This window comes from Streptomyces sp. NBC_00576 (assembly GCF_036345175.1).
In the GTDB taxonomy this organism is placed as follows: domain Bacteria; phylum Actinomycetota; class Actinomycetes; order Streptomycetales; family Streptomycetaceae; genus Streptomyces.
This window is the reverse complement of sequence record NZ_CP107780.1, coordinates 5,862,988-5,978,330: the sequence shown is the minus strand read 5'-3', so window position 1 is coordinate 5,978,330 and position 115,343 is coordinate 5,862,988. Positions and strand designations below refer to the sequence as shown.

Sequence of the window (115,343 nt, the reverse complement as noted above, 5' to 3'; positions counted from 1 at the left end):
CCGACGGACACCGACGTCCCAGCACCATGACGTGTGCGGGACGCCCGTCGGGGTTGCCGTGGATTCCCGGGCCGCCGAAGGGTACGAGTCGACTGCGACCCGTGGGGGCGACACGTTCCTGTCCGTGTCGCCCCCACGGGTCGCAGTCGGCTTGCGGCAGTCGGGCAGCTTGGTGGACACCGGCGTGATCACCGAGGCCGTCGCGTCATCGACGCACAGCAGAGCTGGACGTGCAGGACCTCTGCCTCGGTGGGCGTGAGGCACAGAGCGAGGCCGGTCCCGAACCCGCAGTCCCTGGTCAACCAGAGGTCCATGGAGTTCTTCGGCCCGCCGACGGAACTCCGCGCCACGCAGCAGGCGCAGGACGGTTTGGTCCGGCAAGACCGGCACCGAAGCCGGTGTCACGGTGTGGACGGGGAGCCGACGGCCGTCGGAGAGCACCGTCTCGCGGGCTGCAGCGCGCTCCGCCTCGGCATCCTCGGGGGCGACGAACGACAGTTCCTGCTCGTCGCGCGATGAGCCGGACGTCGGCCACCCGAAATCACAGCAGCACCCTGGCTGCTTCACAGCGGCCAGATCAGCCGGACCGCCGGGTCTGCGGGGCGGGTGCGCGGCCCTGGTGCACGTCCGACGGCCGGCCCTGAAGCAGGCCGACCGCCGGAGGGCGAAAGGAGCGGTCAGATGAACGAGTTGATCTCGATCGTCTCCGTGCGCCCCGGGCCGACACCGATCGCCGAGATCGGCGCCCCGGACATCTCCTCCAGTGCCTTCACGTACGCCTGGGCGTTCTTCGGGAGGTCCGAGAAGGACTTGGCCTTCGTGATGTCCTCCGACCAGCCAGGCAGGGTCTCGTAGATCGGCTTCGCGTGGTGGAAGTCGGTCTGTGAGTACGGGAGTTCCTCGACGCGCTTGCCGTCGATCTCGTACGCCACGCAGACGGGGATCTCCTCCCAGCCGGTGAGGACGTCGAGCTTGGTGAGGAAGAAGTCGGTCAGGCCGTTCACGCGGGTCGCGTAACGGGCGATGACCGCGTCGAACCAGCCGCAGCGCCGGTCGCGGCCGGTGGTGACGCCCCGCTCGCCGCCGATACGGCGCAGCGCGGCGCCGTCCTCGTCGAAGAGCTCGGTGGGGAAGGGGCCGGCGCCGACGCGGGTCGTGTACGCCTTGAGGATGCCGATGACCCGGCTGATCTTCGTCGGGCCGACGCCCGAGCCCGTGCAGGCGCCGCCCGCGGTCGGGTTGGACGACGTGACGAAGGGGTACGTGCCGTGGTCGATGTCCAGGAGCGTGCCCTGGCCGCCCTCGAAGAGGACCACCTTGTTGTCTTCGAGCGCCTTGTTGAGGACCAGGACGGTGTCGGCGACGTACGGTGCGAGCCGGTCCGCGTAGGTGAGGAGTTCCTCGACGATCTGGGAGGCCTCGATCGCCCGGCGGTTGAAGACCTTGGTGAGGAGCTGGTTCTTGCCGTCCAGCGCCGCCTCGACCTTCTGCGTCAGGATCGACTCGTCGTACAGGTCCTGGACGCGGATGCCGACCCGGTTGATCTTGTCGGCGTAGGTCGGGCCGATACCGCGGCCCGTCGTCCCGATCTTGCGCTTGCCGAGGAAGCGTTCCGTCACCTTGTCGACGGTCACGTTGTACGGCGTGATGATGTGAGCGTTACCGCTGATCAGGAGCTTGGACGTGTCGACGCCTCGCTCGTTCAGCCCGTTCAGCTCGGAGAACAGGACCGACGGGTCGACGACGACGCCGTTGCCGATGACGGGTGTGCATTCAGGTGTGAGGATTCCGGAAGGGAGGAGATGCAGGGCGTACTTCTGGTCGCCCACGACTACCGTGTGGCCGGCGTTGTTGCCGCCCTGGTAGCGCACCACATAGTCCACAGACCCACCAAGCAGGTCGGTAGCCTTCCCCTTACCTTCGTCACCCCACTGAGCACCGAGCAGCACAAGTGCGGGCACGCGCGTACACCCCTTCCGGGCGGGGCATGTCCAAGGCCAGGGGCGTACGCGTCAGAGCTCACGGCTCATGCCTCGTACACCAGCGACCATCGTCGGCCGCAACCCATCGGACCCGGATGCCCCGGAATAGACCAAGCCCCTGGCGCAATAGCGCAAGGGGCTCTTGCACAAAGATGCTACCCGAGGAAGCGAGGCATGACCGAGGTGGCGACTTCCGACCAGCTCCTCGTGGTCATCGACCCGGTCGCCCGGCAGACGGACGGCGAGTCTGTACGAATCGCGAAAGACGTGCTCAGCGCGGGTGCGAGGACAAAAGTGTGTCTCCCGGAAGGGCCCGAGGAATTCGCTCGGGCACTGGCGAGGAGGGGCTCCAGGAGGCCGGTGGTGATCGGCGACGACCGGGCCCTGCTGCGTACGGTGGCCCTGCTGCACCGGCAGCGGGAACTGGCCGGATGTGCACTGTCGCTCGTCCCGGTGGGCGCGACCGGAGTGCTCTCCCTCGCCCGTTCGCTGGGCGTCCCCATGGGCGCGGTGGCCGCGGCGAGGGCGGTCCTGGAGGGCGCCGAACGCCGTCTGGACCTCCTCGTCGACGACAGCGACGGGGTGGTGGTGGGCGCGGTGCGCATTCCGGCGCTACGAGGGCCGGCCCACGTCGCCGGCCACGACGGCCACGACGGCATGAATGGCTCCGGGGAGGTCGACGCGGATCCGGGGGCTCCGGCTCATCCCTGGCTGCGGACCTGCCAGTCCCTGGTACGGACCCTGGCGACCCGGCCGGTACGAGGGGCGCGGGGACCACGGGTGGCCCCGGCACCGGGCGGCCACGGGCCCTCGCGGCTGCGTGTCGAGGTGGACGGGGTGACCCTCGTGGACCTCGACCAGCCGGTGGAGGCGGTGACCCTGACGCCGGGGGTGTCCGGGGGCGCCCGGGTGGAGATCCGCCCGGTGTCGGTGGGCGCGGAGGCGTCTCCGCTGGGAGCGGTGGGGCTGCGGGTGACGGTGTCCGGGGCGGACTTCCGGTACCGGGCGGATGCGGGGCTGGTGAGCGGGCCTGTGCGGCGGCGGACGTGGGTGGTGCGGGAGGGGGCGTGGGGGCTCACGTTGCCGGGGTGAGCCCCCGCTGTCCCTGGGGGCTGCCGCCCCCAGACCCCCGCTTCGGCCCTGAAGGGGCCTCGTCCTCAAACGCCGGACGGGCTGAAAGATCCAGCCCCTCCGGCGTTTGAGGAGCGGAGGTTCGGGGGCAGCGCCCCCGAGGATGGGACGGGTAGGGGCAGCGGGGGCGAATCCGACTCGTCCTTCAGCCCCACCCCCGTCAGCCCCAGTTCCCGCGCCCTCCCCATCAGCGTCGCCAGTTTCGACGCCGCCGTCTCATAGCTCAGCCCCAGTGGCGGGCGGATGTTGGACAGGCAGTTGCGGTCCGCGTCCGTGGTCGTGCCGGGGCGCGGGGCGTACGTCAGATACGCGCCCAGCGAGTCCGCCGCCGACATACCGGGGCGTTCGCCGATCAGGACGACCACCATCGCGGCGCCCATGGCGTGGGCGACGTCGTCGCCGAGGGCCACCCGGGCCTGTTCGGCAAGGATCACCGGGGCCACCCGCACACCCGGGTCCAGCAGTGCCGTCGTCGCCCGCACCATCGGCGCCGCATGTTCGTGCACCGCCCGGCTGGACAGGCCGTCGGCCACCACGAACACCAGGTCCCAGTCACCGCCGGGCAGATGCGCGCGGTCGATGTCGTCGAGGCGGCGCCCCAGATCGGGACGCTGGAGGTAGGTCAGGCGGTCGCCGGCGGCGCTGCGTACCCGTACCGTCGGTTCGCCCGTCAGGCCGGCCGCGACGACCTCCGGTTCGAAGGGCGAGTGCACCGCGTCCCGGGCGGCGGCGTGCGCGGCCTGCAGCTCCAGGCGGTGGCGGGTGGGGAGGGCGGAGCCCGCGCGGCCCAGGCCGATGCGGGCCTGCGTGTGCCGCCGTAGCGCCGCCCACATGGTCAAGTCATCGGCCAGAGGCGATAGTTGACGATCCGTCATGCCGCCAGTTCCTTTCCGATCGCCGTCAGCGGATGTGCCGTACCGGAGACGTCCCGGATAGCTCCCCGCTCGTCCAGCAGGCCGATGCCGTCCAGCCACGCCTCGAACTCCGGTGCCGGGCGCAGCCCGAGGACCTCGCGGAGGTACAACGCGTCGTGGTACGAGGCGGATTGGTAGTTGAGCATGATGTCGTCGCCGCCCGGTGTGCAGATCACGAAGGACGCGCCCGCGACTCCCAGCATCGTCAGCATGGTGGCGATGTCGTCATCGTCCGCGTCGGCGTGGTTCGTGTAGCAGATGTCCAGGCCCATGGGCAGGCCGAGCAGCTTGCCGCAGAAGTGGTCCTCCAGGGCGGCGCGGAGGATCTGGCGGCCGTCGTAGAGGTACTCGGGGCCGATGAAGCCGACCACCGTGTTCACGAGCAGGGGGTCGTAGCGCCTGGCCACCGCGTACGCCCGTGCCTCCACCGTCTGCTGGTCCACCCCGTGGTGCGCGTCGGCGGACAGCGCGCTGCCCTGCCCGGTCTCGAAGTACAGCGCGTTGTGCCCGACCGTCCCCCGGTTCAGCTCCCCCGCCGCCGCGTACGCCTCGTCCAGCAGCCCCAGGGTCACCCCGAACGAGGCGTTCGCGGCCTGCGTACCCGCGATGGACTGGAAGACGAGGTCGACCGGCGCCCCGCGTTCCATCAGGTCCACGCTGGTCGTGACATGGCACAGCACGCAGGACTGCGTGGGGATCTGGTACCGCTGGATGACCCCGTCGAGCAGCTCCAGCAGATCCCGTACCGCCTTCGGGCTGTCCGTGGCCGGGTTGATCCCGATCACCGCGTCTCCCGATCCCAGCAGCAGACCGTCCAGCAGCGCGGCCGCGACGCCCGCCGGGTCGTCGGTCGGGTGGTTGGGCTGGAGGCGGGTGGCCAGCCGGCCGGGCAGCCCGATCGTCGACCGGAAGGCGGTCACCACCCGCACCTTCCTTGCCACCGCGACCAGATCGGCGTTCCCCATCAGCTTGGACACCGCCGCCACCATCTCGGGCGTGAGCCCGGCCGACACGGCGGCCAGGGTCTCGGCATCCGCCGCCTCCGACAGCAGCCACTCCCGGAAGCCGCCCACCGTCAGCGCGGCCACCGGCGCGAAGGCGGCCAGGTCGTGCGTGTCCACGATCAGCCGGGTCACGTCGTCGTCCTCGTACGGAATCACCGGTTCGGCGAGGAATTGAGCCAGCGGCACGTCCGCCAGCGCCCAGCGTGCCGCGACCCGTTGCTGCGCGGAGTCCGCGGCGAGGCCTGCCAGTCGGTCGCCGGAGCGCTCGGGGCTCGCGGCGGCGAGCAGGCGCGCGAGGGAGTCGAAGCGGTAGCGGTGGCCGCCGAGGGTGGAGGTGTACGTGCTCATGGCGACGACCGTACGAGCCACGTGTTGCCGCCAGATTTCTAAAGGTCTGGTTGACAAACATTTAACGCCCCGACACCCTTTACCGACTCATTCGGACTACAGAGTTCCACCCCACCGGCAGTGCGCGGCAAAGCAACCAGGAAGGGGCCACCCGATGGCAGTGGACGAGGGCGTAGCCCCGGCGGACAGTACGAGTACGGGCGCAAGTCCCGGTGACGAAGGCACGGTTCACCGGCTGAAGCCGAACGCGATCGGCCTGCTCGGCGTGGTCTTCATGGCCGTCGCCACGGCTGCGCCGATCACCGCGATGACGGGCAACGTGCCCTTCATGGTGTCGTCAGGAAACGGCATCGGCGCACCCGCGAGCTACCTGGTCGCAATGGTCGTCCTGGCAATCTTTGCCGTCGGCTTCACCTCGATGGCGAAGCACATCACGTCCACCGGCGCCTTCTACGGCTTCATCTCCTACGGCCTCGGCCGCACGGTCGGCCTCGCCTCCGGACTGCTCGCCACCTTCGCGTACGTCGTCTTCGAGCCCGCCCTCATCGGCATCTTCTCGACCTTCGCCACCGAGACCGTGAAGGACCAGACGGGCGTCAGCGTCCCCTGGTGGGTGTTCGCGATCGTCATGCTCGCGATCAACGCCACGGGTACGTGGTTCGGGGTGTCGGTGGCCGAGAAGCTGCTGATCGTCCTGCTCGGCACCGAGGTGACGATCCTCGCCGCGATGGCGATCTCGGTCGCCTTCCACGGCGGCGGCCCGAACGGCTTCACCTTCGGCCCGGTCAACCCGGTCAACGCCTTCCAGGGCACCAGCGCCGGCCTCGGCCTCTTCTTCGCCTTCTGGTCATGGGTCGGCTTCGAGTCGACGGCGATGTACGGCGAGGAGTCCCGCGACCCGAAGAAGATCATCCCCAAGGCGACGATGATCAGCGTCCTGGGCGTCGGCGTCTTCTACGTCTTCGTCTCCTGGATGGCCATCACGGGCAACGGCGAGGCCGCGGCGGTCAAGGCGGCCTCGTCCTCGAACCCGCTCGCCCTGTTCTTCAACCCCACCGAGCAGTACGTCGGCCACTGGGCGGTCGTCGTCATGCAGTGGCTGATGATCACCGGCTCGCTGGCCTGCGGCATGGCCTTCCACAACTGCGCCGCCCGCTACATGTACGCCCTGGGCCGCGAGGGCGTACTCCCCTCTCTCAAGCGGACCATCGGCCGCACCCACGCCGACCACGGCTCCCCGCACATCGCGGGCCTCGTCCAGACGATCATCAGCGCCCTCCTGCTGATCGGCTTCTGGGCCGCCCACAAGGACCCGTACACGGGTACGTACGTCCTGCTGGCCATCCTCGGCACGATGGCGATCCTCGTCGTCCAGGCCGTCTGCTCCTTCGCGGTCCTGGCCTACTTCCGCAAGCACCACCCGGAGAGCCGCCACTGGTTCCGGACGTTCACGGCCCCGCTCATCGGCGGCGTGGCGATGCTCGCGGTGGTGGTGCTGCTGGTGTCCAACATGGGGGTCGCGGCGGGCACGGAGTCGGGCTCACTGGTGCTCAAGTCGACGCCGTGGCTGGTCGCGCTGATCGCGGCGGGCGGCATCGGCTACGCCACCTACCTGAAGCACCGGGCCCCCGAGCGGTACGCGCTGCTGGGTCGGACGGTGCTGGAGGAGACCAAGGAGCGTTAGCCGTACGGGAGTTGAGAGCGTGAGTTGAGCACATCCTTCGGCCAGGGCCTCCGACGCACCGCACCGCTCGTGCGCGTCAGGAGTCCTGGCCGAAGGTCTTGGCGCGTTCCTCCCGCCACCGGTCCATCAGGTTGGTGAGCTCGCCCTCCAGATACTCGAAGAAGGCGAGCGTCTCGGCGATGCGCTGACCGCCGGGGCTCTCGACACCGAGGCTGTCGACGCCCACGCGCAGGGTCTGGGCCCAGCGCTTGAGGATGGCGTCGCGGTTGGTCAGTGCCTCGTACCACTGGTCGCTGTGCACCCGGTACCGCTCGCGCCGCGAGCCGGGTTCGCGCTCCCGCGAGACCATGTGCACCTGGGACAGATAGCGCACGGCGCCGGAGACGGCGGCCGGGCTGACCTGGAGCTGTTCACCGAGCTCGGCGGAGGTCAGGGCGCCGGCGTCGGAGGCGAGGAGCGCCGCGAAGACGCGGGCGGCCATGCGCTGCATCCCGGCCTCGACGAGCTGGGCGGCGAAGCTCTCGACGAACCTCGACACCGCCTCGGAGTCCCGCCCGCTCCCTGCCACACCCGGTTCCGTCATACGTAAAGCGTAACCGTCATTCATACACTTCCTTAACTTCACAAATTTCTGAAGTAAGCGTACGTTCGGAAACATGACGAAGGCCAGCCCCGCTGTCGAGGTATCCGGACTCCACAAGTCGTTCGGGAAGACGCACGCCCTGGACGGTCTCGACCTGACCGTCGAGGCCGGCGAAGTGCACGGCTTCCTAGGCCCCAACGGCGCCGGGAAGTCCACGGCGATCCGCGTCCTCCTCGGCCTGCTGCGCGCCGACTCGGGCGCCGCGCGGATCCTGGGCCGGGACCCGTGGGCGGACGCGGTCGAGGTGCACCGCCGGATCGCGTACGTCCCCGGCGACGTCACCCTGTGGCGCAACCTCTCGGGCGGCGAGGTCATCGACCTGTACGGCCGGCTGCGTGGCGGCGGACTCGACAAGGGGCGCCGGGCGGACCTGATCGACCGGTTCGAGCTGGACCCGACCAAGAAGGGCCGCACGTACTCGAAGGGCAACCGCCAGAAGGTGGCGCTGGTGGCGGCGTTCGCATCGGACGTCGACCTGCTCATCCTCGACGAACCGACCTCAGGGCTCGACCCGTTGATGGAGGAGGTCTTCCAGACTTGCGTGGAGGAGGAACGCGACAGGGGCCGTACGGTCCTGCTCTCCTCCCACATCCTCAGCGAGGTCGAGGAGTTGTGCGACCGGGTGAGCATCATCCGGAACGGCCGAACCGTCGAGAGCGGCTCACTGGCCGACCTGCGCCACCTCACCCGGACGAGCATCACGGCGGAACTGGCGGGCGCGCCGAACGGGTTGGCACGCCTGCCCGGTGTCCACGACGTGGATGTACAAGGAAGCCGAGTCCAACTCCAGGTGGACACCGACAAGTTGGACGCGGTGCTGCGTTCGCTCACAGAGTCGGGCGTGCGGTCGCTGAGGTCGACGCCACCGACGCTGGAGGAGTTGTTCCTGCGCCACTACCAGGGCGAAGCGGTGACCCGATGACCGCCATCACGTCAGCCCTGGCAGTACGGAGGACCGTCGGCTCACGTCAACTGGCGGGCACCGGAACGCTGTTGAGGTTCAACCTGCGGCGCGACCGGGTGATGATCCCGGTGTGGGTGGCGGTGACGGCCCTCATGGTCCTGTCCCTCCCGGGCTCCCTGGAGAGCGTGTACTCGTCGCCCGCCGAACGCGCCGACATCGCCCGCCAGATGCTCACCAACAGCTCACTGCGGGCCACGTACGGCCCGGTGTTCAGCGACTCGATCGGCGGCCTGACCGCCTGGCGCATCGGCGGTTACGCGGCGATCCTCGCCGGCGTCATGAGCCTGCTCGTCGTCGTACGGCACACCCGCGACGAGGAGGAGAGCGGACGTCAGGAACTGATCTCGTCGGCGATGGTGGGCCGCCGGGCCCCACTGACTGCGGCCCTGCTCACCGCCCTGGTGGCCAACGCCGCACTGGCGCTGCTGATCGCGGGCGGCCTGGCGGGCCAGGGCGCGTCGGGTGCGCTGGCGTTGGGTCTGGGCATCGGGGGCGTGGGAACGGCGTTCGCCACCCTGACGGCGATCGTCGCCCAGTTCACGGAGAGCGCGCGGCTGGCGAAGGGCCTCACGGGCGGCCTGCTCGGCGCGGCGTTCGTGCTGCGCGCGGCGGGCGACTCGGCGACGAACGACGGTTCGTCGCCGCTGACTTGGGCCTCACCGATCGGCTGGCTGGAGAACGTACGGCCGTTCGCGGACGAACGGTGGTGGGTGCTGGGGTTGTTCGCGACTGCGGCGGTACTACAGGGCTGGCTCGCCTACGAGTTGGCGGGTCGCCGGGACGTCGGGATGAGCTTCCTCCCGACCCGTCCCGGACCGGCGACCGGCCGCCTGGGCACGGCGGGCGCGCTGGCCTGGCGGCTGCAACGGGGCGCTGTCGCCGGCTGGAGCATCGGGTTCTTCACGGCCGGGGTCGCCTTCGGCGGGCTGACGAAGGGCGCGGCCGACCTGGTCGGCGACAACGCGAAATCCCGGGAGATCATCGAGCGGATGGGCGGCCAGTCGAGCATCGAGGACGCGTTCCTCGCCACGATGGTCGGCATGTTCGGCATGGTGGCGGCGCTCTACGTCGTCTCGTCGGTACTCCGGCTGCACGCGGAGGAGACCTCCCAACGGGCCGAGCCGATCCTCGCCAACGCGGTGGGCCGGTTGCGATGGGCCGGGGGCCACCTGGTGATCGCCTTCGGCGGCGCGGCACTGATCCTGCTGCTGAGCGGCCTGGGCCTGGCACTCGGGTACGGGGAGGAACTGGGCCCGGTCGTCGGGGCGAGCCTGGTACAGGTCCCGGCGGTGTGGGTGCTGGGCGGACTGGCGGTACTGCTGTACGGGGTTTCGCCCCAACTGGCGGTGGGAGCCTGGGGTGTTGCCGGGTTCGCGCTGCTGGTGGGGTGGATCGGGCCGGCGCTGGATGTGCCGCAGGGGGTGCTGGATCTGTCGCCGTTCGGGCATCTGCCGAAGTTGCCGGGCGGGGGGATGAGCTGGGGGCCGGTGGTGGTCCTGACCGGGATTGCGGCGGGGCTGGTGACCGCGGGGCTGGCGGGGGTGCGGCGGCGGGACCTGAGTACGTAACACCGGCGGTGCTCCGCGCCGCGCAACTCGTCAGCCCCGGTGAACGGGGACGAGGCCCTGCAGCGTCGTCGTCCTCTCCAGGGGCCGAGGCTGCTCTGGGAGGCGGGGCGTCAAGGTGCGTGTGCTGGACCGTCCTGGAGGCTTGCTTTCCGTGAAGATGAGCCATTCGGGCTGGTGGGCTGCGGGACCGTCACCGCGACCCTATGGACACGGCCCCGGCCGGCGCGTGCTGTTGGGCCGAACGGGCACGGATGGGGCTTCGCCTGGGGCCGCAGGATCGCCACCACGTTCGACCGGTGATGGCCCGAGACCACCGCGTTCATCGCCATCGGCCACAGCGAGGCGAAGAGCGAAGGCATCAAGCGAGTGATCAACCTGGTCGCCTGGGCCGCCCAGGGTTTCCGCAACCCCGCCAGCCAGCTGTCCCGTCTCACTCAGCCAAGTCGTTTTCGCAACGAACCGAGTCGTTCAGCTTCGGCCTCAGCGGGGCCAGTCGCGCGGCTGAGTGTGCTGAGCGGTACTGGGCGACGGTATCGGGCCGCCATCGACCACCCAGGTTGAGCTCCCCGGCCCGGCGACGGACTCGAGCAGCGCTGCGACCGCAGCAGGTACCACTCGGGCCGCCGGAGAAAGTCAAAAAGCGCCCGCAGCCAATCTTCCTGGCTGCGGGCACCTTGTCGGGCGTCAAGCTGTGCGCACGTCAGCCCTTGAGCGCCTTGAGCGCGCGGTTCAGGAAGTCGGGAACCGTCTCCGGCGGCACGATCCGCATCGCCACATATGTAAGGACCAGGATCAAGATCCCGGTCAGGGCGAGGCGGAGGACCGCAAGGACATCACCCTCCGGAGCCTTCTCCATGGCACTCCGGATAACCAGTGCCAGGATGACAAGGGCGAGCAGGACCAAAAGGATCATGGCAGTGCGGTTCCTTCTTCTGGCTGGAGCAGGACGGTTCTCCCGCGGGTGAAAAGGAGCCTCCACCCGCTCAGGGGGCGCGCTGCCGAGCCGAAATGCCATGAGAAGCCACCTGCTGCGGCTTGCTGTTGTCCGCAGGCTTGAGACAGGGTTGGACGTTATTGGACGTAGCCCGGGGGAGGGCCATGGCACGCGCAGGACGGCTTAAGAAACCCGAACTGACAGGGCAGGCACACCGCGCCCTCAACGACGCCCTCCACCAGCTGCACGCTTACGCGAAGTACCCACCGCTTACGTCTCTGGAGGGGGCTCTGGCGCAGACCGGTGTCCCGTACGCCTCCCGGGCCACGATTCACAATGCCTTCTCCAGCACGCGGTTGCCGCGAGTGGGGCTCGTCGATGCTCTTGCGGTGGAGCTGGCGAGCAGGGTCCGGAACACTGACCCGGAAAAGATCGACGCGGTGAGCATCGCCTTCGACAACCTGTGGTTCCTAGCAGATCTAGAGGACCGGCAGCATCAGGCGGGGGCGGAGAAGATGGCCGACTCTACCGAGAGCAGTCCCAGCGCCGATGAGGGCAATTCTGGTGCCGCCAGTCTCCCGGCGCTGACGCTCGCGCCGTCGACGACTATCGCACTGCCGAGCGCAGAGCAGCCGGACATGAGCGTGCGGCTGCGCCTTCTCGACGTACCCGATCAAGGACTGCTGCGCAAGCTACTCAAAGAGCCCGAGTTGATGACGCGTCTGTGCCTGGAGACCGTGCGCACGATAGTGACGCTTTGGTGAGGGAGCCTGCGACGTGACCGTGCGGGAGGATCACGAGGTAGCCGTCTGGTCGGTTGGCCCTACTCATGTCACGCGAGACCTCGACCCGCACGGCGATGAAACCTGGGATCTCGGTGAACGCCACGCCCCAATATGGTGGATCGATGACGTCGATCAAGAAGTTCCAAGTCACCTTCGACTGCGCAGAACCTGAGCGCCTCGCTCGTTTCTGGTGCGAGGTGTTGGGGTATGTCGTACCGCCGCCACCGGAGGGGTTTGCCACCTGGGACGACTTCAAGCGCTCGCAGCCACCTGAGCAGCGGGATTCATGGTTCGCCTGCAGTGATCCCTCAGGTGTGGGCCCGAGACTGTACTTCCAGCGCGTCCCCGAAGGGAAGGCAGCCAAGAACCGGCTGCATCTTGACGTGCGAGTCGGCACCGGACTCGTGGGTGAAGAGCGCCTCGCCGCACTTGAGGCCGAATGCGCACGACTGGTCCCGCTCGGCGCGGTACACGTGCGAACGCTGTATGACGGCAATGATTCGTGCATCCCGATGCAGGACATCGAGGGCAACGAGTTCTGTATCGACTGAGGCGCCGCGAACCTGTCCGCGTTCAGGCCCCATGGACCGAGACGAAGAACCCGCCCCCCGACCTGTCAGGTCGCTGTGACAGCCGCAGCGACGTCTCGTACAGGTCTCGGTAAGTAGCGGGACTTCGCCAACCGTGCACCGTGACGGCGGGAACTCATGAGTTGTCAGAGGCATGAGTGAGGATCACGGGCATGACGGCTAATACCACCGACTACCTGTGGTTCGAGGAACGTTTCCCGGACCTAGCAGAGGCCTACTGCATCACCCTCGTCCACGGGGTCTCCCCAGTGGAGCTGCTACGTCGGCTTGGAGGCCAGGCCGAACCCGCGCATACCGGAATCCCGGAACTGGTCGAAGCCGCCTATGACTTCTACGCCCCGTTCAGCGGCACGCGGACACTGTTCGGCATGACCTCAATCGGCCCGTGGACCCTCATGGTTGAGCCCAACGGCTGGCACGGCGTCAACGAGGAGAAGGCGCTGCCGGCCTCGCTGGGCACCCGCTGGATCTCCCACTACGACAACAGCAACGCCAACAATGACGGCTCGTTCCTCTGGGCCGAGAACACGGACCGGCGCCTTCAGTTCGACCTCCGTGACGCCGGCTACCTCAATGGATCCCGCCCGGATGAGCTCCTGGATGTCATCCGCCGGCTCGGCTTCGAGTTCCCAGAAGAGCCCACCACGACTGACGATCTCGACACCGACCGGGCCATCCCAGCGGCCTTCGCCCTCGCCGAGCACCTCACGCAGATCCGCCTCATGCCGGCCCATCTCCAGGACACTGTCTTCGTCTGCGGCAGCGCAGAGATCAAGTGACCAGCCCTTGCGAAGCTGTGGAGGCAGACCAGATCAGTTGAGAACAGTGATCCGTACACCTGGGACCAGGCCAACCGAGATCCTCGACGTTTCAGCGTCTCAGTTCTTCTGATCGTCGCAGGTCACCGGCATGGCCACCGGGTGGGATGGATCGAACGCCGCATGACGGATCGTCGACCGAAAACCCATATCGCAGTCTGCCGGTCGCCCTTGGCGGGAACAACACCCAGCTGGGAGGGTGGCCGGCCGCCGGGGATGCAAGGTGAGCACCGATCCGTCTGGTCCTTGCTGGCTCCTACGGCGCGACCACCGATGGCGGTGTCGGCGACCTCGACACAGTTGCTCTCCGTCCCGGAGAACGACGACTATGGTCCCGCTTACATGAAGGTCAGCCCTGCGCGGAGTGGCCGAACTCCCCGGACTTAGTGCCTGTCAGGAACGTCTGCCAGCCGCCGAGTGCGAAGGTGAGCACGGGTCCGCTCTGGTTCTTGCTGTCGCGTACGGCTCGGCCGCCGGTGACGGTGTCGGCGACCTCGACGCAGTTGCTCTGTGTCCCAGAGTGCGATGACTTCCGGAAGGGGCCTACAACCTCGGTCACGATGTGTCTTCCTTGGTGGTCCGCAGTACACGCCGGATGAGCCTCGTACTCGCGTCCGGTGCCAGTGCTGCCGAGCGTAGTAGGTCGTACGCGTTGGCGTAAGCGGTTAGATCCTCGGGCCCTTCGAGGACCGATGTGCCCCGCAGGTTCTCCAGGGTCACGGCTTCGACTGTTGGTTCCGCGTCGAAGCTGAAGGTGGAGAAGGCAGAGGTCAGGGCGGCCAGCGCGCCCGCGCTGAACGGCAGTACCTGCACGGTGACGTTCTTCCGCTTCCCGATCTCCAGGATCGCGGACAACTGGTCCCGGTGAACCTCGGTGCTCACCAAGGGGTGTGTGATGACGCCTTCCCAGAGGATGGCGCTGTACGTTGCGCCGCCCTCCTCGATCTTGGCCTGCCTCACCTTTCGCACCTTCAGCAGGTCAGCGACCAGTTCTGGGGCAACGTAGTTGGGGTCGGCCGCAATGTTCCCCTCCGTGTAGGCCGGAATCTGCAGGAGCCCCGGCACCAGGACCGGCTGCCACTCACGGATGTATGTGGCGTCGTCCTCCAGCGCGATGTGGTCGAGGTAGTCCGGACGCAGGTGCGCGGCATGTTCGAGCCACCAGCCACGCCGGTTCGACTGTTTGGCCAACTCCTCCAGTTTCACGCGCACTTCGGGTTCGTCGGCGCCGTACGCCTTTAGCATCGCCCGAATCTCGATGGGGCGAGCGATGACGTGTCCTGTCTCGATGCGGCTGACCCTGGTCTGGTGTGCAGCAATCACCTCAGCTGCTTGCGGCTGGTCGAGCCCGGCCGCCAGCCGATACCTCCTGAGCGCCGCCCCAAGTCGCCTGCTGCGCACGGTCGGTCGTCCCCCTGCGGGCATCCCAAACCCCTCTCCATCGCAAGCCCACTGTAGGGCAGCACGGGCGTCGCACATTAGTAATACCGCATACATGCGAGCTTTTAGCTTGCGGATATTTCTCTTGCGGCCCTAACCTCAGTGCACACGCTCCACTACAGAGCGCGACGACAATCGAGCGTCAGGAGGTACTCCGCCATGCCCGAACCCACCTCACTCCAGCCCCGCCCCGAGTCCCACCAAGCCACCACCTTCCGCCTCCCCAAGCACCCCAGAAACGTCCCCGACGCCCGCGCCCAGGTCCGCAAAGCCCTCGCCGACTGGGGCCTGCCCACCGAACTCGCCACCGACGTCGCCCTCGTGGCCACGGAGTTCGTAAGCAACTCCGTACGGCACTGCGAAGTGACCTTCGCCCTGATCGAGGTGACCCTCACCCTCCAAAGCGACCAACTGCTGCTGGAGGTCTCCGACCCCGACAAGGAACGGCTTCCCGCACCGCGTGCCGCTGGCCAACAGGACGAGGACGGGCGCGGGTTGGCAGTCATCGCAGCCCTGACCAGCCAATGGGGATGCGACCTGCGCCGGTTCACCAAGTGCTCCTGGGCCACCTTCCCGCTGCCGGAAGTCGCCCCCGCATGTTCCGGTTGACGGCCCGACTGGTCACCCAACTGGCCGCCGCACTCCGCCCCCGCCCACCAAGCCCACCAGCCCCACCCGAACTCACCCAGCCACCACGCACCCCGGACCCGTACGTCTGGACGCTGCCCAGCCCCCGCGACGCCCGCTGGCGACGCTGGCACCGGCACAAGAACCCGACCGACCTGCTCCTCCCCGACGAGGACTGCTGGCAGCAACCACCACCACCCCGACCCCCGAACTGGACGACGACCGACAACGTCGTACGCCTCTACGTACTCCAAGCCGAGGAGATCAAGAAGCCGTACCCGCAAGGGAGTTGGTGACGGGAACCTTCGGCCGCGCGGCCGCGTCCCTCGCAAGCATGGGACAACGCGCACAGGCCGCCGCAGGATGTCTGACCGCCGTCCTCGGGGCGGGCGTCGGGCTGGTCGTGTGGGCCATCAGGGCGCAGGGGCGGGTCCGTCGCTTCGAGCAGGGACCCGACTGGAGCGTCCTCTACGCCGAACTCCCGTTGCTGACCCTCGCCGGCACCGCCGGCGGCCTGGGAGTCTGGGCGGTCCTGCGGGGCATCCGATCCCGGTGCAGGTCCCGGCTCAGGGCTCGACTCACAGCTCGACGCGCAGCCCCTCCAGCCCCCTGATCACGAAGTTCGGCTTCCGGGCAGGCTCCGCCGCCAACCTCAGCGTCGGCGCCCCCTCCAGCAGCGCCCCCATCGACGCCGCCAGCTCGATCCGGGCCAGCGGAGCGCCGATGCAGTAGTGGATCCCCGCACTGAACGAAATGTGCGGGTTCTCCGTCCGCGTCAGGTCCAGCGCCCCGGGATCGGCGAACACCTCCGCATCATGGTTGGCCGAGCCGAAGAGGAGCGCCACCTCACTCCCCCGCGGGATCACCATCCCGTCGATCTCGATGTCGTCCAGCACCCAGCGCTCGAAGAGCTGGAGCGGGGTGTCGTACCGCATCAGCTCCTCGACAGCCGAGGGGATCAGGGAGCGATCCGCACGCAGAGCCGCCAGTTGCCCCGGGTTGCGGAACAGCGCCCACCAGCCGTTCACCGTCGCGTTGACCGTCGCCTCGTGGCCCGCGTTGAGCAGGAGCACGCACGTCGAGATCATTTCCTGTTCGGTCAGGCGGTCGCCCTCGTCGTACGCGGCGATCAGGCCCGAGATCAGGTCCTCGCCGGGCTCCTTGCGGCGGGCCGCGATCAGCTGCCGCAGATACTCCGTGAACTCCTCCGACGCCCGTACCGCCTTCGCCGCCGTCTCCTCGGACGGGCTCAGCTCGTACATGCCGCAGATGTCCGCCGACCAGGGGCGGAGCGGGGCCCGGTCGCTCTCCGGGATGCCCAGCATCTCCGCGATCACCGCGACCGGCAGCGGCTCCGCCACGTCCGTGAGCAGGTCGCCGCCGCCCGCCTTCACCAGCGCCGACACCAGCTCGCCCGCCAGCTGCTCCACGTACGGCTTCAGGCCCTCCACCGTGCGCGGAGTGAACGCCTTCGACACCAGGCGGCGGATCCGCGTGTGGTCCGGCGGCTCCAGGTCAAGCATGCCGTGGTCGTTGAGGGTGTGGAACGGCTCGTGTTCCGGCGGGGGTGCCGTGCGGCCGAAGTCCTCGTGGGTGAAGCGGTGCTGGTAGGTCCGGCCGAGGCGGCGGTCACGCAGCAGCGTCGAGACGTCCGCGTGGTGCGGGACCAGCCACTGGTTCGTGGGTTCGTAGTACACGACCCGTCCCCGGGCGCGCAGTTCGGCGTACGCGGGGTACGGATCCGCGACGAACGCCGGGTCCCAGGGGTCGAAAGCGAGGTCGGAAGCAGCTGCCATGCACGGACGCTAGCCCGAGCCGCCCCCATCTGACCAGGGACGTCTCACCGTACGGCGGGCTGCCGACAGCCGGAGTTCGTGTGGGCGCAGTTCACTGCCGTGAACTCTTGACCTGCCCGGTGATCCCGGGCTTACGGTGGCCGCCCCGAACAGGAGTACCCCACCCATGAGCAGCCTGTACGTGCGGGAGATCACTCGCGAGGAGCATCTGGCCCATCTGCGGCAGCATCCCGACGCGAGCCACCTCCAGATCCCCGAGTGGGGTGGCGTGAAGCCCGACTGGCTGCCGGAGAGCATCGGCTGGTTCGAAGGCGAGGCGACCAACCAAGCGGTGGACGACGCGATGGTCGCGGCGGCGCTCGTCCTGTACCGGCCGCTGCCCGGGGCGCGGCGCTACCTCGCGTACCTACCCGACGGGCCCGCGATCGACTGGCGGACCCCGCGTCTGGAGCGCTGGCTGGACCCGCTCGTCGCCCATCTTGAGCGGATCGGGGCGTTCTCGGTACGGATAGGGCCGCCCCTGGTCGTACGTCACTGGGACGCGGCCACCGTGACGGCGGGCCTCGCCGACCCCGGCGTACGGCATCTGCGCGAGCTGCCCGCCGCCGGCATCGACGGCCACGCGCTCGACGCCGCGGAGCGGCTGCGGCGGCTCGGATGGCGACCGTGCGACGAGGTCGACGGCAACGGTTTCGGCCTCGGCCAGCCGCGCTACGGCTGCCACATCCCGTTGGCCGGCCGCTCGGAGGCCGACCTTCGCGCCGCCCTCGCCCCGCACTGGGAACAGTCCCTGCGCACCTCCGAGTCGGCAGACGTCCGGGTCTCGTGGGTGTCGGACGCCGACCTGCCCGAGTTCCACCGCCTGTACACCGCGACCGCCGCCCACGACGGCTTCAAGGCACGCCCGTTGGACTACTTCCGGCGCATGTGGCAGGCCCTGAACGCCGAGGACGACGACCGGCTCCGCCTCTACGTCGCGGAGTACGAGAGCGAGGTCCTCTCCGGAGCCCTCATGATCAACGTCGGCTCCCGGGCCTGGCACTCGTACCCCGCCTCCGGCCGTCGGGGACGCCAACTCCGGCCCAGCAGCGCGCTGTTGTGGCGCATGCTGTGCGATGCGCGGGCGTCCGGCGTCGAGACGTACGACCTGCGCTCCATCACCCCGGCCCTCACCGAGGACCGCCTCCTCGGCCGGCTCCACTTCAAGACGGGGGCCGGCGGCCGGCCCGTGGAGTACCTCGGGGAGTGGGAACTACCGGTGGGCAGCCAGGGCAGGATGCTGCAACGGGCGTTGCGGGTCTACCTCGGCCGCAGATGACCCACCGCCCCGTACTCCACCGTCCCGTACTCCACCGCCCCTCACCCGGGCGTCACCAGTCGCGCCTCGTACGCGAACACCGCCGCCTGCGTACGGTCCCGCAGGCCCAGTTTCACCAGGATGCGGCACGTCAGTCCTTGTCGGCACCGGACAGCGCTTCGCTGACCATGCGGGTGGCGAAGTCGGGGTCTTCGGTGATGCGGTCAGACGGCCTGGTCACCTCGCCCGCGCCTGCCGGCCGACCGGGCCCCCGACCGCCTCACGCTCCCGGTCGACCGCTTCATCCCCGTCCGGGGGGGGACAGCGCACCTGGACCAGCCCTGGACCCTAGTCCAGTTCGATCAGGCGTGAGAGCGTGTAGGCGGCGAGGCCCTGGCCTGCGGCGACGGCGTCGCTGTCCTTGTCGCCCGCCGCACCCGAGTTGGGGCCGGCGACCGTGCTGTAGAGGTAGCGGCCGTGGACTCCGTGGGTGACGGCGCAGGAGACCTTGCCACAGAAGTCCGGGATGCCGGACTTACCCGTGAGCGGCCTGAGCCTGCCCGTGAAGGCGGCGGCCGCGGCTTGGGCGTCCGCGACGCTGGGGAAGGCCATGACGCCCGCGGTGACCGTGGCCGTGCCCGAGGTGTAGGTCGCGAGTGCCACATCGGAGCAGTGGTTCTTGTTCAGGACCGGGCCGAGACCGCTCTCGCTGGCCTTCCAGCAGGGGCTCTCGTGGGACGTGGTCTTCCGTACGAAGTCGCGTCCGTTGACCGGGAGCTTGGTGGCGGTGAACATGTCGCTGCCGCGCATGGTGGGGGCCGGGCTGCCACTGGCGGTGCCGCTCGAAGAAGGGCTGACCGACGGCGTCACGTCGCCGCTCTGCTTCGCGACAACGTCGGTGCCAGGGTTGTCGTTCTTCTTGCCGCTAGCAAGGTTCGCGGCGACGAAGACAGCGGCCGCGATGAGCGCGGCGCCGCCGACGATGGAGCCGATGATCACCAGCCGCTTCTTGCGCCTGCTCCTGCCCTCCTGCTGTTCCGCCAGCGCCGACCAGTCGGGCTGACCGAAGGTCGGGGCCCAGGGCGGTGGCTGCTGCGGAGACCGCGGTGGGTAACCCTGCTGCGGGGACTGCGGTGGGTAACCCTGCTGGTGAGACTGCGGTGGGTAACCCTGCTGGGGCGGAGGATAGCCATAGCCATAGCCCGGCTGCTGGGGGTCCTGGGGTCCCTGTGGGGTACTCATGGCCTGGAGGCTTCGCCCTTCCGATCACTCATTTGGGTGAATGTTAGCGCCGAGTGTGTACAAAGGGCAGTAGATCCATCACTGCGTGACGACCTAGGCGAGCGGCCACGAGCGTAGGTGCAGCGAGTCGAGTCCGTGCCGGAACGCCGCCTTCGTTGTCGGATTGATGTCGAACCGGTAGTCGTACTGCCCCCCTTCGTCCACGCTGTGCTGGAACCACACGAAACCGATCACGTTGGGGGTCGCCTTCAGCCAGCGGAACAGGTCGGCGGTCCAGCCGGGCTGCTGCGACCCGGGCGACGACCCGGTCTCCGTGAGCAGAACCGGTTTGTCGGAGAACTGCCTGACTTCGTCGAGCGTGGGCTGAAGTACCTCGGTGGCCGTCGTCTCACCGAAGCCGTACCCGTCGATGCCGACCCAGTCGACGTAACCGTCGCCCGGGTAGAGCGGCTTCAGTGCGACACCCTTGGCCCCGCGGAGCGCGTTCGGGCTCCAGATCCAGATCACGTCGGTCGCGCCGACGGCCTGGAACAGGTCGTGGATGTGCCGGTACGCCTTCACGTAGTCGCCGGGGGAGTTGCCGCTGTTGACCTCCGACCAGGGGTACCAGTCCCCGTTCATCTCGTGGGCGAAGCGCAGCGCCAGGGGCCGGCCGGTCGCCTTGACGTCGCGGGCGAACTCGATGATGTACGAGTCGTAGTACCCCGAGGTGATCCGCTTCAGCGAGTACTGCGGCTGGTCGCGGGCCAGGTTCGCACCACGGGGCTCCCAGGTCAGGAGGGGCAATGCGCCCTGCTTGTAGCTGAGTTCGGCGTCACTGGCCGAGAACGACTGCTTCCACCCCTGGTAGTACGACAGGATTCTGGGATGCCGGCCCGACGCCCGGTACGCCGCCGCCGTGGTCGCCCGCGCCGGAGCGTGGAACGTGGAGACGCCGAAGTATTGCCCGTCCGGGTGCAGATACGTTTCCTTACTCTCCGCCTTGATCTCCGTCCCCGGCGCGGACGGGGACGGAGACGACGAGGACCTGTCCCAGACCTGGACAACTGCTTCGTCGCCCCCGGAGGAGCACGAGACGAGTCCCAGGAGCAGCAAACCTGTCAACACGCCCGCCCGGACGCGTCTGCGACTGGTCCGCCACACGGTGAGGGGCTTCATTCCCGTCCGTTCTCTCATGTCGGCCCAACAGCATCTCATCCCGCGCTGTTACGGCCGTCCGAGTGCCCGGTATGTCCAGCCGGCCGCGCGCCATCCCTCGGCGTCCAGGATGTTGCGGCCGTCGATGATCCGCGTGTGGGCGACGACTTCGGCCACGGCACGCGGGTCAAGGGCCCGGAACTCGGGCCATTCGGTCAAATGCAGGATCAGGTCCGCGCCACGGACGGCGTCGAGCGCGCCGACGGCGTAGTCCAACTCCGGGTACTTCTTACGGGCGTTGTCCACGGCCTTGGGATCGTAGACGCTGACCGTGGCTCCGCGGCGGTGCAGCCGCTGGGCGATGTCGAGCGCGGGCGAGTCGCGTACGTCGTCCGAGTCGGGCTTGAAAGCGGCGCCCCACACCGCGATCCGGCGCCCCGTCAGCTCACCCGCGCACAGTTCGTCGGCGAGGGTCAGCACCCGCTCGCGGCGGCGCAGGTTGATCGCGTCCACCTCGCGGAGGAAGGACAGGGCCTGACCGACGCCCAGTTCTTCGGCGCGGGTCATGAACGCGCGGATGTCCTTGGGCAGGCAGCCGCCGCCGAAGCCGACCCCGGCGTGCAGGAAGCGCCCGCCGATCCTGGTGTCGTACGACATCGAGGCCGAGAGCTGGGCCACGTCCGCGCCGGTCGCCTCGCAGACCTCGGCCATCGCGTTGATGAAGGAGATCTTGGTGGCCAGAAAGGCGTTGGCCGCGGACTTGACCAGCTCGGCGGTGGGAAGGTCGGTGATCACCAGCGGGATGTCCGCTTCCAGCAGCGAGGCGTACACCTCGCGCAGCAGGCGCTCGGCGGCGGGGGCGCCCGGGCTGATGCCGAAAACCAGCCGGTCCGGGCGCAGAGTGTCCTGGACGGCTATGCCCTCGCGCAGGAACTCCGGGTTCCAGGCGAGCTCCGCCTGTGCGCCGACCGGGGCCAGTTCCGCGAGCCGGGCCGCGAGCCGGGCCGCCGTGCCGACCGGCACCGTGGACTTGCCGACCACGAGGGTGGGGCGCCTGAGGTGCGGGGCGAGCGATTCGATCACGGCATCGACGTACCGCAGGTCGGCGCCCATGCCGTCAGGCCGCTGCGGGGTGCCCACACACGAGAAGTGCACCTCGCCGAACTCGGCGGCCTCCTCGTACGAAGTGGTGAAGCGCAGCCGTCCGTTGGCCACGTTTCTGGCCAACAGCTCAGCCAGACCCGGTTCGTAGAACGGGACCTGTCCGGCCTGGAGCGCGGCTGTCTTGTCCGGCTCCACATCGACCCCGAGGACGTCGTGGCCGAGTTCTGCCATGCATGCGGCGTGGGTGGCACCGAGGTAGCCGGTGCCGATGACGGTGAGGCGCATTGCCGATGACCTTCCGGGGTGCTGGGAGCTGACCGTCAGTCCCGTGGATTCGGCGAGAGTAGCCCGAAGGGCACCGGATTCACGCAACTGTTCGTCAGGCCTCAGCAGCCGGGAGGCTTGACTGCGCAAGCATCCTCGGCCTAAACGCACTGCATGTCACCAGCAGGTAAAACCTGTCGATCTTATGAGGAGATAGTGAAGATAATCGGATTTACGCCTGTTGCACCCAGCTACAGTCCTTGCAGCATGCCGCATCGTGGCGGCCCCTAGGGATCGGTACGACACAAGACATGCTGGCGTTTCTGCTCGAGCTACGCGAGTTCCGGCTGAACGGGGTTGTTTACCCCTTCGCCGTCTTCATGGCACTCATCTGGGTCCTGTGGGTGATCAAGGTGGTCCTCGCGCGCCGGTACAAGCCCTGGAAGCGTACTCACGAAGCGACCACCTCGGTGATCATCCCGGTGGTCGACGAGCCCGAAGATCTCTTCCGTGAGGTCGTCGGCCGGATCATCGAGCAGCAGCCGACCGAGATCATCGTCGTGATCAACGGCCGGCGCAACGAGGCGCTCGAGTACATCTGCGACGACCTGGGTGTCGTATGGCACTGGACGGCCATCCCCGGCAAGCGAAACGCCCTCAAGGTGGGCCTGGAAGCGTCGACCGGCGAGATCGCGGTACTGGTCGACTCCGACACCATCTGGACCAAGAACACCCTCAGTGAACTGCTGAAGCCGTTCCGCGATGCCGACGTCGGCGGCGTGACGACCCGTCAGCGCATCCTCCAGCCGAGCCGGACCGTGCTCACCCGCTGGGCCGACTGGCTGGAGAGCGTGCGCTGCCAGTACTCGATGCCGGCCATGAGCGTGCTCGGCACCGTCGGCTGCCTGCCCGGCCGCACCATCGCCTTCCGCAGTCACATCCTCTTCGACTGCATGGACGCCTTCCTCGGTGAGAAGTTCCTCGGCGTCTTCCTGGAGGTGAGCGACGACCGCACGCTCACCAACTACACGCTCAAGGCCGGGTACCGCACCGTCTACCAGTCGACGTCGCTGGTCTACACCGACGCCCCGCTCGAGCTGAAGAAACTGGCGAAGCAGCAGTTCCGCTGGGCCCGCGGCTCGCAGTACAACACCCTGCGGATGATGCCGTGGATGCTGCGGCACGCGAAGATGCTGGCGCTGTTCTACGCCGCTGACGTCGCCGTGCCCTTCGTGCTGCTCGGGACCTTCGCCTCCTGGGTGGTCGCGGCGTTCCACAAGGGCCGTCCCGGCATCTACCAGGACCTGCCGTTGCCCAACGACCCCGCCAAGTCCCTGGTCCTGCTGGTGGCCCTGGCGGCGCTGATGTCCCTGATCTCGATCATGATCCGGTTCGGCCGGCACTTCGCGTACCGGCCGCAGGATCTGCTCTTCCTGCCCACCTTCATGGTGATCAACACTTTGCTGCTGCTGCCGGTGCGTCTGCTCGGTTTCTTCCGCTGTGCACACAACGCGAGCTGGGGCACGCGCGCGGACAGTTTCGCCGGGGAGAAGTCCCGCACTCCGCTTGTACTGGTGCCGTATCTGATTGGGGGACTCATGCTCGGGGGGTCGGTGATGATGAGTGTCTAGCGTCAACGGGCGACGGAAGAAGAGCCAGAAGAAGCTGCACTGGTGGAACCGGGGCAGCGGGATCCGGCTCAGGGTGTGGATGGCCGTCAACGCGGTGCTGCTCGGCACGCTGTCGTACGGCGTGTACGCGGCCGTGACCTCCAACGCGGAGAGTGACGGCTACACCGGACTGGGCTCCGACGTGAGCGACCCCGGGCTGATGAACCGGCTCAAGGGCGATAACGGCGCCACCATCCCGAGCAAGAACCAGTTCCTGCACCCGGACGGCGTCTACTTCGGCGCGGCCACCGTCAAGGCCCCCTACGACGCCAAGGAACTCGCCGGCTTCACCACCGACTCGGGCGGTATCCAGCCGACAATGGCCTCGTACTTCCTGACGTGGGGCCAGAAGTTCAACGCGTACTCGATCACGGCCGCCTACTCGCACGGCACACTTCCGGTGCTGACCTGGGAGCCCTGGAAGGGCGGTGTCCAGAACCCGCCGGGCGGCACCATCCTCGACACGAACACCGAGCAGCCCCAGTACCGGCTCTCCAACATCATCAATGGCAGGTTCGACAGCTACATCACCGCCACGGCCAAGTCCGTCGCCAAGGCCAGGATGCCGCTGGTGCTGCGCTTCGCCCACGAGATGAACGGTGCCTGGTACCCCTGGTCGGAGAAGGTGAACGGCAACCACAAGGGTGACTACGTCAAGGCGTGGCGGCACGTCCACGACCTGTTCGAAAAGGCCGGCGCCACCAACGTGATCTGGGTCTGGTCCCCGAACATCATCCGTCCGGTACCCGGTACCAAGCTCAAGCCGTTGTACCCGGGTGACGACTACGTCGACTGGGTCGGCATGACAGGTTACGGCGTTCACGAGAAGTCGCCGGAGATCACCTTCGGGCCGACGATCAAGCAGGTCCAGGGCTTCACCCGCAAGCAGATCATGATCATGGAGACCGGCGCGCAGATCGACGATGAGCAACTGAGCTGGGTCAACGCCTTCTTTCCCTGGCTGAAGAAGAACCCGGACGTCATCGGTTTCATCTGGATGCAGAAGGACCGTGACACCGGCGCCCGGGCGAACTGGCGGTTCACCTCCAGCACGGCGGAACAGCAGGCGTTCCAGAGTGGCCTGGCCGACCTCGACCTCGCCACCGGAGAGTCGGTCGGCGCGTCGAGCAGCGCCTCCAGCAGCGCATCGTCACGGGGCAAGCCATGAGCGACAGACATGCCGGCGACGGTCACGTCACCGACGAATACGTCACGGACCAATACGTTCTGGGCCCCGAATCCCCTGACAACACCGTCCCGCTCCGCATCATCCCGCAGCCGCGCCGCGAGCGAGCCGAACACACGGATTCCGGCGCTCCCGAGCCCGGCCACCGGCGCCGCCAGAGCGGCATGGGCCCCGGCGTGACCATGCTGCCGCCCACCCTGGTCACTCTCGGCCTGGGCGCGTACCACCTGGCGACCACACAGGTACGGGAGGACGAGTCGGCCACCTGGTGGGCCACCCATCTGTCCTGGAGCGACCTGGGACGACTGCTCGACAACACGGACGTGGTGCTCGCCCCCTACTACGTGCTGATGCACCTGTGGGTCTCACTCGTCGGCAGCTCCCCCGAGTCCCTGCGGCTGCCCTCGCTGCTGGCGATGGCCGCGACCGCGGGCCTGCTGGCACTGCTGGGCCGCCGGATGTTCGACGCGCCGACCGGACTGGTCGCCGGAATGGTCTTCGCCGTCCTCCCGGTCACCACCCGCTACGCGACGGATGCCAGGCCGTACGCCCTGTCGGCCCTGGCCGTGGTGATCGCGGCGCTGCTGCTGTACCGGGCGCTGGACCACAAGGGCGCGGACCGCTGGGGCGGCTATGCCTTCGGCATGCTGCTCACCGGGCTGTTCCATCCGGTCGCCGCCACCGTGGTCGTCGCCCACCTCGTGCTGACGATGACCAACCAACGGCAGCGCCTCGGCGCCTGGTTCGCGGTGACCCTGGTGCCCGTCGCCCCCCTGCTCGCGGTGCTGATACTGGCCCGGGGCCAGAACCACCAGGACCCGGAGAGCGGGACCGGCATCGAGTCGCTGCTGCACCTGCCCCAGGATCTGCTGGGGTCCTCGCACGCCGCCGCAGCCGTGGGCGCACTCGCCGTCCTGGGCCTGCTGATGGGCCGGAAGACCGGACTGACACTGCTGGTGTGGGCGGTGCTGCCGCCGCTGGCGCTGTTCGGCCTGCGGCCGTACGTCAACCTGTTCACCCCTTCCTACTTCGTCTTCACCGTGCCCGCCGTGGCCCTGCTCGCGGGCGCCGGGCTGTGCGGACTCGCCAAGGCGCTGCCCGGCCGGGAACAGAGAGTCCCGACGCGGCAGTTGGTGGCCGGCCTGCTGGGCGCTGCCGCCGTCGCGGCGGTGTCGGTGCCTGCCTTCCTGCCGCTGCGCACCGACGTGCAGGCGGGCCGGCCGGACTTCCGGTCGGCGGCGGTCTATCTGCTCGGGCAGCAGAAGACGGACGACGGCATCGTCTACGGCGGCGACAAGGCGTCGTTGATGCGCGCCCTGGCGTACCAGCTGCGGAACGTCCCGAGCCGGCCGCGCGCCGTGTACGTCATGGTGTCTCCGCAGCAGGACGGTACGTACACCGGACGGCCCTGCTCGGCACCGGTGGTCTGTACCGAGGGCGTCAACCGGATCTGGCTGGTCACCACCGCGGACACCGCCGACCCGTACGCGGGGATGACGAAGGCGGAGGCGGAGTACCTCCAGACCCATTACGCGGTGGCCGACGCACGGGAGTTCGACGGTGAGCTGCGGGTCGCGCTGATGCGACGGGTGTCGGCGAAGGCCGGCGCGTAGATCCACGATGGAGAGATCGATGTCCGACGGCACCGGCCGTACTGACGGTAATGACCAGCACGACGACACCGACACCGACGCCGAGCAGGCGTCGGGCAGCGTGACGGGGCGGGTGAAAGTCGCCGTCGCGGGTGTGGTCGCCGCCCTGGTGATCGGCGTGGGCTCGTACGAGCTGGGCAGCGGCGGGCAGAACGTCGCCGGCCCGACCACGAGCGATCCCGGCAGGAAAGTGAGCCTGGCTCTGCCGACCCCGTCGGTCGTCATCCCGAGCAAGTCCTCGCTGCTGGCTCCGCCAAAGGGGTCGAAGTACTTCGGGGTCTCCGCCCCTCACGCGCCGTGGCGGTCCTCGGCCCTCTCTGCGACCAGCACGGCCGCGGGCGGGGTCACCCCCAACATGGTCCAGTACTTCATCAACTGGACCAAGGGCTTCGATCCGGGAGCCGTGCGAGCCGCCTATGGCCAGAACGCCCTCCCGGTGATCACCTGGGAGCCCTTCGAGGGCCGGGCCAAGGGCACCGAGCAGCCCGCGTACTCCCTCGCCACCATCATCGACGGCAAGCACGACACCTACATCAGGACCTTCGCCAAGGCCGTCAAGGAGAACGGCTGGCCGGTGGCGCTGCGCTTCGGCCACGAGATGAACGGCCACTGGTATCCCTGGGCCGAGCGCAACGGCGTCAACAAGCCCGGCGAGTTCAAGGCCGCCTGGAAGCACGTGCACGACATCTTCCGCCAGGTCGGCGCGGACAACGTGATCTGGGTCTGGGCCCCGAACACCCTGCGCGGCGCCGACCCGGTGAGCCTCAAGTCGCTGTACCCGGGCGACGCTTACGTCGACTGGGTCGGCATGTCCGCGTACGACGTCACCGAGTGGACGGCGAAGGACTTGATCGACCCGACGCTCGCCGACATCCGCACCTTCACCGAGCGGCCGCTCCTCATCACCGAGACGGGCTCCCAACCCGGCGCGCAGAAGGCCGCGTGGACCGCCAGCCTCTTCCCCTGGCTCAAGAGCCACCCGGACGTGATCGGTTTCGTCTGGTTCCAGTACACCCGCGCCCAGGGCGGCGGCGCCGACTGGACCTTCAGCTCCACCACGGCCACCCGGGACGCTTTCCGCAAGGGCGTCAAGACACTCGAGCTGACCAAGGTGCCGGGCGGTCACTAGATGCCGCCGAAGTCGGGGATGGTGACCGAGCCGTCCTCGGCCAGCGGGAACCCGGGGTCGGTAGCTGCTCGCCAAGGGGTGCGGACAGGGCCGAATTACCTCGATCGTGTGATCGTCCGCGTGCGGGCTTGCGTCGGGCTGGGCTGTTCGGGTTAGCGTGGTTGTGCGACCTGGGACACCGGGTACGGCGTCAGCGTGCGGGGCCCCTGCTCCACCAGAGGATGGTTCAGGGCCTCCCCGTCGCCTCTGGCCGTACCCACCTGGCCAGGTCGTGAGGGCTGTGTCCAACAGCGGCCTCCGGCCGCGGGGGCCTCCCGGGCCCGGACCACGCACACGATGCGTGTCGCCACCCGGGGTCGAGTACGCCGGGGACCAGCTCGCCCAAGACCGTTCGGGGCGCGCGGCTGAACGGACTCACTCCCGATCAGTCCACAGGAACGGTTGTGCGCGACCTCCCACGCGTGGCCGTCCGGATCGACGAAGGCGCCGGAGTAGAAGCCGACGGCGTTGACGGCCGCCGGTTTGGTGATGGTCCCGCCCGCCCGTTCCGCCGCCGCGAGCAGCTCGTCGGCCTCCGCGTCGGAGCGGACGTTGTGCGCCAGGGCGATCCCGCCGAAACCACCTCCCGCCGCCTTCTCCCCGGGCTCCCCGGGCTCCAGGCCGCAGTCGGCCGCGAGTTCGTCGCGGCCCCACAGGACGAACCCCAGGCCGCCCGCCTGGAAGAAGACGGTTTCCTCGACCTCCTGTCCCCGCCGGCCCAGGGCCTCGTAGAAAGTCCTGGAGCGGGCGAGATCGGAAACACCCAGCGTGATCAACGTGATGCGCTGCTCCATGTCTCAACCGTAGCCCGACGCCGTACGTGGCTCACCCGGGCGTCACCAGCCGCGCCTCGTACGCGAACACCGCGGCCTGGGTGCGGTCCCGCAGGCCCAGTTTCACCAGGATGCGGCTGACGTGCGTCTTGATCGTCGACTCGGCGACCACCAGCCGCCCCGCGATCTCCACGTTCGACAGGCCCTGCGCGATGAGCACCAGCACCTCGGTCTCCCGATCGGTCAGCTCGCCGAACGCCGACCGCGCGCCCGCCATGACCCGCGGCGTCTCGGCGAGCTTCGAGAACTCCGTAATCAGGCGCCGGGTGACCGAAGGGGCCAGCAGCGCCTCCCCGGCCGCCACCACCCTTACCCCCTCGGCCAGTTGGCGTGCCGACGCGTCCTTCAGCAGGAAGCCCGACGCGCCCGCCCGCAGCGCCTGGTACACGTACTCGTCCAGGTCGAACGTCGTCAGCACCAGCACCTTCGCCGTGCCGTCCGCCGCGACGATCTCCCGGGTCGCCTCGATACCGTTCAGTTCGGGCATCCGGATGTCCATCAGGACGACGTCCGGGGCGAGTTCACGCACCCGCTCCACCGCCTCGCGGCCGTTCACCGCCTCGCCGACGACCTCGATGTCCGGCATCGCGTTCAACAGCACGGAGAAGCCCTCGCGGACCATCATCTGGTCGTCCGCGATCAGTACGCGGATCGCAGGGGCGCTCATGCCTCTCCCGCTCCGTCCTCGTCCGTGACGCTCGCGACCGGGAGGAAGACCGTGACCTCGTAGCCGCCGTCGGCCGCCGGGGCCGTCGTCATCTCGCCGCCGAGCATGGAGACCCGCTCGCGCATCCCCGTGAGACCGTGCCCCGCGCCCTCCGTCGGCGTCTGCTTCACGAACGACACCTCCGCCACAGGGCCGTTGACTATCCGCAGACCCAACCCGCCGAGCACGTAACCGATTTCGACCCGTGCGCTCGCACCCGGGGCATGCCGGAGCGTGTTGCTCAGCGCCTCCTGCACGATCCGGTACGCCGACAGCTCGACGCCCTGCGGGAGTTCACGTACCGCACCCGTCACCACCTTCTCCACTCCCAGGCCCGCCTCGCGCACGTTGGCGAGCAGACTGTCGAGGTCGGCCAGGGTGGGCTGCGGGGCGTCGGGAGCCTCGTAGTCCTCCGCGCGTACGACGCCCAGGACCCGGCGCAGTTCGGTGAGCGCGGCCACCGCGTTCTCGCGGATCGTCGCGAAGGCCTTCGTCAGCTCCTCGGGCGGGTTCTCCACCCGGTACTGCGCCGCCTCCGCCTGGATGGCGACGACCGACATGTGGTGCGCGACGACGTCGTGCAGCTCACGCGCGATGGTGGTGCGCTCCTCCAGCAGGGTGCGCTTGGAACGCTCGTGCGCGGTCACCGTCAGCTGGGCGGTCACCTCCTGCTCGGCGGCCCGGCGCACCAGCACCACGGTCACCACGAGCAGCGCCAGCGCGGAGAGGAAGAGGAAGGGCAGGGCGTTGCTGCTGAAGTAACGGTCGCCGGAGAGGATCTCGGCGCCCATGGCGTACGCCGCCGTCAGCGCCCACATCCAGGCGGCCGTACGCGGCCGGGTCCGGGCGGCGACGACCGTCAGCACCACCAGGTGGGCGACGAAACTAGCGGGCGGCCAGGGCCAGTCGCCGGACCCGTAGTCGCGGGTCTCGTCCGCGCCGATCGCGGCGACGGCCGGGATCGAGGCCAGGGAGAACCAGAAGGCCCCGACCGGCCGGACCAGCGTCAGCAGGATCGGCCCCATCGAGAAGAAGGTCATCGCCAGCGCCACCAGCACATCCCCGCGGCTGGTGGCGAAGGAGACGAGCGCGGCCAGCATCCCGGCCGCGCCCACCAGGGCGTGCGGCGACCAGACCGCGTACGGGCGCAGCCGCCAGGGCAGCATCTGGGCGATCCCGCCGGGCTTGTTCCTCGGGGGCAACGGGCGGTAGGTGAGGGCGTTGTCCAGCAGGTCCGCGCGCAGCCCTGCCAGGGCGTCCATGGTCAGCCGGAGCTCGGGGCTGCGCGACAACAGCCCGTCGCCCGCCTGCCTCGGCTTGGGTTTCGTCTGCGTGTAGGTCGTCTCAGTCACATACAGAACGGTAGGAGGCGGGCGAGTCGCGGTCGTCAGCAGTGAGAGGGGTTCTTCGCCGTCCGTCTCAGGTACTACGACGGCTGCCACGAGTACGACCTCACCACGCGAGCTGGGCGATCTCCTCCGCGACCACCGCGCACGCGTCCGCCACCGGGTCGATCAGCGGGAAGTGACCGACGTCGGCCAGCAGCGTCACACCGACCACCTCACCGGCCTTCGCCGCCGCGTCCGCGTACGACTCGGCGACGATCTCCGGTACGACGGTGTCGGCGCGCCCCTGGACGAGCGTGGTCGCGATGCCGGTGGGGAGCAGGAGCGCCGGGTCGGCGTAGGGCTGCCGCTCGGCGAACTTCCCCTCCCCACCCAGGAGTTGGCGGGCGGCGCCGGAGCAGACGTCCAGCTTCTCCGCGACGGTGAAGTCCGCGATCGGGGCGAGGGCGACGACGCCGCGCAGCGGGGCGGGACGGGCCAGGAACCAGGGCGCGTCGGCGGGGAGCAGGTGCCGGGCGGAGACCCACAGAGCCAGGTGCCCGCCCGCCGAGTGCCCGGTGACGACCATGCGGCGCGGGTCGGCCTGCGGAAGGTGGGCCGCCGCGAGGGCGGGCAGGGCGTCGAGCGCCGCCGCGACGTCGTCGAAGGTGTCGGGCCAGCGCCCGGCCACAGTGGGGTCGTCCTCGCCCCGCCGGTACTCCACGTTGGCCACGGCGAACCCGCGCCGGGCCAGGAAGGCGGCGAACGGCGTGATGTGCCGGCGGTCGTACGGCGCCCGCCAGGCACCCCCGTGCAGCACGACGACCAGCGGCACGCTCGCGTCGTCCGGCAGTGGCACGGGGCCCTGCGGGGCGTAGAAGTCGATCACCTGGTCGGGGTGGTCGCCGTACGAGGCGGTGGCGTCGGGGTCGACGGGCGGGTGCGAGAAGGCCGACTCCTCTTCCGCCGCGCGCGCGGCCGCGGCACTGGCCCCCGCGGCGCCGTGCTCACGTGCTACGGCATCGTCCGGCATGCTCCAACCTCTCAGCGACGATGGGGGTACCTCCCAGGCTTTCGGCCCTGGGGGAGGAATTGGCGGACCTGGAGAGAATTCGGCCGTCGCCGGGACGCTATCAGGCCCCGTGACGTGCGCCGACACGCGGAATTGACGCTCGGTGAAGGTACTGCGCTCTCCCTGGGCCCATATGTCCGATGGGTCCGGCCCCGGCCGGGCGGGGGTTCGCGCAGCGGTGACGACCGGCGTGTACATCACGCCGGTCGTCACCGCTCAAGACTCATCCGTCACCGCTCAAGACTCATCCGTCACCGCACAGGGCTCAGCCGTCGCCGAACAGAACTCAGCCGGCCACGACCTCGCCCAGCACCCGAGCCGCCCGCTCCACGTCCGCGAACCCGACGTACAACGGTGTGAACCCGAACCGCAGCACATCCGGCCGCCGGAAGTCACCGACGACGCCCCGCTCGATGAGCCGCGCCATCACCTCCCCCGCGTCGGAGCACCGCAGCGCGATCTGACTCCCGCGCTCGGCATGCGCGGCCGGCGTCACCGACTCGACCCGCCCCTCCGGCACGTACTCGTCGACGCATTCCAGGAAGAAGTCGGTCAGGGCAAGGGACTTGGCCCGTACGGCGTCGATGCCGACCCCTTCCCAGACCTCGAGGGCCGACTCCAGGGCGAGCATGGAGAGGATGTCCGGCGTACCGACCCGCCCGCGCGTCGCACCCGGGGCGGGAGCGTATTCGGGCCGCATGCCGAAGGGGTCTGCGTGCGAGGTCCAGCCGGGCAGGGGCGAGTCGAACCGCTCCTGGTGCTCCTGACGGACGTACAGGTAGGCGGGCGAACCGGGCCCACCGTTCAGGTACTTGTACGTACACCCCACGGCGAGGTCCACCCCGTGCTCGTCCAGCCCGACCGGCAGGGCGCCCGCGCTGTGGCACAGGTCCCAGACGGCCAGGGCGCCGGACGCGTGGATCGCGGCGGTGAGGGCGGGCAGGTCGTGCAGCCGGCCGGTGCGGTAGTCGACGTGGTTGAGCAGCACGGCGGCGGTACGGTCGCTCAACTCCCCCGGTACGGCGCCCGGTTCGAGCGCACGCAGGGTGCAACCGGTCATCCGGGCGGCGGACTCGGCGATGTAACCGTCGGTGGGGAAGGTGGAAGCGTCGACGAGGATCTCGTCACGACCGGGCCCCGCGAGCCGCACGGCCCCCACAAGTGCCTTGAAAACATTGACACTTGTCGAGTCGCCGACGACGACCTGCCCGGCCGCGGCGCCCACCAGCGGAGCGATGAGGTCACCGATCCGCTCGGGCGCGGTCCACCACCCGCTCTCGTCCCAGGACCGGATGCGCAGCTCGCCCCACTCCCGGCGCACGACATCGTCGAGCCGGCCGGGGACGGCTGCGGGCAGCGCGCCGAGCGAGTTCCCGTCCAGGTAGGTGACGCCGAAGTCGAGCACGAACTGCGCGCGAACCTTGGCGAGTTCGTCGCGCGAGTCCAGTTCCCGGGCCTGGTCGTCCTTGGCAGGCAACAGCTCAGACATGGGACCTCGCCGTCCACAGCTCGGGGAACACGTTCTTCTGGGCCCGCTTCTCCAGCCAGGCCACGCCGGCGGAGCCGCCGGTACCGGCCTTGGCGCCCATGGCCCGCCGGGTGGCGACGAGATGGTCGTTGCGCCAACGCCACACCAGTTCGGCGACGTCCGTCAACGCCTCGCCGAGACGGGCGAGTTGATCCTCGGAGTCGCCGGAGTAGAGGAGGGTCCAGACGGCCTCGACCTCGGCCGAGGGCTCGTACCGCTGGGACACGTCCCGGGACAGAACGGCGTCCGGGACGGCGTACCCGCGCCGGGCAAGGAGCCTCAACACCTCGTCGTACAGGCTCGGTTCATGCAGCGCCTTCTCCAGCTCGGCGTGCACGCGCGGTGCCGCCCGATGGGGTACGAGCATCGACGCGGACTTCTCGCCGAGCAGGAACTCCATCCGCCGGTACATCGCGGACTGGAACCCGGAACCCTCGCCGAGGGCGGCCCGGTACGAGTTGAACTGGGCGGGGGTGAGCTGGGCGAGGGGGCGCCACGAGGCGTTGAGCGCGTCCAGCTCACGCACGGAACGCTTGAGCGCGGCGACGGCGGTGGGCACGTCGTCCCCGCGCAGGGCGTGCGCAGCGGTCTCCCACTCGTGCACGATGACCGTGAACCACAGCTCCATGACCTGGGTGGTCACCAGGAAGACCATCTCTCCGGGGTCGTCGGAGAGGGTGTGCTGGAGGTGGGTGAGGACGTCGGCCTGGACGTAGTCCTCGTACGGGGTGGTACCGGCGAAGTCGAGATGCGGGGTCTCGGGCTCCGAAGCCTCGGGGGGCTGAGCCTGGAGGGACATCGCTGTCTCCTGTTGTACTCCGGGTAGCGGTCCGCCCCTGCCGAATTCCGACACGGGGGCCCCGGTCCCCGGGGCATTCAACACAATCGTCCCCCGAGTCCGCAAGGCCCGCCTGTTCACAGGCGGGCCTTGTTGTACTTCGGCGTTGTACTTCGGCACGTCTCGAAGCCGGTCGGCCGCCTCAGTCGGCTGCGGCGCGCGCCTTGTTCGGCCGCGCGTTCCGTACGGCATTCAGCAGACTGTCCCAGGACTGCTGGAACTTCTGGATCCCCTCGGTCTCCAGGACCTGGGCGACATTGCGGTAGGAGATCCCCAGGCCGGCGAGGGTCTCGAAGTCGGAACGGGCCTGCTCGTAGGTCCCGGCGATGGTGTTGCCGCTGATCTCGCCATGGTCGGCAGCGGCGTCGAGGGTGGCCTCCGGCATGGTGTTGACCGTGCCCGGTGCGACCAGCCCGGTGACGTAGAGGGTGTCGGGATACGAGGGGTCCTTGACGCCCGTCGAGGCCCACAGCGGGCGCTGCTTGTTCGCCCGGGCCCGGTCGAGGGAGGCCCAGCGGCCGGAGGACTGTGTCGATCCGTCGGTCGAGCCGAACACCTCCTCATGAGCCTGGTAGGCGAGGCGGGCGTTGGCCAGAGCGGCCTTGCCGCGGGCCTCCTTGGCCTCGGGAGTGCCGATCGCGTCGAGGCGCCTGTCGATCTCGGTGTCGACGCGGGACACGAAGAAGGAGGCGACGGAGTGAATGCCGGAGAGGTCCAGGCCGCGCTCCCCGGCCTTCTCCAGGCCGGCGAGATAGGCGTCCATCACCTCGCGGTAGCGCTCCAGCGAGAAGATCAACGTGACATTGACGCTGATCCCGAGGCCGATGACCTCGGTGATCGCCGGGAGACCCGCCCTGGTGGCCGGGATCTTGATCAGCGTGTTGGGGCGGTCCACGAGCCAGGCCAGCTGCTTGGCCTCGGCCACGGTCGCGGCCGTACCGTGCGCGAGACGCGGGTCGACCTCGATGGAGACCCAGCCGTCACGGCCGCCGGTGGTGTCGAACACCGGGCGCAGGATGTCCGCCGCGTCCCGGACATCCGCCGTGGTGATCATGCGGACCGCCTCGGAGACCGTCACACCGCGCAGCGCCAGTTCGCGGATCTGGTCGGCGTAGTCGTCACCCCTGCCGACCGCCTGCTCGAAAATGGTGGGGTTGGTGGTCACGCCGACCACATGCTTGCGCTTAATGAGTTCGGCGAGACCGCCGGAGGTGATCCGCTTGCGGGACAGGTCGTCCAGCCAGATGGCGACGCCTTCTTCGGAGAGCCGCTCGAGTATGTCGTCGGACACGGAAGTCTCTTCTCCACTGGTGCTCGCGTTGCGGTTGCCGCCCAGGGCGGTGAGGGAGTCACGAGCTGCGGCTGCGACGTTCTCGGCGGTGAAGCCGAACTCGCGGAAGAGGACCTGGGCGTCGGCGGAGGCGCCGAAGTGCTCCAGGGAGACGATGCGGCCGGCGCCGCCGACATACCGGTGCCAGGTCAGGCCCACCCCGGCTTCGACCGCGACCCTGGCCTGCACCGAGGGCGGCAGGACACTCTCGCGGTACTGCGCGGACTGCTCCTCGAACCACTCGACGCAGGGCATCGACACCACACGCGTACCGGCCCCCTCTGCTTCCAGCCGCTCGCGCGCCTCGACGGCCAGGCGCACCTCGGAACCGGTGGCGATGAGGATCACCTCCGGTGTCCCGGCGGAGGCCTCGAACAGGACGTAACCGCCCTTGGCGGCTTCCTCGTTCGGCTCGTACGTCTGCACGCTCTGACGGGTCAGCGCCAGGCCGTGCGGGGCGCCCTTGCCGAACTCCTTGGTGTGGCGCCTGAGTATTTCGCGCCAGGCGATCGCGGTCTCGTTGGCGTCGGCCGGGCGGATCATGTTGAGGCCCGGGATGGCGCGCAGCGAGGCGAGGTGCTCGACCGGCTGGTGGGTGGGGCCGTCCTCGCCGAGGCCGATGGAGTCGTGGGTCCACACGTAGGTCACCGGCAGGCGCATCAGCGCGGAGAGGCGCACCGCGTTGCGCATGTAGTCGGAGAAGACCAGGAAGGTGCCGCCGTAGACGCGGGTGTTGCCGTGCAGCGCGATGCCGTTCATCTCGGCGGCCATCGAGTGCTCGCGGATACCGAAGTGGATCGTGCGGCCGTACGGGTCCGCCTCCGGCAGTGGATTGTCCGCCGGGAGGAAGGACGACGTCCTGTCGATCGTCGTGTTGTTCGAGCCGGCCAGGTCCGCGGAGCCGCCCCACAGCTCGGGGATCACCGCGCCGAGCGCCTGGAGCACCGTGCCGGACGCGGCCCGGGTGGCCACCGCCCTGCCCGGCTCGAAGACCGGGAGTTTCTCCTCCCAGCCCGCCGGCAGCTCGCCCGCGGCGATACGGTCGAACTCGGCCGCCCGCTCCGGGTTGTCGCCACGCCACTCCTGGAACGACTTCTCCCACTCGGCCCTGGCCTGACGGCCGCGCTCACCCAGCGCCCGGCTGTGTGCCAGCACCTCGTCGGCCACCTCGAAGGACTTCTCCGGGTTGAGGCCCAGCACCCGTTTGGTGGCCGCGACCTCGTCCTCGCCCAGCGCCGAGCCGTGCGCCGCCTCGGTGTTCTGCGCGTTCGGGGCGGGCCAGGCGATGATCGAGCGCATCGCGATGAAGGACGGCCTGTCGGTGACCGCCTCGGCGGCCCTGACCGCCGCGAACAGGGCCTGCGGGTCCAGATCACCATTGGCCTTGGGCTCCACGCGCTGCACGTGCCAGCCGTACGCCTCGTACCGCAGCGCCGTGTCCTCGGAGACGGCCGTCTCGGTGTCGCCCTCGATCGAGATGTGGTTGTCGTCCCACAGCAGGATCAGATTGCCGAGCTTCTGGTGGCCGGCCAGCGAGGACGCCTCAGCGGAGATGCCCTCCTGCAGACACCCGTCGCCGGCGATCGCGTAGATGAAGTGGTCGAACGGGGAGGCGCCCTGGGGAGCGTCCGGGTCGAACAGACCGCGCTCGTAGCGGGCGGCCATCGCCATGCCCACCGCGTTGGCCACACCCTGCCCCAGCGGCCCGGTCGTCGTCTCCACGCCCGCTGTGTGCCCGTACTCCGGGTGCCCCGGGGTCTTGGAACCCCACGTGCGGAACGCTTTCAGATCGTCCAGTTCCAGACCGAACCCGCCCAGGTACAGCTGGATGTACAGCGTCAGCGAGGAATGACCGGCGGACAGTACGAAGCGGTCACGGCCGGTCCAGTCCGGATCGGACGGGTCGTGACGCATCACCTTCTGGAAGAGGGTGTACGCCGCAGGAGCGAGGGTCATCGCCGTGCCGGGGTGGCCGTTACCGACCTTCTGTACGGCATCGGCGGCCAGGATCCGCGCGGTGTCGACGGTCCGCTGATCCAGTTCGGTCCACCAGGAGGCGGCAGCGGTCAAGGGCGGGTTCACGCGTGAAAACTCCTATGTCTGTGGGAGGGCCCCTCCCGCCGGGGAGGAACGGGAGGGGCGTGCGAGGGCCGACGATGCCGCCTACTTGCCCCAGAGCTTCCGGTACGCCTCGCGATATCCCTTCGGGTCCCAGGAGGAGCCGCCGGCGCTGTTGGCCGCCGTCGTGATGTGCACCGGCGCGATGTAGCCGCTGGCGGGCTGGCCGGCGAAGGCGCGGTTGAACTCGTCGACCATCTGCCAGCCCTGCTCGGACAGCGGCTCGGGCACGGTGGCCGACTGGAACTGCTTGCTGTTGATGCGCTGGAAGGCCGAGGGGTCGCCGTCGCCCGCGCCGATGTTGAACGGGGCGCCGTCGCCCTGCTTGCCGCCCGCCCGCAGCGCGGGCGCCGCGTCGGCGAAGTACAGGTCGTTGATGGCGACCGAGTGCGTCCACTTGGTACCGAAGCGGGACAGCAGCGCGGAAACCTCCTGCGGGGTGCGGCTGCTGGCGTCGGCGATCGGGATGTTGGAGGTGGACAGCACCTTGATGTCGGAGCAGGTGGCGAGTTCCTTCTCGATCAGGTCCGACTTGCCCTTGGCGAACGGGATGGAGGCATCGGTGAAGACCACCACGCCGGCCCGGCCGTTGGACTGGCTGATGATCCAGTCGGCGCTGATCTTCGCGACGTCCTCGACCTTGGTGGTGATGTTGCTGAAGAGCTTCGGGTCCTTGCTGGGTCCGGGGGTGCCCACGGCGTGCCAGCCGATGAGCGGGATACCGGCGGCGTCGGCCTGGGCGACCTGCGTGGCGGTCGACTTGGGGTCGAAGCCGGACAGGACGATGCCGTCGGGCTTCACGGCGACGGCCTGGCTGACGGCGGCCTGGATACCGGCCGGGGTGCCCTGACCGTCGATGATCCTCACCTTCCAGCCGATGGCCTTGGCGGCCTCCTTGACGCCTTCGGCGGCGCCTGCGACACCGGGGTTGGTCATGCTCTGGGCGACGTAGACGATGGTCTTGCCGGCGACCGCCTTGGGGCCGGTGGCCGGTCCGCCCCAGGGGGCGTCGACCGACTCGGCGCCGCTGACCGCCTGCTTCGCCGTCGCCAGGACGGCCTGGCAGCCGGCCTTCGAGGACCCGCCGACGGCGGTGGAGCCGGCACTCTCGGAGCCCCGGCTGCAGCCTGCGACGGAAGCGGTGAGTACGGCCAGGGTGGCCACGGCTCTGAGGGTTGCCTTGCGGGTGGGGTGGTACGACACAGCGGTGCTCCTTGAGGGCGTATGACAAGCGGAGGGCGAGGCACGAGGACGAGGGAGCGGGGGGACGGGGATACGTCGGATGTGCGGGGCGGTGCGGGGCAGTGCGGGGAGAGACGTGCGGGGAGAGACGTGCGGGCCACGGCCGTCATGAGGCGCGGCCCTGCCGTTCGGCCGCGGTCAGGGGGTGCGCGGTGCGTCACCATCGGTCGAGCCGGTGCCGGCGGGCGTCGGCTGCTTCGTCGCGGGTTCCGTCCCGGGTTCCGTCCCGGGCGCGGCCATGGAGCGGTGGGTGGCACTGGCGCCGGCGCGCAGCCGACGGCGGGCGGAGTAACCGGCCAGGCCGACCGCGAGGAGCAGCGTGCCGCCATTGAACAGGGGGGTTGCCCAGAACTCGGCACCGAGTTGGCCGATGCCCGCGAGTCCGATGGCGAGGATGGTGACAGCGACCACGGTTCCGGCGGCGTTGGCGCGGCCCGGTTTGATGGCCGTGGAGCCGAGCAGGGCACCGACGAAGGCGGGCAGCAGGTAGTCCATGCCGACGCTCGGGCTGCCGATCTGCTGCTGCGCGGCGAGCAGGACGCCCGCGAACCCGACGACGAGTCCGGAGCCGGCGAAGGCGTAGATGCCGTAGCGGCGGGTGGGGATGCCGACGAGGTCGGCGGCGCGGGCGTTGGAGCCGATGACGTACAGGTAGCGGCCGAGGGGCAGGCGCTCCAGCAGCAGCCACAGCAGCACGGCGAGCGCCAGGACGTAGAAGGCGGGGACGGGCAGGCCGAGGAACTTGGAGTTGTACAGGTCGGTGAAGGCCGGGGGCAGCCCCTGCGGGCCGGGCACGATCCGGGCGCCGTCGGTGATCCAGCCGGTGCAGGCGTACAGGAGGCTGCCAGTGCCGAGGGTGGCGATGAAGGAGTCGATCTTGGCGAACTCCACCAGCAGACCGTTGAGTACGCCGACGATGCCGCCGCCGATGATGACGACGAGACAGGCCACCGGCCAGGGCCAGCCGTTGTTCACGATGAGTTGCATGGCCAGGACGTGGGCGAAGCCGAGCCCGTAGCCGACGGACAGGTCGAACTTGCCGGTGACGATGGGGATCATCGCGCCGAGCGCGAGTATCGCGGGGATCGACTGGTTGGACAGGATCGACGAGGCGTTCTCCATCGTCGGGAAGGTGTCCGGCAGGGCCAGCGCGAAGATGACGAACAGCAGGACGGTCAGGCCGAGCAGGCCGTAGGTGCCGATCAGATGGCCGCCGCGCAGCCGGGCGGCGACTCCACCGCCGTCCGCGCCCTTGTCGGCGCTGCCGGGTGGCTGCCTGCTCGACCCGCGGGGTGTCCCGTTGCCGGCGCTGTCCCCGGCGGCCCCTTCCCCCTGTGCGTTCTTGTCGCGGTCGGCCTGCCGACGGGCGGATTCGGTCTCGGTGGCCATCAGTTGTCCGCCGTTCCGGTCAGCGCCGGCATGGCCGACGCGGCGTGGGTGAGTTCGGTGACGGTGAGGGCTTCGCCGCTGAGTTCGGCGGTCACGGTGCCCCGTACGAAGACCAGGGCGCGGTGGCACACGTCGGCGACTTCCTCGAAGTCGGTGGAGATGAGGAGGACCGCGAGTCCCTGGGCGAGCGCGTCGTCGAGCAGGCGGTAGATCTCCGCCTTGGCACCGACGTCGACTCCCGCGGTCGGCTCCTCAAGGATCACGACGCGCCTGCTCAGACGCAGCCAGCGGCCGATCATGACCTTCTGCTGGTTGCCGCCGGAGAGCGTCGCGATGGGTGCCTCCGAGTTGGCCGGCCGTACGCCGAACCTCTCGACCAGCGATGTCGCTTCGGCGCGCTCGCGCGACGGGCTGATCCAGCGCCACGGAGAACGGCTGTCGGCGCGCGGATTGGCCAGGAAGTTCTCCCGTACGGTGAGTTCGAGGGCGCAGCCCTCCTCCTGGCGGTTGCTGGTGACGAAGCCGATGCCCGCGTCGACGGCCGCAGCGGGCGAGCCGGGCCGGTAGGGATGGCCGTCGAGCAGTGCCTCACCGTCCTGGATCGGCCGGGAACCGGCGAGGGCACGGCCGAGGTCCATGTGGCCGGCGCCGGTGAGGCCGACCATGCCGAGGACCTCCCCGGCGCGCAGCTCCAGGTCGACGGGGCCCGCACCCTCGGTGGTGACGCCGGTGAGGCGCAGCACGGTCGGGGCCTCGCCGGTGGGGGCCCTGGTGGCGGGCTCCGTGCGGTGACTTTCCGGTTCGTGGCCGACGATGTCGCGCACGATGCGGTCGGGGCCGTGGTCGGCGAGGCGGCCCTCGCTGATGAGGTGGCCGTCGCGGAGGACCGCGAAGCTGTCGGCGACCTGGTAGACCTCGTCGAGCCGGTGGCTGACGTAGACGATGCCGTGCCCGCGGTCGCGCAGGGTGTGCAGTACGTCGAAGAGCCGGGCGCAGTCCGCGGCGGGCAGGCTCGCGGTGGGTTCGTCGAGGACGATGAGCCGGGCCCGGGTGGACAGGGCGCGTGCGATGGCGACCAGGGACCGCTCGGCGCGGGTCAGGTCGGCGACCGCCGCGTCCGGGTCGAGGTGACCGGCGACGATGTCCAGCGCCTGGGTGCTGCGCTCGCGGACCTGCCGCCAGGAGACAAGACCGGCGCGGCGCGGGTAGCCGGTACCGAGGGCGATGTTCTCGGCGACCGTCATCCATTCGACGAGGCCGAGGTCCTGGTGGATGAAGGACATCTCCGCGGAGGCGGCATCGGTGCCGAGTGGTTGACCGGCGACGGTGACCTCGCCCTGGTCCGCCCGGTAGACACCGGCAAGGATCTTGATAAGGGTGGATTTTCCCGCACCATTGTGACCCAATAGGGCGAGGACGCTGCCCGGGTGGATGTCGAGATCGACATCGGCGAGGGCGAGAGTGCCGCCGAACCGCTTGCGCAGCCCGCGGATGCTCACCAGGGGGCGGTCTGCAGCCCGGGGGGCCGCCGGCGGGCCGGGGGCCGGATCGGATGCTGTGTCAGCCGTGTCGGCTGTGTCAGCCGTGTCATCGGGAGCGTCATTCACGGACTTCTCCGAAGGGATCTGCCAGCCGAGGGTCACTCCATCGGCTCGACCAGAATCCTGTACGCCTCCCAGTATTTTGGTCAATAGCTCCGCGAGCATTTATTGCCCCAAAGTTACGGCGGCCGTACGGAGAGATCTCCGTACGGCCGCCGTGGGACAGCATCGAAAGGGCCGCCGACCAGCCCCTGAACGTCAGCGGGTGCCGGCCGGCACCCCCTGCGGGAGCATGGGGTTCTCCAGCCCCGCCGCTATGACTCGCAGGTCCTTCAGCAGCGCCTCGCGGAACTCGTCGTCGAGCCGGGCCTTGAGCACGGTGACACTGATCGCGAACGGCGCCGAGTCCGTCCGGAAGCCGTTGACCGGCACGGAAAGGCAGAGGATGCCCGCCGTGGCCTCCTCGTCGTCGATCGCGTAGCCCCGCTCCCGGATCTGAGCCAGGTCCGCCATCAGGGCCGGTACGGAGGTGATGGACCGTTCGCTGAGCGCGGGCAGGGTGCGGCCGCGCAGCCGGTCCTCGGCCACCGCCGGGTCCAGGGTGGACAGGATGGCCTTGCCGGTGGCCGTGCAGTTCGCGGGGAAGCGGTCACCGATGTTGGCGGTCAGCCGCAAGGGCTGCGTGCCGTCGTAACGCCCCAGGTAGAGGACGTCCAGGCCGTCGAGTACGGCGACCCGGGCGGTCTCCCGCGAGATGTGGGCGCTGCGCCGGCACAGCTCGTAGAAGTCGCGCAGCTGATCGACGGTGGCCAGGTAGCGGCCGCCCAGCTCGACGAGCTTGCGCCCCAGGCTGAAGCCCGAGCCGTTGCGCGTGATCATGCCGGCCGCCTCCAGCGAGGCACACAGATTGCCCGTCGAGGACTTCGGCAGGCCGAGGGCGCGCGCGAGCTCACTCACCGACAGCGGGCGGCCCTCCGCCTCGCCAAGTGCGTCGAGGATCGCCACGGCCCGCGTCACGGCGGGGACGAGACTGCCCGGGTCACTTGCGCTCACCAGTATCTCCACCCATCATTCTGTTCGTCGTACAGCATATTGGCTATTGTCTCTCGTGTGCCCCCGAACGACAATGCCGTCGGCGCACGCTTTGCCGTCGAGATTCTCCGCATCCCCTCGGGACCACTCGACCGTAGCGCGCCTTCCGGGTCGGCCGACGACATCCTCCGAGCCTTGGAGCGTTGAGCAGCAGATGACCAGAAACCCGCATGATCCATCTCCCAACGGCCCCCCGATGTCCCGCGAGGAGTTCGACGCGCTCTTCGACGAGCTGAGCACCTGGGGCCGCTGGGCCCCGACCGAGGCCGACCGCGGCGCGTGGAACCGGGTCACCCCCGAGCACGCACGGCGCGCCGCCGCACTGGTCCGCACCGGCACCACGGTTCCCACGGCCCTGCCGTGGAACACGGCGCCCGGCCCCGACAACGGCAAGCCCGCGCTCCACTACATGTCCGACCTCGGCGACGTCGAAGCCCCCGAACCGTCCTGCCACAAGGACTTCATCGCCGTCGACTACCACGGCAAGGGCGTCAGCCATCTCGACGCGCTGTCCCACATCGCCTACCGGGGACAGCTGTACGACGGCCGCGTCGCACGCGAGGTCGTCGACGCGGGCGGCGCCCGCTTCGGCTCCGTGTCCGCGCTCGGCCCGCTGGTCACCAAGGGCGTACTGATCGACATGCCCGCCGTCCTCGGCACCGACTGGCTGGAGCCCGGCCGCGCCGTGCACGCCGAGGAGGTCGCCGACGCGGAGAAGGCCCTGGGCGTCACCATCGGCGACGGCGACGCGGTGCTGCTGCGCTCCGGCCACTTCCGGCGCCGCGCCGAACTCGGCGCCTGGAACCCGGACAACGCCAGCGCCGGCTTCCACGTGGACGCCATGCCGCTGTTCGCCGAGCGCGGGATCGCACTGCTCGGCGGAGACGGTGACAGCGACGTACGGCCCTCGCCGGTCGAAGGGCTGCACTCCCCCGTGCACGCCCTCGCGATCACCGCCATGGGCGTACCGCTGCTGGACAACCTCGACCTCGAAGCGCTCTCCGCCGCCTGCGCGCAGGCCGGCCGCTACGAGTTCCTGTTCGTCGTGGCCCCACTGAACGTCCCCGGCGGCACGGGTTCGCCCGTCAACCCGATCGCGGTGCTGTGATGGCCACCGCATCAGCCGCGGAGTTCAGGGTCGGCGTCAGCCGGGACTTCCTGGACGCGGACGGACGCAACGTGTGGGGCGACATCCGGCTCGGCGAACTCGACGCCGCCGGGGTCGACTGGCACTACCTGCCACGCGACACCGGGGAACTCCTCGCGACCGACGTCGACGGCCTGGACGCCGTCCTGTTCGCCGGCCCCGCCGTCACGGCGCGCACCTTCGAGGGCGCCGCCCGCCCGCCGCTGCTCTTCGCCCGCTTCGGCGTCGGCTACGACGCCGTCGACCTCGACGCGTGCACCCGCAACGGCGCCCTGGTGACGATCACCCCGGACGGTGCCCGACGCCCGGTCGCCACCGCCGCCCTCACCCTGCTCCTGTCCGTGCTGCACAACGTGACCGCCAAGGACCGGCTGGTGCGGGAGGGGCGCTGGACCGAGAAGGAACAGTGGATGGGCCTCGGGCTCACCGGCCGCCGCATCGGGCTGATCGGCCTGGGCAACACCGCCCGCGATCTGGTCGGACTGCTGCGGCCGTTCGAGGCCGACATCGTGGCGTACGACCCGTACTGCCCGCCGGAGACCGCGGCCGCGCTCGGCGTCAGGCTCGCGGACGTCGACACCGTGATGGCTCAGGCCGACGCCGTGATCGTGATGTGCGCGCTGACGGAGGAGACCCGTCATCTCGTCGACGCGCGGCGGCTGGCACTGATGAAGCCCACGGCGGTCCTCCTCAATGTCGCCCGCGGTCCCATCGTCGACGAGGCCGCGCTGATCGAGGCGCTGCGCGTACGGCGCATCAGGGGTGCCGGACTGGACGTGTTCGAGAGCGAACCACCCGCCCCCGACAACCCGTTGCTGGGCATGGACCAGGTCGTGCTCAGCCCGCACGCCCTGGCGTGGACCGACGAGATGTCCGCCGGGAACGGCGGCAGCGCGGTCCGCGCCGTACTGGAGGTGGCGGCGGGCCGCGTACCGCCCTTCGTCGTCAACCGGGATGTGGTCGACAGTCCTCGACTGATCGGCCGCCTCGCCGAGTTGACGGCCCGTCAGATCACTCCGGCGGGAACCGGCGCATGAGCGTCGCCGACATCGGCACCGGCACCGTCGGCTTCCTCGGTCTCGGCGCCATGGGACTGCCCATGGCGGTGAACCTCGCCCGGGCCGGTGTCGACGTGCTCGCCTGGAACCGCGGCCGGACCCCGCTGGAGGCCGCCGTGGCCGCCGGCTGCCGCAGCGCCGACAGCCCGGAGGAGGTGGCCGCCTCCGCTCCGGTCGTCCTCACCATGCTCCCCGACCTCCCCCAGGTGATCGAGGTGCTGGACGGCCCGGGCGGACTGCGTTCCGGTCGGCCTGTCATGGACACCCTGGTCGTGATGGGCACCGTCTCCCCCGTCGCGGTGCGCGCCCTCGCCGGGAAACTGCGCCCCCAGGGCATCACCGTCATCGACGCCCCCGTCAGCGGCGGGGTGACCGGTGCCCGCGACGCCACCCTGTCGATCATGGCCGGGGGCCCGGCGGAGGCGGTCGCACGGATCCGCCCGTGTCTGGAGGCGATGGGCTCGACCGTGCGACGCCTGGGGGACACCGGCGCCGGTTCCCTCGCCAAGGCCTGCAACCAGCTCGTCGTCGCCGGAACCCTGGTCGCGCTCGCCGAGGCCGTACTGCTCGGCGAACGCGGCGGCCTCGAACCCGCCGCGCTGCTCGACGTACTGGCCGGCGGCCTCGCCTCCTCCGAGGTACTCGCACAGAAACGGCACCACCTGGCCGAGGGCGACTTCACCCCGTCCGGCCCGGCCCGCTACCTCCACAAGGACCTCGGGTTCGTCCTGGACAGCGCCGCCGACGCCCACGTCACGCTGCCGCTCTCCACGACCGTCGCGGAGCTGTACGCGGCCGTCGAGGCCAGGGGCCTCGGCGACCTGGACAACAGCGTCGTCCTCGGCCTGCTGCGCGACGGCTCGCCCCACTCCCCCGATCACCACACGTCCCCCGCTCACCACACGAAGGACTGAGGACACATGCAGGTAGGAATCGTCGGCCTCGGACGCATGGGCGGCAACATGGCCGCCCGCTGGCGGGACCGCGGCCACGAGGTGCTCGGCTACAGCCGTACCTCCCCCGACCGCGACGCCGGCTCGCTGGAGGAACTCGTCGGCAAGCTCGCCGGGCCCCGCGTGGTGTGGCTGATGCTCCCCTCGGGGGAACCGACCCGCCAGGCCCTGCGGCAGCTCGCGGAACTGCTGTCCCCCGGCGACGTGATCGTCGAGGGCGGCAACTCCCGCTTCAGCGACGACACCGAGCACGCTCTGATGCTCGCCGGCCACGGCATCGGCTACGTCGACTGCGGCGTCAGCGGCGGCGTCTGGGGCCGCGAGAACGGCTACGCCGTGATGTGCGGCGGCGAGGACGAGCACGTACAGCGCGTCTGGCCGCTGCTGGAGTCGCTCGCCCCCGACGAGGACGGGCTGTGTCACGCGGGCCCGGTGGGCGCCGGTCACTACGCCAAGATGGTCCACAACGGCATCGAGTACGGCATGATGCAGGCGCTCGCCGAAGGCTACGAGCTGCTGGAGGCCGGCGAGTACGTACCGGACGTACCCAAGGTGCTCGCCTCCTGGCGGCACGGCACGGTCGTCCGCTCCTGGCTGCTCGATCTTCTCGTCCGCGCCCTGGAGGAGGACCCGGGCCTGGCCACCCTCTCCGGCCGCGTCGACGACTCGGGCGAGGGCCGCTGGACGGTCGAGGAGGCGGTACGCCTCTCCGTGTCCGCCCCCGCCATGACCGCGGCCCTCTTCGCCCGCTTCGCCTCCCGCAAGCCCGACGCGGCCCAGCTCAAGGCCCTCGCGGCGATGCGCCGGCAGTTCGGCGGCCACGCGGTGCACGGCGCCGACGCGGTCACCGCAGCCAGGGCGTGAGCGGGGGCGGCCGGAAGGACGAGGAGGAGAGCCGCCGAGGGCGGACGCCGCCGGTCACCGGGGCCTTCTTCCTGGAGAACCCGGACGGCGCGATCACCTCGCCGGCCGCCCCCGCACATGGCCGCCTCCTTCAAGGGGCGGCCGGCCGACCTCGGCACCGCCATGACGGGTCGCGGAGGCGGTGCGGCTGTCACCACGGCTGCGGCGGGATGCCGCAGCCGTGGTCACCGGTGCGGCGCCTGGACCCCGCGCAGGAGCTGGTAGAGCTGTTCACCGAGCCCCCGCGTCTCTGCCAGCCGCCGCGCCGCCGTCGGGTCCGGGGTCACGGTGCGGTGGGCGCGTGCACCCGGCACCGGGGCGGTCAGCGAGGGCAGGTCACCGAGCGCGTGCCGGGCAAGCAGCGCGGCACCGAAACCCGAGCCCGCGGCGTCGTCGGTGATCTCCAGCGGCATGTCGAGCGCGGCGGCGACGATCTCCGCCCAGAGCGAGGAGCGCAACGCGCCCCCAGTGGCCCGTACCGAAGTGATCGGGGCGTCGGCGGCGAGCAGGGAGTCGCGCACGAGGGCGAGTTGCTGCCCGACACCCTCGATCATGGCCCGGGTCATATGGGCCCTGCCATGTCCGCGGCGCAGCCCGATCAGGGCGCCGCGCGCGTCCGGGTCCCACCAGGGTGCGCGTTCCCCGAGCAGGTGCGGCAGGGCGATCAGACCCTCGGCGCCGGGCTCCACCTGGGCCGCCTCCTTCAGCAGATCGCCGACATCGACGCCACCGAAGGACTCGGCCGCCCACTGGGCGACGACCCCGGCATTGCTGACCGCGCCGCCGAGCACCCACAGCCCGTCGGCGAGGTAGTAGCAGAACACCCGGCAGCGTTCGTCCACGCCCGGCCGGTCGCGTACGACGCGCAGGGCGCCGCTGGTGCCGAGGGACAGCGCGGCGGTGGCCGGCGCGGTGGCCCCGACGGCGAGATTGGCCAGCGGGCCGTCGCCCGCGCCCGCCACCACCGGCAGCCCGGCGGGCAGCCCCAGCGCGGCGGCGGCTTTCGGGAGCAGTGTGAACACGGCGGTCGGCGGCACCAGTTCGGGCAGCCGGTCGGCGCTCACCCCGGCGATGTCCAGGGCGGGGCCGTGCCATCGAGCGGTGCGCATGTCCAGCAGGCCGGTGGCGGAGGCGCAGGACAGATCGGTGACCAGCCTGCCGGTGAATTGCGAGAGGACGTAGTCCTTCAGACCGCACCAGGAGGCCGTACGCCGGACGAGTTCCGGCTCGTGTGCCGTGAACCAGGCGAGTTTGGTGAGCGGGGCCATGGAGTGCACGGGGGTTCCGGTCGCCCGGTGCAGCGCGTCGGCGCTTCCGGCTGCCCGCAGACCTCGGGCGATGTCGGCGGCCCGGGTGTCCGCCCAGCTCAGCGCCGGGGTCAACGGTTCTCCGGCGGAATCCAGGGCGAGCAGGGTGTGCAGGGCCGCGCTGAAGGACAGGGCGGCCACCGTGAGACCGCGCCCCGCGCAGATCCCCGTGCTCTCCCGTACCGCGTCGACGACCCCGGCCAACACCGTCTCCGGGTCGTGGACGGCTTCCCCGTACCGGCCCGTGCGCAGGGGTGCGGGTCGCTCGACGGTCGAGACCACCCGGTAGGCACCGTCCACCGCGACCACCTTGGTCGCGGTGGTGCCCAGGTCGATCCCGAGCACTACCTGGGTTTCGTCCTTCATCACCGTCTTGACCTCCGTTCCATCTCCGCGGACCGTAACAGCATGTGGCACGCGAGCCAATATGCTGGACATTCGTCGGAGTTATTGAACTTTTCCACCATCCGTGTTCAATATACTGTGCTGAGTACAGCATTTGGTTCAGGAGGTAGGTCTGAGTGTCAGGACATCCGGAGGTGGGCGTCGCAGGGCTCGGAGTGATGGGGTCAGCCATCGCCCGCAGACTGCTGCGGCGTGAACGCACCGTGCGGGTCTACGACGTCCGCCAGGACGCGGTGGCGGAACTCGCCAGGGACGGGGCGCAACCAGTGGACTCGGCGGCACGGCTCGCCTCGTCCTCCGTGGTGATCCTGTCCCTCAACACCGCCGACATCGTCGAACAGGTGGTCTTCGGCCCCGAAGGGGTCCTCACCGCCACACCCGAGGGCGTACTCGTCATCGACATGTCCAGCATCGATCCCGGGCGCACCCGCGCCTTCGCCGAACGGGCCGCGAAGCTCGGCGCCGGCTGGGTCGACGCCCCCTTGTCGGGCGGCGCGCCGGGCGCGGAACGCGGTGAGCTGACGCTGATGCTCGGCGGTGAGGAGGAAGACGTGGAACGGGCACTGCACGTGCTCGGCGCGCTCTCCTCCCAACTCACCCACATCGGCCCGCCCGGCTCCGGGCAGCTGGTCAAGTCCGTCAACCAGGTTCTGGTCGGCTGCGGATTCGCCGCCCTCGCAGAGGCCGCCGCGCTGGTGCGGGCGGCCGGTCTGCCGCCACGGCAGGTACAGGCGGCGCTCACCGGGGGCAGGGCCGACTCGGCGCTGTTCCAGGAGTTCTTCGTCAAGTTCGCCGAGGTCGACCTCACGCCCACCGGGCGGGTCAGCAACATGGTCAAGGACCTGGAGGCGGCCCGCGACTACGCGCGCTCGGCGGGAGTGCCGTTGCCTGTCACCACCGCCGTCTCCGAACTGCACCGCTGGCTGGCCGCAGCCGGTCACGGCGAGGCCGACAACGCCGCGCTCATGCACTACTACGAAACCGGAACCGGAGTCGGAACCGGAGACAGGACCGGAGTCGGAACCGGTCGGACGGGAGCCCGGTCATGACGGTCTCAGCCAAGGGTCCTGCCCTGTTCGACCTCTCGGGGCGGTTGGCCCTCGTCACCGGTTCCAGCAAGGGCATCGGAGCGGCCCTCGCCGCCGGACTGGCCGAGGCGGGCGCCGAACTCGTCCTCAACGGCCGCGATCCCGTGGCCCTGGAACGAGCCCGGGGCGAACTCGCCGAACGCACCGGGAACAAGGTGCACGCCGTGCCCTTCGACGTCACCGACGAGGCGGCCGTACAGGCAGGGGTCCAGGAGATCGAGGACCGGCTCGGCCCACTGGACATCCTGGTCAACAACACCGGCGTACAGCACCGCGAACCACTCCTGAAGGTGTCCGCCGAGAACTTCGAGCGGGTCCTGCACACCAACCTCACCAGCGCCTTCCTGGTGGGCCGCGCGGTGGCCGCGGGCATGGTCGGGCGCGGCCACGGAAAGATCGTCAACATCTGTTCCGTACAGACCTGGCTCGCCCGTCCCGGCATCGCCGCCTACGCGGCGTCCAAGGGCGGTCTCGCGATGCTGACCCGGGGCATGTGCGCGGAGTGGGCCGGATCGGGGCTGACGGTCAACGGACTGGCGCCCGGCTATGTGATCACCGAACTGACCCGCCCGCTCGTCGACGACCCGGCCTTCGACTCCTGGATCCGGGGCCGCACCCCGGCCGGACGCTGGGCCTCGGTCGAGGATCTCGTCGGAACGCTGGTGTGGCTCGCCGCCCCCGCGTCGGACTTCGTCAACGGCCAGGTGATCGCCGTCGACGGCGGCCTGACCGCGGTCATCTGAGAAAGGACGGGACCGAGGACATGAACTCAGCGAACTCAGCGAACTCAGCGACGATGCGAGCGGTCGTGGCCCACGGGGCGGGGGACCTGCGCCTGGAGGAGCGGCCGGTGCCGCAGCCAGGGCCCGGCGAGGTGGCGGTCGACATCCGTTACGGCGGGATCTGCGGCTCCGACCTGCACTACTGGCGGCACGGCGCGGTCGGCGACTTCCGGCTGCGCGAACCGCTCGTCCTCGGTCACGAGATCGTCGGCCGGGTACGCGCGGCGGGCCCCGGTACCGAGGCCCCGCCCCCCGGGACCCCGGTGGCCGTGCACCCGCTGGCCTCCTGCGGCAGGTGCCGGCAGTGCCTCGCCGGACGGCGCAACACCTGCCTGGACACCGGCTATCTGGGCAGCGCCGCCCGCAACCCCCACGTCCAGGGCGGCTTCGCGGAGGTCCTCGTGGTGCCCGCGGACCGGGTGCTGCCCCTGCCCGAGGGCCTGGACATGCGGCTCGCCGCGATCGCCGAGCCCGCGGCGGTCGCCTGGCACGCGGTACGGCAGGCCGGTGACGTGCGCGGGAAGCGGGTGCTGGTCACCGGCGCCGGACCGATCGGCTGCCTGGTGGTCGCGGCGCTGCGAGCCGCCGGCGCCGGTGAGATCACCGTGACCGACGTCCACGAGGCCCCGCTGGCCGTCGCCAGACAGGTGGGCGCCACCTCCACCGTACGGATCGGGGCCCCAGCGACCGAGAAGAACGAACTGGAGGAACTGAAGGATCTGGAGGAACTCGCGGCGGACATCGCCATCGAGTCCTCGGGCAACCCCGCCGGGCTGCGCACCTGCGTGTACGGAGTGGACCGGGGCGGCCTGGTGGTGGGCCTCGGCCTGCTCCCGCCCGGGGACACCCCGGTGGCCGCGAACGCCGTGATCACGAGGGAGCTGCGGCTGGTCGGCTCCTTCCGCTTCGACACCGAACTCGGCGAGGTGCTCCGGGCGCTGGCCGACGGCCGCCTCCCGGCCGACCCGGTGGTGACCTCCGTACTCCCCATGGCGCGAACTGCCGAAGCCTTCGAACTGGCAGCCGACCCGGCACGCTCCTGCAAGGTGCTCCTCGACTTCGCGGATCCGACGACACCCTGACGCGGATCGTCACGCGGGGTGGTACCGGCGAAGTCGAGATGCGAGGTCTCGGGCTCCGAAGCCTCGGTACGGCTCGTGCTCCCAGGAGGGCCCTGCGCACTCTTGCCCCGGAGGCGGAGGAGGTGTTCGCCGGGCATCTGGCGCGGGTGGCGGAGCCGCCGTCGGGACGTGCCGGCGAGGGCGGGGTCGAGGCACGCTGACTCCGTCTGTCCCCCTGTTCACCGAACCACCCACCCACTCCTCCCCTACTTTTGTACGATCACCGCACGCAAGGCGGGGGTGCCGAGGCGGAGGGGCGTGGATGGACGACAACGCAGGCAGACGCAGGGCGACTTGGCGGCTGAGGACCATGACGTCGGTTGCCGCAGCGGCCGTGCTGCTCGGCGGCTGCGGTGCCGGGGACGAGAAAGCGGCCGGACCCAGCCCTTCGGCGTCCGGCCGGTCCGCGACTCCGACCGCGTCCGGCTCTCCCTCAACTCCGTCGTCACCGTCGTCTCCGCCGTCACCATCGTCTCCGCCGTCCACGAGTGGTGACGCGTCGTCGCTGACGCCGTTCCAGGCGGACCCCGCCCAGGTGCCCCGGACGAAGCAGCAGGCCGAGAAGCTGGCGACGACTGTCGCGCTGCAACCGGCGGCGTGGGGCGCGGACTTCCGAGCTCAGCAGCCGGCGGCGAGCACCCCCGGCACCGTCGCCGTGCTCGACGAACAGTGCCGGTGGGAACGCCGGGCTCTCCCCAAGGGTGTCCTGGCCTCGCGGTCCCTCTACAGCGAGATTCCCAGCAGCGGAGCCAAGGGCGAGGTCAGGGTGACCGCGGCGGTCACCGTGCACGCCACAGTGCTCGACGCCGACGACCAGTTGTCCACCACGCTGGAGGAGCCGTTGCGCTGCCGGGAGCAGCAGGTCCGTACCGATGAACGGATATCCGAGCTCATGTCGGTCGGTATCCCCTACGGCCAGGGCACCAACACCTACGCGGACGACCAGGTCGTCGAGATAGGCAAATACCTCACCGGGAACAGCGAGCAGACATACCGCTGGGAGGTTGCCCGGCTCGGCACGGTGATCGTGACCGTGTCGCTGAAGGGCGCCAAGGGTTACTCGGTCGACGAGCTGTCCCGGTACTCGTCTCAAGCCCTCAACACGATGCTCGACCGCGTGAAGTTCGAGCTCGGAGGGCAGAACTGATGGAGCCGCTGCGTTCGTCCGATCCCGCGCGTATCGCGGACCATCGCCTGCTCGGGCGGCTCGGCGCCGGAGGCATGGGCGTGGTGTACCTGGCGCGCACGCCGGGTGGCGCCCTGGTGGCGCTGAAGGTGCTGCTCGCCGAGTACGCCGAGGAGCCGGGCTTCAAGGATCGGTTCCGTCGCGAGGTCGAGGTCGCCCGACAGATCGACAGCCCCTGGTCGGTGCCGCTGGTGGACGCCGACGCGGACGCGGAGGCACCGTGGCTGGCGACCACGTACGTACCCGGCCCGTCCCTGGGCGAGGCGGTGTCCGCGTACGGGCCCCTGGCGGAGCACGGGGTGCGGCTGCTCGGCGCCCGGCTGGCCGAGGCGCTGAGCGCGGTGCACCGGGCCGGGCTGGTCCACCGGGATCTGAAGCCGGGCAACGTGCTGATCGCCCACGACGGGCCACGGCTCATCGACTTCGGCATAGCCCGGGCGCCGGAGGACACGACACTCACGGCGACCGGGGTGGTGGTCGGCACGCCCGGCTATCTGTCGCCCGAGCAGGCCGAGGGGCGCGGTGCGGACGGCGGTATCGGGCCGGCGAGCGACGTGTTCTCCCTCGGGTGTGTCCTGGCGTTCGCGGCGACCGGCCGGGCGCCGTTCGGCAGCGGAGCGGTCGACGCCCTGTTGTACCGGGCCGTGCACGATCCGGCGGACCTCGAAGGGGTACCGGCGGGGCTGCTGGAGGTGCTGGGCCGCTGTCTGGAGAAGGATCCGGCCCGGCGGCCGGATGCCCAGGAACTGGTGCGGGAGCTGGCCGCCGACAGCGACGCGCAGGACGCGCAGGACGCGGAGACGTCCGAGTGGCTGCCCGAGCCGGTCACCCGGCTGATCGCGGAGCGATCGGCCGCCGCGCTCGCGCTGCCGGACATCGAGCACACGCTGGCGCCGTCCGACGCGCCGCCGGATTCCGGGCCCGCGGAGCCCGACACACGCGAGACGTCCGAGTCGCCGGAGCCACAGGACACCGGCCCGGCCAGCCGGCGCCGTCTCCTCCTGCTCGCCGGTGGCGCCGTGGTGCTGGCGGCGGGCGCGGGCGCGACCTGGTGGGCGGTCGCCCGGGACGACGACTCGGGAGACGACAGCCCTGCCGCCGCCGCGTCTCCTCGGCGCCCGGTGCACACCGTCGCGCTGCACGGTGACCTCACCGGCCCGCAGCGGGAGACGGGCAAGGCCCAGGAGCGCGGACTGCGGCTGGCCGTCGCGGAGTTCAACGCGCGCGACGACGCCCCGTTCACCGTGAAGGTCAGGGTCGTCGACGACGCGGGCGATCCGGTGACCTCGGCACGGCTCGCCACGGAACTCACCGACGATCCGGCGGTCCTCGCCGTGGTCGGCCCGACCACCGACGCCACGGCGCAGGCGGCGCTCGCGAAGTACGACGCCGGGCTGCTGCCGGTCGTCGCCGTGTCTCCCGGCGGGATGAGCCTCCTCATCCAGGGGTTCCGTTCGTTCCTGCTCGGACGGCTGCCCGACTCGGTGCTTCCCATCTACGTCAGCAACTATCTGCGTGGGACGGCCCGTTCACGCAAGGTCGGCATCGTCCTCGACCGCCCGGCCGGCAACTACGGTTCGGACCTGGTCGGTTCCCTCAGCAACGAGCTCAACAGAGTGCAGCAACCGTCGGTTCCGGAAGTGGTCAGCGCGATGCGCCGCGACTTCGGCAGCACGGTGGACTCGATGCTCTCCGCCGGCGCCGACTCCGTGTTCTTCGCCGGTCTGCCCGACCGGGGGGCGTTGATCGCCGAGACGTTGGGGAAGCGCGCCTTCAAGGGTGCACGCGTGTCCGGTCCCGCGCTGCTCGACGGGCGTTTCCTGACGGAGGCTCAGGAAGCGGCCGAGGGCTGGGCGATGGTGGCTCCGGTCATCGACGCGACCCTGAAGCCCGAGGCACAGAAGTTCGCCGCGGCCTACCGCGAGCGCTGGAAGGAGGCACCGCCCCGGTACGCGGCGGAGGCGTACGACGTGACCGGGATGCTGCTGAAGACCCTGGCCGGGCTGCCGGCAAAGGACCGTACCCGGAAGAAGCTGCTCGCGGCCGTGCGGGCGGGGAAGTACGAGGGCATCACGAAGGCGTTCGCCTTCCAGGCCACCGGCATGATGGTCATCGACGGCACCGGCGGCTTCCTCTGGCGGGTCGAGCAGGGCGACTTCGTGTACGGCGGCCCCGCGCCGCTCACCGTCTGATGGAGCCGCTGCGCACCGGCGACCCGTCCCGGCTGGGCCGCTACCGTCTGCTGCGGCGACTGGGCGCCGGCGGCATGGGGGTCGTCTTCCTGGCCCGTGCGCCGGGCGGAGCGATCGCCGCGGTGAAGGTGGTGCGGTCCTCGTACGCCGAGGAGGCGGGCTTCCGGGCCCGGTTCCGCCGTGAGATCGAGGCCGCCCGGCAGGTGGACAGCCGGTGGGTGGTCCCGTTGCTGGACGCGGACGCCGACGCGGAGACTCCGTGGCTGGCGACCTCGTACGTGCCGGGACCCTCGCTCGCCGAGGCGGTGGACGCCTTCGGACCGCTGTCGTCGGCTTCCGTGCGGGTGCTGGGCCTGCGGCTCGGCGAGGCACTGGAGTCGGTGCACGGGGCCGGTCTCGTGCACCGCGACGTGAAGCCGGGCAACGTCCTGCTGGCACCGGACGGGCCACGGCTCATCGACTTCGGCATCGCCCGCGCGCCGGAGGCCACCGCACTCACCTCCAGCGGCGTGATCGTCGGCTCGCCCGGCTTCCTGTCGCCCGAGCAGGCGCAGGCGCGGGGCGGCGAGATCGGCCCGCCCAGCGACGTGTTCTCGCTGGGGTGTGTGCTGGCGTTCGCCGCGACCGGCGTACGGCCGTTCGGCGGCGGAGGGGCCGCCGGCATGCTGCTGCGCACCGTCTACGACGAACCGGATCCGACGGCGATCCCGGACGACCTGACGCCCCTGGTGAGGGCGTGCCTGCACAAGGATCCACCCGCTCGGCCCTCCCTCGCCGCACTCCGTGAGGCGCTCGTGGAAGGAACGGCGCCCGACTCCGCCCAGCGGTCGGGCTGGCTGTCCGCGCCGGTCACCCGGCTGATCAACGACCGGTCCGCCGCCGTGCTCACCATCGGCGCGATCGAGCCGACCCAGGTGTCCGCGTCGTCAGCCCCGTCAGCGTCGGCGAGCACGGTGTCACCGGAGGCCGCGACCCTGACGGCCGTCACCGCCACCCGGCCCACCCCCCGCGCCGTCGACCGCCGCGGCTTCCTGCGCCTCGGCTCGACGGCGGGCGTCCTGGCGGCGGGCGGTGGCGGCGCCTGGTGGTGGAACACCCGCCCGAAGAAGGGAGCAGCCACACCGTCCGGGACCGGTCGTCCGCGCCCCGAGCTGGTCGTGGCGTTCCACGGCGACCTGACCGGTGCCCAGAAGGTGCGCGGGAACGCCCAGCTCAACGGAGCCCGGCTGGCCGTAGAGCAGATCAACGCCAAGGGCGGCCACCCCTTCCGGCTGAAGCTGCCGACGTACGACGACGGCGGCGACACGAAACGGGCCGGCGAGCTGGCCGGCCAGCTGGTGAAGGACACCGCTGTACGCGCCGTGCTGGGACCCACCACCGACGCCTGCTTCCTCGCGACCGAGGTCACCTACACCAAGGCGGTGATGCCCGTCGTGTCCGTCTCGGTGGGCGCCGACACCCAGAACTCGGCCATCGGCACGAACGTCTTCCACTCGCACGCGGCGCTGCGCGTCACCGACGGGCTCCTCGCCGCCCCCTGCGTCCGCTACCTCAGCAACCACGTCGACTCCCGTCAGGTGTTCCTCGTGGACGACCGGGCGCAGGGCGACTTCGCCTGGAGCCTGTGCGACCAGATCGGGCGGGCACTGCGGCAGCTCAACCGGGACTCCACGGTGACCACTGTCGCCGCCGGAAAAATCGACTACGCGTCGCTCGCCGCCCAGGTGGTGTCCGCCCGCGCCGACGCGGTCATGTTCACCGGCGACGCGGCACGGGCCGCCGGACTCGCATCGGCACTGAGCACCGCCCGGTTCAAGGGAACCCGGGTGGCGACGGAGCGAGCCTTCGACCCGCAGTTCCTCGAATCCGCCAAAGCCGCCGCTGACGACTGGGTCTTCGCCACCTCCTTCACCGACCCGACGGCCCGCCCATCCGCCCGCGCCTTCACCACGGCCTACCGCGCCCGCTTCGGCACCGGCCCCGGCTGGTACGCGGCGGAGGCCTACGACGCCGTGATGTTCCTGGCAGAGGCCTGCACCAAGGACGGCTCGGCGGTGACGGAGCGGGGTGCCATCGCCCGCCGGATGCCCGAGATCACGTACTCCGGCATCAGCCGGACCATCAGATACGAGAAAGCGTACGGCTACAACCACGACGCGATGTTCGAGTTCCAGGCCGTCGGCGGCGCGTTCCGGTACCTGGGGCAGTATCAGGAGGCGGCAGTTTCCTGAGCGGGGACCTCATGGGGTGTACGAAGCGACAGAACCGACAGAGGCAAGAGGCAACTGACAGACTGCGGGCATGAACCTTCACGAGAACCTGCTCGGCGGACCGCCCCCCACCCACCTGCCGGAGAACACTGAGGCGTACCGGATGCTGGAAGAGAAATCCGCCTCACCCGCCGAGGTCGCGGCCGCCCACCCCACCTTCTCGCTCGCCTGGGCCATGCTCGCCGAGGACGCCTTCGAGGCCGGGCGGACCGTGGAGTCCTACGCGTACGCCCGCACCGGATACCACCGGGGGCTCGACGCGCTGCGCCGCTCGGGATGGAAGGGACATGGGCCCATCCCCTTCAGCCACCAGGCCAACCGCGGCTTCCTGCGCTGCCTGGCCGCCCTCGCCCGCGCGGCCGACGCCATCAGCGAAACCGAAGAGGCAGCGCGCTGCTGGCAGTTCCTCAAAGACAGCAGTGCCGAGGCGTACACCGAGCTGAAGCGGTAGTCACCGCAGCTCAGACGTCTGTGCCCCCGGCGGGCGAGGAAGCCGGATCCACGGCGGCATCTTCAGCCCGTCCGGTGTTTGAGGACGAGCGCGTTCAGCGCGAAGGGGGGTCTGGGGGCACAGCCCCCAGCGGACGGTCACCCTCCTCCACCGTGCCCACCCCCTCCAGCGGCGGAGCCGTGACGCACCCGTGCGTCCGGCACTCCGGCGTCGCACACCCCACCCCCGGCCTCCGCACCGTCAGGAACGCCAGCACCGACCCCACCACCAAAACCCCCGCACACACCACCATCGCCCGCCCGAACGCCGCATCGAACGCTGCCGCCGACCGGTACGCCTCCGCCCCCATCCCCGTCACCAGCGGCAACGCCGCCACCGCCACCAGCCCCGCCGCCCGCGCCGCCGCGTTGTTGACCCCGCTCGCCAGCCCCGCCCGCTCCGTCCCCACCGACGCGAGCACGCTCGCCGTGAGCGGCGCGACCAGCGACACCAAGCCCAGCCCGAGCACCAGCACGGCGGGCAGCACATCCCCCACGTACGACGCCCCGGCACCCACCCGCAGCATCAGCAGCATCCCCGCCGCGCACAGCAGCGGCCCGACCGTCAGCGGAACGCGCGGGCCGATCCGCTCCGCCAGCTCGCCCGAGCGCGCCGACAGCAGCAGCATCAGGGCGGTGGTCGGCAGCAGAGCCGTACCGGCGCCCAGGGCCGAGTAACCGGCCACCACCTGGAGCTGGAGCGCGGAGAGGAAGAAGAAGCCCCCGAGGGCCGCGTACACGCACAGGGTGACCAGGTTGACGGCCGTGAACTGACGCGAGGCGAAGATGTCCAGCGGCATCATCGCGTCCCCGGCGCGCCGCCGCTCGACGGACACGAAGGCCACCCCCGCCGCGATCCCCACCACTGCCGCCACCACAACGGCCACGGAGGCGGACCTCGCCTCGATCAGCGCGTACGTCACCATCGCGAGCGCGAAAGCACCCAGGGCCGCGCCGAGGACGTCGAAGCGCCCGTGCTGCGTACGGCCGTCGCCGGACTCGGGGACATGGCGTACGGCGATGGGGACGCAGAACACAGCCACCGGGACGTTGATCAGGAACACCCACCGCCAGCCCGGACCGTCCACCAGCCAGCCGCCCAGAAACGGCCCGACCGCCGCGCCGATACCGCCGAAGCCGGACCACAGCCCGACCGCCCGCCCCCGGTCGTCGGGGTGGAAGGAGGCCTGGATGATGGCCAGGGAGCCGGGGGTGAGGAGCGCGCCACCGATGCCCTGCAGGGCGCGGGCCGCGACGAGGACGCCGGCGTTCGGGGCGATGCCGCAGAGCAGCGAGGCGACGGCGAACCACACCACCCCGATCACGAAGACCTTGCGGCGGCCGTACCGGTCCCCGAGCGAACCGCCCAGCAGGATCAGACCGGCCAGCGTCAGCATGTACGCGTTGACCGTCCACTGGAGGGCGCCCAGATCCGCGTCGAGGTCACGGCCGATGCGCGGCAGCGCGACGTTCACGACCGTCGAGTCCAGCAGGGCCATGCTGGAGCCCAGGACGGTGGTCAGCAGGATCCACTTGCCCTGGGGCGAGGCGACGCGCACGTCCGACATGCCCCAGGTATACAGCGAGCCCGGCGCCGTAGACAGACGCCGAGCTCGCAAAGGTCCGCGGTCCGGTGGGCCGGTGGACGAACCAGTTGGCCAGTCAGCCACTGAGCCGGTGGGCCACTCGACCAGTGGGCCAGTCAGCCACTCGGCCAGGCCACTCGGCCACTCGGCCACCGAACCACCGAACCACCGAACCAGTAGGCCGGCCCAGTGGACCAGTGGCCGAACCAGTGGACTACTTGATCTTCGTACCCGCCGACCGCAGGTTCTGCGTGGCCTCGACGACACGCGCGGCCATGCTCGCCTCGGCCAGCTTGCCCCACGTGCGCGGGTCGTAGGTCGACTTGGAGCCGACCTCGCCGTCGACCTTCAGGACGCCGTCGTAGTTGCGGAACATGTGGTCCGCGACGGGACGCGTGAACGCGTACTGGGTGTCCGTGTCGAGGTTCATCTTCACGACGCCGTTCTCCAGCGCGGTGGCGATCTCCTCCTCGGAGGAACCGGAGCCGCCGTGGAAGACGAAGTCGAACGGCTGGGAGCCGGCCGGCTTGCCGTACTTGGCGGCGATGCCCTCGTTCAGCTCCTTGAGGAGGTCGGGGCGCAGGACGACGTTGCCCGGCTTGTACACGCCGTGGACGTTGCCGAAGGACGCGGCCAGCAGGTAGCGGCCCTTCTCGCCGAGACCGAGGGCCTCGACCGTACGCACCGCGTCGTCGACGGTCGTGTAGAGGGAGTCGTTGATCTCGTGCGAGACACCGTCCTCTTCCCCACCCGTCGGCGTGATCTCGACCTCAAGGATGATCTTCGCGGCGACGGCGCGGGCCAGCAGCTCCTGCGCGATGGCGAGGTTGTCGGCGAGGGTCTCCGCGGAACCGTCCCACATGTGGGACTGGAACAGCGGGTTGCGGCCGGCCTTCACGCGCTCCTCGGAGACGGCGATCAGCGGACGTACGTACCCGTCGAGCTTGTCCTTCGGGCAGTGGTCCGTGTGCAGGGCGACCGTGACCGGGTACTTCTCGGCGACGATGTGCGCGAACTCGGCCAGGGCGACGGAGCCGGTGACCATGTCCTTGCTGTACTGGCCACCGAGGAACTCCGCACCACCCGTCGAGATCTGGATGATGCCGTCGCTCTCCGCCTCCGCGAAGCCGCGCAGGGCAGCGTGCAGGGTCTGGGTCGAGGTCACGTTGATGGCCGGGTAGGCGAACTTGCCTGCCTTTGCCCGGTCAAGCATCTCGCTGTAGACCTCAGGGGTTGCGATGGGCATGTGTCCGCTCCTCGTGATGTGCGGGTTGGCGATCTGTAGATCTGCAGATCTGGCGTACTGCGTACCTGCGGCCCTGACCTAGACCCGGTCGCGAGACCTGGGAAGCGACGTCATCGTCGGCCCCATCTTTCCAGACGTTTCGCCCGGTACCGAGTCCGGTGTTCGTCAGGTGGGACGCCCGGTACTCAGTCCAGGCCCAGGTCGCTCTTCGAGTACGCGAAGAGGTACGGCACCCCGGCGCCCTGCTCGATCTTCTCGGCGGCGCCCGTCGCCCGGTCGACGATGGTCGCCACGCCCACCACCTCGGCGCCGGCCTCGCGTACGGCCGCCACGGCGGTGAGCGGCGAGTCGCCGGTCGTGGACGTGTCCTCGACGACCAGCACGCGCCGCCCGGCGATGCCCGGCCCCTCGACGCGCTTCTGCATACCGTGCGCCTTGGCCGCCTTGCGCACGACGAACGAGTCGAGGCGCTGCCCGCGAGCTGCGGCGGCATGCATCATCGCCGTCCCGACCGGGTCGGCGCCCATGGTCAGCCCGCCCACGGCGTCGAACTCGAGCCCCGCCTCCGCCGCGAGATCCAGCAGCACCTGCCCGACGAGCGGGGCGGCCTGGCCGTCGAGGGTGACGAGGCGGAGATCGATGTAGTAGTCGGCCTCGATCCCCGACGACAGGGTCACCTTGCCGTGCACGACGGCCTTGTCCTTGATCTGCTGCAGCAGCGCGCCGCGTACGTCTACGTCACTCATGGCAGCCAGCGTAGACGTCGCGTCGCTAGAGGCTCCGCCAGCTCCAGGTCGTCGTCGCTTCGAGCGGCTCGATGGGCGTGACGAGCCGCGGGAGGGTGTTGAGTCCGTTGGGCGGACCGGTCTGCGGCTCCACGCACACGGCGGCGTCCTGCTCGTCGTACACGACGACCCATTCCTCGGGGCTGGTCACCTTCAGCTCCAGGCGCTGCGGCCAGGTGAGGGTGACATCCACGCCGCCGGGCATGCCGAAGCAGTCGTCCCAGGGGCCGGGCTTCGGGTCGATACGGTTCCCGGTGGGGAGGTGGTCGTCGCCGCGCTCCTCCTGCCAGGCGGGCGTGAAGGCGACCTGCACCTCCGCCGGTGCGTCCGCGCCGCCGAGGTTCCGGTTGAACCAGGGGTGCCAGCCGATCTGCGCCGGGAACGAATCGCCGTACGTCTCCACGGACATGGTGAGCGTGAGGGCGCCCGGGGTCAGCGCGACGACCTGTGTGACGCGCCCGGCGTAGGGCCACGGCTCCACGAGGTCGTACGTGATCACCGCCTCGTCGGCGGTGGTGTGGGCGACGCGCCAGGCGCCGTCGCGGACGGTGCCGTGGATGGCGTGCGGCGGGGAGTTGAGGGGGAGTTGGCGTACGGTGCCGCCGTCGAGGAAGCGGCCGTCGCGGGTGCGCCCGCACCAGGGGACCATCGGGAAGCACCCGAACCGCTCGCCCTGCCTCAGCAGTTCGACCCCGCCGACGCGCAGCCCTCCGACCCGGCCGCCGTTACCCGGCTGCACGGTCACCTCCGCGTCACCCGCGGCCAGCGTGATGTCATCGTTACTCACGCGTCGACCCTACCGGCCCCCGCGCGTCCCCCCTCGCCCGGCGTTCACAGTCGAGGTCGCTGCACCCCAGGCCGCGTTTCCCAACCCGCCACCCGTTCACCGCAGCTGTCCAGCCCAGGACCGGGCCCGGGCATCCCAGCCCGCCCGGCGACCGAGGGCAAAGCCCTTCCCACGCCCCCCACGGCCAAAGCGATGTGGCGCGCCGGCAGCTACCGGACCTCGCGCCCTCGGTGGTGACCACCCTTCAGGGTGCAGCCGGGCCACCCACCGCCACGCCTTCTCCCGCCGCCCGCTGACGGCCCGTCGGTGAACACGCGGTCCATCCGCTCGATCCAAGCATGGGCATCGAGTGGCCGGCCGAGGCACCGCTGCTCTCCGACAGGGACGCGGCAACAGGTGTGCCTGGCGCACAGCGACTCACCGGCCAGGTAGTGGCCACCTCCGCGGTGACACCGCCGCCGGCCTCTGCCGCGGCTCGCATTCCGACCGGCAGTCACTCCGCCCGGACAACCCCGTACGCCAACGGAATGAAGTACGGCGATATTCCGGGACGGCGCAGACCGTATTCGGCATAACTGCAGTACGAGTACGCCCCCACGCCGTCGTGTGACTCTCCGGTGTCAGCGCGCGGTACGCCTCTGTGTAACAGCACTGCGCACCAATGAATTCGGTGCATGACCGCGCACTGGCTTCCGGCTTCCGGCTCCATAGGAGGGTTGAGCGATGAGGCGTCAGTCGCTTCGCAAATCATGGGTCCAGGCCGCCGCCATGTTTTCGGCCGCGGGAGCATTTGGCCTGGTCGCCAATTTCGCCTCGCCGACGACCGCTCTGGCCGCTGCGAGCGAGAACCCCGGTGTCGATTGCCCTTTCACGCTGCCAGGCCCGAATGGCGCACTAAGCGTCGACCCCGATCTCCGCCCGTGGCTGATGCCCAATGATGACTGGGACGAAATAGGAAACGCTCCCTGCGGAAACGGCAAGCACCATGACCATGACTATGACCACCAAGGTCCGCAGGGCACTCAAGGCAACCAGGGCGCCCAGGGCGATACGGGCGCTCAGGGCACCCAGGGCGACACCGGCACCCAAGGCACCCAGGGCGACACCGGCACGCAGGGCACCCAAGGCTTCCAGGGCGACACCGGCACACAAGGGAACCAAGGCGACACCGGCCCTCAGGGCACGCAGGGCGATACAGGCACCCAAGGCTTCCAAGGAAACCAAGGCACCCAAGGCGACACCGGCACGCAGGGCACCCAGGGCGACGTCGGCACGCAGGGGAACCAGGGCGACACCGGCGCGCAGGGCACCCAAGGCTTCCAAGGAAACCAAGGCTTCCAGGGCACGACCGGCACGCAGGGCTTCCAGGGGACCACCGGCACGCAGGGCACCCAGGGCTTCCAGGGCGACACCGGCACGCAGGGAAACCAGGGCGACACCGGCCCCCAGGGCACCCAAGGCTTCCAGGGCGACACCGGCACGCAGGGAAACCAGGGCGACACCGGCCCCCAGGGCACCCAAGGCTTCCAGGGCGACACCGGCACACAGGGAAACCAGGGCGACACCGGCCCCCAGGGCACCCAAGGCTTCCAGGGCGACACCGGCACACAGGGAAACCAGGGCGACACCGGCCCCCAGGGCACCCAAGGCTTCCAGGGCGACACCGGCACACAAGGGAACCAAGGCGACACCGGCCCCCAGGGCACGCAGGGCGATACAGGCACCCAAGGCTTCCAAGGCGACACCGGCACGCAGGGAAACCAGGGCGACACCGGCCCCCAGGGCACCCAAGGCGACACAGGCACCCAAGGCTTCCAGGGGACCACCGGCCCGCAAGGCACCCAAGGCTTCCAGGGCGACACCGGCACACAAGGGAACCAGGGCGACACCGGCACACAAGGAAACCAGGGCGACACCGGCGCTCAGGGCACCCAAGGCTTCCAGGGTGACACCGGCGCTCAGGGCACCCAAGGCTTCCAAGGAAACCAGGGCTTCCAGGGCACCACCGGCACCCAAGGCTTCCAAGGCACCCAGGGATTCCAGGGCGACACCGGCACGCAGGGCTTCCAAGGAAACCAGGGCACCCAAGGCGACACCGGCGCTCAGGGCACCCAAGGCTTCCAAGGAAACCAGGGCTTCCAAGGCACCACCGGCACGCAGGGCTTCCAAGGCTTCCAGGGCACCCAGGGCTTCCAGGGCACCACCGGCACCCAAGGCTTCCAGGGCACCCAGGGCTTCCAGGGCACCGCCGGCACGCAGGGCTTCCAAGGAAACCAGGGCACCCAAGGCGACACCGGCACGCAGGGCACCCAAGGCTTCCAAGGAAACCAGGGCTTCCAAGGCACCACCGGCACCCAAGGCTTCCAAGGCTTCCAAGGCACCCAGGGATTCCAGGGCACCACCGGCACACAAGGCTTCCAGGGAAACCAGGGAAACCAAGGCGACACCGGCACACAGGGCACCCAAGGCTTCCAAGGAAACCAGGGCTTCCAAGGCACCACCGGCACACAAGGCTTCCAAGGCTTCCAGGGCACCCAGGGATTCCAGGGATTCCAGGGCACCACCGGCACACAAGGCTTCCAAGGAAACCAAGGCACCCAAGGCGACACCGGCACACAAGGCACCCAAGGCTTCCAAGGAAACCAGGGCTTCCAAGGCACCACCGGCACACAAGGCTTCCAGGGCGACACCGGCACACAAGGGAACCAAGGCGACACCGGCCCCCAGGGCACGCAGGGCGATACAGGCACCCAAGGCTTCCAAGGCGACACCGGCACGCAGGGAAACCAGGGCGACACCGGCCCCCAGGGCACCCAAGGCGACACAGGCACCCAAGGCTTCCAGGGGACCACCGGCACCCAGGGCTTCCAAGGCTTCCAAGGCACCCAGGGATTCCAGGGCACCACCGGCACACAAGGCTTCCAGGGAAACCAGGGAAACCAGGGCGACACCGGCGCTCAGGGCACCCAAGGCTTCCAGGGAAACCAGGGCTTCCAGGGGACCACCGGCACCCAGGGCTTCCAAGGCTTCCAGGGCACCCAGGGATTCCAGGGCACCACCGGCACACAAGGCTTCCAGGGAAACCAGGGCACCCAAGGCGACACCGGCACGCAGGGCACCCAAGGCTTCCAAGGAAACCAGGGCTTCCAAGGCACCACCGGCACACAAGGCTTCCAAGGCTTCCAGGGCACCCAGGGATTCCAGGGATTCCAGGGCACCACCGGCACACAAGGCTTCCAAGGAAACCAAGGCACCCAAGGCGACACCGGCACACAAGGCACCCAAGGCTTCCAAGGAAACCAGGGCTTCCAAGGCACCACCGGCACCCAAGGCTTCCAGGGCGACACCGGCACACAAGGGAACCAAGGCGACACCGGCCCCCAGGGCACGCAGGGCGATACAGGCACCCAAGGCTTCCAAGGCGACACCGGCACGCAGGGAAACCAGGGCGACACCGGCCCCCAGGGCACCCAGGGCACCCAAGGCGACACAGGCACCCAAGGCTTCCAGGGGACCACCGGCACCCAGGGCTTCCAAGGCTTCCAAGGCACCCAGGGATTCCAGGGCGACACCGGCACCCAAGGCACGCAGGGCTTCCAGGGGACCACCGGCACCCAAGGCGACACCGGCCCGCAAGGCACCCAAGGCTTCCAGGGCGACACCGGCACACAAGGGAACCAGGGCGACACCGGCCCCCAGGGCACCCAAGGCTTCCAGGGCGACACCGGCACACAAGGCTTCCAGGGCGACACCGGCACACAAGGCACCCAAGGCTTCCAAGGAAACCAGGGCTTCCAAGGCACCACCGGCACCCAAGGCTTCCAAGGCTTCCAAGGCACCCAGGGCTTCCAAGGGACCGCCGGCACGCAGGGCTTCCAAGGCTTCCAAGGCACCCAGGGCTTCCAGGGCACCGCCGGCACACAGGGCTTCCAAGGAAACCAAGGCACCCAAGGCGACACCGGCCCGCAAGGCACCCAAGGCTTCCAAGGAAACCAGGGCTTCCAAGGCACCACCGGCACCCAAGGCTTCCAAGGCTTCCAAGGCACCCAGGGCTTCCAAGGGACCGCCGGCACACAAGGCTTCCAAGGAAACCAAGGCACCCAAGGCGACACCGGCACACAAGGCACCCAAGGCTTCCAAGGAAACCAGGGCTTCCAAGGCACCACCGGCACCCAAGGCTTCCAAGGAAACCAAGGCACCCAGGGCTTCCAGGGCACCACCGGCACACAAGGCTTCCAAGGAAACCAAGGCACCCAAGGCGACACCGGCACACAAGGCACCCAAGGCTTCCAAGGAAACCAGGGCTTCCAAGGCACCACCGGCACCCAAGGCTTCCAAGGCTTCCAAGGCACCCAGGGCTTCCAGGGCACCACCGGCACACAAGGCTTCCAAGGAAACCAAGGCACCCAAGGCGACACCGGCACACAAGGCACCCAAGGCTTCCAAGGAAACCAGGGCTTCCAAGGCACCACCGGCACCCAAGGCTTCCAAGGCTTCCAAGGCACCCAGGGCTTCCAGGGCACCACCGGCACACAAGGCTTCCAAGGAAACCAAGGCACCCAAGGCGACACCGGCACACAAGGCACCCAAGGCTTCCAAGGAAACCAGGGCTTCCAAGGCACCACCGGCACCCAAGGCTTCCAAGGCTTCCAAGGCACCCAGGGATTCCAGGGCACCACCGGCACACAAGGCTTCCAAGGAAACCAAGGCACCCAAGGCGACACCGGCACACAAGGATTCCAGGGCTTCCAAGGCGCGAGCCCCGGGTCACAGAGCACCGTCGTCACGGCTACCAGCGGCACAGGCAGCGTCACGGTCTTGTGCCCCGCCGGCAGGTTCGCCATCGGTGGCGGCTACCAGGCTGCGGGGTCCGTCGCCAACGAGATGCTCGTCAGTCGTCCCATCGGGGGCTCTCCGGCGACCGGTTGGCAGGCCGTCTCCGCCATCGGTCGCTCAGTCACCGTCTACGCGGTATGCGCGCCGTGAGTCCCCGTGCCTCGGTCCTCGCTGGGCCGGCCCGGCGTTCACGGGTGGGTACACCGAGTGCCGTCCCTCGGGGGACGGCACATATACCCGCGCTTGTCCGTCTCGGCCCACTCAGTCGCGTTGCCGGATCGATGAGGTAGAACCCGTGAAAAAACGGATGGGACTGTGGACCGCACTCGTCGCCACAGTCGTGGTCTCCCAGGCGATGACCGGGTGGGTGCAATTTCCCACAGCGGACTACAAGACCACGCCTGCGACTGGAACAAAGCCCACAGGACCGGCGGCCAAGCTCGTCCTGAAGGCGGAGAAACTGCTCCAAGCAGGCATCAGACAGGGCGAGAAAAAGGACTTCTCTGGGGCGACGAGTAGCTTCCGTCAGGCCCTGGACCTGGATCCCGCCAACAAACTCGCCTGGTACAACCTCGGCGTCATCGCCCAGGAGAACCACAGGACGGCTGACGCGCGCGCGGCCTACGACAACGCACTGAAGATCGATCCGGATTTCAAATCGGCCCTGTACAACAAGGCAGTCCTGCTCGAGTCGAGCGACACCGACGAGGCGATCGCTCTTCTGGAACACATCGTGGGCACCGACCCACAGTCAGCCACGGCCTATCTGCACCTTGGAAAGGCGCTGGCGAAGGAGGGCCGTGACGGCGAGGCCGAGGACGCCTTCGGCTTTGCCGTCCGCGCCGACCCGTCGCTCCAACAGTTCGTCCCGGAACAGTTCCGCGATTCCACGACCGCAGCATCGACAGGCACTCAGGCAGGTACCAGCAGATGACGTCTTCCCCAACCCCGAAATTCTCTGTCTTCACTCCCAGCCACCGATCGCGTTTCCTCGACGAATGCCTCACCACGCTGCAGGCGCAGACCCGCTCCGACTGGGAGTGGATCGTGCTCCTCAACAACGGCACGCGATGGCGGCCCGAACACCCCGACGACCGTGTCCGGGTAGAGGTCGCGGACCACATTCAAGGGGTGGGGGCGGCCAAGCGCCGCGCCTGCGAACTGGCACGCGGAGAGATCCTCGTCGAGCTCGACCACGACGACCTACTGGCGAAGGACTGCCTGGCAGAACTGGCGAACGTCTTCGACGAGCGTCCCGACGTCGTCTTCGTCTACAGCAACACCGCTCAGATCACCGAGGACGGAAGCCGGGACGACACGCGGTTCAACGAGGCGCACGGCTGGCAGTACGAGGAGGTCGATGTCGACGGCCGCCGGCTCCTGCAGGCTGTCTCCATGGCACCGACACCGCACAACGTGTCGTACATCTGGTATGCCCCCAACCACGTGCGGGCGTTCCGCAAGGACGCCTACGAGCAGGTCGGCGGATATGACGCGACGCGCGCCGTGTTGGACGACCAGGATCTGATGTGCCGTCTCTTCCAGGCGGGTGATTTCCACCGGATCCCCAGATGCCTGTATCTGCAGCGGATGCACCCCCACAACACCCAGCGCGACACTGAGATCAACGCGCACATCCAGCGCGAGACGGTAGCGCTGTACGACAAATACATTGAGGCCAACGCTCTCGCCTGGACCAAGCGACGCGGTCTGCTCGCGCTGGACCTCGGCGCCGCTCACCGCAAGCCGCCTGGCTATCTGGGCGTGGACCAGTACCCAAGAGACGGCGTCGACATCGTCGCGAGGCTGCCCGAGCCACTGGACCTGCCTGACGACTCGGTCGGCCTGCTCCGGGCAGTGGACTTCCTGGAGCACGTACCCGCGAAGATTCCGCTGATCAACGAGCTGTACCGCCTGCTGGCACCGGGCGGCATGCTCCTCACCCAGACTCCCAGCTCCGACGGTCGGGGCGCGTACCAGGACCCGACGCACGTCGCCTACTACAACGAGAACTCGTTCTGGTACTACACCGACAACCAGTACCGCGCTTTCGTACCCGAGATCCAGGCTCGGTTCCACCGTTCGCGGTTGGTCACCTACTACCCGACCGACTGGCACTCCAGGAACCACATCTCCTATGTGCAGGCCAATTTGATCGCCGTGAAGGAAGGCGCCGAACGATGCGGTGGTCCGCTGCTGGTGTGATGCCTCTGAGGGGCTGACGAGTATGTGACTGGGAGGACGCCCGAGCCCAGGAGCAGGGGGGAGAGGACGGGACGGGTAGGGGCGCCGGGGGCGAGAAGCCCTCACCGCATCAGCGCCGCTTCCTCAGCACCCGCCCCACCACGATCGCCGACGCCACCACCAACGCCGCAGCCGGCGCAGCCCACCTCAGCGTCATGTTCGCCACCACCTGCTCCGGCGGCGGCACAGGGGCGTACCGGCCCCGGGGCGGCGCATGGTCCACTTCCTCCGCGCTGCGCCCGATCATCGTCCGTCGCGCATGCGCGGCCTCGGCGGGCGGCTCATCGGCGGCCACGAACCGCTCGGGCACCTCAGCGCCCTCGTTGATCTGATCGTCGTCGAGCCCGCCGGGAACGTCAGGAACATCGGGAACGTCGGGAACGTCGGCGTCGGGAACCTGAATCTCCGCAACCGCCGGAGGCTCCTCGCGCTCCCCCGCGACCTCCCCCAGGTTCTCCCCGAACCGCCGCAGCAACCGCACCCCCGCCGCAGCCACAGCATCCGCGGGAAGCTCGCTCACTCGCCCGTCCGCCGTCACCGTGCCCCCGAACACCAACGCGGACCCGCCCTCACCTTCCCCCGCGTCCGCGTCCGCGCTCTCAACTCCCCGCACGCGCAACGTCAGCGCCAGCTTCACCGCGCCGCCCCCACGCGCCTCGACGGCGTCGCCCTCCACGACGTACGCGTACTCCCCGTCGTCCTGGCCGCCCACGACAGCGACCCGCAAGGACCCGCGATACGTGATCGTGTGCCCCGAGATACGCACCTTCAGCCGCCCGGCGACCCCGGAGGCGGCAGGTTCGGTGCCCGCGTCCTGCTGGAGCCCGGGGACCGCACGGGCGATGCGCGCGGGGTCGGCGAGTACTTCCCTCAGCCGCTCTACCGGAACCGGAACGAACACCTCATGGTCCATGAAACCCGAGAGTACCCAGCGTGACCCGGGCCACACCCACGCATCCGGGGATTCAGACGGGATCCCCAAGGATCCACACCCGCGCGGCCCCACCACACACACCCCCATAGGTGCCCATAGGCACCTATAAACCACCACACCCCCACACCCCCACAGGAGCCCTCCCCCCTCTCAGTACCGCGGATGCACCAACGTCGAAGCCCGCAACCCCGCCACACGCATCCGCGCGGCGGCCCGCGCGTCCGCCGCCAGCGCCGCCTGGGTGAGTGTCCGCAGCCGAGGCCCGGTCGCCCCGTCCAACCGCAGCCGGGGGGCGGGCGGCCCGGCCGTCGCCAGCACGAACCCCCAGTCCCGCGGGGTCCGCGCCGCCCCCGACGCCGTACGGTCCGGTCCGGCCGCGAAGCCGGCGGCACGGCCGGACACGCGGTAGGGCGCCGTGTGGAGTCCTGCGGCCCGGATGGTCGTCTCGACGGTCCAGAACGCGCGTGGCCGGGAGGAGACCGGCCCGCCGTGCACGACCAGCCGGCCGCCGTCGGTCAGCACCTGCCGGGCCAGCCCGTAGAACTCCTGCGAGTAGAGCTTCGTACTCGCCGTGATGCCGGGATCCGGCAGATCCGAGACGACCACGTCGTACGCGGCCCGCGCGCCGCGCAGCAGCCCGAAGGCGTCCGCCGTCGTCACATGGACGCGTGGGTCGTCGAACGCGTGCGCGTTCAGGGCGGCGAGGGCCGGGTCCAGGCGCGCCAGCCGCACCACGCCCGCGTCGAGTTCGACGACGTCCACCCGCCGTACGCCCAGATACCGCAACACCTCCCGCGTGGCGAGCCCGTCGCCGCCGCCGAGGACGAGCACGCGCGCGTGCGGGCCGTTCATCGCGGGGTGGACGAGCGCCTCGTGGTAGCGCCGCTCGTCGCGCCCGCCGACCCGCAGCCGGCCGTCCAGGAACAGGTTCAGCGGCCGGCCGTCCGTGCCGCCGGTGAGAACGATCTCCTGTACGCCGGTCCGCAGCGCCACGCGTACGTCGTCGCCGTACACCGCGTGGCGGGCGGCGCGTTCGAAGTCGTCGACGAGTACGGCCGCGGCGGCCAGGATCGCGATCACGGTCACGTTCGCCACCACCAGCAGCCAGCGTCCGCGCCGGGTGAGGTCCCGCCGGAACAGGCCGAGGACGAGGGCGCCGCCGACCAGCGCGTTGACCGAGCCGGTGAGCAGGGCGCCGGTGAGCTGGCCCAGCCAGGGGAGCAGGAGAAAGGGGAAGGCCAGCCCTCCGACCAGTGCGCCGACGTAGTCGGCGGCGAACAGGTCGGCGACGGCGCCGCCCGCGTCCTGTCGGCGGATGCGCTGGATCAGCTCCATGAGCAGCGGCACCTCGGCGCCGATGAGCAGCCCGATGGCGAGCGAGAAGGTCACCAGCAGCACCCGGGGGCCGTTCGCCCACAGGCCGCCCCAGTCGCCGGTCCACGCGAACACCGCGTACAGGGCCATCGCGCTGCACCCGCCGACGAGCGCGAGTGCCGCCTCGACCGCGCCGAAGCCTGCTGCGGCGCGGCAGCGCAGGCGCTTCGCGGCGAGCGAGCCGATGCCCATCGCGAACACCATCACGGAGAGGACGACGGACGCCTGGGTGACCGAGTCGCCGATCAGGTACGAGGCGAGCGCGACGAGTTCCAGTTCGTACACCAGTCCACAGGCCGCACAGACGAAGACCCCGGCGAGGACCAGGAACCGGCCGGTGCCGGGCCGGACGGGCAGCCGCGCGGGGCTGTCCCAGGACGAGGGACTGCCCCAGGACGGGGGGCTGCCCGGCGGCGCCGGCACGTGCGGTTCGATCACGCTGGGAACGCTACGTCACACTCTCTGTACGCTTCGTCACCCACACGTGTGGTCTCTGTTTACGCTGAGAATCTCGGTGTGGCCGCCGCCCGGGCTCCGCCCCGGCCCCTCGGAGAAGCCGCCGCCACCCGTACCCCCACCCGCGTCCTGGTCGCGACCAGCTGCCCGTCCTGCGGATAGGCGTGCCAGGTCCGCCAGTGCACCTGCCCCTCGTGCCGCTGGGCCAGCATCGCGGTGAAGGCGTGCGGACTGCCGGGGAAGACACCCGCCAGGCCGTTCGGATGGTCGGCTACCAGGGCCAGCAGTTCCTGGGCGCGTCCCGCGAACGACTCCGGCGACAGGACCTCGACTCTCGCCGCGAACTCGTACTCCCAGTTCCCGACCCGTTTGGCCACGCCGAGCGGGAGGGGGGTGCTGGAACCCGGGATACACGCGACCGTCTCCGAACAACTGCTCTGTCGCTCCTCCAGGAGCACCTGGTGGGAGGCGCCGAGGAGTCTCAACTGGAGTTTTGCGTCCGCGAGTTCGAGGTCGAGGGTGGCGAGGGCGGGCAGCGGCTCCCGGCCCAGGGCCCAGGCGAGGTCGGCCGCGCGCGTGTCGGTGTAGGCGGTGTTGAGGGTCGTGAGCATGGATCGGCTCCGCAAGCACGCAAAGGGAGGTGTGAATGAGCAAGGTGTGGCTGAGCAAGGTGTGGGTCCGGCGCGCTCCGGTCGACACGGGTCGACGCCGGGAGATCAGCCCAGTCGAGGAACGTCCGGGGACAGGGGACGTCCGAGGGGCTGTGTTAGTGATTTAGAGGGAATCATGAACAGTGGCGCCGTCACAGTGTTTTTACCCAACTTCGTGGGGTTTCCATCCCTCAGAGGGCTTCACAGCTCAACTGTTCAACCCCGGCGTACGCCCGAGCGTGCGAAGAACGCCCACAAGCGGGTCGTACGAGCGCCCGCCGGGACGACGTGGATGTACGCGTCGTCCCGGCGGGCGCTCCCCCCGTTGTCCGGATGCGGTTCCCCCTATTGGAGCTCAGCTGCCCCGTGTCAGCTGCCTCCGCCGCATCCGCCCCCGCCTCCCCCGCAGGAGGACCCGCCGCCGCACGACGAGCCCCCTCCGCAGGAAGAACTCGAACCGCACGACGCGCTGCTCCCCGAGTCGCCGGTGCTGCTGGAGCCCGCCGCGCCGCCGGCCCACCAGCTGTCCCTGGTCCTGTTCCTGCTGCTGCTTCCCCGGCTCCTCAGCGAGGGCCTCCGTGCGGCCCGGGCCGTCGCGGTCACGGCGATGAACATGCCTGCCAGGATGACAAGGGCGATGATGGCGAAGGCCATGACGTCACCCTCCTTTCGTTCCCCCGAGGCGGCCCCCCGTGGGCGCCTCGCCGTCTTGCGTGACGAGGGGATGCCCGCGTGTCTCACCTGCCAAAGCAGAGTTGAGGAAGTCCAGAGCTTCGGCGCAGGATGACGACCATGACCAGCAGCGAACGCCCCCTCCTCAACCGCCGGCTCGCCGAGTTCGGGACGACGATCTTCGCCGAGATGTCGGCGCTCGCCGTCGCCACCGGCTCGATCAACCTCGGCCAGGGTTTCCCGGACACCGACGGCCCCGAGGAGATCCGCGAGGCGGCCGTACGGGCGCTGCGCGACGGCCGCGGCAACCAGTACCCGCCTGGTCCGGGCGTCCCCGAGCTGCGTACGGCGATCACGGCGCACCAGGAGCGCCGGTACGGGCTGTCGTACGACCCCGACCGCGAGGTGCTGGTGACGGCGGGCGCGACGGAGGCCATCGCGGCGGCCCTGCTGGCCCTGGTGGAGCCCGGTGACGAGGTGGTCGCCCTGGAGCCCTACTACGACTCCTACGCGGCGTGCATCGCGATGGCGGGCGGCACACGCGTACCGGTCACGCTGCGCCCCCACGAGGGCGCGTTCCGCCTCGACCTGGACGAGCTGCGGGCGGCGGTGACACCCCGAACCCGCCTGCTCCTGATCAACACCCCGCACAACCCGACGGGCACGGTCCTGACCCGCGAGGAGCTGACCGCGATCGCGCAGCTCGCCGTGGAACGCGACCTGCTGGTGGTGACCGACGAGGTGTACGAGCACCTGGTCTTCGACGACGCCGGACATCTGCCGCTGGCCACCTTCCCGGGGATGCGCGAACGGACGGTCTCTATCGGGAGCGCCGGGAAGACGTTTTCGTTCACCGGATGGAAAGTGGGCTGGGTCACATCGACGCCGGAGCTGGTCACGGCGGTGCGCTCGGCGAAGCAGTTCCTGACGTATGTGGCGTCCGGGCCCTTCCAGTACGCCGTCGCGGAGGCACTGGCCCTCCCGGACACGTATTTCGAGGCGTTCCGTGAGGACATGCGGGCCAAGAGGGACCTGCTGTCGGCGGGCCTGAAGGCGGCGGGCTTCGAGGTCTTCAGCCCCTCGGGCACCTACTTCATCACCACCGACATCCGCCCCCTCGGCGCTGTGCTGTCCGAAGGCGGCGACGGCTTCGCCTTCTGCCGCGCCCTGCCGGAACGGGCCGGCGTGGTCGCCATCCCGAACGCGGTCTTCTACGACCACCGGGAAGAGGGCGCACCCTTCGTCCGCTTCGCCTTCTGCAAGCGGACGTCGGTGCTGGAGGAGGCCGTAGGGCGCCTGAAGCGGCTGGGGTGATCCCGGAAACGGCGAGAGCCCGGCCTCCGTGGCCGGGCTCCTCCGCGTACAGGCAGAACTACGGGGACTACGCCTCGTCGTCCTCGGGCTTCTCCGCCTCGTCGATCTCCTCTTCGAGGCCGAGCTGCTCGACGAGCCACTTGTCGAACTCGATCGCGGCCCGCACCCAGCTCACCGTCGACGACACGAAGTGCTCCAGGCTGACGCCGGTCCCGATCAGCATCTGCGCCTCGCCGATCAGGCGCACGGTGCCGTCGTCGTGCGTGTGGCTGTAGACCTTGGGCCACAGGGTCCGCCGGTTCCAGTCGTCGATCGACTCCAGAAGCGCGGGCTTCACCTCGATCTGGTGCGGCCGGTCGTAGAAGGTCCGAACCGAGAAGACCTGCTGGTCACCCTCACCACGGAACATGAAGTACGTACGGAACTGCTCCCACGGCGCCGCGAGGTCACCCTCGTCGTCAAGGACGTACTTCAGCTCCATCTGTTCGAGGAGCTGCTTCACAAGGTCCTGATCCGGGACGACGGGGCCTGTCGGTCCCTGCTGCGGCTCGGGCTGGCCCCCGAAGTTAGGGATCGAGGACGGGTCGATGGTCATACGTGAACACTCCTGCAGTCGTCTGGCTCGTCCGGCCATCGCTGAGACCAGACGTACACTCCCCACCCTCTCTTGCTTCGCCCCCGACCGGCAACAGCCGCCCTCGTGCGCCGACCGTGAGCGTCCGAAAACAGCGTGCCGCAGCCAGTGGCTACAGCGTCTTGCCCGTGGTCGGCCCCACGATCAGCCCGTCCCCGAAGGCGTCCACCCGTACCGTGTCGCCATCCTTGACCTCGCCCGCCAGGATCTCCTTGGCGAGGCGGTCGCCGATCGCCGTCTGGATGAGGCGGCGGAGCGGGCGGGCGCCGTAGGCCGGGTCGTTTCCCTCCTCGGCGAGCCAGGCCAGGGCGGCCGGGGTGACGTCCAGGGTGAGACGGCGTTCGGCCAGACGCTTGGCGAGGCGGTCGATCTGGAGGCCCGCGATGCGCTCCAGCTCCTCCTTGTTCAGGGCGGAGAAGACGACCATGTCGTCCAGGCGGTTCAGGAACTCCGGCTTGAAGGAGCTCCGGACCACCTCAAGCACCTGCTGCTTCTTCTCCTCCGCCGACGTCAGCGGCTCGACCAGGAACTGACTGCCCAGGTTCGACGTCAGGACGAGGATCGCGTTGCGGAAGTCGATGGTCCGGCCCTGGCCGTCCGTGAGGCGGCCGTCGTCGAGGACCTGGAGGAGGACGTCGAAGACCTCCGGGTGGGCCTTCTCGACCTCGTCCAGGAGCACCACGCTGTAGGGGCGGCGCCGCACCGCCTCCGTCAGCTGGCCGCCCTCCTCGTAGCCGACGTACCCGGGCGGGGCGCCGACGAGGCGGGCGACGGTGTGCTTCTCGCCGTACTCCGACATGTCGATGCGGACCATCGCCCGCTCGTCGTCGAAGAGGAAGTCGGCCAGTGCCTTCGCCAGTTCCGTCTTGCCGACGCCTGTCGGACCGAGGAAGAGGAAGGAGCCGGTCGGGCGGTCCGGGTCCGCGATGCCCGCGCGTGTCCGCCGTACGGCGTCCGAGACCGCCTGGACCGCCTCCGACTGGCCGATCAGGCGGCGGCCCAACTCCTCCTCCATGCGCAGGAGTTTCTGGGTCTCGCCCTCCAGGAGACGGCCGGCGGGGATGCCGGTCCAGGCGCCGACCACGTCCGCGATGTCGTCGGGGCCGACCTCCTCCTTGACCATGGTGTCCTTGGAGGCCTCCTCCTCGGCCTCCGAGGCTTCCTCCAGGTCCTTTTCCAGGGTGGGGATCTCGCCGTAGAGGAGCTTGGACGCGGAGTCGAAGTCGCCGTCGCGCTGGGCGCGTTCGGCCTGGCCGCGGAGTTCGTCGAGCTTCTCCTTCAGCTCACCGACCCGGTTGAGGGACTGCTTCTCCTTCTCCCAACGGGCCGTCAGACCGCGCAACTCCTCCTCCTTGTCGGCGAGATCACGGCGCAGCCGTTCCAGGCGCTCGCGCGAGGCCGGGTCGGTCTCCTTGTCCAGCGCGAGTTCCTCCATCTTCAACCGGTCCACGGCGCGCTGGAGTTCGTCGATTTCGAGGGGGGAGGAGTCGATCTCCATGCGAAGGCGTGACGCCGCCTCGTCGACCAGGTCGATCGCCTTGTCGGGGAGGAAGCGGGAGGTGATGTAGCGGTCGGAGAGGGTCGCCGCCGCGACCAGCGCGCTGTCGGCGATGACGACCTTGTGGTGGGCCTCGTACCTGCCCTTGAGGCCGCGCAGGATCGCGATCGTGTCCTCGACGCTCGGCTCCGCCACCAGGACCTGCTGGAAGCGGCGCTCCAGGGCGGGGTCCTTCTCGATCCGCTCCCGGTATTCGTCCAGCGTGGTCGCGCCGACCATCCGCAGCTCGCCGCGGGCCAGCATCGGCTTCAGCATGTTGCCGGCGTCCATCGCGGAGTCGCCGCCGGCGCCCGCGCCGACGACCGTGTGAAGTTCGTCGATGAAGGTGACGATCTGGCCGTCGGAGTCCTTGATCTCCGCCAGGACCGTCTTCAGGCGCTCCTCGAACTCGCCCCGGTACTTCGCCCCGGCAACCATCGCACCGAGATCCAACGACACCAGCCGCTTGTTCTTCAGGGACTCCGGTACGTCGCCCTTGACGATGCGCTGGGCGAGGCCCTCGACCACGGCTGTCTTGCCGACGCCGGGTTCGCCGATGAGGACCGGGTTGTTCTTCGTCCGGCGGGACAGCACCTGGACGACCCGGCGGATCTCCTGGTCACGGCCGATGACCGGGTCGAGCTTGCCCTCCCGGGCGGCGGCCGTGAAGTCCGTACCGAACTTCTCGAGCGCCTTGTACTGGCCCTCGGGGTCGGCTGTGGTCACGCGACGCCCTCCCCTGCTCTTCTGGAACGCGTCCAGCAGCTTCTTCGCGCCGGCGCCCTGCTGGGAGAGTACGTCCCCGGCGGGGCCGCCCTTCGCGGCGATGCCGATGAGGAGGTGCTCGGTGGAGAGGTACTCGTCGCCAAGCTCCTTCGCCCGTTCGGCCGCATCGGCGATGACCGAAAGAAGTTCCCGGTTGGGCTGTGGGGGTGCGACGGTCGAGCCGGTCACGCTGGGCAGGCTCGCGAGGACGCGCTCGGCGCCCGCGCGTACGGCCGCCTGGTCGGCGTCGGCCGCGGCCAGCAGGTCGGTGATGTTCTCGTTGTCCTCACCGGCGAGCAGCGCCAGCAGCAGGTGCGCGGGTGTCAGGTCCGGGTGCCCCCCGGACACGGCCCTGCTGGTGGCCGCGTTGATCGCGTCCCGGCTCCTGTTGGTCAGCTCGGCGTCCACGGTCGCTGTCTCCCTTCCACTTCGTGACTGACACAGCCAACGTACACAAAGTTGAGTCTATTCCACTCAAGGTGCGAGTGGGGGTACGGCCGGACAGACGGAAAACCGCCCATCCTGGATGACGGATGGACGGCGGAAACAGCAACGGGGAACGGCTACTTTCAGCCAAGGAGATGGGTGCATTACCCGTGCCGAGTGGCACCCAAACCCCGATATTTCACCAGAAATAGCAGCGGCGTCACCGTGTTCAGGTCACGGTGACGCCGCTACTGGGGGGAAGCACCTGAGCGATCTACTGCGACGGGGGAATCGCGTCAGGCACTGCGGGGGGTGGCTGAGATGGTCTGTACGTCCTGGATATCGGGGATATCCGGGATGTCGGGGTGGTCCAGCCGGTGATCGCGCTGATCCAGGTTCACAAAGATCATTCCGTACCGAATCGCACACCGTACGGGCTGCGGCGCCCCCCGAGGCCGCCGCAGACACCGGTATGCCCTCACGTCCTCTTCGTCGTCCCGCGTCACGACGACCGGCTCTCCGAACACGGTCACCATCAGCGAGTCACCGCTGTGGGGGACGGCGGTGACCAGGTCGATGAAGTGCCAGCCGGAGCGGTAGGCTGACGCCATTTCTCGACGGAAAGAGCGATCGTCCGGAGGGGTGGTCATACGTCCGCTTCCACCGGAGTCGAGTCCCAGCCACTGTCTGCCGGAAACACCGAACTCGCGGCCTGTACGGAGTCCCAGCCACTGTCTGCCGGAAACACCGGATCCGTGGCCTGTACGGAGTCCCAGCCGCTGTCAGGCGGAGGGACCGCCGGATCGGCCAGCCCTGAACCTCCAAGAGCACCGACAGCCACTGCGACGGAGAAGACGGTGGCAAGTACTGAACCAAGCAATCTCACGCGCATAGTCGGCTTCGTCCTAACTCGATCGAATCTTCTCCCCCGTCGCAACAAGACGATGGCTTATTCAGGCACGTCAATGCCACAGGAGCGATGCATCATGTTCCTGCACGTTCAGGACCCTGGGGGGTGGAGAAATGACAACTAAAGACACCAAACCGGCACATTCCCACGCTGTCACTGAGTTGTGCGACGAAGGGACGCGGATCTACGCCAGCGCTCTGCGCTCAGGAAAAATCACCCGCGGAGAGGTGGAACCAGCTCCGTGCCTGCTTGAGTTCGCGCTGCTCCATCCTGATCCGGATGACGCGAACTGGCTGCGTCCGGTTCCGCCGGCTGTCGCCCTCGCGCAGCGACTGCATCCACTGGAGCGCGAGATCCAGGAGACCCGGCGCCATACGGTCGAGCTGACCGATGCCTTCGACCCGTTTATCGCGATCAGTACCCAGAGCCAGGCGAGTATCCACGCCATCACCGTGCTGGAAGGCTTCGACCGGATCAACACGGCGCTGGACTATGCCAACGCCGAGTGCCATACCGAGATGCTCACCATCCAGCCCGGCGGTGGCCGGCACGCCGACACCCTGATGCAGGCCCTGGAGCGCGACAGGCCACTCACCGACCGCGGGGTCAGGATGCGCACCCTTTATCAGCACACCGCCCGGCACAGCCAGAGCACACTGGCCTACATCGAGCACATATCCGACGGCAAGATCCAGGTCCGTACGCTGGAAGAGCTCATCGAACGCCTGATCATCTTCGACCGGACAGTTGCCTTCATCCCCGCGAGTGACGACCGGCGTGTCGCTCTCGAACTCCGACACCCCGGACTCGTCATGTACCTCAGCAAGGTCTTCGAGCAGCTCTGGCAGCGCGCGGTCCCCTTGACTGAGAACGTCCCGAACGATGTCGACCCCAACGGCATCACCCCCGTCCAGCACTCCATCGCCAAGCTCCTCATCGAGGGCCACGTCGACGAGGCCATCGCACGCCGCCTCGGAATGAACGTACGCACCTGCCGCGCCCACATCGCCAAGCTGGCCACCTCCCTGGGCAGCGGCAGCCGCGCCCAGCTCGGGTTCCTGATCGCGCAGTCGGGGATCCTGGACCAGGACCGCTGAGGAGAGCCACGACGTGACCTCGGCCACCCACCCGGACCACGGCCTGGAAGAGCTGTGCGAACCGGCATCGATGCTTTACCAGCGCGCCCTGCGAGAAGGCCACGTACCGAGTGCCGACGCGGGCGACGCTCCTTGTCTGGTCGACCTCGGGCTGCTGCACCCGGTCGTCGACGACCTGAGCCGGTTGGAGCCCGTCGCCCCGTCGGTCGCCCTGCACCGGCTGCTGCGCGGCGCGGCGGAGCGCATCGCCGACGATCAGCATCCTTCTCAGCAACAAGCGGACCAACCAGGCCATCACCGAGGCCATGGCCGCCGCCTCCCGGGAACTTCTCTCCATCCAACCGAGCATCGAGTACGGCAACGAGAACAGCGGACGGGCGCATGTCGTCGCCATGGACCGGGACCAGGCCCTACTCGACCAGGGCGCCCGCATTCGTACTCTCTACCAGGCTACGACGCGCCACCAGCCCCTCGTCTTCGCCCGCTACGAGAAGCTGAGAGGGGACGCGGAGGCCCGCTATCTGGACGAGATCACCGACCGCATCCTCATCATCGACCGGACCGTCGCCTTTATTACCGACCGGACGCGCCCGACAGACTCCAACGTCGCCCTCGAAATCCGCCAGCCGGCGATCATCGCGTACTTCGTGAACACCTTCGAACGGCTGTGGCAGTTGGCCACCCCGATGTACCCCCAGGCCGTCCAACGCCCGTCCCTCAACGGTGTCACCCCCCGCCAACGGACCATCGCCGCCCTCCTCGTCGAGGGCCACACCGACGCCGTCATCGCGAACCGCCTCGGCTTGAACGTCCGTAGCGCCCGCGTCCACATCGCCAAACTCGCCACCACCCTCGGCAGCGAGAGCCGCGCCCAACTCGGCTACCTCATCGGGCAGTCGGGGATTCTGGAGCCGGAGCTGGGGCCGGAGTCGTCGGTGGAACCGTCGGCGCCGGAAGGCTGAGCGTCGCGTCGCCGCCCGGCTCGGCGACGGCCGGCGGCCTGTCCAGTCCCGCCTGTGCGATCCGCACCCCCAACTGCGTCCGGCTCGCCGCCCCCAGCGTCTCCGAGAGCCGGGCGATGTGTGCCCGGCAAGTCCGCACGCTGATGCCCAGCCGCTCCGCGACCACCGCGTCCTGGTGGCCCTCCGCGAGTAGCGCGGCAATCGACCGCTCTCGGTGCGAGATGCCCTCGATGCCCGTATCGGGGAGCGGGGCCGTCAGCGGGATCGCCAGGCGCCACAGGCGGTCGAAGACCGTGCCGAGGTAGCGCACCAGCGCCGGGTGGCGGATCTCCAGCGCGACCGTCCGCTCCGCGTTCGCCGGGATGAAGGCCACCGTGCGGTCGAAGAGGATCAGCCGCTCGACCACCTCGTCGAGGGTGCGCGCCTCGGCGGCTCCACCCACCAGTTCGAGGTAGTTGAGCAGTCCCTGTCCGTGCCGGGCCACATGGTTGTACAGGCCCCGCATCCGTACGCCGCGCTCGCGCAGTTCGAGCGCCCGGTGCAGGCCCTCCGAGAGTTCGTACTCGCGGCGGATACCGCCCGGCTGGACGGTGAGCACCTCGGTCGTGCACGCCTGGGTCGCCGCGTCCATCGCGGTCTGGATACGGGCGAGACCGTCCAGGACGCGCAGGGCCGTGCCCTCGCCGAAGCCGGGGCCACCGCCGGTCCCGGAACCGGAGCCGGCGTACTGGCTCTCCTCACGGAGGGAGGTGTACCGCTCGAACGCCTCGACCGCCGAGCCCACGCGCCGCTGGCTCGCGCTGACCTCGTCGTAGACGCCGCGCAGCAGCCGGGTCATGACCTCCTGCGGGGAGGTCGGCACCAGCCAGGCCATGTCGTCGGGATCGGGGTGCAGCAGGGCGAGTTCGAGCAGGCACGGCACTGTCTCGGCATCCCGGCGCAGCACACGGCCCCGCCGTACGGCCCGGGAATATATGCGATCCCCGGCCTCGCACAGTCGGTCAGCACCGTGTGGATGCTCGTCCGTCCCGTGCCCGGCCATCGCCCCGTCCCACCACTGGATCCAGCACTTCGCAGCGCCACTATGCGCGGCCCGGACGTGGTCCGCAACACGGCCAGGTCCCTCGCGCGTCCCCAATCCCCTTACTATGTCCGACTTTCGACCCTCCTCCGCCCGTGCTACTGCAACAAGCTGACGGTGGTGGGACGTTACTCGTGGGGCCATTGTTGGAAGCGCTTCCACGGGCGGGACGGGGGCGCCATCGGCGCAAACGGGGGAAACGTCCTGCGCGATCCGATACTCACAACATTTTCCGCCTGCGCCAGACTCTTCGTACGCAAGAGAGCTGACATGTGCACTACACCTTTGGGGATTCCATGCACCGCAGAGCCAACGCCACTCTCGTCGCCCTTGCCATCGCAACAGGATCTGTCATGTTCAGCGCGCCGACCGCCTCGGCCATCTCCTACTGTGACAGCTCTGGCTACAGCGAAACCAGCGAGCCCATGGAGCGGTGCACCTCGCTGTCCAACGGCCTTCTGGGCATCCACCAGGCTTCGAACGGCGTCGTCGGCGTCGAGTACACCAAGTCGGGCGGATCTACCATCTCTGCCAAGCTTGGTTACTCGCGCTCGGGGACCAACCACTACGCCAGCGCCGTCTCCATCGCTGTGGGCCAGACGAAGAGGTCGACGTGGTCGCTGGGGGCCAGCGCCTACTGCTCGAACATGATAGGCCTGCTCAGCTACAGCGGCGGCACGTACCAGACGCCAACCTCGCACTGCTGAACCAGAACCCCACAGGCCCCGTCTACCAAGGCGGGGCCGTCCCTCTCCCGGTCCCGCTCTCCTCGACATGACCACGCAAGGAACCGAGCCGTGTTCTCCGCCATCTTTCAACACCATGTCGGCTATCTGGCCGTGTGCACACTGGTCGGCCTCGTTCTCGGCGGCGCAGCATGGACACTCGCCCGCAAGCGGGGGAACCCTCACGGGGCATGGTGGTCCGGGCTCACCTTCACTCTCACCGGCGTTCTCGGCGTCACTTTCATGGGCGGCGGCTCGGCCAGCGGCGTATGCGTCCTCAACCATCAGTTCGCCGAGCCTTTCCACACCACGCAAGGGTTGTGGAACCTCGCCATGATGGTGCCCGTCAGCGCCTGCGCACTCCTGGCCATCCGCCGCCCGCTGCCTGTCCTGGTCGGTGTCATCGCGCTGCCCCTGGCCATCGAATTCACCCAGGCCACCGTCAACGGCCTGGGGCGCGTGTGTGACAGCTCGGACGCCGAGATGAACATCATCGGCGGGTTGATTGGGCTCACCGTTGTCGCGGTTGCGCTTACAATCCGCCACTCGCTCGCCTGGCAGGCAGGCATTAAGGGCGCTCTGATCGCTTTCGCGGCGCTGGTCCTCCTGGGCTCGGGAGTGGCGCGTCCGATGCTCGCCTTCACGAACGTGGATGGCAGCAGCCTCGCCGACGCAAGTTCCGGCCAGAAGCAGGCCGTTGAGGGCGCCGTCAAGGAGGCGTTCGGTGACCGATACAAGATCGGCAAGCAGTACGAGCAGCCGTGTCGTGACTCCCCATGCACCAACATCATCTTCATCCTGCACAGCCGTGAAGCGGGGCACTCCGAAGACTTCGGTACCGGCAGCCTTTCCTGGCCGGACAAGAAGCACCTGAATGTACAGCTGGAGAACAGCGACCGGCCCACTGCCATGGGATACCCGGTGGGCGGCGCGAAAGCCCCGTCTACCGATGCAGCAGCCTCTCGAATTGCGAAGTCGTACGCCCAGCGACAGTACCCGTGGGCGCTGGGTGCGACCATGAGCGAAACGTCCGCTGTGGGCACAAAGGCCGAACTTGGCTGGATTACGAACTGGAGATGGACTCACAACGACGTTCTGATGCCCAGGATGCTGGACGTCCAGGTAGACAGGGCCGGGCGTGTATCTCAGATTGACGTCACCCTTGGTCCGACCCGGGCAAAGCTTCCCAAAGCCAAGCTTGACGCCGAGCAGGCCGAAAAGGCAGTAAACAAGGCGGTAGCGGCACAACTCCAAGCCAATGGAAACGCTGGCGCAGAATTCCATACCAAAGCAGTTACTGTAAAAGCGGTCGAGCAAGACGGTAATTGGCAGCCGAACTGGCTTGTGAACGTGACATGGCCCAGCAACGGAAAGGGCGATGATTCACAGGAGCAGGCAGCGGTTGAGATGTACCGCGTGAGCGCCGTGACTGGGCAGGTATACGACGCAGCCGGGCAGCCCCTCAAAGCCAGCTGACGCCCACCATCGGCGTGTTGCGATCCTGGACCGTGACGAGTTCGTTCCCGGCAGTCGCCAGGAAGCTCCCCTGCGCCGGCTCCCACGCATTCCTCCTGGGACTGGCCGCGGGCAAAACGCCTCATCGGCCGGAACACCACGAGCCGCTCCCAGTTGATCAGGATCACCGCCGCAGGACTGGCACTGGGAGTCCCCGGCGCCGTCTTCTCCGCCGCCGCCTCACAGGGACCGCTGGACGAAAGCTGGCAGTATCTGGTACTCGGCGTGGGGATGCTGACGGCTCCGGCTCTGTCAGCCGCATACGCCTCCGCGCTCCTACTCCTGCTGCGCTCCTCGTGGGGTGAGCGGACCGAGAGACTACTCACCCCGGCCGGCCGCTTGGCGCTGACGACCTATCTGACACAGTCCGTGGTCTGACCGTCGCGGCCACGGCATACGGACTGCGCCAGGGCCGCGCCGAGTGGCTGCTCTGTGCGCTCACCCGGGCGCGACTCCCAGGTGGTCGTGCCCGATCATGACAAGGGTCCCGACAGGGGATTCACCCGCCGGGATCACATCCCGCCAGGATCACGGATCACGTACCGCCGGGAACGCTTACCACCAAGCGCCTGGAAGAACGGCTGCACGGTCGCCCCGCGAGGTGATGAACCCTCACCTGCCTTACCACGAGGCGCCCGGCCTCATGTGAGCTGCCGGAAACGTGACTACTCAACCTGCGAGGCCCCCACCGGTGGAGATGAAGCGAGCGGGTACGGCATCTCGGCGTCCGTCACCGCGGCAGCGTCGCGCGCACGCTGTAGGGCTGCGCGCAGAACGACGGCTTCCGGACAGTCACGTCCCAGAGTGCGGCATTCCTTCGCGCACTTCCGTACGTGTTTGGCCCACGCGAGCCATTCCGTCGCGTCCGGCAAGTGGATCGGAGTCACTTCGTCGCGGGGGTCCTTGGTCATTCTCGGTGCCTTCCAGGTAGCCGGTCGACGTACGGCCGGGCCGGGTCGCATGGGTCCCCAAAAGGCGCCATCCGTTGGACGGCCCGTTGTACGGGGTGGGGTACCTGCCATCCGTCCCCGTCGCCCCAGCGCTCCCACTCTTCCGCGAGGAGCGGTAGCGGGTCCGGCCCGAACATGCGGGCTTGCGCTCTGTCCGACCATCGGCGCCAACGAGCGTCACGGGGGTTGGGCAGGCGCATCACATACGGGTCGGGGCGCCTGGGCGCCCGGGTGACGTCGAGCGTCCGGCGCGCGTGTCTGTCTCCCTCGCGCGAGGGTTGCGGGAGTAGCAGTAAGAATCGCAGCAAGGCGACCAGCCGAACGGTAAGGTTTTTCATCGTCAATGGCCCCTGTCCAATTAGCTGTTGACGCTCGCCCCGCAACGGCGCTGCATGCCGTGTTGGGGCGCTGTTGAACGCAGGCGCCCAGATGTGTAGTTGCACCTGGGCGCCTGCAGAGGCTCGACCAGTCATGTGCACGGGGGATGGGGGAGCCTCGAACCTGTCACGGACCGCCCCGGCCAGTACGCGTATCACTTACGCGTGCGAGGCGTACTCCTCGATCTTGCTGTTATGCGTCAACCGGTACGCGGGTCCCTTCGGGGACAGAGAACTCGGCCCATACGCATTTGGTGAACGGCCGCAGCTCGTGCCCCCAGTGCTCAGCCAGGCCGGCGACCAGGACCAACCCCCGCCCGCTCTCTCCCTGGTCGTCTCCCAGGCAGAGCGCCGGAACCCTGCCCCTGTCGGGGTCCGACACCTCGACCAGTAAGCCGTCACCCCGCATGCAGACAGTGACCTCGATCCGGGCGTACGTCACCCGGCAGTGCTGAATGGCGTTGGCGACCAGCTCAGTTGAGACAGCGGCAACATCGCAGGCGAGTTCGCTGTCGATGCCCCAGTCGCTGAGGATCTTCCGCACCTGTGACCGTGCGTCCGGCACGCTCTGCTTTCGTTTCGGGACGTGAAACGTGTCTCTGCGCTGGTGTGTTGTAACAGCGGTGGGCATGACGGCTGTACCCCCTGACGCCTAGTCAAGATCGCACCGTGTAGCGGTGCGTGCACTCTGAGGTTAGGTCCTAGACGTGCCAACCCGCAACTGAATCAAAACAGCAAGACTTGCAACTTTCTCTCTGCTGCGCCCACAGGCCATACAGTGGAGCCCGATGACAGCTGTCACAGGAGAGGGGAAGCGCGATGCCCACAGGGGGACGGCCGACCGTGCGCAGCAGGCGACTCGGCGCCACGCTCAGGAGGTACCGGCAGGCCGCCAAGCTCGACCAGCCGCAGGCCGCAGATGTGCTCGGAGTGCACCCAACTCGCGTCAGCCGCATCGAGAGCGGGCTTGTGACAGCGCGCGTCATTGAGATTCGGGCGCTGTTGAGCGCATACGGCGTAGCTGATCCGCAAGTCCGCAATAGGCTTGAGGACTTGGCGAAGCGTTCCAAGCATCGCGGGTGGTGGCTCGAACACTCAGCGCACCTGCGAGAGGATCATATCGATCACATTTCGCTGGAAGATGACGCCACTTACATTCAAGAGTGGGGTCCAGCTCTTTTTCCGGGGCTACTGCAAACGTCTGCCTACGCGGAATCCGTCTTTACCTCCGGGCCAAATTACATCGACCCGGAACGCGTACCCCAACTGGTCAAGGTTCGCGTGGCGCGACAGGCGAAGATTGAAGAGGGCGGGGCAACCTACACGGCCATCGTCTGGGAGCCAGTGATCACTCACCCCTTGGTGAGTACCGGCATTCACCACGAGCAGCTTTCTCACATTCTCGAAGTTGGCGGAAGGCAGAACGTAACCATTCAGGTTCTCCCTCAAGGCTCGGGCACCCTGGCGGGGGCAATCTCCGTGTTCTCATCCTTTGCCTTCGGCACGGAACCGATCGTGGAAGCCGTGACACTCGACAACCTTCGAGGGGCATCAGTCCTGGAGGGCCAAGAGGATCTGGCGGCTTACGCAAACGCTTTTGACCAACTACGATCGTCGGCGCTGGCACCGGGTCAGAGCGAAAAGCTCATCCGGGACAATCTGCGCAAAATAGAGGAAACTTCATCGTGACCCCTAAAGTTGTTGCCCCCTTCCGGAAGTCGTCTTACTCACAGCAAGAGGGCGCCTGTATTGAAGTTGCCGTGTCGGTTGGGGACGGCCGCGCGGTACGGGACAGCAAGGACACGACAGGGCCGGTCCTGTTCTTCAACTGTGCGGAGTGGAGCGCCTTCCTGATGGGGGCGAAGGACGGAGAGTTTGATCACTGAGGCTCGCTCCGCAGTCGCAAGGCCTTCGTGACCTGACAAGGGCTCACCCAAGGGGCGCCACCGGCGCACGGGGGAACGCCTGAAGCGGCCCCGGCGGGATGGCCCCATCCGGCCGGGGCCATCGGCGTGTCCGAATGTCCGACGCGGCACGAACAGAGGTACGCCGGAGAGACCCAGGACGTACGCCGGAGGGAAAGCGCTCACCACAACTTTCACGCAAGCTCCCGGAAACCACTCGGAGATCGTCCCGTTACGTCCCGCCCCTACCGTCAGGCCATGGCGGACATATTTGACGCATACGCGTTGGCCGACGCGTGGGACGAGATGTTTGTGCGGCCGGGTGAGGTCAGGACCGCCTATGAGCCGGTACTGGCGGCGCTCCAGCCCATCGAGCCGACCGAACTGCGCTTCCGGGCCGACCAGATGGCCCGGGCGTTCACCGACCGCGGGGTGACCTACGCCTTCGCGGGTGAGGAAAGACCCTGGCCGCTGGACCTCGTACCGAGGATCCTCGACGCACTGGAGTGGGATCTCATCCAGCGCGGGGTCGCCCAGCGGGTGCGGGCCCTGGAGGCCTACCTCGCGGACGCCTACGGGCACTGCCGGGCCTTCGAGGACGGTGTCGTGCCGTGGCGGCTGCTGCTCAGCTCGCCGCACTTCCACCGGGCCGCCCAGGGCATCGAGCCGCCGGGCGGGGTACGCGTCCATGTCGCCGGCATCGATCTCGTCCGGGACGAGGCCGGGGACTTCCGGGTCCTTGAGGACAACGTCCGGGTGCCGTCCGGGGTGTCGTACGTCATCGAGAACCGGCGGGCGATGACCCGCATCTTCCCGTCCCTCTTCGCCGAGCAGCACGTCGTCCCCGTCGACGGCTACGCGCAGCGCCTGCTGGCTGCCCTGCGCGCCGCCGCGCCGGACGGGACCGCCGATCCGCGGGTCGTGGTCCTGACCCCCGGGCCGAGCAACGCCGCCTACTTCGAACACGCGCTGCTGGCCCGGCTGATGGGCGTGCAGTTGGTCGAGGGGCACGATCTGGTGTGCCGTAAGAACCGGGTGTGGATGCGGACCACGCGCGGTGAGGTGCCCGTCCATGTCGTATACCGACGGCTGGACGACGACTTCCTCGACCCGCTCCATTTCCGGCCCGACTCGGTGATCGGCTGCCCCGGCATCCTGAGCGCCGCCCAGGCGGGCACCGTCACCCTCGCCAACGCGGTCGGCAACGGCATCGCCGACGACAAGCTGCTCTACACGTACGTACCCGATCTGATCCGGTACTACCTCTCAGAGGAACCGATTCTTCCGAACGTGGAGTCGTTCCGTCCGGACGAGCCGGGCCAGTTGGAGGCCGTGCTCGACCAGATCGACCAGCTGGTCATCAAGCCGGTCGACGGCGCCGGCGGGCAAGGCATCGTCATCGGCCCGAAGGCCGACCGGAAGACCCTGGAGCAGTGCCGGGCGGCGGTGGCCGCCGATCCCCGGGGCTGGATCGCGCAGCGCCCCGTCGCGCTCTCCACCTCCCCCACCCTGGCCGGCGAGCGGATGGCGCCGCGCCACATCGACCTGCGCCCGTTCGCCGTGAACGACGGCAACGAGGTCTGGGTCCTGCCGGGCGGGCTGACCCGCGTCGCCCTCCAGGAGGGCAACCTCATCGTCAACTCCAGCCAGGGCGGCGGCTCCAAGGACACCTGGGTGCTCGCCGAGGGGCCCGCCGAGACCCCGGACCCCGAGCCGGCCGGCGCACCGCCCGAGGTCGCCCCGCGCCAGCACGGACCCGACGCCAACCTCACCCTCGTACAGGAAGGGGCGCAGCAGCAGTGAACGACGTGATCCTCTCCCGGATAGCCGAGGCCCTGACGTGGACGGGCCGTTACGTGGAGCGGGCCGACGCCACGAGCCGCATCCTGGACGCCTATCTGCACCGGCTGCTCGAGGACCCCTGGCGCGACGAGGACGCGGCCTGCCGCTGCCTGTACGCCATCCTCGGCGTCGACGCCGGCAGCCAACCCGTGGACATGCAGCAGGTGTTGGACCAGCTCGCCTTCGACGCCCGCTCGACGTGCGCGATCGAGGGCGCGCTCGGTGCGGCCCGGCTGAACGCCCGCAGCGCCCGAGAGGCCGTCTCCTCGGAGATGTGGGAATGCCTCAACTCCACCTGGCACGCCCTCGCCGACCAGCGCCTCGCGGCCCGACGCACGGGCCCCTACGCCTACTTGGAGCTGGTACGCCGTCGGGCGGCCCTCTTCTTCGGCCTCGCGGACTCCACCATGAGCCGGGACGACAGCTGGCGTTTCGTCGTCCTGGGGCGCAGCCTGGAGCGGGTGGACATGACCGTACGGCTGCTGTCGGTACGGGTGTTGGACGCCGCCCACGCCCCGGACTGGCCGACGCTGCTGAGCGCGAGCGGCGCGGACGAGGCGTACGCGCGGGTGTACAGCGGTTTCGGCGACACCCCGAGAGTGGCCGAATTCCTGCTCCTGGACCGGGACTTCCCGCGCTCGGCACTGCACGCGCTGACTACGGCGGAGGAGTGCCTCGCGGCTCTGGGCCGCCCGCGCCAGGATCCGGCACGCCGCCCGATCGGACGCCTGCGCACCAGACTCGAATACCTGGACTCGCCGGCCATGGAGGACCAACTCCCGGTGCTGCTGAAGGACTTGCAGACCGCCTGTATGGCGTCGGCGGAGGCGGTCGCGGAGAGGTTCTTCCCGTACCAGGGGCCCGTGGAGTGGGCTCAGGAAGGAGCGCGAGCAGTATGAGCAGCAGCATGAGCGGTGGGGCGAACGGCGGGGCGAGCGGCGGTATGGCGGGGAACGCGCCGATGACCCGCCGGCTCCGTATCCGGCACGTCACCCGGGTCGCGTACGCGCAGGCGGCGGTCTCCTCGCACAACGAGGTCCGGATGACCCCGCTGACGCTCCCCGGCCAGACGACGCTGGACGCCCGGGTCACCGTGAACCCGACGACGCCGACCTGGTCGTACTGGGACTACTGGGGCACACAGGTCACCGGGTTCGACCTGATGGACCCGCACGCCGACCTCACGATCACCGCGCAGAGCCTGGTGGAGACGGCCCCGCCCGGCCCCTTGTCCCCCGCGCCGAGCTGGGCGGAGGTGGCCGACCGGACCGCGAACTCCCGGCTGTTGGAGTACGCGACGACGACGGTACGTACGACGGTGCCGCCCGAGCTGGTGGAGCGGGCGCGGGAGGTGGCGGCGGGCCTCGACCCGCACGGGACGGCGACGGCGGTGTCGGCGCTGGTCGCGGACCGGGTGTCGTACCTGCCGGGTACGACGGGCGTGAACACGTCGGCGGCGGAGGCGTGGGAGCAGGGCGCCGGCGTCTGCCAGGACATCGCCCATGTGACGATCGCGCTGCTGCGGGGCCTGGGCCTGCCCACCCGCTATGTCTCCGGCTACCTCCACCCCGAGCGGGAGGCCGAACTGCACCGCCCGGTGGAGGGCCAGTCCCACGCCTGGGTGGAGTACTGGGCGGGCGACTGGTGCGGCTACGACCCGACGAACCGGACGCGCGCCGACGAGTCCCATGTGGTGGTGGGCCGAGGGCGCGACTACGACGACGTGACACCGCACAAGGGCGTGTACCGGGGCGTGGCCGGTGGGCCGCCGGAGGTGACGGTGGAGTTCACGCGGGTGGCGTGAAACGTCCCGTACAGGGCGTGCGAGCGGTGTGCGAGGGGTGCGTACCTCGGGGCGGGTCGGTGCCCCGGGGTACGCGTGCGTGCCGGCCGGCGGAGGGCGCCTACTTCAGCCCGAGGGCCGCGCAGTCGTCCTCGAACTTCTGCGTGCAGATGTCGGACACCTTGTAGATGCCGTCCTCGATGACCGTGCTCCTGATGTTGGCCTTCGTCAGGGCGACGACGCTCACGAGCTGGGCGGGGACGTCCTTCTGCGTGGGGCTGTCGACCTTGTCCCGGGTGAGGGCGTCGAACTGGATGTCGCGGCCCTGGATGCGGGCGACGGCCATCTCGGCCGCGGTCTGGGCCTCCTGCGGGTACGACTTGTAGACGCTCATGTACTGCTCGCCGGAGATGATGCGCTGCACGGCGGCCAGTTCGGCGTCCTGCCCGGTGATCGGCGGCAGCTTGGTGACGCCTGCGGCCTGCAGGGCGTTGATGATGCCGCCCGCCATGCCGTCGTTGGCGGAGTAGACGGCGGCGATGTTGTCCTTGCCGATGGCCGCGATGGCCTTCGTCATGTTCGCCTGGGCGTTCTCGGGCTTCCAGTCCTTGGTGTCGAAGGACTGCGCGATCGTCACCTTGCCGTTCAGCTCGGCGAGGGCGCCCTCCTTGAACTGCGCGGCGTTCGGGTCGGTCACCGACCCGTTCATCATGACGACCTTCTTGGACTCGTCGACGTCACCGCCGAGGGCCTCCAGGAGGGAACGTCCCTGCACCTCGCCGACGAGTTCGTTGTCGAAGGAGATGTACGCGTCGATGGGGCCCTCGGCCAGCCTGTCGTACGCGATGACCGGTATCCCGGCGTCCTTGGCCTTCCTGACCTCGCCGGCGATGGCGTGCGCGTCCACGGCGTCGAGGAGGAGGACGTCGACCTTGTTGTCGATCATCTTCTGGAGCTGCTGGCCCTGCATGATGGCGTCCGCCCCGGCGTTGGCGTACTCGACCCTGCCCTGGCCGTTGGTGAGCGACTCGACCTTGTTCTTGATGATCGGGTAGTCGAACTTGTCGTACCGAGTGTTCGCCGTCTCCGGAAGCAGCAGCCCCACCGTGATGTCGTTGCCCTTGGCCGGGGTCGCCTCAGCGGTCTGCTGATCGGCGTCGAGTACGCCGCAGCCCGCGGCAAGAGATACCGCGACCGTGGAGGCGGCCACGGCGATGGCGGTACGACGCAAACGAGCCACACGACTCATGCGAGTCGGACGAACCGGACGAGTCAGACGAAACATTCGGGCGCTCACTTCAGGTGCTTTTGGGACGTGGGTGCAGCAGTGCGACCCATGTGTCCGAAAGCCAACGTCGACGAGCCCCCGGGCGTCAAGCGGAACTACTCAACGGGAGGGCAACATCACACTCCGCTGCGCACGTGAAGGAGTGGTGGAAGCCTGCACAGACGGCCTGCGCACACCCTCCATCAGGTGCCCGGTCCGGGTGCACGGAGACCACGTCAACATCCGTACAACCAAGCGCGTCCCTCACCAGTCCTGATCATCGGCGGCTCATTCCGCCGTTCTCGAACGGACGCGACCGGATGCGAAGGACCGAATGATCTCAGCCAGACGTACGACGGCCAGGGGGCCCGCGAGGGCCACTGCCGCGACCTCTGTCGTACTCGCCACCGCCGCCGGACTGCTCACGGCGGTCACCGCCACGCCCGCGTCGGCGGCCACGACCTGCGACTCCCCCGCCTACAAGCGGCAGTTCTTCTCGAACACCACCTTCTCCGGCACCGCGAAGCGGACCGACTGCGATGCGTCGATCGCGGAGAACTGGGGCGCCAAAGCCCCCGCCACGGGCCTCCCGAAGGACAACTTCTCGGTCCGCTGGACGCTGACGAGGGACTTCGGCTCTGGCGGCCCCTTCGCCCTGGCGGCAGCCGCCCAGGACGGGATACGCGTCTACGTCGACGGCAAGGCCCAGGTCAACCTCTGGAAGAACGTGTCGTCGACGGTGAAGAAGACCGTCAACCTCACCATCCCCACCGGCAAACACACCCTCCGCATCGACTACGCCAACTGGAACGGCAACGCCAACGTCAACTTCGCCTACACGCCCCGCACTTCGGCCACCGTCGACAAGGTCAAACCCCTCACCCCGACGGCGCCCTCCGTCACGTACGACAAGACGACGGGCAAGACCAAGCTCACCTGGGCGAAGAACAAGGAGATGGACCTCGCCGGGTACAAGGTCTACCGCCGCCTGAACGGCACGTCGTTCGGCGCCACCGCCCTCGCTACGACCACCGCCACCACGTACACGGACTCCACGCTCCCCAAGACCGGCCAGACGTACGCCTACGAGGTCCGCGCCCACGACAAGGCCGGCAACCAGTCCACGGGCACCGCCGACCTGACCGTGACGACGGTCGACAAGACGCCTCCGGGCCAGGTCACCGAGGTCGAGGTGAGCGTGGGGGCGTCGACTCTGCGGCTCGACTGGAAGGCGGTCGGCGATGGGGAGTCGTACCGGGTCTACCGGGCGACAGCACCCCAGGGCCCGTATCGTCTGCTCGCCGGCTCGCTCGGCGACACCTCCTACACCGACCTCACGGGCGACATCAGGCAGCGCGCGTACTACCGGGTCACGGCCGTCGACAAGCTGGGCAACGAGTCCGTCCCGTCCACGACCGTCGACCCCGGCGAGCCCGACACCACGGCACCCGCCCAGGTCACGGGCCTGACGGCGACGGGCACCACGGCGGGCAACGCGGTCCGCTGGGAGGCGTCCTCGGCCGACGTGGAGTACTACCAGGTGTGGGCGTCCACCGAGGGTCAGTCCGACGCCGACGGCCCGGACACCGTCATCGGGACGTCCTTCAACGACATACGCACGGAGGACGGCGTCCCGGTCACCTACAGCATCCAGGCGGTCGACGCGTACGGGAACGTCTCCCCGGTGTCGGAGACGGCGACGGCGACCCGCCCGGCGCCTGGGGAGTCGGCGGCGCCCACGGGCCTGACGGAAACCCTCCGCGACAGTGACACCCAGCTCACCTGGGTCTACTCGGGGGACAGCGGCCACTTCGGCTACCGGATCTATCGCCGTGTCGGTACGTCCGAGGCGTGGACCCGCATCAACGACCTCGCGGTGAGGGCAAACCGCTACGACGACCGGACGGCCCCGGTCGGGCCCGCCTCCTACTACCTGGTCGTACTGGACAGGTACGGCAACGAGTCGGTTCCCTCGGAAGCGATCACTGTGGACCGGGCGACGCCGGCCACACAGACCTCGCCCAAGCCTCCGACAGCCGAACTGTCCGCCCCGTACGAGATATGCAGCTCGGGCAGCTGCGTGGCGCGTGGCCGTGCCGGTCTCCCGCTCACCGTCACCCTGACTCCGAACCCGGAGCGACTGATCGGCGGCTACACCTACAGGTTCTCCAGCGACACCGGCGTGACGAGCACCACGGACAGCAGGATCACCTGGACGCCGCCCGATTCCGGCACCTTCACCTTCGATGTCGAGGCGGTCGACTACTACGGCCGCGGAGGCCGCACACTCAGAATCAGGTTCCTGGTCGCCTGATCCCCACGAGTCCCGCTCACCCCTCCCTCACCCCTCTTGACCTCTCTTACCTCTCGAACAAAATCACAACAGCCGTACAACCAATTCACACCTTCGCAAGTCCTGATCGTCAACGGCCCACTCCTCGCCGTTGACGATCAGGACTCGAAGGATCGCCTTGAACCCAGCCAGACGCACGACGCAGGCAGCCACCACCGCCCTCGTGCTCGCCACCACCGGCGCCCTGCTCAGCACCGCGGCCCCGGCCGCCTCCGCCGCGACGACGTGCACTTCGCCCGTCTACCAGCGGCAGTTCTTCGCGAACACCACCTTCTCCGGCACGCCGAAGAAGACCGACTGCGACGCCTCCATCGCCGAGAACTGGGGCGCGAACGCCCCCGCCACCGGCCTCCCGAAGGACAACTTCGGCGTCCGCTGGACGGTGACGCGGGACTTCGGGTCCGGCGGCCCCTTCGCCCTCACCGTCGCCGCGCAGGACGGCATCCGCGTCTACATAGACGGCAAGGGCCAGGTCAACCTCTGGAAGAACGTCACGACGACCCAGAAGAAAACCGTCAACCTCACCATCCCCGCCCACAAACACACCCTGCGCATCGACTACGTCAACTGGACGGGCAACGCCAACGTCAACTTCGCCTACGCTCCCCGCACTTCGGCGACCGTCGACAAGGTCAAGCCCCTCGTCCCGACCGCGCCCTCCGTCTCCTACGACAAGGCCACCGGGAAGGCGAAGCTGACCTGGGCGAAGAGCCAGGAGATGGACCTCGCGGGTTACCGCGTCTACCGGCGCACCGGCATCGGTTCCTTCGCCACCAAGCCCGTCGCGACGACCACGGCGACCTCGTACACGGACACCACGCTCCCCTTGACCGGGGACAAGTTCGCCTACGAGATCCGCGCGTACGACAAGGCCGGCAACGAGTCGGCCGGTACGGCGGACCTGGCCGTCACCACCGTGGACCGCGTCGCCCCGGGCGTGCCCCAGGACGTGACACTCGTCGACGCCACGGCGTCGGAGGGGATGCGCATCGGCTGGAGCGCGGTCGAGGGCGCGGCGTCGTACCACGTCTACCGGGCACCCGAGGTGTCCACGGACACCGGCTACGTGCCCGGCACGTACACGAGGATCGGCAGCACGACCGGGCTCTCCTACCGGGACACCTCGGCTCTGGAGACCGCGGGCTACTACTACCTGGTGACGTCCGCCGACGCGGCGGGCAACGAGTCCGGGAGGTCCAAGGCCGTGATGGGCCGCCTCTGGGACGACGTCCCGCCGCCCGCTGTCACCGGCCTGACCGTCACCCCGACCGAGTACGGCTTCGAGGTGAACTGGGACGCGAACCCGGCCGAGGACCTCGCGTGGTACAGGCTCTACCGGGGCACGTGGGGCGACTACGACGAGGACGGCGCGGAGGAGTGCCTCCTGACGGTGGCCAGGGAGTACCTGCCGGTCGGCAGGACCTCGCTCACGTACACCGCGGTCTCGGACTCGTACAAGTACACCGCCCTCCTGGACGGCGAGCAGGGCTGCTTCCTCCTCGACGCCGTCGACGACTTCGGCAACTCCTCCTTCAAGTGGACGGGTGAGGGCAAGGTCGTACTGGCCACCGAGCTCGACATGAGGCCGGGCGTGGCCACGCCCGAGGGCTCCCCGCTGGAGCTGACGACGACGGGCGGCGAGGGCGACGAGGGCAACCGCCTCGACTGGTCCTGGAGCGCCGCCTCCCAGGAGACGACCGGCTACCGCGTCCACCGCTGGAACCCCGCCACCGAGGCGTACGAGAAGATCGCCGACCTCGGCAGCGACATCACCGACTACTACGACACCGACGCCCCGCGCGGCACGACGTCCTTCTACTGGGTGACCACCCTGGCCGCGGACGGCACCGAGTCCGTACCGGCGGGCGCCTGGGCGGTCAACACCCCTGCGGCGTAACGGCGTACGAGACCACACGACAGAGCACGACAGAGAAAGAAGCGGACACAGAGTCGTATGAACATCGCCAGACGCACGACCACCTCGGCCGCGACCGCCGTCGTACTCGCCACCGCGGGCGGCCTCCTCACCGCGGTCGCCGCCACGCCGGCCTCCGCCGCGGCGAACTGCAACTCCCCTGCCTACAAGCGGCAGTTCTTCGGCAACACCGCCTTCTCGGGCACCCCGAAGAGGACCGACTGCGACGCCTCCATCGCCGAGAACTGGGGCGCGAAGGCCCCGGCCCGCGGCCTCCCGAAGGACGGCTTCGGCGTCCGCTGGACGGTGACACGGGACTTCGGCTCGGGTGGCCCCTTCGCCCTCACCGCCGTCGCGCAGGATGGCATACGCGTCTACGTCGACGGCCGGCGCAAGGTCGACCTGTGGAAGAACGTCACGTCGACGCGCACCAAGAAGGTCAACGTCACGATCCCGTCCGGCAGGCACACCCTGCGCGTCGACTACGCCAACTGGACCGGCAACGCGAACGTCAACTTCGCCTACGCGCCCCGGACTTCGGCGACCGTGGACAGGGTGGCGCCGCTCACCCCGGCCGGCGCTGCGGTGGCGTACGACAAGTCCACCGGCAGGGCCAAGCTCACCTGGGCGAAGAACAAGGAGCTGGACCTCGCCGGCTACCGCATCTACCGCCGCCTGAACGGCAGTTCGTTCGGCGGCACACCCCTGGCGAGAACCACCTCCACCTCGTACACGGACACCACCCTCCCGGTGACCGGCGCGAGTTACTACTACGAGGTCCGCGCCTACGACCGCGCGGGCAACGAGTCCGGCGGTACGGCGGACAAGGGCGTCGTCACCGTCGACCGCACCGCTCCGGCCGCGCCCCAGGGGCCGACGGTCATCAACGAGTCCGAGCTGAACGGGCTGCGGGTCAACTGGAGTTCGGTCGAGGGCGCCACGTCCTACCGGGTGTACCGGGCGATCGGGGCGCAGGGCAGGTTCTTCGAGGTCGGCCGTCCGAACAAGGCCTCCTACCTGGACACCTCGGTCGCCGAGGACCTCGTCTACCGCTACCGCGTCTCGGCGGTCGACGCGGCGGGCAACGAGTCCGCCCGTTCCGTCACCGTGGACGGCACGCACGACGACCACACCGCGCCGCCCGCGGTCACCGGCCTGAAGGCGACTCCCACCGAGTACGGCTTCAAGCTGAACTGGGACGCGAGCCGGGCCTCGGACTTCGCGCGGTACGGGGTCTACGCGGGCGAGTTGGTGGACGCCAAGGACAGCACGGGCGCCCCGACCGGCGAGAAGGTGTGCTCCGCCGGCCTCCTGAAGTACGTGAACGCCGGCACCACCTCGTACTCCTACACCACCCGCCCGAACGGCGAACAGGCCTGCTTCTTCGTCGACGCCCTCGACCGCGCCTGGAACTCGGTCTACACGGAGACCGGCTCCGCCCCCACGGTCGTGGCCACGGAGCTGAACACCACCCCGAGCGTGGCGACCCCGCCCGGCTCACCCCTGCACGTGACCGCGGTCCCCGCGGAGGGCAACAGGGCCAACCAGATCTTCTGGAGCGGCCTCGACGCCAACTCCCCGCAGGCAGCGAGTGGTTACCGCGTCTACCGCTGGAACGCGGCGGCTTCGGCCTACGAGAGGATCGCCGCCCTCGGCAAGACGGCCACCGTCTACGTCGACACCGCCTCGAAGCCCGGCACGACGTCCTACTACTGGGTGAAGGCTGTGGCGGCGGACGGCACGGAGTCGCTGCCGGCGGGGGACTGGGCGGTCAACGCCCCCACGACCTGACCGCACACCCAACTCGGAAAGAGCAGCCGCAGAACCGTATGAACATCACCAGACGCACGACCGCCACTACCGCGACGGCCGTAGCGCTCGCCACCGCAGGCGGCCTCCTCGGCGTCGTCTCCGCCCCGAGCGCCTCAGCGGCCACGGTCACGTGCAACTCGCCTGCCTACAAGCGGCAGTTCTTCGCGAACACCACCTTCTCCGGCACCCCGAAGAAGACCGACTGCGACGCCTCCATCGCCGAGAACTGGGGCGCCAAAGCCCCCGCCACCGGCCTCCCGAAGGACAACTTCGGCGTCCGCTGGACGGTGACCCGCGACTTCGGCTCCGGCGGCCCCTTCGCCCTCACCGTCGCCGCGCAGGACGGCATCCGCGTCTACCTCGACGGCAAGATCAAGGTCAACCTCTGGAAGAACGTCTCAACGACCCAGAAGAAGACCGTCAACCTCACCATCCCCGCCCACAAGCACACCCTGCGCATCGACTTCGCCAACGTCACCGGCAACGCGAACGTCAACTTCGCCTACGCGCCCCGTACTTCGGCGACAGTCGACAAGGTCAAGCCCCTCGCCCCGACGGGACCCGCCGTCACGTACGACAAGACGACGGGCAAGGCGAAGCTCACCTGGGCGAAGAACAAGGAGATGGACCTCGCGGGGTACAAGGTCTACCGCCGCCTGAACGGCACGTCGTTCGGCGGCACCGCCCTCGCGACGACCACAGCCACCACGTACACGGACTCGACACTTCCGAAGACCGGCGAGACGTACGCCTACGAGGTCCGCGCCCACGACAAGGCCGGCAACCAGTCGACAGGCAGCGCCGACGTGACCGCGACGACGGTCGACAAGACGGCGCCGGCGAAGGTCACCGGGCTGTCGGGACAAGGCACCACGGCAGGCAACTTCCTTACGTGGAACGCCTCCTCGAAGGACGTGCACCACTACGAGGTGTGGGCCGCCCCAGTGGGTCAGAGCGACCCGGACGGGCCGCAGCCCGCGTTCAGGACGTCCTCGGCGGACCAGTTCGCGGACGCGGGGACGCCCTACGCGTACCGGGTCCAGGCCGTCGACGGCGCCGGGAACATCTCCCCGGTCTCCGAGACCGTGACGGTGACGCGCCCAGTGGCATCCACCACGCCCGCTCCGTCCGCCCTGGAGGGCACGCCCACCGACGCATCCACCCATGTCACGTGGACGCCGTCGGAGGACGGTACGGTGACCGGGTTCCACGTCTACCGCCGCGCCTCGGCCAACGGAGTCGGGACCCTCGTCGGCAGCGTCGACGGCCCGACAGCCTCGTCGTACGACGACACCTCTGCCCCCAAGGGCACCGCGTACTACTACGTCACCGCTGTCGACAACACGGGCGCCGAGTCCGTGCCCTCCGCGCAGATCCCCGTCGCCCGCCTCACCCCGGCCACCGCGACCGGCCCGGCGGCACCGAAGCTGACCGTGGTCTCCACGGGCGGCACGCGCTCCCCGATCATCGTCCAGGCCAAGCCCGGCGCGGGCGACGAGGGCCGCTCGCTGAAGGGCTACTCCTGGTACTTCGACGGGTACGGCTCCCCAAGCGGCCAGCAGCTGACGACGACGGGCCGAATCGAGTTCCGGCCGCAGTACACCGGCGTCTACATGGTCACCGTGCGGGCCGTGGACGTCTACGGCCGTGAGAGTGAGCAGGTGTCCTCAGCAGAGGTCCTGGTCAACCGCTAACCGTTCGACACGCAACAGCTTCGGTACACGTGCGCCCGCGCGGGAGGAACCGGGACTCGTCTCCCGGTCCCTCCCGCGTTCCTTGTGTGCGTCATTCCTGCTGAGCAGGCCGGGACGATCCTCAGCCTCGCCTGGGGCCCGTGATCGCCTCACCGATGACGAAGCCCTTGGCCGGGCCCTCCGGAACCACGGCCTCGGTTCCGTACGGCACGCGATGCTCGTCCTCGTAGCGGGCGTGCTCGGCGCGACCCATGCGGCCTCTGCGTCACTCTCCGCCATCGTCAACGTGCAGTTGGACGGCTGGTCGCCCGCGGGCACGGAGGACTTCGCGAACGTCCCTCTGGTACCAGGTCGTCGGCGTCCGCGAGGACGGCACCACCTCACTGCCCGTCCTGGTGAGCGTGGTCGTACCGCCGGTTTCCTGACGGAACGTGAAGGGGCCCGGAGGTTCAGATCGAACCTCCGGGCCTCCGGGCCCCTTCACGTCTCAGCCTGCCTAGTCCTTGGCCTTCTTCGGCCGCCAGACCACCAACGCACTGGTCTGCTGAACTTCCTGGTACGGCACCAGATCCCGCCGATAAGAAGCGTGCACCGCGGCCTCCCGCTGCTGCATCGCCGCGGCGGCGCCGTCCAGCGCGGACTCCATCTCCGCCACCCGCTGCTGCAGCGCGGCGACCTGGTTCTCCAGTTCGATGATCCGCTTGATGCCGGCCAGGTTGATGCCCTCGTCCTGCGACAACGCCTGCACCGCGCGGAGCAGTTCGATGTCGCGGGCCGAGTAGCGGCGGCCCCGGCCGGCGGTGCGGTCGGGGGAGACCAGGCCCAGACGGTCGTACTGGCGCAGGGTCTGCGGGTGCAGGCCCGAGAGCTGGGCCGCCACCGAGATGACGTAGACCGGGGTCTCCTGGGTCAGTTCATACGGGTTGCGTCGACGACCGTCCATCTCGGTCAAGCTCCCTTCGCTGCCTCGAACAGCTCCGCCCGCGGATCCTCGTCCACGGTCGCCTCGCGATACGCCTCCAGTGCGTCACGAGCCTTCCCCGTCAGGTCCGTCGGGACACTCACCTCGACGGTGACCAGCAAATCGCCCCGGGTGCCGTCCTTGCGGACCGCGCCCTTGCCCCGCGCGCGCATCGTGCGCCCGTTGGGCGTGCCCGGGGGCAGCTTCAGGGTGACCGGCGGGCCGCCCAGGGTCGGGACCCTGACCTCGCCGCCGAGTGCCGCCTCGACGAACGTCACCGGCACTGTCACCGTCAGGTTGTCGTCCTTGCGGCCGAAGACCGGGTGGGCGTCGACATGGACGGTGACGTAGAGGTCACCGGCCGGGCCGCCGCGCTCGCCCGGTGCTCCCTTGCCGCGCAGCCGGATCCGCTGGCTGTCCGCCACCCCGGCCGGGATGCGCACCTGCATCGTCCGGGACGACTTGGCGCGACCCGAGCCGCTGCACACCAGGCAGGCGTGCTCCGCGATCAGGCCCCGGCCCTTGCAGTCGGGGCAGGGGTCCGTGAGCGAGAACCCGCCACCCGAACCCCTCGCCACCTGGCCGGTGCCGACGCACGTCGGGCACACGCGCGGCGTGCCGTTCTTGTCACCGGTGCCCGAGCACGCCTTGCACGGTGACTGGGACGTCATGCGCAACGGGACCGTCGCGCCGTCCACCGCCTCCGTGAAGCTCAGCGTCACCTCGGTGTCGATGTCCTGGCCGCGCCTGGGCTGCGTACGGGTGGTCCCGCCGCCCCGGTTGAACAGGCCTCCGAAGACATCTCCGATGCCGCCGCCGAAGCCGCCCGCACCGGAACCGCCGGGGCCGCCGCCGCCCTGGGCGCCGCCTCCGAAGAGGTCACCCAGGTCGAAGTTGAAGGAGCCGCCGCCGGCGCCCGGCCCCGGGCGGAAGCCGCCGTTGCCGAAGAGGGCGCGGGCCTCGTCGTACTCCTTGCGCTTCTTGGGGTCACCGAGGACGTCGTTCGCCTCGGAGATCTCCTTGAAGCGCTCCTCGGCCCTGGCGTTGCCCTTGTTGGCGTCCGGGTGGAACTCGCGGGCGAGTTTCCGGTACGCCTTCTTGATCTCGGCCTCGGTGGCGTCCTTGGGGACGCCGAGGACCTTGTAGAAGTCCTTCTCGATGAAGTCCTTGGTGCTCATCCCCGACGTCCCTCCTTCCCGGAGTCTTTGGCGTCTCCAGCGTCAATGCTCACGTCAGCCCTCTTCCGGGCCACCGTTCTCCTTGCCGTCCGCCGCGTCGCCCGACTCCGGGGCCTGCGCCCCGGGCTGGGGCTCGGCCACCGCGACCCGCGCGGGACGCAGATTGCGCTCGCCGAACCGGTAGCCCGGCTGCAGGATCGCCACGCACGTCGTCTCCGTGACGTCCGGCGCGTACGAGTGCATCAGGGCCTCGTGGATCGTCGGGTCGAAGGGCTCGCCCTCCTTGCCGAACTGCTGCAGGCCCATCTTCGCGGCGACGGTCTCCAGCGACTCGGCGACGGACTTGAACCCGCCTACCAGTTCGCCGTGTTCCCGCGCGCGGCCGATGTCGTCGAGTACGGGCAGGAGTTCGGACAGGAGGCTCGCGATGGCGATCTCCTTGACCGTGATCCGGTCCCGCTCGACCCGGCGGCGGTAGTTCTGATACTCGGCCTGGAGCCGCTGGAGGTCCGCGGTGCGCTCACCGAGCGCCGTGCGTACCTGGTCCAGCTGTGCCGTCAGACCGGCGACCTGTGCTGCTGCTGCGTTTGCGTCCCCGGCCGGGGACGCCCCCTCCGAAGAGGGGGCGGCCTTCGGCTCGGCGTCGTCGGAGGTGGCGCCGGAAGGGACGTCGGGCTTCTCGTCGAAGCCCGGAGTCTCCTCCGTCACGCGGCACCGTCCTTACGCTCACGCTCGTCATCGACGATCTCGGCGTCCACCACGTCGTCGTCGGCCTTGGGGGCCTCGGCGCCGGGCGCCTCGTCACCGGCGGCCTGCGCCGCGGACGCGTCGGCGTACATCGCCTGGCCCAGCTTCTGCGAGACGGCGGCGACCTTCTCGGTGGCGGTGCGGATCTCCGCCGTCTCCTCGCCCTTGAGCGCGGCCTTCAGCTCCTCGATCGAGGCCTCGACCTCGGTCTTGATGTCGCCGGGGACCTTGTCCTCGTTGTCCTTGAGGAACTTCTCCGTCTGGTAGACGAGCTGCTCGCCCTGGTTGCGGGTCTCGGCGGCCTCGCGGCGACGGTGGTCCTCGTCCGCGTACTGCTCGGCCTCCTGGCGCATACGGTCGACCTCGTCCTTCGGCAGCGAGGAGCCACCGGTGACGGTCATCTTCTGTTCCTTGCCCGTGCCGAGGTCCTTGGCCGTGACGTGCATGATGCCGTTGGCGTCGATGTCGAAGGCGACCTCGATCTGCGGCACGCCGCGCGGGGCCGGGGGCAGGCCCGTCAGCTCGAACATCCCGAGCTTCTTGTTGTACGCCGCGATCTCGCGCTCGCCCTGGTAGACCTGGATCTGGACGGACGGCTGGTTGTCCTCGGCCGTCGTGAAGATCTCGGAACGCTTGGTCGGGATCGTGGTGTTGCGCTCGATGAGCTTCGTCATGATCCCTCCCTTGGTCTCGATACCGAGGGACAGCGGGGTGACGTCGAGGAGCAGGACGTCCTTGACCTCGCCCTTGAGGACACCGGCCTGGAGCGCGGCGCCGATGGCGACGACCTCGTCCGGGTTCACGCCCTTGTTGGCGTCCCGGCCGCCGGTCAGCTCCTTGACGAGCTCGGCGACGGCGGGCATACGGGTCGAACCACCGACGAGAACGACGTGGTCGATCTCGCTCAGCGCGATTCCGGCGTCCTTGATGACGTTGTGGAACGGCGTCTTGCAGCGCTCCAGCAGGTCGGCCGTGAGCTGCTGGAACTGGGCGCGCGTGAGCTTCTCGTCCAGGTGCAGCGGACCCTCGGCGGAGGCCGTGATGTAGGGCAGGTTGATCGAGGTCTCGGTGGACGAGGACAGCTCGATCTTGGCCTTCTCGGCGGCCTCGCGGAGGCGCTGGAGGGCCATCTTGTCCTTGCCCAGGTCCACGCCGTGGCCGGTGCGGAACTGCTGCACCAGGTAGTCCATGACGCGCTGGTCCCAGTCGTCACCGCCGAGGTGGTTGTCACCGTTGGTGGCCTTCACCTCGACGACGCCGTCACCGATCTCCAGGAGGGACACGTCGAAGGTGCCGCCACCGAGGTCGAAGACGAGGATCGTCTGGTCGTCCTTGTCGAGGCCGTACGCGAGAGCGGCGGCCGTCGGCTCGTTCACGATGCGCAGGACGTTCAGGCCCGCGATCTCGCCGGCCTCCTTCGTCGCCTGACGCTCGGAGTCGTTGAAGTAGGCCGGGACGGTGATGACCGCGTCCGTGACCTTCTCGCCCAGGTAGGCCTCGGCGTCGCGCTTCAGCTTCTGCAGGATGAACGCGCTCATCTGCTGCGGGTTGAAGTTCTTCCCGTCGAGCTCGATCTTCCAGTCGGTGCCCATGTGGCGCTTGACCGACCGGATGGTCCTGTCGACGTTGGTGACCGCCTGGCGCTTCGCGACCTCGCCGACCAGCACCTCACCGTTCTTCGCGAAGGCGACGACGGACGGCGTGGTCCTGGCACCCTCGGCGTTGGTGATGACGGTGGGCTCGCCGCCCTCCAGAACGCTGACGACGGAGTTAGTCGTGCCCAGGTCGATGCCGACCGCACGTGCCATTTCAATTCCTCCAGCAGCAATGACTTAAAACAATGACTTGAGTGGAACAGGCTCAAGTGTGCATCACTCCCGCCGCGCGGTCAACAGAGCTGAGTCGACCCCACTCAACTCTTATCCGTTCCTTACACGCAAGGTCGCTCTGACCTGCGCCGACTGCACGGCAGGAGGCCGCCGAGGCCCGTACACGGAAACCCTCAGCAGCCCCAGTACGACCATCCCCACCACCCCCGCCACCCACCACAGCCCCGACTCCCCGACCCACCCGCCGTGCGCGAGCACCCCCACCAGCACCGCCCCGAAGGCCCCCGCACCGAGCAGCACGGCCGCCCCGCGGGCAGTGAGCCCGAGCCGCCGCAGCCGGTGCGCGAGATGGTCCGGACCCCCACGCGACAACGGTCGCCCGGCCAGCCGCCGCGAGACCACGACGAGCACGACATCCGCCCCCGCCACCGCGGTGAGCGCGAACAACACCCATGCACTGGAGGCCAGTTCGTACCCGGTCCGCACGACCACCGCCGCCGAGGCCAGCACGAACCCCGTGAACAGGGACCCGCACGCGCCCAGGGCGATCCGCGCGGGATGCCAGTTGTGCATGAGGAACCCGGTGAGCGCGGCGGCCAGGACGCTGAGCAGCACGGCGAGCCCGTCGAGCACCTCGACGGCGGCACACGCGGCCACCCCGAAGGCGGTCAGCACCCCGACCGTCCCCACCAGCCCGTCGGCATGGTCGAGGGCCCGGAAGGCGACGGCCACGAACACGATCCAGAGGAGGGCGAGCAGCCCGACCCCGAACCCCAACTCGCGGTACGGCACGACGAACCCGGCGGCAACGGCCGTACCGACGACAAGGAACCGCGCCTTCACCCGCCGCACGTCGGCCACGAGCCCGAGCAAGCCGACGCCGGACCCGGCGACGAGCAGCTCACCGACGCCGTCCCCCAGCGGGGCGTACCCGGTCCACTCCCCCGCTCCCGCGACCAGCCCCGTCGCGAGCACGACCGCGAGTCCGCCGAGCAGTGGCAGGGGACGCGCCCGGCGCCGGTCGAGCACCCCGAGGCGCAGGGCGAGGGTCCGCAGGAGAGCGGTGAGGACGGCGGCGAGGAGTAGGGCGGCAGTGGCGGCGAGAATCCCGTAGAGCACGGGTTCACGTTAGGCGCAAACGTAACAATTCCGTACGAATAACACGACCTGACATCGTCTGATCCGACCGGTTTCGATCCACCACTCAGGTAAGCCTCAGCGATCCAGATCACTCCGCCGCTGACTACAGTGCGGGTCAAGATATGGGTAGTCTCTGGCAGACTGCCTAAGTTACCGCTTAGTAATACAGCTCTAGTGCAGCTCTAGTAGCAGCTCGCAGGCCTGAGGAGCCCCGACATGCAACTCGCCGCGATCATCGTGTCGCTGGTCCTGACCGTGATCGGCGTCGCGCTGCTCGCACGCGCCATCGGTCAGTTCGTCCGGTACTTCAAACTGGGCCAGCCCATCCCGGCCGGCCTTCGAACGGACAACCCCTATCAGCGCAGTGTGACGCTGGCGAAAGAGTTCCTCGGCCACACCCGGATGAACCGGTGGGGCATCGTCGGCTTCGCGCACTGGTTCGTGGCCGTCGGCTTCCTGACTCTGCCGCCGACCCTCGCCCAGGCCTTCGGCCAGCTCTTCTCGGCGGACTGGACGCTGCCGGTGATCGGCGGCTTCCTGCCGTTCGAGCTGTACATCGAGTTCATCGGCGTGATGACCATCCTGGGCATCGCCGTCCTCATCGTGATCCGCCTGCTGAACCTGCCCTCACGCCCCGGCCGCAAGTCCCGCTTCGCGGGCTCCAAGGCAGGGCAGGCGTACTTCGTCGAGTACGTCATCCTCACCATCGGCCTCGCGATCTACGTGCTGCGCGGCCTGGAGGGCGCGATCCACCACGTCGAGCACTACGAGGCCGCGTACTTCGCCTCGTACCCGCTCGTCCTGGCCTTCAAGGGCCTGAGCGCTGCGACGCTCCAGAACCTGATCTACCTCACCGCGATGGTGAAGATCAGCACCTCGTTCGTCTGGATGATCGTCGTCTCGCTGAACACCAACATGGGCGTCGCCTGGCACCGCTTCCTCGCCTTCCCGAACATCTGGTTCAAGCGCGAGGCGACCGGAGGCACCGCCCTGGGCGCCCTCCAGCCGATGACGTCCGGCGGCAAGCCGATCGACTTCACCGACCCCGGCGACGACGACGTCTTCGGCGTCAGCCAGGTCGAACAGTTCTCCTGGAAGGGCCTGCTCGACTTCTCCACGTGTACGGAGTGCGGCCGCTGCCAGTCGCAGTGCCCGGCCTGGAACACCGGCAAGCCCCTCTCCCCCAAGCTGCTGATGATGTCGCTGCGGGACCACGCCCACGCCAAGGCCCCGTACCTCCTGGCGGGCGGCGGCAAGGACATGGAAGGCAACGAGAAGGCGACGCCCGAGCAGCTCAAGGACGTCCCCGCCGCCGCTCTCGCCGAGGCCGAGCGCCCGCTGATCGGCACCCTCGAAGAGAACGGCGTCATCGACCCGGACGTCCTGTGGTCCTGCACCACCTGCGGCGCCTGCGTCGAGCAGTGCCCGGTGGACATCGAGCACGTCGACCACATCGTCGACATGCGCCGCTACCAGGTGATGATCGAGAGCGCGTTCCCCTCCGAGGCGGGCACGATGCTCAAGAACCTGGAGAAGAAGGGCAACCCCTGGGGCCTGGCGAAGAAGCAGCGCCTGGAGTGGCTCAAGGAGCTCGACTTCGAGGTGCCGGTCGTCGGCAAGGACATCGAGGACCTGACCGAGGTCGAGTACCTGTACTGGGTCGGCTGCGCGGGCGCCCTGGAAGACCGCGCGAAGAAGACGACGAAGGCCTTCGCCGAGCTCCTCCACATCGCGGGCGTCAAGTTCGCGATCATGGGCGGCGACGAGAAGTGCACCGGTGACTCGGCGCGGAGGCTCGGCAACGAGCCCCTGTTCCAGGAGCTCGGCATGGAGAACGTGGCCGCGCTGAACATGGCGTTCGGCGAGGATGACGAGGACGAGTCGACGAAGAAGCCGAAGTCGGCCAAGAAGATCGTCGCGACCTGCCCGCACTGCCTGAACACGATCGGCAACGAGTACCCGCAGCTCGGCGGCGACTACGAGGTCATCCACCACACCCAGCTGCTCCAGCACCTCATCGACGAGGGCAAGCTGCTCCCGGTGACCCCGGTCGAGGGCCTCATCACCTACCACGACCCCTGCTACCTGGGCCGCCACAACAAGATCTACACGCCCCCGCGCGAGATCATGTCGGCCGTCCCGGGCCTGCGCCAGCAGGAGATGCACCGCCACAAGGAACGCGGCTTCTGCTGCGGCGCGGGTGGCGCGCGGATGTGGATGGAGGAGCGGATCGGCAAGCGCATCAACAACGAGCGAGTCGATGAGGCGCTGTCGCTGAACCCCGACATCGTGTCGACCGCCTGCCCGTTCTGCCTCGTCATGCTGACCGACTCGGTCAACGGCAAGAAGAACGACGGCAAGGCGAAGGAGTCCATCACCGTCGTGGACGTCGCCCAGCTGCTCCTGGAGTCCGTGAAGACCCCGGCCGACGACGAGCCCCCGGCGGGCGAGACGGAGACGGAAAGCGCGCCGGAGCCGCAGCCGGTGAAGTAACCGGCCCCGCTGTTACGACCGACAGCCCCCTGCCCCTCGTACGGGCACGGGGCTGTCGCGGTATCTCGAACACGTGCATCATTACTGAGTCGTTGCCAATGGGGTCAATGATCCGGACGAGGTGCAGGGTGCGGATGCGGGTGCGAAGAGGTGGTTGGGGTACGGCGGCCACCAGCGGCTTGGCGGCCATCGGCGCCCTGGTGGCCCTCACCGCCTGCGGCCCCCTGTCCGGCGACGACCCGGCAGCCGCCGGCCAGACCCCCGTCCGGGTCGCCAAGGCCCCCGCCCAACGCCCGATACCGCAGGGCGACGGCAGCAAGGTCGCCGACGACTTCAACGGTGACGGCCACCGTGACCTGGTTCTCAACGACCTGGTCAAGGACCAGCTCCACACCGACGACGCCGGTATCGGCATCGTCTACGGCTCACCGGGCGGACTCGTCCCCGGCGCCCGGCAGTTGCTGAGCCCGACGCGTCAAGCGGCCCGTACGAAGGGCCAGTTGCCGGCGGTCTTCGACGCGGAGGCCGGCTGCGACCTCGACGGCGACGGCTTCACCGACCTGGTCGTGTCGACGGACCCGCCCTACGACGGCCAGGGCCGGCCCCCGGTACCCCTCCAGCTCCTCTTCGGCTCCCCGGACGGCCTCACCGGCCGCGCGGTCACCCTCGCGATCCCCGACCAGGCCCGTGCCGGCAACGACTGGCCCGACCAGCCGGTGTGCGGCGACTTCGACGGCGACGGCGCCCAGGACCTCGTCGTCCACGCCTCGAACGTCCAACTCAGCTATCTGCGCGGCCCGTTCTCCCGCAAGGGCGCCCCACGCAAGGCCGGTGCGCCGATCACCGCTCCCGGCAACGTCCCCACGGGCCCGGCGGCCGACGTGAACCATGACGGATACGACGACCTGGTCGTCCGTACGGCGGACGGCACCGCGAAGTCGGCGGTCGTCCTCGGCGGCCCGAACGGCCCGACGCGCACCGGGACGGTGCTGCCCGAGGGCATCGACGTCGCCCTCGGCCGCTTCGGCAAGGGGAAGGACCTGGACGCGGCGGTGGGCGCGATGGGCGAAACGTCACTGCGCTACGACCTCCCCGACGCGACCTCCGGCACCCTCGCCTCCCCCGGCTCGATGCTCGACACCGGCGACTTCGACGGCGACGGCCGCGACGAACTCGTCTCCAGCGGCTCGCGGCTGCGGGTGTTCCGGGCGCCGACAGCGACGGCCGGTCTCTCGGCGACGGGCATGGTGACCGTCGCGCCGCCCACCCGGGGCACGACCCGGGTCCTCACGGTCGGGGACTTCGACGGGGACGGCCGGGCGGACCTGGCGGTGCGGACGTACCGGGGGGAGACGTGGGACGAGGTGGCTGTCTATCCCGGGGTGAAGCAGGGCCTGGTGGCGGCGAAGCCTTCGGTGACGTTCTCCAGCTCGGAGTTCCTGTGATCGGAGCCCTGTGATCGGAGTCCCCGTAGTCCGTACGCCCCACGCGTCTCAATAATTTACTCAAATCCCGTACAACTCTTGCCCCTTGCTGTGGGTCTCCTGTTCGCCGGCCGCTTCCCCGGGGCCGATCCCCGCCTGCCTTCTTCCCTCTTCCTCGTGGAGATCCAGCCTTGCGCAAGCGCACCCTCCTCCTGGCCGCCACGCTCACCACCGGTCTGCTCACCGCCCTGCCCGTCACCACGGTCACCGCGGCACCCTCCCGGCCGGCCGACGACTTCAACGGCGACGGCTACCGCGACTACGCCGAGTTCTCCTACGGCGCCGAGTACGAGCTCCCGGGCGGCGCCGTCAAGGTCACCTTCGGTACGGCGAACGGGCCGGGCACCAAGGTCCAGTACGTCAGCCAGAACAGCGCCGGAGTCCCCGGCTCCGACAAGGCCTACGACGAGTTCGGGTACGTCCGGGCCGCCGCCGACTTCAACGCCGACGGGTACGGCGACCTGGCCGTCGCCGCCACCGGCAAGGAGGTGTCCGGGCGCACGGACCAGGGCACGGTCACCGTCCTCTGGGGCAGCAGGACGGGCCTGTCCGGCGGCACCAGCATCCCGGCCAGGGTGAACGATTCGTACGCCCGGATGGGCTCGGACCTCGCGGTCGGCGACTTCAACGGGGACGGCAAGAAGGACCTGGCCGTCGTCGCGGGCGGCAAGGCGTATGTCTACCGGGGCGCCATCTCCCGCTCGGGCGTGGCCGGTTCGGTGACGACTGTGGACAAGGACGCCTTCAACGCCACCGCCCTGATCGCGGGCAACGTGACCGGCGACAACAAGACCGACCTCGTCGTCATCGGCGACGTCGCCACCCCCACGTACATCGCCTCCGACGCCTGGTTCGTCAAGGGCGGCAGCACCCTCACCCCCGGCCGCACGCTCCGCCTGGAGCGCGTGAACGGCAACGGGGGCGAGGCAGATCGCGGCGGCGACGGTGTCATCGCCGACTTCAACAAGGACGGCAAGGGCGACATCGCCATCGGCACCCCGCTGTTCTCCAAGTACCGCGGCCAGGTGAGCATTTGGTACGGCGCCGCCGCGGGCCCCGCCAAGTCCGCCCGCTTCACCCAGAACACGCCCGGCATCGCGGACAACGCGGAGACATACGACTCCTTCGGCGCCCACATCGCCGCCGGCGACATCAACGGCGACGGCCGCCAGGACCTCGCGATCAGCGCGGACGGCGAGACCCTCGGCGGCAAACCGTACGCCGGTGGCGTCCACGTCCTGTACGGGCGGGCCGGCGGCCTCACGGCCACCGGCTCCCAGTGGCTCGCACGCAGCACGGCGGGCATCCCGGGCGACGTCACCGGCGACGACTCCTTCGGCCTGAAGGTCCGGCTGCGCGACGGCAACCGCGACGGCAAGGCCGACCTGTACGTGTACAGCCTCTCGGGCTCACTGCGACTGCTCGGCTCGGCGTCGGGGATCAGAACGGCCGGGGTGACGTCGGTGCCGGAGGGGCTGATCGACGGGATGCTTCCCTGACGCGTCGCTGAATAAGTTCCCTGAATACTTCCCCAGGGAAATGTGCGGGCTCCCTTAGAGGACCCCCTTAAGGGATGTAACAGCTGGGCAGCAAAGCGGTGTCCGGAAGCCCGGGCCCCACCCGTCACTCTCCGGGACCAGGTACGTTCGATGACGTGGCTGGATTCAGGATCGGACGCGGCGACCGCAACAACAACCGCGCCCCGCAAGCGCGACCGCAACAACAACCGCGGCAGCAGCCGTACGGCCAGCAGCCCCCGCAGGGCGGCCCGTCGTACGGCTACCCCTCCGCGCCGCAGCAGCAGCCGTACGGAGGCGGACAGCCGTCGTACGGCGGCCCGGGCGACGCCGGAGGACGGCCGTGGCCCCCGCAGGCGAACGCCGGCGGCGGTTACGGCGGCCAGGGCGGGCGCGGCAGTGGCGGCGGACATGGCGAGCCGGAGTACTTCGGCGACGACGGGCACGGGGGGCGCGGACACGGGCACCCGAACGCCCCCGTGGACCCGTACGCGGCCAACAACCCTGGTCACACACAGGCGTTCACGGTCGGCGACGACCCGTACAACCAGGGTGACACCTACCGCGCCGGCGCCGCCTCGGCCCCGCCGGCCGGTCCGCGGCTGCGCTGGAAGGAACTGCTGCGGGGGATCGTCACCGCTCCCGACCGCACGTTTCTCCAGATGCGCGACTACTCGGTGTGGGCGCCGGCCCTCGTCGTCACGTTCCTGTACGGCCTGATCGCCGTCTTCGGGTTCGACGACACGCGCGAGGACACGATAAACGCCACCCTCAACAACGCGATCCCGATCGTGCTGACGACGGCCGTGGCGATGGTCCTGAGCGCCTTCATCCTGGGCGTGGTCACCCACACCCTCGCCCGCCAGCTCGGCGGCGACGGCGCCTGGCAGCCGACGGTCGGCCTCTCCATGCTGGTCATGTCCATCACGGACGCCCCCCGCCTGCTCGTCGCGATGTTCGCGGGCGGCGACGCACCCTTCGTACAGATCCTCGGCTGGGCGACCTGGGTCGCCGGGGGTGTACTGCTGACCATCATGGTCCGCCGCTCCCACGACCTGCCGTGGCCGAAGGCCCTGGGTGCGTCGGCGATCCAGCTGATCGCGCTGCTGTCGATCGTGAAGCTGGGGACGTTCTAGGGGTTCCCGACACACAGACCAAACATGACGGGAGGGGGTTTCCGGCCGCGGCCGGAAACCCCCTCCCGTCATGTTTGGTCAAAATACCCCCAAGAGGTCTAGTCCATCCTCGATCCACCGGTGTTCACTGCGGCGCATGACGATTCTTCGTACTCGCGGCGCCCGAAGAGCGGGACGGACGATCACCGTCGTCTCCGCCGCCCTCGGCCTCACCCTGACGGCCCTCACGACGGCCGCCGGGGCCGCCACCACGGTCCCGTCGGAGTTCGGCACCGACTACCACGACCCGGTGACGGCCGCCCCGCCCATCCCCACACCCCACACCAGATCCTGCGAAGTGACCGTCGCCCAGGCGAAGTTCAAGGACTTCACGCCCTACACCGGCACCTACACCCCGCCCACCGCCTGCGGCACCCCGGGCCGCTGGTCGAAGGTGGTGCTCCGCCTCGACGGCAGCGTCGCCGGCCGCCAGTACGACCGCCTCGGCTACCTCGACATCGGCGGCGTCCAGATGCTCCGCACCTCGACCCCCGAGCCGTCCCAGGACGGCATCGACTGGTCGGTGCAGAAGGACGTCACGCGGTACGAGAAGACACTGAGCAAGGCCCAGTCCGTGGACATGCTCATCGGCAACGTTGTCAATGACACCTACACGGGCATCCTGGACGTCAAGGTCACCCTGACGTTCTACGCCCCGGAGCACAGCCCGGCGAAAACCTCCGCCCCCGACCAGGTCATCCCCCTGAGCGACGGCAACAGCGTCACCACGGGCGCGAAGCTCACCACCCCGCGCAACGCCGAGCGCATCCTCGCCGAGGTGTACGCGACCGGCTCGGGCGGCGGCTGCGAGGAGTTCTGGTACTCGGCGGTCACGCCGTCCGCGTCGTACTCCTGCCAGGGCGGCGACGACGGCCCGTACCGCGAGGTCCAGGTCACGATCGACGGGAAGCTCGCCGGGATCGCCTCCCCGTACCCGAACGTGTGGACGGGCGGCTGGTCTCCGTACCTGTGGAGCGTGATTCCCTCCCCGACCGCCTTCGACGTACGCCCCCTGGAGTTCGACCTCACCCCCTTCGCCGGTCTCCTCAACGACGGCAAGGCACACACGGTCGACGTGACGGTGGCCGGCGTCCCCGCGGGCCAGACCGGCTGGAGCGCGCCGACCAACATCCTGGTCTGGCAGGACGCCCACAAGTCAGTGGTGACGGGCGCCCTGACCTCGTACAAGGCCACCGACCCGGCCGTCACGAACACGTACACGGACGGCGCCACCCGCACCCTCGACACGAGCGGCAAGCGCCGTCTGACGGTGAGCGGCTACCTGAACACCTCGCACGGCCGAGTGACGACGACGGTAGACCGACGCCTGACCACGGCCATCACCCACACCTGGACCCCGGACGAGACCACCGACAACCAGCAGGGCCGCTGGACGGACGACCAGACGGTCCGGCGCGGCGGGGTGACATCCCGTACCGACCGCACCTACACCCTGGACGGCCGCTCCACCATCGACGCGGACAACCGCCTCCGCGTGATCATGTCCTTCGGCGACCACGCCCGCATCGACGACGTCCGCCTGGACGACACGTACAACGGCGACGCGACCTTCACACTCGGCGTGGCCCGCGAGCAGCGCCACGCGATCGCGACGACCACCGAGCACTACCGCCTGCGCGGCCCGGGCCTGTGCTACGACCGCACGCTGGGCACGGAGCAGGGGGTGCTGACGAAGGACGAGTAAGGACGCTGACGGGTCTCAGAGCGCATCCTTCGAGGGAGTGACCGGCTCCCCCGACCTCCGTACGGGAGGCAGCACGCTCCACGGGAAGTTGATCCAGTCATCGGTCCGCTTCCAGACGTACTCGCACTTGACGAGGCTCTGGGACTTCTCGTAAATGACGGCCGAGCGCACCTCGGCGACGTGGTCGAGACAGAAGTCGTGTACGAGCTTCAGCGTCTTGCCTGTATCGGCCACGTCGTCGGCGATCAGCACCTTCTTGTCGGTGAAATCGATCGCGTTGGGAACGGGGGCCAGCATGACGGGCATTTCGAGCGTCTGACCCACGCCGGTATAGAACTCGACGTTGACCAGATGAAGATTTTTGCACTCCAGGGCGTACGCCAGCCCGCCGGCCACGAACACACCCCCGCGCGCGATGCTGAGCACGACATCGGGCTCGTACCCGTCGTCGGCGATGGTCTGCGCGAGTTCGCGGACGGCGACGCCGAACCGTTCGTAGGAGAGTTCCTCGCGTATGACCGTCATACCTGCGTCCGGTGGAAGTTGAGGAAGGACCGGGAGGCGGTGGGCCCGCGCTGCCCCTGGTAGCGCGAGCCGTACCGCTCGCTGCCGTACGGGAACTCGGCCGACGAACTCAGCTGGAACAGGCACAGCTGGCCGATCTTCATACCGGGCCAGAGTTTGATCGGCAGCGTCGCGAGGTTGGAGAGTTCGAGCGTCACGTGGCCGGAGAACCCGGGGTCGATGAACCCGGCGGTGGAGTGCGTGACGAGCCCGAGCCGCCCGAGCGAGCTCTTGCCTTCGAGGCGGGAGGCGAG

General features: G+C 69.3%; 93 protein-coding genes and 4 pseudogenes (2 of these 97 only partly in view). 52 read left to right on the top strand and 45 right to left on the bottom strand.

The window, feature by feature from the left end:
- Together OG734_RS25855 and OG734_RS25850 are read left to right on the top strand one after the other, a co-directional pair.
- A protein-coding gene (locus OG734_RS25855; RefSeq protein WP_330289873.1) for a DUF2637 domain-containing protein crosses the window boundary here: on the top strand, positions 1–30 show its end. Its footprint begins 801 nt before the window's first position; only the last 30 of its 831 coding nucleotides appear in the window; the start codon falls outside the window, past its left edge; the stop codon is at positions 28–30.
- A 282-nt stretch (positions 31–312) separates the two neighbouring features.
- Positions 313–519: a hypothetical protein gene (locus OG734_RS25850; RefSeq protein ID WP_330289872.1), complete on the top strand. Its 207-nt coding sequence runs from the start codon at positions 313–315 to the stop codon at positions 517–519.
- Positions 520–677: 158 nt separating this feature from the next.
- Here the strand turns inward: OG734_RS25850 and OG734_RS25845 are convergent, their stop codons facing one another.
- The gene (locus OG734_RS25845) at positions 678–1,961 is read right to left on the bottom strand and encodes an adenylosuccinate synthase (protein ID WP_330289871.1); all 1,284 of its coding nucleotides are present in this window, start codon (positions 1,959–1,961) and stop codon (positions 678–680) included.
- Positions 1,962–2,156: 195 nt separating this feature from the next.
- Between OG734_RS25845 and OG734_RS25840 the strand changes: the two genes are divergently transcribed.
- Positions 2,157–3,074: a diacylglycerol kinase gene (locus OG734_RS25840; protein WP_330289870.1), complete on the top strand. Its 918-nt coding sequence runs from the start codon at positions 2,157–2,159 to the stop codon at positions 3,072–3,074.
- Between the two features lie 65 nt (positions 3,075–3,139).
- Here OG734_RS25840 and eutC read toward each other — a convergent pair whose 3' ends face one another.
- Together eutC and OG734_RS25830 are read right to left on the bottom strand one after the other, a co-directional pair.
- Complete coding sequence (gene eutC, locus OG734_RS25835; RefSeq protein WP_330289869.1) at positions 3,140–3,988, bottom strand: ethanolamine ammonia-lyase subunit EutC; 849 nt, start codon at positions 3,986–3,988, stop codon at positions 3,140–3,142.
- Positions 3,985–5,379 (bottom strand): ethanolamine ammonia-lyase subunit EutB, encoded by a 1,395-nt coding sequence (locus OG734_RS25830; protein WP_330289868.1) that lies wholly within the window; start codon positions 5,377–5,379, stop codon positions 3,985–3,987. Before OG734_RS25830 ends, eutC begins: the two co-directional genes overlap by 4 nt.
- 154 nt (positions 5,380–5,533) lie before the next feature.
- Between OG734_RS25830 and OG734_RS25825 the strand changes: the two genes are divergently transcribed.
- Positions 5,534–7,063: an APC family permease gene (locus tag OG734_RS25825; RefSeq protein ID WP_330289867.1), complete on the top strand. Its 1,530-nt coding sequence runs from the start codon at positions 5,534–5,536 to the stop codon at positions 7,061–7,063.
- Positions 7,064–7,139: 76 nt separating this feature from the next.
- On the opposite strand, the gene OG734_RS25820 is transcribed toward OG734_RS25825, so the two are convergent.
- Positions 7,140–7,646: a GbsR/MarR family transcriptional regulator gene (locus tag OG734_RS25820; protein ID WP_330289866.1), complete on the bottom strand. Its 507-nt coding sequence runs from the start codon at positions 7,644–7,646 to the stop codon at positions 7,140–7,142.
- A gap of 73 nt (positions 7,647–7,719) precedes the next feature.
- Between OG734_RS25820 and OG734_RS25815 the strand changes: the two genes are divergently transcribed.
- The gene (locus tag OG734_RS25815) at positions 7,720–8,628 is read left to right on the top strand and encodes an ABC transporter ATP-binding protein (RefSeq protein ID WP_330289865.1); all 909 of its coding nucleotides are present in this window, start codon (positions 7,720–7,722) and stop codon (positions 8,626–8,628) included.
- Complete coding sequence (locus OG734_RS25810; protein WP_330289864.1) at positions 8,625–10,238, top strand: ABC transporter permease; 1,614 nt, start codon at positions 8,625–8,627, stop codon at positions 10,236–10,238. The genes OG734_RS25815 and OG734_RS25810 overlap by 4 nt, the downstream gene beginning before the upstream one ends.
- 700 nt (positions 10,239–10,938) lie before the next feature.
- On the opposite strand, the gene OG734_RS25805 is transcribed toward OG734_RS25810, so the two are convergent.
- Positions 10,939–11,151 (bottom strand): hypothetical protein, encoded by a 213-nt coding sequence (locus tag OG734_RS25805; protein ID WP_330289863.1) that lies wholly within the window; start codon positions 11,149–11,151, stop codon positions 10,939–10,941.
- Between the two features lie 185 nt (positions 11,152–11,336).
- Between OG734_RS25805 and OG734_RS25800 the strand changes: the two genes are divergently transcribed.
- From OG734_RS25800 to OG734_RS25790, 3 genes are all read left to right on the top strand, one after another.
- Positions 11,337–11,936: a hypothetical protein gene (locus OG734_RS25800; RefSeq protein ID WP_330289862.1), complete on the top strand. Its 600-nt coding sequence runs from the start codon at positions 11,337–11,339 to the stop codon at positions 11,934–11,936.
- Between the two features lie 143 nt (positions 11,937–12,079).
- Positions 12,080–12,508 (top strand): VOC family protein, encoded by a 429-nt coding sequence (locus OG734_RS25795; RefSeq protein WP_266502703.1) that lies wholly within the window; start codon positions 12,080–12,082, stop codon positions 12,506–12,508.
- Between the two features lie 191 nt (positions 12,509–12,699).
- Positions 12,700–13,326: a DUF6461 domain-containing protein gene (locus OG734_RS25790; RefSeq protein WP_330289861.1), complete on the top strand. Its 627-nt coding sequence runs from the start codon at positions 12,700–12,702 to the stop codon at positions 13,324–13,326.
- 388 nt (positions 13,327–13,714) lie between these two features.
- Here the strand turns inward: OG734_RS25790 and OG734_RS25785 are convergent, their stop codons facing one another.
- Positions 13,715–13,924: a DUF397 domain-containing protein gene (locus OG734_RS25785; protein WP_330289860.1), complete on the bottom strand. Its 210-nt coding sequence runs from the start codon at positions 13,922–13,924 to the stop codon at positions 13,715–13,717.
- Complete coding sequence (locus OG734_RS25780; RefSeq protein WP_330293787.1) at positions 13,921–14,790, bottom strand: helix-turn-helix domain-containing protein; 870 nt, start codon at positions 14,788–14,790, stop codon at positions 13,921–13,923. The genes OG734_RS25785 and OG734_RS25780 overlap by 4 nt, the downstream gene beginning before the upstream one ends.
- A gap of 174 nt (positions 14,791–14,964) precedes the next feature.
- Between OG734_RS25780 and OG734_RS25775 the strand changes: the two genes are divergently transcribed.
- From OG734_RS25775 to OG734_RS25765, 3 genes are read left to right on the top strand one after another with little or no spacing between them, the layout of a single operon-like run.
- The gene (locus tag OG734_RS25775) at positions 14,965–15,414 is read left to right on the top strand and encodes an ATP-binding protein (RefSeq protein WP_330289859.1); all 450 of its coding nucleotides are present in this window, start codon (positions 14,965–14,967) and stop codon (positions 15,412–15,414) included.
- Positions 15,402–15,728: a hypothetical protein gene (locus tag OG734_RS25770; protein WP_330289858.1), complete on the top strand. Its 327-nt coding sequence runs from the start codon at positions 15,402–15,404 to the stop codon at positions 15,726–15,728. The genes OG734_RS25775 and OG734_RS25770 overlap by 13 nt, the downstream gene beginning before the upstream one ends.
- Before the next feature lie 38 nt (positions 15,729–15,766).
- A complete protein-coding gene (locus tag OG734_RS25765; protein WP_330289857.1) occupies positions 15,767–16,045 on the top strand; it encodes a hypothetical protein in 279 nt (92 codons plus the stop codon).
- On the opposite strand, the gene OG734_RS25760 is transcribed toward OG734_RS25765, so the two are convergent.
- Positions 16,011–17,228, bottom strand: a complete 1,218-nt coding sequence (locus tag OG734_RS25760; RefSeq protein WP_330289856.1) for a cytochrome P450 — start codon at positions 17,226–17,228, stop codon at positions 16,011–16,013. The genes OG734_RS25765 and OG734_RS25760 overlap by 35 nt on opposite strands.
- A 166-nt stretch (positions 17,229–17,394) precedes the next feature.
- On the opposite strand from OG734_RS25760, the gene OG734_RS25755 reads away from it, so the two are divergent.
- On the top strand, positions 17,395–18,546 hold the full coding sequence (locus OG734_RS25755) for a lipid II:glycine glycyltransferase FemX (RefSeq protein WP_330289855.1): 1,152 nt from the start codon (positions 17,395–17,397) through the stop codon (positions 18,544–18,546).
- A gap of 41 nt (positions 18,547–18,587) precedes the next feature.
- Here OG734_RS25755 and OG734_RS25750 read toward each other — a convergent pair.
- The 4 genes and pseudogenes from OG734_RS25750 to OG734_RS25735 all read right to left on the bottom strand — a co-directional run.
- Positions 18,588–18,671, bottom strand: a pseudogene (locus tag OG734_RS25750) (DNA-binding response regulator); the annotation flags it as partial.
- A 202-nt stretch (positions 18,672–18,873) separates the two neighbouring features.
- Complete coding sequence (locus OG734_RS25745; protein WP_330289854.1) at positions 18,874–19,767, bottom strand: hypothetical protein; 894 nt, start codon at positions 19,765–19,767, stop codon at positions 18,874–18,876.
- A 93-nt stretch (positions 19,768–19,860) separates the two neighbouring features.
- Positions 19,861–20,925 carry a glycoside hydrolase family 26 protein gene (locus OG734_RS25740; protein WP_330289853.1) on the bottom strand — a complete coding sequence of 355 codons (1,065 nt, stop codon included), beginning with the start codon at positions 20,923–20,925 and terminating at the stop codon, positions 19,861–19,863.
- A 48-nt stretch (positions 20,926–20,973) separates the two neighbouring features.
- A complete protein-coding gene (locus tag OG734_RS25735) occupies positions 20,974–22,293 on the bottom strand; it encodes a UDP-glucose dehydrogenase family protein (RefSeq protein WP_330289852.1) in 1,320 nt (439 codons plus the stop codon).
- Between the two features lie 290 nt (positions 22,294–22,583).
- On the opposite strand from OG734_RS25735, the gene OG734_RS25730 reads away from it, so the two are divergent.
- Genes OG734_RS25730 through OG734_RS25715 form a run of 4 tightly spaced genes read left to right on the top strand, consistent with a single transcriptional unit; the run spans position 22,584 to position 27,909 of the window.
- Positions 22,584–23,903, top strand: coding sequence for a glycosyltransferase family 2 protein (locus OG734_RS25730; RefSeq protein WP_330289851.1), 1,320 nt, complete (start codon positions 22,584–22,586; stop codon positions 23,901–23,903).
- Positions 23,896–25,110 (top strand): glycoside hydrolase family 26 protein, encoded by a 1,215-nt coding sequence (locus OG734_RS25725; protein WP_330289850.1) that lies wholly within the window; start codon positions 23,896–23,898, stop codon positions 25,108–25,110. The genes OG734_RS25730 and OG734_RS25725 overlap by 8 nt, the downstream gene beginning before the upstream one ends.
- The gene (locus tag OG734_RS25720) at positions 25,107–26,741 is read left to right on the top strand and encodes a glycosyltransferase family 39 protein (protein WP_330289849.1); all 1,635 of its coding nucleotides are present in this window, start codon (positions 25,107–25,109) and stop codon (positions 26,739–26,741) included. Before OG734_RS25725 ends, OG734_RS25720 begins: the two co-directional genes overlap by 4 nt.
- Positions 26,742–26,760: 19 nt before the next feature.
- On the top strand, positions 26,761–27,909 hold the full coding sequence (locus OG734_RS25715) for a glycoside hydrolase family 26 protein (RefSeq protein WP_330289848.1): 1,149 nt from the start codon (positions 26,761–26,763) through the stop codon (positions 27,907–27,909).
- Between the two features lie 440 nt (positions 27,910–28,349).
- Here the strand turns inward: OG734_RS25715 and OG734_RS25710 are convergent.
- The 11 genes and pseudogenes from OG734_RS25710 to OG734_RS25660 form a co-directional block, all read right to left on the bottom strand.
- Positions 28,350–28,742: pseudogene (locus OG734_RS25710) on the bottom strand (VOC family protein); the annotation flags it as partial.
- A gap of 31 nt (positions 28,743–28,773) precedes the next feature.
- Positions 28,774–29,448 (bottom strand): response regulator transcription factor, encoded by a 675-nt coding sequence (locus tag OG734_RS25705; protein ID WP_330289847.1) that lies wholly within the window; start codon positions 29,446–29,448, stop codon positions 28,774–28,776.
- Entirely contained in the window at positions 29,445–30,839 is a 1,395-nt protein-coding gene (locus OG734_RS25700) for a sensor histidine kinase (RefSeq protein WP_330289846.1), read from the bottom strand. Before OG734_RS25700 ends, OG734_RS25705 begins: the two co-directional genes overlap by 4 nt.
- Before the next feature lie 100 nt (positions 30,840–30,939).
- Positions 30,940–31,845: an alpha/beta hydrolase gene (locus tag OG734_RS25695; RefSeq protein ID WP_330289845.1), complete on the bottom strand. Its 906-nt coding sequence runs from the start codon at positions 31,843–31,845 to the stop codon at positions 30,940–30,942.
- A 325-nt stretch (positions 31,846–32,170) separates the two neighbouring features.
- Positions 32,171–33,373, bottom strand: coding sequence for a kynureninase (gene kynU, locus OG734_RS25690; RefSeq protein WP_330289844.1), 1,203 nt, complete (start codon positions 33,371–33,373; stop codon positions 32,171–32,173).
- Positions 33,366–34,211 carry a tryptophan 2,3-dioxygenase family protein gene (locus tag OG734_RS25685; RefSeq protein ID WP_330289843.1) on the bottom strand — a complete coding sequence of 282 codons (846 nt, stop codon included), beginning with the start codon at positions 34,209–34,211 and terminating at the stop codon, positions 33,366–33,368. Before OG734_RS25685 ends, kynU begins: the two co-directional genes overlap by 8 nt.
- Positions 34,212–34,392: 181 nt before the next feature.
- Positions 34,393–37,662: a transketolase gene (gene tkt / locus OG734_RS25680; protein WP_330289842.1), complete on the bottom strand. Its 3,270-nt coding sequence runs from the start codon at positions 37,660–37,662 to the stop codon at positions 34,393–34,395.
- An 81-nt stretch (positions 37,663–37,743) separates the two neighbouring features.
- Positions 37,744–38,901, bottom strand: a complete 1,158-nt coding sequence (locus OG734_RS25675; RefSeq protein ID WP_330289841.1) for a substrate-binding domain-containing protein — start codon at positions 38,899–38,901, stop codon at positions 37,744–37,746.
- 177 nt (positions 38,902–39,078) lie between these two features.
- Positions 39,079–40,329: an ABC transporter permease gene (locus OG734_RS25670; protein WP_330289840.1), complete on the bottom strand. Its 1,251-nt coding sequence runs from the start codon at positions 40,327–40,329 to the stop codon at positions 39,079–39,081.
- The gene (locus OG734_RS25665) at positions 40,329–41,828 is read right to left on the bottom strand and encodes a sugar ABC transporter ATP-binding protein (protein WP_330289839.1); all 1,500 of its coding nucleotides are present in this window, start codon (positions 41,826–41,828) and stop codon (positions 40,329–40,331) included. The genes OG734_RS25670 and OG734_RS25665 overlap by 1 nt, the downstream gene beginning before the upstream one ends.
- A 300-nt stretch (positions 41,829–42,128) precedes the next feature.
- Positions 42,129–42,923 carry an IclR family transcriptional regulator gene (locus tag OG734_RS25660; protein WP_330289838.1) on the bottom strand — a complete coding sequence of 265 codons (795 nt, stop codon included), beginning with the start codon at positions 42,921–42,923 and terminating at the stop codon, positions 42,129–42,131.
- Between the two features lie 193 nt (positions 42,924–43,116).
- On the opposite strand from OG734_RS25660, the gene OG734_RS25655 reads away from it, so the two are divergent.
- From OG734_RS25655 to gnd, 4 genes are read left to right on the top strand one after another with little or no spacing between them, the layout of a single operon-like run.
- On the top strand, positions 43,117–44,070 hold the full coding sequence (locus OG734_RS25655; RefSeq protein ID WP_330289837.1) for a cyclase family protein: 954 nt from the start codon (positions 43,117–43,119) through the stop codon (positions 44,068–44,070).
- Positions 44,070–45,146: an NAD(P)-dependent oxidoreductase gene (locus tag OG734_RS25650; RefSeq protein WP_330289836.1), complete on the top strand. Its 1,077-nt coding sequence runs from the start codon at positions 44,070–44,072 to the stop codon at positions 45,144–45,146. Before OG734_RS25655 ends, OG734_RS25650 begins: the two co-directional genes overlap by 1 nt.
- Positions 45,143–46,081, top strand: a complete 939-nt coding sequence (locus tag OG734_RS25645; RefSeq protein ID WP_330289835.1) for an NAD(P)-dependent oxidoreductase — start codon at positions 45,143–45,145, stop codon at positions 46,079–46,081. The genes OG734_RS25650 and OG734_RS25645 overlap by 4 nt, the downstream gene beginning before the upstream one ends.
- A 6-nt stretch (positions 46,082–46,087) precedes the next feature.
- Positions 46,088–46,984, top strand: coding sequence for a phosphogluconate dehydrogenase (NAD(+)-dependent, decarboxylating) (gnd, locus tag OG734_RS25640; protein ID WP_330289834.1), 897 nt, complete (start codon positions 46,088–46,090; stop codon positions 46,982–46,984).
- 224 nt (positions 46,985–47,208) lie between these two features.
- Here gnd and OG734_RS25635 read toward each other — a convergent pair whose 3' ends face one another.
- The gene (locus OG734_RS25635) at positions 47,209–48,696 is read right to left on the bottom strand and encodes a gluconokinase (RefSeq protein ID WP_330293786.1); all 1,488 of its coding nucleotides are present in this window, start codon (positions 48,694–48,696) and stop codon (positions 47,209–47,211) included.
- A 155-nt stretch (positions 48,697–48,851) separates the two neighbouring features.
- Between OG734_RS25635 and OG734_RS25630 the strand changes: the two genes are divergently transcribed.
- The 8 genes from OG734_RS25630 (at position 48,852) to OG734_RS25595 (ending at position 57,825) form a co-directional block, all read left to right on the top strand.
- Positions 48,852–49,784, top strand: a complete 933-nt coding sequence (locus tag OG734_RS25630) for an NAD(P)-dependent oxidoreductase (protein ID WP_330289833.1) — start codon at positions 48,852–48,854, stop codon at positions 49,782–49,784.
- Positions 49,781–50,566 carry an SDR family oxidoreductase gene (locus OG734_RS25625; protein ID WP_330289832.1) on the top strand — a complete coding sequence of 262 codons (786 nt, stop codon included), beginning with the start codon at positions 49,781–49,783 and terminating at the stop codon, positions 50,564–50,566. Before OG734_RS25630 ends, OG734_RS25625 begins: the two co-directional genes overlap by 4 nt.
- A gap of 53 nt (positions 50,567–50,619) precedes the next feature.
- Positions 50,620–51,687 carry an L-idonate 5-dehydrogenase gene (locus OG734_RS25620; protein WP_330289831.1) on the top strand — a complete coding sequence of 356 codons (1,068 nt, stop codon included), beginning with the start codon at positions 50,620–50,622 and terminating at the stop codon, positions 51,685–51,687.
- A gap of 297 nt (positions 51,688–51,984) precedes the next feature.
- On the top strand, positions 51,985–52,221 hold the full coding sequence (locus OG734_RS25615; protein WP_330289830.1) for a hypothetical protein: 237 nt from the start codon (positions 51,985–51,987) through the stop codon (positions 52,219–52,221).
- 40 nt (positions 52,222–52,261) lie between these two features.
- Entirely contained in the window at positions 52,262–52,873 is a 612-nt protein-coding gene (locus tag OG734_RS25610) for a hypothetical protein (RefSeq protein ID WP_330289829.1), read from the top strand.
- On the top strand, positions 52,873–55,104 hold the full coding sequence (locus tag OG734_RS25605; RefSeq protein WP_330289828.1) for a bifunctional serine/threonine-protein kinase/ABC transporter substrate-binding protein: 2,232 nt from the start codon (positions 52,873–52,875) through the stop codon (positions 55,102–55,104). The genes OG734_RS25610 and OG734_RS25605 overlap by 1 nt, the downstream gene beginning before the upstream one ends.
- Positions 55,104–57,335 (top strand): bifunctional serine/threonine-protein kinase/ABC transporter substrate-binding protein, encoded by a 2,232-nt coding sequence (locus OG734_RS25600; protein WP_330289827.1) that lies wholly within the window; start codon positions 55,104–55,106, stop codon positions 57,333–57,335. The genes OG734_RS25605 and OG734_RS25600 overlap by 1 nt, the downstream gene beginning before the upstream one ends.
- A gap of 70 nt (positions 57,336–57,405) precedes the next feature.
- Complete coding sequence (locus tag OG734_RS25595; RefSeq protein ID WP_330289826.1) at positions 57,406–57,825, top strand: DUF3151 domain-containing protein; 420 nt, start codon at positions 57,406–57,408, stop codon at positions 57,823–57,825.
- A 94-nt stretch (positions 57,826–57,919) separates the two neighbouring features.
- Here the strand turns inward: OG734_RS25595 and OG734_RS25590 are convergent, their stop codons facing one another.
- The 4 genes from OG734_RS25590 to OG734_RS25575 form a co-directional block, all read right to left on the bottom strand.
- Positions 57,920–59,431: an MFS transporter gene (locus tag OG734_RS25590; RefSeq protein WP_330289825.1), complete on the bottom strand. Its 1,512-nt coding sequence runs from the start codon at positions 59,429–59,431 to the stop codon at positions 57,920–57,922.
- A gap of 232 nt (positions 59,432–59,663) precedes the next feature.
- Entirely contained in the window at positions 59,664–60,695 is a 1,032-nt protein-coding gene (fbaA, locus tag OG734_RS25585) for a class II fructose-bisphosphate aldolase (RefSeq protein ID WP_330289824.1), read from the bottom strand.
- Positions 60,696–60,880: 185 nt separating this feature from the next.
- The gene (gene pyrE, locus OG734_RS25580; RefSeq protein ID WP_330289823.1) at positions 60,881–61,441 is read right to left on the bottom strand and encodes an orotate phosphoribosyltransferase; all 561 of its coding nucleotides are present in this window, start codon (positions 61,439–61,441) and stop codon (positions 60,881–60,883) included.
- 25 nt (positions 61,442–61,466) lie between these two features.
- Positions 61,467–62,267 carry an aldose epimerase family protein gene (locus OG734_RS25575; protein ID WP_330289822.1) on the bottom strand — a complete coding sequence of 267 codons (801 nt, stop codon included), beginning with the start codon at positions 62,265–62,267 and terminating at the stop codon, positions 61,467–61,469.
- A 927-nt stretch (positions 62,268–63,194) separates the two neighbouring features.
- On the opposite strand from OG734_RS25575, the gene OG734_RS25570 reads away from it, so the two are divergent.
- The 3 genes from OG734_RS25570 to OG734_RS25560 all read left to right on the top strand — a co-directional run bounded on the left by OG734_RS25570 (position 63,195) and on the right by OG734_RS25560 (position 69,308).
- Entirely contained in the window at positions 63,195–67,253 is a 4,059-nt protein-coding gene (locus OG734_RS25570; RefSeq protein ID WP_330289821.1) for a beta strand repeat-containing protein, read from the top strand.
- Between the two features lie 145 nt (positions 67,254–67,398).
- Positions 67,399–68,037 (top strand): tetratricopeptide repeat protein, encoded by a 639-nt coding sequence (locus tag OG734_RS25565; RefSeq protein WP_330289820.1) that lies wholly within the window; start codon positions 67,399–67,401, stop codon positions 68,035–68,037.
- On the top strand, positions 68,034–69,308 hold the full coding sequence (locus tag OG734_RS25560) for a glycosyltransferase (RefSeq protein ID WP_330289819.1): 1,275 nt from the start codon (positions 68,034–68,036) through the stop codon (positions 69,306–69,308). The genes OG734_RS25565 and OG734_RS25560 overlap by 4 nt, the downstream gene beginning before the upstream one ends.
- Before the next feature lie 109 nt (positions 69,309–69,417).
- Here OG734_RS25560 and OG734_RS25555 read toward each other — a convergent pair whose 3' ends face one another.
- The 3 genes from OG734_RS25555 to OG734_RS25545 form a co-directional block, all read right to left on the bottom strand.
- Positions 69,418–70,260 (bottom strand): carbon monoxide dehydrogenase subunit G, encoded by an 843-nt coding sequence (locus OG734_RS25555; RefSeq protein WP_330289818.1) that lies wholly within the window; start codon positions 70,258–70,260, stop codon positions 69,418–69,420.
- A 171-nt stretch (positions 70,261–70,431) separates the two neighbouring features.
- On the bottom strand, positions 70,432–72,093 hold the full coding sequence (locus OG734_RS25550; protein WP_330289817.1) for a polyamine aminopropyltransferase: 1,662 nt from the start codon (positions 72,091–72,093) through the stop codon (positions 70,432–70,434).
- Between the two features lie 59 nt (positions 72,094–72,152).
- Positions 72,153–72,722 (bottom strand): DUF2617 family protein, encoded by a 570-nt coding sequence (locus tag OG734_RS25545; RefSeq protein ID WP_330289816.1) that lies wholly within the window; start codon positions 72,720–72,722, stop codon positions 72,153–72,155.
- An 822-nt stretch (positions 72,723–73,544) separates the two neighbouring features.
- On the opposite strand from OG734_RS25545, the gene OG734_RS25540 reads away from it, so the two are divergent.
- The gene (locus OG734_RS25540) at positions 73,545–74,747 is read left to right on the top strand and encodes a pyridoxal phosphate-dependent aminotransferase (RefSeq protein ID WP_330289815.1); all 1,203 of its coding nucleotides are present in this window, start codon (positions 73,545–73,547) and stop codon (positions 74,745–74,747) included.
- A 67-nt stretch (positions 74,748–74,814) separates the two neighbouring features.
- On the opposite strand, the gene OG734_RS25535 is transcribed toward OG734_RS25540, so the two are convergent.
- The 3 genes from OG734_RS25535 to OG734_RS25525 all read right to left on the bottom strand — a co-directional run bounded on the left by OG734_RS25535 (position 74,815) and on the right by OG734_RS25525 (position 78,759).
- Positions 74,815–75,342: a YbjN domain-containing protein gene (locus tag OG734_RS25535; RefSeq protein ID WP_330289814.1), complete on the bottom strand. Its 528-nt coding sequence runs from the start codon at positions 75,340–75,342 to the stop codon at positions 74,815–74,817.
- A 151-nt stretch (positions 75,343–75,493) separates the two neighbouring features.
- Positions 75,494–78,091 (bottom strand): ATP-dependent chaperone ClpB, encoded by a 2,598-nt coding sequence (gene clpB / locus OG734_RS25530; RefSeq protein ID WP_330289813.1) that lies wholly within the window; start codon positions 78,089–78,091, stop codon positions 75,494–75,496.
- A 314-nt stretch (positions 78,092–78,405) separates the two neighbouring features.
- Positions 78,406–78,759 (bottom strand): hypothetical protein, encoded by a 354-nt coding sequence (locus OG734_RS25525; protein ID WP_330289812.1) that lies wholly within the window; start codon positions 78,757–78,759, stop codon positions 78,406–78,408.
- A gap of 373 nt (positions 78,760–79,132) precedes the next feature.
- Between OG734_RS25525 and OG734_RS25520 the strand changes: the two genes are divergently transcribed.
- A complete protein-coding gene (locus OG734_RS25520; RefSeq protein ID WP_330289811.1) occupies positions 79,133–80,116 on the top strand; it encodes a helix-turn-helix transcriptional regulator in 984 nt (327 codons plus the stop codon).
- 13 nt (positions 80,117–80,129) lie between these two features.
- A pseudogene (locus OG734_RS25515) lies at positions 80,130–81,078 on the top strand (helix-turn-helix transcriptional regulator).
- Here the strand turns inward: OG734_RS25515 and OG734_RS25510 are convergent.
- Positions 81,002–82,120: a helix-turn-helix transcriptional regulator gene (locus OG734_RS25510; RefSeq protein ID WP_330289810.1), complete on the bottom strand. Its 1,119-nt coding sequence runs from the start codon at positions 82,118–82,120 to the stop codon at positions 81,002–81,004. The pseudogene OG734_RS25515 and the gene OG734_RS25510 sit on opposite strands and share 77 nt — an antisense overlap.
- Before the next feature lie 392 nt (positions 82,121–82,512).
- Between OG734_RS25510 and OG734_RS25505 the strand changes: the two genes are divergently transcribed.
- The 3 genes from OG734_RS25505 to OG734_RS25495 all read left to right on the top strand — a co-directional run bounded on the left by OG734_RS25505 (position 82,513) and on the right by OG734_RS25495 (position 84,777).
- Entirely contained in the window at positions 82,513–82,866 is a 354-nt protein-coding gene (locus OG734_RS25505; protein ID WP_330289809.1) for a hypothetical protein, read from the top strand.
- Between the two features lie 90 nt (positions 82,867–82,956).
- The gene (locus tag OG734_RS25500) at positions 82,957–84,360 is read left to right on the top strand and encodes a VanZ family protein (RefSeq protein WP_330289808.1); all 1,404 of its coding nucleotides are present in this window, start codon (positions 82,957–82,959) and stop codon (positions 84,358–84,360) included.
- 123 nt (positions 84,361–84,483) lie between these two features.
- On the top strand, positions 84,484–84,777 hold the full coding sequence (locus OG734_RS25495) for a DUF418 domain-containing protein (protein ID WP_330293785.1): 294 nt from the start codon (positions 84,484–84,486) through the stop codon (positions 84,775–84,777).
- 1,142 nt (positions 84,778–85,919) lie between these two features.
- Here the strand turns inward: OG734_RS25495 and OG734_RS25490 are convergent.
- Positions 85,920–86,357: an ATP-binding protein gene (locus OG734_RS25490; protein ID WP_330289807.1), complete on the bottom strand. Its 438-nt coding sequence runs from the start codon at positions 86,355–86,357 to the stop codon at positions 85,920–85,922.
- A 188-nt stretch (positions 86,358–86,545) separates the two neighbouring features.
- On the opposite strand from OG734_RS25490, the gene OG734_RS25485 reads away from it, so the two are divergent.
- The 5 genes from OG734_RS25485 (at position 86,546) to OG734_RS25465 (ending at position 91,276) form a co-directional block, all read left to right on the top strand.
- Entirely contained in the window at positions 86,546–87,415 is an 870-nt protein-coding gene (locus OG734_RS25485) for a helix-turn-helix domain-containing protein (RefSeq protein ID WP_330289806.1), read from the top strand.
- On the top strand, positions 87,412–87,612 hold the full coding sequence (locus tag OG734_RS25480; protein WP_330289805.1) for a DUF397 domain-containing protein: 201 nt from the start codon (positions 87,412–87,414) through the stop codon (positions 87,610–87,612). Before OG734_RS25485 ends, OG734_RS25480 begins: the two co-directional genes overlap by 4 nt.
- 276 nt (positions 87,613–87,888) lie before the next feature.
- Positions 87,889–89,433, top strand: a complete 1,545-nt coding sequence (locus OG734_RS25475) for a circularly permuted type 2 ATP-grasp protein (RefSeq protein WP_330289804.1) — start codon at positions 87,889–87,891, stop codon at positions 89,431–89,433.
- Complete coding sequence (locus OG734_RS25470; protein ID WP_330289803.1) at positions 89,430–90,371, top strand: alpha-E domain-containing protein; 942 nt, start codon at positions 89,430–89,432, stop codon at positions 90,369–90,371. The genes OG734_RS25475 and OG734_RS25470 overlap by 4 nt, the downstream gene beginning before the upstream one ends.
- A gap of 62 nt (positions 90,372–90,433) precedes the next feature.
- Positions 90,434–91,276 carry a transglutaminase family protein gene (locus OG734_RS25465; RefSeq protein ID WP_330293784.1) on the top strand — a complete coding sequence of 281 codons (843 nt, stop codon included), beginning with the start codon at positions 90,434–90,436 and terminating at the stop codon, positions 91,274–91,276.
- Between the two features lie 100 nt (positions 91,277–91,376).
- On the opposite strand, the gene OG734_RS25460 is transcribed toward OG734_RS25465, so the two are convergent.
- The gene (locus tag OG734_RS25460) at positions 91,377–92,504 is read right to left on the bottom strand and encodes a sugar ABC transporter substrate-binding protein (RefSeq protein ID WP_330289802.1); all 1,128 of its coding nucleotides are present in this window, start codon (positions 92,502–92,504) and stop codon (positions 91,377–91,379) included.
- Between the two features lie 352 nt (positions 92,505–92,856).
- Between OG734_RS25460 and OG734_RS25455 the strand changes: the two genes are divergently transcribed.
- The 4 genes from OG734_RS25455 to OG734_RS25440 all read left to right on the top strand — a co-directional run bounded on the left by OG734_RS25455 (position 92,857) and on the right by OG734_RS25440 (position 100,296).
- Complete coding sequence (locus tag OG734_RS25455) at positions 92,857–94,836, top strand: fibronectin type III domain-containing protein (protein ID WP_330289801.1); 1,980 nt, start codon at positions 92,857–92,859, stop codon at positions 94,834–94,836.
- 157 nt (positions 94,837–94,993) lie between these two features.
- The gene (locus tag OG734_RS25450) at positions 94,994–96,772 is read left to right on the top strand and encodes a fibronectin type III domain-containing protein (protein ID WP_330289800.1); all 1,779 of its coding nucleotides are present in this window, start codon (positions 94,994–94,996) and stop codon (positions 96,770–96,772) included.
- A gap of 57 nt (positions 96,773–96,829) precedes the next feature.
- Positions 96,830–98,581, top strand: coding sequence for a fibronectin type III domain-containing protein (locus OG734_RS25445; protein WP_330289799.1), 1,752 nt, complete (start codon positions 96,830–96,832; stop codon positions 98,579–98,581).
- A 38-nt stretch (positions 98,582–98,619) separates the two neighbouring features.
- Positions 98,620–100,296: a PA14 domain-containing protein gene (locus OG734_RS25440; RefSeq protein ID WP_330289798.1), complete on the top strand. Its 1,677-nt coding sequence runs from the start codon at positions 98,620–98,622 to the stop codon at positions 100,294–100,296.
- Between the two features lie 121 nt (positions 100,297–100,417).
- Here OG734_RS25440 and OG734_RS25435 read toward each other — a convergent pair.
- From OG734_RS25435 to OG734_RS25410, 6 genes and pseudogenes are all read right to left on the bottom strand, one after another.
- A pseudogene (locus OG734_RS25435) lies at positions 100,418–100,537 on the bottom strand (Uma2 family endonuclease); the annotation flags it as partial.
- 255 nt (positions 100,538–100,792) lie between these two features.
- Complete coding sequence (locus OG734_RS25430) at positions 100,793–101,239, bottom strand: heat shock protein transcriptional repressor HspR (protein WP_330289797.1); 447 nt, start codon at positions 101,237–101,239, stop codon at positions 100,793–100,795.
- Positions 101,240–101,244: 5 nt separating this feature from the next.
- Entirely contained in the window at positions 101,245–102,435 is a 1,191-nt protein-coding gene (gene dnaJ / locus OG734_RS25425; protein ID WP_330289796.1) for a molecular chaperone DnaJ, read from the bottom strand.
- Positions 102,436–102,489: 54 nt separating this feature from the next.
- Positions 102,490–103,143: a nucleotide exchange factor GrpE gene (grpE, locus tag OG734_RS25420; protein ID WP_330289795.1), complete on the bottom strand. Its 654-nt coding sequence runs from the start codon at positions 103,141–103,143 to the stop codon at positions 102,490–102,492.
- Positions 103,140–104,990, bottom strand: a complete 1,851-nt coding sequence (gene dnaK, locus OG734_RS25415; RefSeq protein ID WP_330289794.1) for a molecular chaperone DnaK — start codon at positions 104,988–104,990, stop codon at positions 103,140–103,142. Before dnaK ends, grpE begins: the two co-directional genes overlap by 4 nt.
- 111 nt (positions 104,991–105,101) lie before the next feature.
- A complete protein-coding gene (locus OG734_RS25410) occupies positions 105,102–106,130 on the bottom strand; it encodes an MraY family glycosyltransferase (RefSeq protein ID WP_330289793.1) in 1,029 nt (342 codons plus the stop codon).
- Between the two features lie 237 nt (positions 106,131–106,367).
- Between OG734_RS25410 and OG734_RS25405 the strand changes: the two genes are divergently transcribed.
- The 5 genes from OG734_RS25405 to OG734_RS25385 all read left to right on the top strand — a co-directional run bounded on the left by OG734_RS25405 (position 106,368) and on the right by OG734_RS25385 (position 114,525).
- On the top strand, positions 106,368–108,644 hold the full coding sequence (locus OG734_RS25405) for a heterodisulfide reductase-related iron-sulfur binding cluster (RefSeq protein WP_330289792.1): 2,277 nt from the start codon (positions 106,368–106,370) through the stop codon (positions 108,642–108,644).
- A 134-nt stretch (positions 108,645–108,778) separates the two neighbouring features.
- Positions 108,779–110,089: an FG-GAP repeat domain-containing protein gene (locus OG734_RS25400; RefSeq protein ID WP_330289791.1), complete on the top strand. Its 1,311-nt coding sequence runs from the start codon at positions 108,779–108,781 to the stop codon at positions 110,087–110,089.
- A 170-nt stretch (positions 110,090–110,259) separates the two neighbouring features.
- The gene (locus OG734_RS25395; RefSeq protein WP_330289790.1) at positions 110,260–111,627 is read left to right on the top strand and encodes an FG-GAP and VCBS repeat-containing protein; all 1,368 of its coding nucleotides are present in this window, start codon (positions 110,260–110,262) and stop codon (positions 111,625–111,627) included.
- A gap of 98 nt (positions 111,628–111,725) precedes the next feature.
- A complete protein-coding gene (locus OG734_RS25390; protein ID WP_443064906.1) occupies positions 111,726–112,781 on the top strand; it encodes a Yip1 family protein in 1,056 nt (351 codons plus the stop codon).
- Between the two features lie 136 nt (positions 112,782–112,917).
- Positions 112,918–114,525 (top strand): peptide-N4-asparagine amidase, encoded by a 1,608-nt coding sequence (locus tag OG734_RS25385; RefSeq protein ID WP_330289789.1) that lies wholly within the window; start codon positions 112,918–112,920, stop codon positions 114,523–114,525.
- A 15-nt stretch (positions 114,526–114,540) separates the two neighbouring features.
- On the opposite strand, the gene OG734_RS25380 is transcribed toward OG734_RS25385, so the two are convergent.
- A complete protein-coding gene (locus OG734_RS25380) occupies positions 114,541–115,050 on the bottom strand; it encodes a phosphoribosyltransferase (RefSeq protein ID WP_330289788.1) in 510 nt (169 codons plus the stop codon).
- On the bottom strand, positions 115,047–115,343 hold the 3' portion of the coding sequence (dcd, locus tag OG734_RS25375) for a dCTP deaminase (RefSeq protein ID WP_330289787.1). Its footprint extends 279 nt past the window's final position; the window shows 297 of its 576 coding nt (coding positions 280–576); its start codon lies off the right edge, out of view; it ends in the stop codon at positions 115,047–115,049. Before dcd ends, OG734_RS25380 begins: the two co-directional genes overlap by 4 nt.

Excerpts from the sequence above, each read along its gene's own strand:
- OG734_RS25850 (WP_330289872.1), top strand. The coding sequence starts at position 313 with ATGGAGTTCTTCGGCCCGCCGACGGAACTCCGCGCCACGCAGCAGGCG.
- OG734_RS25840 (WP_330289870.1), top strand. The coding sequence starts at position 2,157 with ATGACCGAGGTGGCGACTTCCGACCAGCTCCTCGTGGTCATCGACCCG.
- eutC (WP_330289869.1), bottom strand. The coding sequence starts at position 3,988 with ATGACGGATCGTCAACTATCGCCTCTGGCCGATGACTTGACCATGTGG.
- OG734_RS25830 (WP_330289868.1), bottom strand. The coding sequence starts at position 5,379 with ATGAGCACGTACACCTCCACCCTCGGCGGCCACCGCTACCGCTTCGAC.
- OG734_RS25825 (WP_330289867.1), top strand. The coding sequence starts at position 5,534 with ATGGCAGTGGACGAGGGCGTAGCCCCGGCGGACAGTACGAGTACGGGC.
- OG734_RS25820 (WP_330289866.1), bottom strand. The coding sequence starts at position 7,646 with ATGACGGAACCGGGTGTGGCAGGGAGCGGGCGGGACTCCGAGGCGGTG.
- OG734_RS25815 (WP_330289865.1), top strand. The coding sequence starts at position 7,720 with ATGACGAAGGCCAGCCCCGCTGTCGAGGTATCCGGACTCCACAAGTCG.
- OG734_RS25810 (WP_330289864.1), top strand. The coding sequence starts at position 8,625 with ATGACCGCCATCACGTCAGCCCTGGCAGTACGGAGGACCGTCGGCTCA.
- OG734_RS25805 (WP_330289863.1), bottom strand. The coding sequence starts at position 11,151 with ATGATCCTTTTGGTCCTGCTCGCCCTTGTCATCCTGGCACTGGTTATC.
- OG734_RS25800 (WP_330289862.1), top strand. The coding sequence starts at position 11,337 with ATGGCACGCGCAGGACGGCTTAAGAAACCCGAACTGACAGGGCAGGCA.
- OG734_RS25795 (WP_266502703.1), top strand. The coding sequence starts at position 12,080 with ATGACGTCGATCAAGAAGTTCCAAGTCACCTTCGACTGCGCAGAACCT.
- OG734_RS25790 (WP_330289861.1), top strand. The coding sequence starts at position 12,700 with ATGACGGCTAATACCACCGACTACCTGTGGTTCGAGGAACGTTTCCCG.
- OG734_RS25780 (WP_330293787.1), bottom strand. The coding sequence starts at position 14,790 with ATGCCCGCAGGGGGACGACCGACCGTGCGCAGCAGGCGACTTGGGGCG.
- OG734_RS25775 (WP_330289859.1), top strand. The coding sequence starts at position 14,965 with ATGCCCGAACCCACCTCACTCCAGCCCCGCCCCGAGTCCCACCAAGCC.
- OG734_RS25770 (WP_330289858.1), top strand. The coding sequence starts at position 15,402 with ATGTTCCGGTTGACGGCCCGACTGGTCACCCAACTGGCCGCCGCACTC.
- OG734_RS25765 (WP_330289857.1), top strand. The coding sequence starts at position 15,767 with ATGGGACAACGCGCACAGGCCGCCGCAGGATGTCTGACCGCCGTCCTC.
- OG734_RS25760 (WP_330289856.1), bottom strand. The coding sequence starts at position 17,228 with ATGGCAGCTGCTTCCGACCTCGCTTTCGACCCCTGGGACCCGGCGTTC.
- OG734_RS25755 (WP_330289855.1), top strand. The coding sequence starts at position 17,395 with ATGAGCAGCCTGTACGTGCGGGAGATCACTCGCGAGGAGCATCTGGCC.
- OG734_RS25745 (WP_330289854.1), bottom strand. The coding sequence starts at position 19,767 with ATGAGTACCCCACAGGGACCCCAGGACCCCCAGCAGCCGGGCTATGGC.
- OG734_RS25740 (WP_330289853.1), bottom strand. The coding sequence starts at position 20,925 with ATGAAGCCCCTCACCGTGTGGCGGACCAGTCGCAGACGCGTCCGGGCG.
- OG734_RS25735 (WP_330289852.1), bottom strand. The coding sequence starts at position 22,293 with ATGCGCCTCACCGTCATCGGCACCGGCTACCTCGGTGCCACCCACGCC.
- OG734_RS25730 (WP_330289851.1), top strand. The coding sequence starts at position 22,584 with ATGCTGGCGTTTCTGCTCGAGCTACGCGAGTTCCGGCTGAACGGGGTT.
- OG734_RS25720 (WP_330289849.1), top strand. The coding sequence starts at position 25,107 with ATGAGCGACAGACATGCCGGCGACGGTCACGTCACCGACGAATACGTC.
- OG734_RS25715 (WP_330289848.1), top strand. The coding sequence starts at position 26,761 with ATGTCCGACGGCACCGGCCGTACTGACGGTAATGACCAGCACGACGAC.
- OG734_RS25705 (WP_330289847.1), bottom strand. The coding sequence starts at position 29,448 with ATGAGCGCCCCTGCGATCCGCGTACTGATCGCGGACGACCAGATGATG.
- OG734_RS25695 (WP_330289845.1), bottom strand. The coding sequence starts at position 31,845 with ATGCCGGACGATGCCGTAGCACGTGAGCACGGCGCCGCGGGGGCCAGT.
- kynU (WP_330289844.1), bottom strand. The coding sequence starts at position 33,373 with ATGTCTGAGCTGTTGCCTGCCAAGGACGACCAGGCCCGGGAACTGGAC.
- OG734_RS25685 (WP_330289843.1), bottom strand. The coding sequence starts at position 34,211 with ATGTCCCTCCAGGCTCAGCCCCCCGAGGCTTCGGAGCCCGAGACCCCG.
- OG734_RS25670 (WP_330289840.1), bottom strand. The coding sequence starts at position 40,329 with ATGGCCACCGAGACCGAATCCGCCCGTCGGCAGGCCGACCGCGACAAG.
- OG734_RS25655 (WP_330289837.1), top strand. The coding sequence starts at position 43,117 with ATGACCAGAAACCCGCATGATCCATCTCCCAACGGCCCCCCGATGTCC.
- OG734_RS25650 (WP_330289836.1), top strand. The coding sequence starts at position 44,070 with ATGGCCACCGCATCAGCCGCGGAGTTCAGGGTCGGCGTCAGCCGGGAC.
- OG734_RS25645 (WP_330289835.1), top strand. The coding sequence starts at position 45,143 with ATGAGCGTCGCCGACATCGGCACCGGCACCGTCGGCTTCCTCGGTCTC.
- gnd (WP_330289834.1), top strand. The coding sequence starts at position 46,088 with ATGCAGGTAGGAATCGTCGGCCTCGGACGCATGGGCGGCAACATGGCC.
- OG734_RS25635 (WP_330293786.1), bottom strand. The coding sequence starts at position 48,696 with ATGAAGGACGAAACCCAGGTAGTGCTCGGGATCGACCTGGGCACCACC.
- OG734_RS25625 (WP_330289832.1), top strand. The coding sequence starts at position 49,781 with ATGACGGTCTCAGCCAAGGGTCCTGCCCTGTTCGACCTCTCGGGGCGG.
- OG734_RS25620 (WP_330289831.1), top strand. The coding sequence starts at position 50,620 with ATGCGAGCGGTCGTGGCCCACGGGGCGGGGGACCTGCGCCTGGAGGAG.
- OG734_RS25605 (WP_330289828.1), top strand. The coding sequence starts at position 52,873 with ATGGAGCCGCTGCGTTCGTCCGATCCCGCGCGTATCGCGGACCATCGC.
- OG734_RS25600 (WP_330289827.1), top strand. The coding sequence starts at position 55,104 with ATGGAGCCGCTGCGCACCGGCGACCCGTCCCGGCTGGGCCGCTACCGT.
- OG734_RS25595 (WP_330289826.1), top strand. The coding sequence starts at position 57,406 with ATGAACCTTCACGAGAACCTGCTCGGCGGACCGCCCCCCACCCACCTG.
- OG734_RS25590 (WP_330289825.1), bottom strand. The coding sequence starts at position 59,431 with ATGTCGGACGTGCGCGTCGCCTCGCCCCAGGGCAAGTGGATCCTGCTG.
- fbaA (WP_330289824.1), bottom strand. The coding sequence starts at position 60,695 with ATGCCCATCGCAACCCCTGAGGTCTACAGCGAGATGCTTGACCGGGCA.
- pyrE (WP_330289823.1), bottom strand. The coding sequence starts at position 61,441 with ATGAGTGACGTAGACGTACGCGGCGCGCTGCTGCAGCAGATCAAGGAC.
- OG734_RS25570 (WP_330289821.1), top strand. The coding sequence starts at position 63,195 with ATGCCCAATGATGACTGGGACGAAATAGGAAACGCTCCCTGCGGAAAC.
- OG734_RS25560 (WP_330289819.1), top strand. The coding sequence starts at position 68,034 with ATGACGTCTTCCCCAACCCCGAAATTCTCTGTCTTCACTCCCAGCCAC.
- OG734_RS25555 (WP_330289818.1), bottom strand. The coding sequence starts at position 70,260 with ATGGACCATGAGGTGTTCGTTCCGGTTCCGGTAGAGCGGCTGAGGGAA.
- OG734_RS25545 (WP_330289816.1), bottom strand. The coding sequence starts at position 72,722 with ATGCTCACGACCCTCAACACCGCCTACACCGACACGCGCGCGGCCGAC.
- OG734_RS25540 (WP_330289815.1), top strand. The coding sequence starts at position 73,545 with ATGACGACCATGACCAGCAGCGAACGCCCCCTCCTCAACCGCCGGCTC.
- OG734_RS25535 (WP_330289814.1), bottom strand. The coding sequence starts at position 75,342 with ATGACCATCGACCCGTCCTCGATCCCTAACTTCGGGGGCCAGCCCGAG.
- OG734_RS25525 (WP_330289812.1), bottom strand. The coding sequence starts at position 78,759 with ATGACCACCCCTCCGGACGATCGCTCTTTCCGTCGAGAAATGGCGTCA.
- OG734_RS25520 (WP_330289811.1), top strand. The coding sequence starts at position 79,133 with ATGACAACTAAAGACACCAAACCGGCACATTCCCACGCTGTCACTGAG.
- OG734_RS25510 (WP_330289810.1), bottom strand. The coding sequence starts at position 82,120 with ATGGCCGGGCACGGGACGGACGAGCATCCACACGGTGCTGACCGACTG.
- OG734_RS25505 (WP_330289809.1), top strand. The coding sequence starts at position 82,513 with ATGTTCAGCGCGCCGACCGCCTCGGCCATCTCCTACTGTGACAGCTCT.
- OG734_RS25490 (WP_330289807.1), bottom strand. The coding sequence starts at position 86,357 with ATGCCCACCGCTGTTACAACACACCAGCGCAGAGACACGTTTCACGTC.
- OG734_RS25485 (WP_330289806.1), top strand. The coding sequence starts at position 86,546 with ATGCCCACAGGGGGACGGCCGACCGTGCGCAGCAGGCGACTCGGCGCC.
- OG734_RS25475 (WP_330289804.1), top strand. The coding sequence starts at position 87,889 with ATGGCGGACATATTTGACGCATACGCGTTGGCCGACGCGTGGGACGAG.
- OG734_RS25465 (WP_330293784.1), top strand. The coding sequence starts at position 90,434 with ATGACCCGCCGGCTCCGTATCCGGCACGTCACCCGGGTCGCGTACGCG.
- OG734_RS25460 (WP_330289802.1), bottom strand. The coding sequence starts at position 92,504 with ATGAGTCGTGTGGCTCGTTTGCGTCGTACCGCCATCGCCGTGGCCGCC.
- OG734_RS25455 (WP_330289801.1), top strand. The coding sequence starts at position 92,857 with ATGATCTCAGCCAGACGTACGACGGCCAGGGGGCCCGCGAGGGCCACT.
- OG734_RS25445 (WP_330289799.1), top strand. The coding sequence starts at position 96,830 with ATGAACATCGCCAGACGCACGACCACCTCGGCCGCGACCGCCGTCGTA.
- OG734_RS25440 (WP_330289798.1), top strand. The coding sequence starts at position 98,620 with ATGAACATCACCAGACGCACGACCGCCACTACCGCGACGGCCGTAGCG.
- OG734_RS25430 (WP_330289797.1), bottom strand. The coding sequence starts at position 101,239 with ATGGACGGTCGTCGACGCAACCCGTATGAACTGACCCAGGAGACCCCG.
- dnaJ (WP_330289796.1), bottom strand. The coding sequence starts at position 102,435 with ATGAGCACCAAGGACTTCATCGAGAAGGACTTCTACAAGGTCCTCGGC.
- dnaK (WP_330289794.1), bottom strand. The coding sequence starts at position 104,990 with ATGGCACGTGCGGTCGGCATCGACCTGGGCACGACTAACTCCGTCGTC.
- OG734_RS25405 (WP_330289792.1), top strand. The coding sequence starts at position 106,368 with ATGCAACTCGCCGCGATCATCGTGTCGCTGGTCCTGACCGTGATCGGC.
- OG734_RS25400 (WP_330289791.1), top strand. The coding sequence starts at position 108,779 with ATGCGGGTGCGAAGAGGTGGTTGGGGTACGGCGGCCACCAGCGGCTTG.
- OG734_RS25385 (WP_330289789.1), top strand. The coding sequence starts at position 112,918 with ATGACGATTCTTCGTACTCGCGGCGCCCGAAGAGCGGGACGGACGATC.
- OG734_RS25380 (WP_330289788.1), bottom strand. The coding sequence starts at position 115,050 with ATGACGGTCATACGCGAGGAACTCTCCTACGAACGGTTCGGCGTCGCC.